The organism is Flavobacterium pectinovorum (genome assembly GCF_006438875.1).
Classification (GTDB): Bacteria; Bacteroidota; Bacteroidia; order Flavobacteriales; family Flavobacteriaceae; genus Flavobacterium; species Flavobacterium pectinovorum_A.
This window is the reverse complement of record NZ_RCZH01000008.1, coordinates 115,344-230,686: the sequence shown is the minus strand read 5'-3', so window position 1 is coordinate 230,686 and position 115,343 is coordinate 115,344. Positions and strand designations below refer to the sequence as shown.

The 115,343-nt window shown below is 33.9% G+C and carries 86 protein-coding genes and 2 riboswitches (2 of these 88 cut by a window edge); of the genes, 55 read left to right on the top strand and 31 right to left on the bottom strand.

Annotated features, from left to right (window positions below; translation table 11 throughout):
- The 9 genes from EAH81_RS13905 to EAH81_RS13865 form a co-directional block, all read left to right on the top strand.
- Positions 1-1,006: the 3' portion of an aspartate kinase gene (locus EAH81_RS13905; protein WP_140508042.1), read on the top strand. Its footprint begins 83 nt before the window's first position; only the last 1,006 of its 1,089 coding nucleotides appear in the window; its start codon lies off the left edge, out of view; the stop codon is at positions 1,004-1,006.
- A gap of 612 nt (positions 1,007-1,618) precedes the next feature.
- On the top strand, positions 1,619-1,822 hold the full coding sequence (locus EAH81_RS13900; RefSeq protein ID WP_140508040.1) for a hypothetical protein: 204 nt from the start codon (positions 1,619-1,621) through the stop codon (positions 1,820-1,822).
- A gap of 187 nt (positions 1,823-2,009) precedes the next feature.
- Positions 2,010-2,118: riboswitch (SAM riboswitch) on the top strand.
- Positions 2,119-2,195: 77 nt separating this feature from the next.
- Positions 2,196-3,179: an alpha/beta fold hydrolase gene (locus EAH81_RS13895; protein WP_241676563.1), complete on the top strand. Its 984-nt coding sequence runs from the start codon at positions 2,196-2,198 to the stop codon at positions 3,177-3,179.
- A 1-nt stretch (position 3,180) separates the two neighbouring features.
- Positions 3,181-5,595 carry a bifunctional aspartate kinase/homoserine dehydrogenase I gene (gene thrA, locus EAH81_RS13890; RefSeq protein ID WP_140508036.1) on the top strand — a complete coding sequence of 805 codons (2,415 nt, stop codon included), beginning with the start codon at positions 3,181-3,183 and terminating at the stop codon, positions 5,593-5,595.
- A gap of 200 nt (positions 5,596-5,795) precedes the next feature.
- Positions 5,796-6,221 carry an OsmC family protein gene (locus EAH81_RS13885; protein WP_140508034.1) on the top strand — a complete coding sequence of 142 codons (426 nt, stop codon included), beginning with the start codon at positions 5,796-5,798 and terminating at the stop codon, positions 6,219-6,221.
- Positions 6,222-6,357: 136 nt separating this feature from the next.
- Entirely contained in the window at positions 6,358-7,530 is a 1,173-nt protein-coding gene (locus EAH81_RS13880) for a trans-sulfuration enzyme family protein (RefSeq protein WP_140508032.1), read from the top strand.
- A gap of 71 nt (positions 7,531-7,601) precedes the next feature.
- Positions 7,602-8,138, top strand: a complete 537-nt coding sequence (locus EAH81_RS13875; protein WP_140508030.1) for an alpha/beta hydrolase — start codon at positions 7,602-7,604, stop codon at positions 8,136-8,138.
- A 125-nt stretch (positions 8,139-8,263) separates the two neighbouring features.
- On the top strand, positions 8,264-8,770 hold the full coding sequence (locus tag EAH81_RS13870) for an RDD family protein (RefSeq protein WP_140508028.1): 507 nt from the start codon (positions 8,264-8,266) through the stop codon (positions 8,768-8,770).
- 167 nt (positions 8,771-8,937) lie between these two features.
- The gene (locus EAH81_RS13865) at positions 8,938-9,348 is read left to right on the top strand and encodes an RrF2 family transcriptional regulator (RefSeq protein ID WP_140508026.1); all 411 of its coding nucleotides are present in this window, start codon (positions 8,938-8,940) and stop codon (positions 9,346-9,348) included.
- Between the two features lie 364 nt (positions 9,349-9,712).
- Here EAH81_RS13865 and EAH81_RS13860 read toward each other — a convergent pair whose 3' ends face one another.
- Positions 9,713-10,495, bottom strand: coding sequence for a sulfite exporter TauE/SafE family protein (locus EAH81_RS13860; protein WP_140508024.1), 783 nt, complete (start codon positions 10,493-10,495; stop codon positions 9,713-9,715).
- 312 nt (positions 10,496-10,807) lie between these two features.
- Here EAH81_RS13860 and EAH81_RS13855 point away from each other — a divergent pair, with 312 nt between their 5' ends.
- From EAH81_RS13855 to EAH81_RS13780, 16 genes are all read left to right on the top strand, one after another.
- On the top strand, positions 10,808-11,710 hold the full coding sequence (locus EAH81_RS13855) for a sulfite exporter TauE/SafE family protein (RefSeq protein ID WP_140508022.1): 903 nt from the start codon (positions 10,808-10,810) through the stop codon (positions 11,708-11,710).
- Between the two features lie 27 nt (positions 11,711-11,737).
- Positions 11,738-12,448: a phosphoadenylyl-sulfate reductase gene (locus tag EAH81_RS13850; protein ID WP_140508020.1), complete on the top strand. Its 711-nt coding sequence runs from the start codon at positions 11,738-11,740 to the stop codon at positions 12,446-12,448.
- Positions 12,449-12,817: 369 nt separating this feature from the next.
- Positions 12,818-13,717, top strand: a complete 900-nt coding sequence (gene cysD, locus EAH81_RS13845) for a sulfate adenylyltransferase subunit CysD (protein WP_140508018.1) — start codon at positions 12,818-12,820, stop codon at positions 13,715-13,717.
- A 142-nt stretch (positions 13,718-13,859) separates the two neighbouring features.
- Positions 13,860-15,104: a sulfate adenylyltransferase subunit 1 gene (locus tag EAH81_RS13840; RefSeq protein WP_140508016.1), complete on the top strand. Its 1,245-nt coding sequence runs from the start codon at positions 13,860-13,862 to the stop codon at positions 15,102-15,104.
- A gap of 93 nt (positions 15,105-15,197) precedes the next feature.
- Positions 15,198-17,288 (top strand): HEPN domain-containing protein, encoded by a 2,091-nt coding sequence (locus EAH81_RS13835; protein ID WP_140508014.1) that lies wholly within the window; start codon positions 15,198-15,200, stop codon positions 17,286-17,288.
- Positions 17,281-18,054, top strand: coding sequence for a uroporphyrinogen-III C-methyltransferase (cobA, locus tag EAH81_RS13830; RefSeq protein ID WP_140508012.1), 774 nt, complete (start codon positions 17,281-17,283; stop codon positions 18,052-18,054). The genes EAH81_RS13835 and cobA overlap by 8 nt, the downstream gene beginning before the upstream one ends.
- Positions 18,055-18,318: 264 nt before the next feature.
- Positions 18,319-18,900, top strand: a complete 582-nt coding sequence (locus tag EAH81_RS13825; protein ID WP_140508010.1) for a bifunctional precorrin-2 dehydrogenase/sirohydrochlorin ferrochelatase — start codon at positions 18,319-18,321, stop codon at positions 18,898-18,900.
- Positions 18,901-19,175: 275 nt separating this feature from the next.
- Positions 19,176-20,228, top strand: a complete 1,053-nt coding sequence (locus EAH81_RS13820; protein WP_140508008.1) for an NAD(P)/FAD-dependent oxidoreductase — start codon at positions 19,176-19,178, stop codon at positions 20,226-20,228.
- Between the two features lie 295 nt (positions 20,229-20,523).
- Positions 20,524-20,883: a TfoX/Sxy family protein gene (locus EAH81_RS13815; protein ID WP_140508006.1), complete on the top strand. Its 360-nt coding sequence runs from the start codon at positions 20,524-20,526 to the stop codon at positions 20,881-20,883.
- A gap of 340 nt (positions 20,884-21,223) precedes the next feature.
- A riboswitch (SAM riboswitch) is annotated at positions 21,224-21,338 on the top strand.
- 390 nt (positions 21,339-21,728) lie between these two features.
- Positions 21,729-22,733, top strand: a complete 1,005-nt coding sequence (locus tag EAH81_RS13810) for a homocysteine S-methyltransferase family protein (protein WP_140508004.1) — start codon at positions 21,729-21,731, stop codon at positions 22,731-22,733.
- Between the two features lie 36 nt (positions 22,734-22,769).
- Positions 22,770-23,216, top strand: coding sequence for a hypothetical protein (locus EAH81_RS13805; RefSeq protein WP_140508002.1), 447 nt, complete (start codon positions 22,770-22,772; stop codon positions 23,214-23,216).
- A 426-nt stretch (positions 23,217-23,642) separates the two neighbouring features.
- Positions 23,643-26,318, top strand: coding sequence for a methionine synthase (metH, locus tag EAH81_RS13800; protein WP_140508000.1), 2,676 nt, complete (start codon positions 23,643-23,645; stop codon positions 26,316-26,318).
- 151 nt (positions 26,319-26,469) lie between these two features.
- Positions 26,470-27,426 carry a methylenetetrahydrofolate reductase [NAD(P)H] gene (gene metF / locus EAH81_RS13795; protein ID WP_140507998.1) on the top strand — a complete coding sequence of 319 codons (957 nt, stop codon included), beginning with the start codon at positions 26,470-26,472 and terminating at the stop codon, positions 27,424-27,426.
- A 237-nt stretch (positions 27,427-27,663) separates the two neighbouring features.
- The gene (locus EAH81_RS13790) at positions 27,664-28,317 is read left to right on the top strand and encodes a class I SAM-dependent methyltransferase (RefSeq protein ID WP_140507996.1); all 654 of its coding nucleotides are present in this window, start codon (positions 27,664-27,666) and stop codon (positions 28,315-28,317) included.
- A 183-nt stretch (positions 28,318-28,500) separates the two neighbouring features.
- Positions 28,501-29,724 carry a dicarboxylate/amino acid:cation symporter gene (locus EAH81_RS13785; RefSeq protein WP_140507994.1) on the top strand — a complete coding sequence of 408 codons (1,224 nt, stop codon included), beginning with the start codon at positions 28,501-28,503 and terminating at the stop codon, positions 29,722-29,724.
- 125 nt (positions 29,725-29,849) lie between these two features.
- Positions 29,850-31,259 (top strand): pyridoxal phosphate-dependent decarboxylase family protein, encoded by a 1,410-nt coding sequence (locus tag EAH81_RS13780; RefSeq protein WP_140507993.1) that lies wholly within the window; start codon positions 29,850-29,852, stop codon positions 31,257-31,259.
- 566 nt (positions 31,260-31,825) lie between these two features.
- Here the strand turns inward: EAH81_RS13780 and gldA are convergent.
- On the bottom strand, positions 31,826-32,722 hold the full coding sequence (gldA, locus tag EAH81_RS13775) for a gliding motility-associated ABC transporter ATP-binding subunit GldA (protein WP_140507991.1): 897 nt from the start codon (positions 32,720-32,722) through the stop codon (positions 31,826-31,828).
- Between the two features lie 144 nt (positions 32,723-32,866).
- Between gldA and EAH81_RS13770 the strand changes: the two genes are divergently transcribed.
- Positions 32,867-33,448 carry an outer membrane beta-barrel protein gene (locus tag EAH81_RS13770; RefSeq protein WP_140507989.1) on the top strand — a complete coding sequence of 194 codons (582 nt, stop codon included), beginning with the start codon at positions 32,867-32,869 and terminating at the stop codon, positions 33,446-33,448.
- Between the two features lie 184 nt (positions 33,449-33,632).
- Entirely contained in the window at positions 33,633-34,223 is a 591-nt protein-coding gene (locus tag EAH81_RS13765; protein WP_140507987.1) for an outer membrane beta-barrel protein, read from the top strand.
- Between the two features lie 86 nt (positions 34,224-34,309).
- On the opposite strand, the gene EAH81_RS13760 is transcribed toward EAH81_RS13765, so the two are convergent.
- The 4 genes from EAH81_RS13760 to metE form a co-directional block, all read right to left on the bottom strand.
- Positions 34,310-34,609 (bottom strand): helix-turn-helix domain-containing protein, encoded by a 300-nt coding sequence (locus EAH81_RS13760; protein ID WP_140507985.1) that lies wholly within the window; start codon positions 34,607-34,609, stop codon positions 34,310-34,312.
- 7 nt (positions 34,610-34,616) lie between these two features.
- The gene (locus tag EAH81_RS13755; RefSeq protein WP_140507984.1) at positions 34,617-34,949 is read right to left on the bottom strand and encodes a type II toxin-antitoxin system RelE/ParE family toxin; all 333 of its coding nucleotides are present in this window, start codon (positions 34,947-34,949) and stop codon (positions 34,617-34,619) included.
- Positions 34,950-35,154: 205 nt separating this feature from the next.
- The gene (locus EAH81_RS13750) at positions 35,155-35,571 is read right to left on the bottom strand and encodes a helix-turn-helix domain-containing protein (RefSeq protein ID WP_140507982.1); all 417 of its coding nucleotides are present in this window, start codon (positions 35,569-35,571) and stop codon (positions 35,155-35,157) included.
- A 308-nt stretch (positions 35,572-35,879) separates the two neighbouring features.
- Positions 35,880-38,201, bottom strand: coding sequence for a 5-methyltetrahydropteroyltriglutamate--homocysteine S-methyltransferase (gene metE, locus EAH81_RS13745; protein WP_140507980.1), 2,322 nt, complete (start codon positions 38,199-38,201; stop codon positions 35,880-35,882).
- 157 nt (positions 38,202-38,358) lie between these two features.
- Between metE and EAH81_RS13740 the strand changes: the two genes are divergently transcribed.
- Positions 38,359-38,820, top strand: a complete 462-nt coding sequence (locus tag EAH81_RS13740; protein WP_089353020.1) for an Lrp/AsnC family transcriptional regulator — start codon at positions 38,359-38,361, stop codon at positions 38,818-38,820.
- Positions 38,821-39,097: 277 nt separating this feature from the next.
- Positions 39,098-40,444: a deoxyguanosinetriphosphate triphosphohydrolase gene (locus EAH81_RS13735; protein ID WP_140507978.1), complete on the top strand. Its 1,347-nt coding sequence runs from the start codon at positions 39,098-39,100 to the stop codon at positions 40,442-40,444.
- A gap of 181 nt (positions 40,445-40,625) precedes the next feature.
- Here EAH81_RS13735 and EAH81_RS13730 read toward each other — a convergent pair whose 3' ends face one another.
- From EAH81_RS13730 to EAH81_RS13705, 6 genes are all read right to left on the bottom strand, one after another.
- The gene (locus EAH81_RS13730; RefSeq protein WP_140507977.1) at positions 40,626-41,627 is read right to left on the bottom strand and encodes a DUF3078 domain-containing protein; all 1,002 of its coding nucleotides are present in this window, start codon (positions 41,625-41,627) and stop codon (positions 40,626-40,628) included.
- A gap of 39 nt (positions 41,628-41,666) precedes the next feature.
- Positions 41,667-43,454, bottom strand: coding sequence for a 1-deoxy-D-xylulose-5-phosphate synthase (locus EAH81_RS13725; RefSeq protein ID WP_140507975.1), 1,788 nt, complete (start codon positions 43,452-43,454; stop codon positions 41,667-41,669).
- A gap of 67 nt (positions 43,455-43,521) precedes the next feature.
- On the bottom strand, positions 43,522-44,403 hold the full coding sequence (locus tag EAH81_RS13720; protein ID WP_140507974.1) for a hypothetical protein: 882 nt from the start codon (positions 44,401-44,403) through the stop codon (positions 43,522-43,524).
- The gene (locus EAH81_RS13715) at positions 44,403-45,227 is read right to left on the bottom strand and encodes a hypothetical protein (RefSeq protein ID WP_140507972.1); all 825 of its coding nucleotides are present in this window, start codon (positions 45,225-45,227) and stop codon (positions 44,403-44,405) included. Before EAH81_RS13715 ends, EAH81_RS13720 begins: the two co-directional genes overlap by 1 nt.
- Before the next feature lie 2 nt (positions 45,228-45,229).
- Positions 45,230-46,105: an energy transducer TonB gene (locus tag EAH81_RS13710; RefSeq protein WP_140507970.1), complete on the bottom strand. Its 876-nt coding sequence runs from the start codon at positions 46,103-46,105 to the stop codon at positions 45,230-45,232.
- A 97-nt stretch (positions 46,106-46,202) separates the two neighbouring features.
- The gene (locus tag EAH81_RS13705; protein WP_140507968.1) at positions 46,203-47,207 is read right to left on the bottom strand and encodes a hypothetical protein; all 1,005 of its coding nucleotides are present in this window, start codon (positions 47,205-47,207) and stop codon (positions 46,203-46,205) included.
- 220 nt (positions 47,208-47,427) lie between these two features.
- On the opposite strand from EAH81_RS13705, the gene EAH81_RS13700 reads away from it, so the two are divergent.
- Positions 47,428-47,871, top strand: a complete 444-nt coding sequence (locus tag EAH81_RS13700) for a nucleoside deaminase (protein WP_140507966.1) — start codon at positions 47,428-47,430, stop codon at positions 47,869-47,871.
- A 2-nt stretch (positions 47,872-47,873) separates the two neighbouring features.
- Here EAH81_RS13700 and EAH81_RS13695 read toward each other — a convergent pair whose 3' ends face one another.
- The gene (locus EAH81_RS13695; protein WP_140507964.1) at positions 47,874-48,416 is read right to left on the bottom strand and encodes a hypothetical protein; all 543 of its coding nucleotides are present in this window, start codon (positions 48,414-48,416) and stop codon (positions 47,874-47,876) included.
- 233 nt (positions 48,417-48,649) lie between these two features.
- Here EAH81_RS13695 and EAH81_RS13690 point away from each other — a divergent pair, with 233 nt between their 5' ends.
- From EAH81_RS13690 to pbpC, 3 genes are all read left to right on the top strand, one after another.
- Entirely contained in the window at positions 48,650-54,319 is a 5,670-nt protein-coding gene (locus EAH81_RS13690) for an alpha-2-macroglobulin family protein (RefSeq protein ID WP_140507962.1), read from the top strand.
- A 163-nt stretch (positions 54,320-54,482) separates the two neighbouring features.
- Positions 54,483-55,073 (top strand): transposase, encoded by a 591-nt coding sequence (locus tag EAH81_RS13685; RefSeq protein WP_140507960.1) that lies wholly within the window; start codon positions 54,483-54,485, stop codon positions 55,071-55,073.
- Positions 55,074-55,203: 130 nt separating this feature from the next.
- Positions 55,204-57,600: a penicillin-binding protein 1C gene (gene pbpC / locus EAH81_RS13680; RefSeq protein WP_410501108.1), complete on the top strand. Its 2,397-nt coding sequence runs from the start codon at positions 55,204-55,206 to the stop codon at positions 57,598-57,600.
- Positions 57,601-58,211: 611 nt separating this feature from the next.
- Here the strand turns inward: pbpC and EAH81_RS13675 are convergent.
- Positions 58,212-59,756 (bottom strand): ribonuclease E/G, encoded by a 1,545-nt coding sequence (locus tag EAH81_RS13675; RefSeq protein ID WP_140507958.1) that lies wholly within the window; start codon positions 59,754-59,756, stop codon positions 58,212-58,214.
- A 385-nt stretch (positions 59,757-60,141) separates the two neighbouring features.
- A complete protein-coding gene (locus tag EAH81_RS13670) occupies positions 60,142-60,432 on the bottom strand; it encodes an HU family DNA-binding protein (RefSeq protein ID WP_007805026.1) in 291 nt (96 codons plus the stop codon).
- 140 nt (positions 60,433-60,572) lie between these two features.
- On the opposite strand from EAH81_RS13670, the gene mutY reads away from it, so the two are divergent.
- The 4 genes from mutY to gldD are packed head-to-tail and all read left to right on the top strand — an operon-like array spanning position 60,573 to position 63,993.
- Positions 60,573-61,619: an A/G-specific adenine glycosylase gene (gene mutY, locus EAH81_RS13665; protein ID WP_140507956.1), complete on the top strand. Its 1,047-nt coding sequence runs from the start codon at positions 60,573-60,575 to the stop codon at positions 61,617-61,619.
- 37 nt (positions 61,620-61,656) lie between these two features.
- Positions 61,657-62,112 carry a single-stranded DNA-binding protein gene (locus tag EAH81_RS13660; protein WP_140507954.1) on the top strand — a complete coding sequence of 152 codons (456 nt, stop codon included), beginning with the start codon at positions 61,657-61,659 and terminating at the stop codon, positions 62,110-62,112.
- A gap of 23 nt (positions 62,113-62,135) precedes the next feature.
- On the top strand, positions 62,136-63,431 hold the full coding sequence (locus EAH81_RS13655; RefSeq protein WP_140507952.1) for a gliding motility-associated protein GldE: 1,296 nt from the start codon (positions 62,136-62,138) through the stop codon (positions 63,429-63,431).
- Position 63,432: 1 nt separating this feature from the next.
- A complete protein-coding gene (gene gldD / locus EAH81_RS13650) occupies positions 63,433-63,993 on the top strand; it encodes a gliding motility lipoprotein GldD (RefSeq protein WP_140507950.1) in 561 nt (186 codons plus the stop codon).
- A 95-nt stretch (positions 63,994-64,088) separates the two neighbouring features.
- On the opposite strand, the gene EAH81_RS13645 is transcribed toward gldD, so the two are convergent.
- The gene (locus EAH81_RS13645) at positions 64,089-64,319 is read right to left on the bottom strand and encodes a hypothetical protein (protein ID WP_140507949.1); all 231 of its coding nucleotides are present in this window, start codon (positions 64,317-64,319) and stop codon (positions 64,089-64,091) included.
- Positions 64,320-64,405: 86 nt separating this feature from the next.
- Positions 64,406-64,783 (bottom strand): heavy-metal-associated domain-containing protein, encoded by a 378-nt coding sequence (locus EAH81_RS13640; protein ID WP_140507948.1) that lies wholly within the window; start codon positions 64,781-64,783, stop codon positions 64,406-64,408.
- Between the two features lie 100 nt (positions 64,784-64,883).
- On the opposite strand from EAH81_RS13640, the gene EAH81_RS13635 reads away from it, so the two are divergent.
- From EAH81_RS13635 to EAH81_RS13625, 3 genes are all read left to right on the top strand, one after another.
- Complete coding sequence (locus EAH81_RS13635; RefSeq protein ID WP_140507947.1) at positions 64,884-65,750, top strand: DMT family transporter; 867 nt, start codon at positions 64,884-64,886, stop codon at positions 65,748-65,750.
- Between the two features lie 593 nt (positions 65,751-66,343).
- Complete coding sequence (locus EAH81_RS13630; RefSeq protein WP_140507944.1) at positions 66,344-66,577, top strand: hypothetical protein; 234 nt, start codon at positions 66,344-66,346, stop codon at positions 66,575-66,577.
- Positions 66,578-66,705: 128 nt separating this feature from the next.
- Positions 66,706-66,906 (top strand): hypothetical protein, encoded by a 201-nt coding sequence (locus tag EAH81_RS13625; protein WP_140507942.1) that lies wholly within the window; start codon positions 66,706-66,708, stop codon positions 66,904-66,906.
- Between the two features lie 279 nt (positions 66,907-67,185).
- Here EAH81_RS13625 and EAH81_RS13620 read toward each other — a convergent pair whose 3' ends face one another.
- Both EAH81_RS13620 and EAH81_RS13615 read right to left on the bottom strand, forming a co-directional pair.
- Complete coding sequence (locus EAH81_RS13620; RefSeq protein WP_194150823.1) at positions 67,186-69,234, bottom strand: M16 family metallopeptidase; 2,049 nt, start codon at positions 69,232-69,234, stop codon at positions 67,186-67,188.
- Positions 69,235-69,246: 12 nt separating this feature from the next.
- Complete coding sequence (locus EAH81_RS13615) at positions 69,247-70,569, bottom strand: M16 family metallopeptidase (RefSeq protein ID WP_140507940.1); 1,323 nt, start codon at positions 70,567-70,569, stop codon at positions 69,247-69,249.
- 271 nt (positions 70,570-70,840) lie between these two features.
- On the opposite strand from EAH81_RS13615, the gene rplU reads away from it, so the two are divergent.
- The 3 genes from rplU to EAH81_RS13600 all read left to right on the top strand — a co-directional run bounded on the left by rplU (position 70,841) and on the right by EAH81_RS13600 (position 73,049).
- Complete coding sequence (rplU, locus tag EAH81_RS13610; protein WP_140507938.1) at positions 70,841-71,266, top strand: 50S ribosomal protein L21; 426 nt, start codon at positions 70,841-70,843, stop codon at positions 71,264-71,266.
- 24 nt (positions 71,267-71,290) lie between these two features.
- Positions 71,291-71,551 carry a 50S ribosomal protein L27 gene (rpmA, locus tag EAH81_RS13605; RefSeq protein WP_017497241.1) on the top strand — a complete coding sequence of 87 codons (261 nt, stop codon included), beginning with the start codon at positions 71,291-71,293 and terminating at the stop codon, positions 71,549-71,551.
- A 214-nt stretch (positions 71,552-71,765) separates the two neighbouring features.
- Positions 71,766-73,049 (top strand): hypothetical protein, encoded by a 1,284-nt coding sequence (locus tag EAH81_RS13600; protein WP_241676562.1) that lies wholly within the window; start codon positions 71,766-71,768, stop codon positions 73,047-73,049.
- A 407-nt stretch (positions 73,050-73,456) separates the two neighbouring features.
- Here EAH81_RS13600 and EAH81_RS13595 read toward each other — a convergent pair whose 3' ends face one another.
- Both EAH81_RS13595 and EAH81_RS13590 read right to left on the bottom strand, forming a co-directional pair.
- Positions 73,457-76,213 carry an AsmA-like C-terminal region-containing protein gene (locus EAH81_RS13595; protein WP_140507936.1) on the bottom strand — a complete coding sequence of 919 codons (2,757 nt, stop codon included), beginning with the start codon at positions 76,211-76,213 and terminating at the stop codon, positions 73,457-73,459.
- A 53-nt stretch (positions 76,214-76,266) separates the two neighbouring features.
- On the bottom strand, positions 76,267-76,848 hold the full coding sequence (locus EAH81_RS13590) for a tRNA-(ms[2]io[6]A)-hydroxylase (protein ID WP_035685975.1): 582 nt from the start codon (positions 76,846-76,848) through the stop codon (positions 76,267-76,269).
- A gap of 115 nt (positions 76,849-76,963) precedes the next feature.
- Here EAH81_RS13590 and EAH81_RS13585 point away from each other — a divergent pair, with 115 nt between their 5' ends.
- Positions 76,964-78,208, top strand: coding sequence for a glycosyltransferase (locus EAH81_RS13585; protein ID WP_140507934.1), 1,245 nt, complete (start codon positions 76,964-76,966; stop codon positions 78,206-78,208).
- Here EAH81_RS13585 and EAH81_RS13580 read toward each other — a convergent pair.
- The 8 genes from EAH81_RS13580 to porU form a co-directional block, all read right to left on the bottom strand.
- Positions 78,205-79,083 carry a helix-turn-helix domain-containing protein gene (locus EAH81_RS13580; protein ID WP_140507932.1) on the bottom strand — a complete coding sequence of 293 codons (879 nt, stop codon included), beginning with the start codon at positions 79,081-79,083 and terminating at the stop codon, positions 78,205-78,207. The two genes, EAH81_RS13585 and EAH81_RS13580, sit on opposite strands and share 4 nt — an antisense overlap.
- 77 nt (positions 79,084-79,160) lie before the next feature.
- Positions 79,161-79,712, bottom strand: coding sequence for a carboxymuconolactone decarboxylase family protein (locus tag EAH81_RS13575; RefSeq protein WP_140507930.1), 552 nt, complete (start codon positions 79,710-79,712; stop codon positions 79,161-79,163).
- Positions 79,713-80,496: 784 nt separating this feature from the next.
- Entirely contained in the window at positions 80,497-82,344 is a 1,848-nt protein-coding gene (locus EAH81_RS13570) for a hydrolase/aminopeptidase (protein WP_140507928.1), read from the bottom strand.
- A 123-nt stretch (positions 82,345-82,467) separates the two neighbouring features.
- Positions 82,468-84,123 carry a pyruvate dehydrogenase complex dihydrolipoamide acetyltransferase gene (locus tag EAH81_RS13565; protein ID WP_140507926.1) on the bottom strand — a complete coding sequence of 552 codons (1,656 nt, stop codon included), beginning with the start codon at positions 84,121-84,123 and terminating at the stop codon, positions 82,468-82,470.
- 6 nt (positions 84,124-84,129) lie between these two features.
- A complete protein-coding gene (pdhA, locus tag EAH81_RS13560; RefSeq protein WP_140507924.1) occupies positions 84,130-85,128 on the bottom strand; it encodes a pyruvate dehydrogenase (acetyl-transferring) E1 component subunit alpha in 999 nt (332 codons plus the stop codon).
- A gap of 158 nt (positions 85,129-85,286) precedes the next feature.
- A complete protein-coding gene (gene cdd / locus EAH81_RS13555; protein ID WP_140507923.1) occupies positions 85,287-85,769 on the bottom strand; it encodes a cytidine deaminase in 483 nt (160 codons plus the stop codon).
- A 78-nt stretch (positions 85,770-85,847) separates the two neighbouring features.
- The gene (porV, locus tag EAH81_RS13550) at positions 85,848-87,056 is read right to left on the bottom strand and encodes a type IX secretion system outer membrane channel protein PorV (protein ID WP_140507920.1); all 1,209 of its coding nucleotides are present in this window, start codon (positions 87,054-87,056) and stop codon (positions 85,848-85,850) included.
- Positions 87,057-87,094: 38 nt separating this feature from the next.
- Positions 87,095-90,931 (bottom strand): type IX secretion system sortase PorU, encoded by a 3,837-nt coding sequence (porU, locus tag EAH81_RS13545; protein ID WP_140507918.1) that lies wholly within the window; start codon positions 90,929-90,931, stop codon positions 87,095-87,097.
- Between the two features lie 213 nt (positions 90,932-91,144).
- Between porU and gldJ the strand changes: the two genes are divergently transcribed.
- Entirely contained in the window at positions 91,145-92,833 is a 1,689-nt protein-coding gene (gldJ, locus tag EAH81_RS13540) for a gliding motility lipoprotein GldJ (protein ID WP_140508226.1), read from the top strand.
- Positions 92,834-92,948: 115 nt separating this feature from the next.
- Positions 92,949-94,232: a UDP-N-acetylmuramoyl-tripeptide--D-alanyl-D-alanine ligase gene (locus tag EAH81_RS13535; protein ID WP_140507916.1), complete on the top strand. Its 1,284-nt coding sequence runs from the start codon at positions 92,949-92,951 to the stop codon at positions 94,230-94,232.
- A 45-nt stretch (positions 94,233-94,277) separates the two neighbouring features.
- Here the strand turns inward: EAH81_RS13535 and EAH81_RS13530 are convergent, their stop codons facing one another.
- Positions 94,278-97,148 carry a triple tyrosine motif-containing protein gene (locus tag EAH81_RS13530; protein ID WP_140507914.1) on the bottom strand — a complete coding sequence of 957 codons (2,871 nt, stop codon included), beginning with the start codon at positions 97,146-97,148 and terminating at the stop codon, positions 94,278-94,280.
- Positions 97,149-97,493: 345 nt separating this feature from the next.
- On the opposite strand from EAH81_RS13530, the gene EAH81_RS13525 reads away from it, so the two are divergent.
- The 9 genes from EAH81_RS13525 (at position 97,494) to EAH81_RS13485 (ending at position 113,409) form a co-directional block, all read left to right on the top strand.
- Positions 97,494-100,604, top strand: a complete 3,111-nt coding sequence (locus EAH81_RS13525; protein WP_140507912.1) for a SusC/RagA family TonB-linked outer membrane protein — start codon at positions 97,494-97,496, stop codon at positions 100,602-100,604.
- 13 nt (positions 100,605-100,617) lie between these two features.
- Positions 100,618-102,126 (top strand): RagB/SusD family nutrient uptake outer membrane protein, encoded by a 1,509-nt coding sequence (locus tag EAH81_RS13520; protein ID WP_140507910.1) that lies wholly within the window; start codon positions 100,618-100,620, stop codon positions 102,124-102,126.
- Positions 102,127-102,440: 314 nt separating this feature from the next.
- A complete protein-coding gene (locus EAH81_RS13515) occupies positions 102,441-103,895 on the top strand; it encodes a glycoside hydrolase family 30 protein (protein ID WP_140507908.1) in 1,455 nt (484 codons plus the stop codon).
- A gap of 85 nt (positions 103,896-103,980) precedes the next feature.
- Positions 103,981-105,438 (top strand): glycoside hydrolase family 30 protein, encoded by a 1,458-nt coding sequence (locus EAH81_RS13510; protein WP_140507906.1) that lies wholly within the window; start codon positions 103,981-103,983, stop codon positions 105,436-105,438.
- Positions 105,439-105,465: 27 nt separating this feature from the next.
- Positions 105,466-106,929, top strand: a complete 1,464-nt coding sequence (locus EAH81_RS13505) for a glycoside hydrolase family 30 protein (RefSeq protein ID WP_140507904.1) — start codon at positions 105,466-105,468, stop codon at positions 106,927-106,929.
- Positions 106,930-106,943: 14 nt separating this feature from the next.
- Positions 106,944-108,683, top strand: a complete 1,740-nt coding sequence (locus EAH81_RS13500) for a cellulase family glycosylhydrolase (RefSeq protein ID WP_140507902.1) — start codon at positions 106,944-106,946, stop codon at positions 108,681-108,683.
- Positions 108,684-108,803: 120 nt separating this feature from the next.
- Positions 108,804-109,643, top strand: coding sequence for an endonuclease/exonuclease/phosphatase family protein (locus tag EAH81_RS13495; protein ID WP_140507900.1), 840 nt, complete (start codon positions 108,804-108,806; stop codon positions 109,641-109,643).
- 3 nt (positions 109,644-109,646) lie between these two features.
- Complete coding sequence (locus tag EAH81_RS13490; protein ID WP_140507898.1) at positions 109,647-111,071, top strand: glycoside hydrolase family 30 protein; 1,425 nt, start codon at positions 109,647-109,649, stop codon at positions 111,069-111,071.
- Positions 111,072-111,183: 112 nt separating this feature from the next.
- On the top strand, positions 111,184-113,409 hold the full coding sequence (locus EAH81_RS13485) for a glycoside hydrolase family 3 N-terminal domain-containing protein (protein WP_140507896.1): 2,226 nt from the start codon (positions 111,184-111,186) through the stop codon (positions 113,407-113,409).
- A gap of 284 nt (positions 113,410-113,693) precedes the next feature.
- Here EAH81_RS13485 and EAH81_RS13480 read toward each other — a convergent pair whose 3' ends face one another.
- Positions 113,694-115,343, bottom strand: partial view of a DUF3857 domain-containing protein gene (locus EAH81_RS13480; RefSeq protein ID WP_140507894.1) — the 3' portion only. 372 nt of this gene lie beyond the right edge of the window; 1,650 of the gene's 2,022 nt are visible here — the last part of the coding sequence; its start codon lies off the right edge, out of view — the gene reads right to left on this strand; its stop codon occupies positions 113,694-113,696.

Here is a 115,343-nt window from a genome sequence, read left to right as displayed (position 1 = left end):
GGAGTTTTTTCTCGAAAGTAAAAATGTCGATTTTCATTTTCCGATTATTACAAATTCAACAGTAGCTTTTTTCGAGAAAGAAGGCGTAGGATATGCATGGGAAACCAATTTTCTGGAATTGGCAGTTCCTTTTAAAGTGCAGGATATTATTGAATTTGCCAAAGTAAATGAATTTGAAAATCTAATTGCGGTAGATGCTACAGCAAGTGACGAACTAATTCATCATTATAATACGTTGATCGAAAACGGATTTAATATTGTGGCGGTAAATAAAAAAGCCAATACATTACCAATTGACTTATATAAAGAGATTAGAGCAAATCTGAAAAAGTACGATAAAGAGTTTTTGTATGAAACATCGGTTGATACTGGTTTTCCTGTTTTGCAGACTTTAAGAGACTTGTATTATTCAGGCGAAAAAATTACAAAGATTCGGGGTGTCTTTTCAGATAATCTGAGTTATGTTTTTAATCGATTTGCAACAGAAGAAGCTACTTTTTCTTCACTTCTAAAAGATGCAAGTTTACTCGGATTAATGCGTTCGACTTTTAAAGAGGATTTATCCGGAAATGATACAGCCAGAAAGCTACTGATTTTGACGAGAGAAATTGGAAAAGATTTTGATTTGGCAGATATAAAAATCAATTCTCTTATTAATGAAGAACATTTAGAGCAAAATGGCATCCTTAATAAAGACGCCATCGACAAATCGTTCAAAATTGCAAAAATCACACAGGCAGATCATCATGTATTAAGATATGTGGGAGAATTTGATGTAGAGAAAAACACCTTAGAAGTCAAATTGGTTTCCGAACCCATTTCGTCAGCCATTGGCCAATTGAAAGGATCAGATACTATTTTCGAAATCTACACGCAATCTTATGCAGATGTTCCAATTGCGATTCAAAGTGCATCGGCATGCAAGCAAGCCATTTCAAGAGGAATAATTACTGACATTTTAAAAGTGGCTGAGAAAATTAAAAATAAAGAAGCAGTTTGGTTGTAAGTGGCTCTTAATAGTAGTTAGTTGTTCTTTGATATTTTGAAACAGGAAGTTTGTAACGTGTTTTTTTTGTAAGTTTTAACGCTCATTTTAATAAAAGTCAATTTTGTAAGATGTTTTTTAACGTTAAAATGATGTTTTTTAACGTTTTTTAAGATTAATTTGTTGATCCTCACTTGCATAATTGAAAAAATATTCGCACATTTGTAATACCTCAAAAATACCAAAAAGATAAATTTATTATTTAGTAATAGTTATGTCGATCGGATAAAACCGTTGATGAATTTTATATCTTATTGATTTTAAAAAGGAAAATAAGTAAAAAATAATTCAGCAGTTTCGAGAAGCTTATAAAAATAAACAAATGCAAGAATTTTTTAAAATAGCAAGTAAATCAAAGATGAATAAATCCCTACAGATGAACAAGATGTTTAACGTCGCACGTATTTGTGTATGCGTCTGTTGATACTAAAAGTATATATAAGTTGTAAAAAAACTTAAACCCTTTTGGTATTCCGATCCAAAAGGGTTTTTTTATTCCATTTGGTTACCATAACAAAGAATTAAAGAAATAATAAAGATTATAAAACGCAAACTAACATAAACTTAAATATCATGAGCAAATTAAACTACATAACAAAAACTTTTTCTACATTGAAAAATTTGAGAGCTGAAAGAAACAATCCGCCTCCGCCAAAAAATGAATTGATCCATCCAAGATTCGGGATGACCGAAACAGATATAAAAGAAGAGAAAAAAGAGCCAAACTCATTATTGTTTTTGATGTATTCAAAAGAAAATGAAACGCTTTTTATCTAAATCAAAAAGTATCATAAAATAAGGGAAACCTGCTTAATTTTACTGGGCTAATTGTTCGGTAATTTTTTGCGTATAATAGTTTTTGTTTGAATTATATTTAAGAAATTGCGGAATCAGTTTCGATAAAATTTGTTAGTTTAAGAAATAAGTAGTTAATTTGCACCTTTAAGTTCAAAAACGTATTGAAATGTTATAAAGAAAGGACGAGGGATTAGACCCGATGAATCCTTAGCAACCCTTCGTTAAAGCGAAGAAGGTGCTGCATTCTACCACGCCCAAACGTGGAAAGATAACAACAAGAATTTTCTAGTTTCACTCTAGTACTTTCTTTCTAATATTTCCACATACAAATCAATAATAAAAAGATTTGAAATTGGAAAATATACCAAGTCCCATTATAATTCAGGAATTCATCACAGAAAGTGGTGCATCATATCCATCATTACCGTTAAGTTTTACGCTTTCTGGTTTACCATTGCATAGCGCGCCTATTGTTTTGGTCAATCATGCTTTGACAGGAAACGCTGAGGTAACCGGAGAGAATGGTTGGTGGAATGATTTAATTGGCGACGAAAAAACAATCGATACCAATAAATATACTATTCTGGCATTTGACGTTCCCGGAAACGGAAACGATTCGTTTATAATCGAAAATTATCTGGATTTTACGACCAGAGATGTTGCCCGAATTTTTATAAAAGGTTTAGAAGCTTTAAATATCAGTCAGGTTTATACCATTATTGGAGGTTCTGTTGGTGGAGGAATCGCCTGGGAAATTCTTGCCTTGGAACCAAATATCACTCAAAACCTGATTCCTATTGCGACAGACTGGAAATCTACGGACTGGATGATTGCCAATTGCTATTTGCAAGAGCAAATCCTGAACAATTCTTCAAGACCAATTGAAGATGCCAGAATCCATGCAATGTTGTGTTACAGATCTCCTGAATCATTCAAAGAAAAATTTCAACGTACAGTCAATACCAATCTCTCTATTTTTAATATAGAAAGCTGGTTGGCGCATCACGGCGAAAAACTACAAAAAAGATACCAATTGGCATCCTACAAATTGATGAACCAATTGCTGAAAACCATAGATATTACCAGAAATAGTGAAGATTTTGAAACTTTAATGTCCAGAACAAATGCCGCGATTCATATTATCGGAATCAATTCGGATTTGTTTTTTACACCAAAAGAAAATCGCGAAACTTATAATGAATTAAAAAAGTTCAAAGACAATGTCTTCTATAGCGAAATAGATTCGGTTCACGGACATGACGCTTTTTTAATCGAGTACAAACAATTAGATCATTTACTTGCCGATATTTTTAAGGCAGAAACAATAGAAAAATAAAATGAAAATATTAAAATTTGGAGGTAAATCATTATCAAACGGAGAAGGACTTAACAAAGTAGTTTCAATCATTTTAGATAAAGTAAGTCAAGGCGAAAAAATTGCCGTGGTAGTTTCTGCCCGCGGAAATGCAACAGATGAATTAGAAGATATTTTAAGGATTGCTGCTAAAAACGGAAATTACAAACCGTTATTAGAGAGTTTTAAAGCCTATCAGATTTCAGATTTTCCTGAGGTTGACTTATCTGAAGAATTCAATATTTTAGATAAACTTTTTGAAGGAGTAAGCCTGATTGGAGATTACAGCAACAAAATCAAAGATCAGATTTTGTCTAAAGGCGAATTACTTTCGGCTAAATTGCTGACTTCGATTTTAATTGAAAAAGGTATTCCGGCTAATTTTGTTGATACAAGAGAATTGCTTAAAACCGATTCAAAATTTGGTGATGCACAGCCTTTAGAACAACTTTCGAAGAAAAACGTCATCAATTATTTCAAATTACATAACGGCGAAACCGTTAATATCGTTACAGGTTTCATCGGTTCAAATAACAATAACGACACTACGACATTAGGAAGAAACGGAAGTAATTATACAGCGTCTTTAATCGCTAATTATTTAGATGCAGAAGAACTTCAGAACTTTACACACGTTGACGGAATTTACACAGCAAATCCTGATTTGGTTGCAGATGCAAAGAAAATCGAATATTTGTCATTTAATGAAGCGAACGAATTGGCGAATTTTGGAGCAACTATTTTGCACGCAAAAACGATAATTCCGTTATTAGAAAAAAATATCCCGCTTCGTATTTTAAATACTTTCAATCATGAAAACCGTGGAACTTTAATTACTTCAGATTCTACTAAAGAAGGAATAAAAACGCTTTCTGTTTTAGAAAATGTTTCTTTGGTAAATCTTGAAGGTCGTGGATTGCTTGGAAAATCGGGAGTTGATGCCCGTATTTTTAAAGTTATGGGCGATCATAATATCAGTGTAAGTATTATTTCGCAAGGTTCTTCAGAAAGAGGAATTGGTCTTGTTGTGGCGACTGATAAAGCTACATTGGCAATGGTCGAATTAGAAAAAGAATTTGAAAATGACTTTTATTCTAAAGATGTAAACCAAATTACAGTAACTGATAATGTTTCGGTAATTTCGATCATTGGTCAGGATTTAAGTACTTTTCATAAACCATATACTGCGTTAATCAAAAACAAAATCGTTCCTATATTATTCAACAACACTGTTACCGGTAAAAACGTGAGTTTGGTTGTTAAAAAAGAAGAACTAAACAAAGCCTTAAATGTAATTCACGGAGAAATCTTTGGAGTTTCTAAAAAAATAAACATTGCTATTTTCGGTCACGGATTAGTTGGAGGAACTTTGATTAATCAAATTTTAGAATCGGCTGCAGCGATCGAAAAACGTAAAGATGTAAAACTGAATGTTTTTGCAATTGCGAATTCTAAAAAGTTGCTTTTAAACAGAAATGGCGTAACTTCAAACTGGAAAAATGATATTGCAAGTAAAGGCGAAGCTTATACGATTAAAGATATTATTGCTTATGCAAATGAATATCATTTAGAGAATTTAATCGCAATTGATAATACGGCAAGTGCGACTTTCGTCGAAAATTATATTCCGCTTATTGAAAGCAGTTTCGATTTAATTTCATCAAATAAAGTAGCGAATACATTAAGTTATGGTTTTTATAAAGAACTGAGAAAATCGCTGGCAGATAATCAGAAGAACTATTTGTATGAAACCAATGTTGGTGCCGGATTACCATTAATTGATACGATAAAATTATTGCATCTTTCAGGTGAAAATATCACCAAAATAAAAGGAGTTTTCTCAGGAACATTGAGTTATTTATTCAATAATTTCTCTGCAAAAGACGCTCCGTTTAGCGAAATTCTAAAAGAAGCAATTGATAACGGATATACAGAACCGGACCCGCGTGAGGATTTATGCGGAAATGATGTGGGAAGAAAATTATTGATTCTGGCAAGAGAATTAGATTTACAAAATGAGTTTGAAGAAATCTCTATTCAGAATTTAATTCCGGAGCATTTACGTGACGGAAACGTTTCTGATTTCTTGACAAAACTAAAAGAATTCGATCCAATTTACGACAAAATAAAAGCAGATCAAAAGCCAAATCACGTATTAAGATACATTGGTGAATTGTCTGGAGATTTGCAAAACGACAAAGGAATTCTGGAAGTAAAATTAGTTTCAGTTCCATCAGATACTGCTTTGGGCGGATTAAAAGGTTCAGATTCTTTCTTCGAAATTTATACAGAATCTTATGGAGATCGTCCAATTGTTATTCAAGGAGCCGGTGCAGGTTCTGCGGTTACGGCAAGAGGAGTATTTGGAGATATTTTGAGATTGTCAGATAAAGGGTAAGTCCCGAAGCTTCGGGATAGATTATAGAGTTCAGATTTTAGATTTTCTAAAATTGAGTCTAGTTTGTCATTTCGACGTAAGGAGAAATCACACACGAAACTCTACAAAGTAAAGTCTCAATCTTTGTCGACAATCGAGTGTGATTTCTCCTTACGTCGAAATGACAAGATTGTGAAAAAACAAAACAAAAAAACAAAAAAATGAAAGTAACCTTAAACAGAGTAAACGACGCGTTTCATTTTAAACTCAAAAATGAAAGAGGTCATGTAGTTGATGTTGATAGCAGAGCCGAATTTGGCGGAAGCGATTTAGGTGCAAGTCCAATGGAATTAGTATTGATGGGCGTTGCAGGATGCAGTGCGATTGATATGATTTCGATTTTGAAGAAACAACGTCAGGAAATAACTTCATTCAACGCTGAGGTTGAAGGAGAACGCGTAAAAGTTGGAGAAGCAACACCTTTTAAAGAAATTAATGTGGTTTTTTACTTAGAAGGCGATATTAATCCTGAAAAAGCCAAAAAAGCGGCGCAGCTTTCTTTCGAGAAATACTGCTCAGTTTCTAAAACAATTGAACCAACAGCTACAATAAAGTATAAAGTTGTATTGAACAACGAAGAATTATAGAATTAGATAATTTGTCAATTAGAAAATTAGATAATTTTATGTTGACTTAAAACTCACTATCGTTTCGATTTTAAGTTTTGGTTTTGCTTATCGCAAACCTGCAACTTGAAACTTGAAACTTGAAAAACAAAAAAAAATGAGCGAACAAGAATTAGGTTTTGAAACCTTAGCCATACGTACACATTTAGAAAAATCACAATTTCAGGAACATTCAACTCCTTTGTATTTATCATCAAGTTTTGTATTTGATGATGCAGAGGATATGAGAGCGTCTTTTACAGAAGAAAAAGTGCGCAATATTTACTCCCGTTTTAGCAACCCAAATACTACAGAGTTTGTAGATAAAGTTTGTGCTATGGAAGGTGCAGAATCAGGTTATGCTTTTGCAACTGGAATGGCTGCAATATATTCTACTTTTGCAGCATTGCTGGATTCTGGAGATCATATAGTTTCTGCTGGAAGTGTTTTTGGGTCAACTCATGCGTTGTTTATGACCTATTTTCCAAAATGGAATATTGAAACTTCTTATTTTGATATCAATCAACCGGAAACAATCGAAAGCTTTATTAAACCAAATACTAAAATTCTATATGCCGAAACACCTACAAATCCTGGTGTAGATGTAGTTGATTTAGAATTGTTGGGTCAAATTGCAAAAAAGCACAATCTGATTTTAATAATTGACAATTGTTTTGCTACGCCATACATTCAACAGCCTATTAAATACGGAGCGGATATCGTAATTCATTCTGCTACAAAATTAATTGACGGTCAAGGCCGTGTTTTAGGTGGAGTTGCAGTTGGAAATGCAGAATTAATTCGTAAAATATATTTGTTTTCAAGAAATACAGGTCCGGCAATGTCACCATTTAATGCATGGGTTTTGTCAAAAAGTTTAGAAACTTTGGCAGTTCGTGTTGATAAACATTGTGAAAATGCTTTAAAAGTGGCTGAGTTTTTAGAAAATCACCCAAATGTAAATAGTGTAAAGTATCCGTTTTTAAAATCGCATCCAAAATATGAAATCGCCAAAAAACAAATGCTTTTAGGTGGTAATATAATTGCAATTGAAATTAAAGGCGGAATTGAAGCAGGAAGAAAATTTTTGGACAAAATTAAATTATGTTCACTTTCAGCAAATATTGGTGACGTAAAAACTATTGTAACACATCCTGCGTCAACAACACATAGTAAATTATCTGTTGAAGAAAAACTAGCAGTTGGAATTACAGAAGGTTTAGTGCGTGTTTCTGTAGGTTTGGAAACCGTAAAAGATATTATCGCCGATTTAGATCAGGCACTTTCTTAAATAATTTTAGAGTTCGGATTTTAGATATTAGATTTCAGAATCTAATGTCTAAAATCTAATCTTGATATAGTATGGTCAAACCAAGACTGCTTATTTTATCGGATTTATATGGAGGAGAAAATCCGGAATGGATAAAAATCTATTCAGATCTATTAGAATCCAAATTTGAGATTCAATATTATGATGTTCTGGAATTGGCAAATATTAATTCTGATAATTTTATTGAAAATGATATTCACAATCAATTTCTAAACGGAGGAATTAATCAGGCTGTTGAAAATTTATTAAAACAGGAAACCGGAAAAGTAACTGTTTTAGGATTTAGCATTGGCGGAACAATTGCCTGGAAAAGCGCTCTGCAGGGATTGAATATTACTCATTTATTTGCTGTTTCGTCAACAAGACTACGATATGAAACAGAAGCTCCAAATTCCAATATAAACTTATATTTTGGAAAAAACGATCCAAATAAACCTAACCCAGAATGGTTTTTGGATCTAAACAGTACAAATACGTTACTTGAAAATCAAACACATCAATTATATATTGAGCTTAAGAGTGGTTTTTTGATATGTAATGATGTTTTGAAAACCTTGACAAAACCTTAAGTTTTACTGTAAATTTAATACTGTTAAAAACATTATTTTTATTTTATAGCTTTTTCAATAAAAAGTATATTTTTGTTGTTACCAAAATCAAAAACTATTAATAAACTAAAAAAATCAACCAAAACATGAACAATTCTACTTACATTCTTGATGACAAAATATTAGTTTCCGGCGGACAGCGGTTCTTTAATTATCTTTTAGACAACATTTTTATTTTAGCATTTTTATTTCTTTTAGGAGTCTTTTTGGCTCTGCTTGGCAGTCTTTTTGGGCTTAACGGATTAGTGATTTGGCTGGATGATATTGGTGATTTAGCAGGAAGAGTTCTTTTTGTCGCTGTTACTATCATTTATTATTGTATTACTGAAGGTTTGTTTGGAAGATCTTTGGCTAAATTTATTACAGGAACAATTGTAGTTGACGAAAATGGAGCTAAACCTTCTTTTGGAAGTATTTTTAAAAGAAGTTTATGTAGAATAATTCCTTTTGACGGACTTTCTTTTTTAGGAAGTTCAGGAAGAGGATGGCATGATTCAATGTCGGATACATACGTAGTTAATAAAAAAGCATTGGAAGAAGAAGTAAGGACTTTCCATGATCTTAAACTAATTGGAGTTCATGAAGTAGTTTAATGCATTTAAAATCTATTATTTTTAAACTATACTAATTTAGTAGAACTTAGTTTCCCATTCTGTTATTATTCTCGTTCAAAAAGCTTATTTTTGTTGCAGAAAAATATGAAGTTTGCAGATTTTAGATAGAAATTTAAAATCAGTATCCTACAATCTAAAATTAAAAAATGCTTTCAAAGAAAACAAAATACGGAATTAAAGCTTTAACCTATTTAGCCAGACGAGAAAATAACGAACCTGTACAAATTGCTGAAATTGCCAAAAGCGAGCACATTTCGATTAAATTTTTAGAAAGTATTTTGTTATTGCTTAGAAACTCCGGTTTTCTAGGCGCTAAAAAAGGAAAAGGCGGCGGTTATTATCTGATAAAAGATCCGAAAGATATTAGTATGGCTAAAGTATATCGTATTCTTGAAGGACCTATTGCATTGCTTCCGTGCGCAAGTCATAACTTTTATGAAAAATGCGATGACTGCGATGATGAAACAAGTTGTGCGGCAAGACGTTTAATGACTCAGGTTAGAGACAATACACTTAAGATACTAGAAAGTAACTCACTTGCAGATATTGCATTTTAAAGAAAATTTTAAACCATATAAGTTATGGATCAATGCCAAAACCTGTTGAGCTATAAATTAGGGATGAATTTTTACCGCAAAGCGCGCTAAGATTTAATTTTACTTTATGCATAGAAAACACAAAGTTCGCAAAGCTGGATCGACACAAAGCTTTGCGAACTTTGTGTTTTTTGCACCTACTATTAGATAAAATCTTAGCGTGCTTTGCGTTAAAATTATTTACAATACAAAATGTTTTGTGTTTCTCCACAGGTTTTTGTGTTGTCCCTAAGCGATGTAAGGCAATATAAGTATTGCTTTAAAATATAAGTAGTATTGTAAGTTTTTATTAAATGAACTTATATGACTTATATGGTTGAAGAAATTAAAAAATCAATTTGTATCCGGCTAGAAAAAGCATAACAGCAATCGCATTTCTAAGAAATAAATCTGGTACTTTTCCGCTTAACATACTTCCTATGAAAATTCCCGGTAACGATCCCAGTAATAATTGACCCAATAAAACCAAGTCTAAATTTCCCATAGAAGCGTGTCCTATTCCGGCGACCAACGTTAAAGGAACTGCATGGGCAATCTCTGTTCCTACTAAACGAGGCGTTGGCAAAAGCGGATATAGGAAAAATAAAGTTACTGTTCCTAAAGCTCCGGCGCCAATAGAAGTAAGTGTGACAGTTGCTCCCAATAAAACACCAATTCCTATTGTTAGCATATTTTGAGTATGACTTTCGCTGTGAAATTTATCTCCCGCATGTTTTTGAGAAAGTACCAATAGTTTCTTTTTGAATAAAATAGCAACTGAAGTAAAAAGCAAAGCCCAGCCCAAACTGTATTTTATTACGGCATTTATAGTCGAAATATCTGTTTTAATACTATTCAAAATCCATAATGTAATTAAAGCTGCGGGAACGCTGCCCAGAGTTAGCCAGCCTGTAATGGTCCAATTTATATTTCCTTTTTTATGATGTACAAATACACCTCCCATTTTGGTAAAAGCAGCATATAATAAATCGGTTCCAACTGCTGTTGTGGGCGGGATTCCAAAATATAATAAAATTGGAGTCATTAAAGAGCCACCTCCAACACCTGTTAATCCAACTATAAAACCTACTAATAAACCGGCAATTACAAGACCTATTTGAAAATCCATGAATTAAAATTTGCTGTAAAAATAAGAACAATTTTATAATTATCCGATGGATTTGGTAGACTTTAAAATGCTATATTTGTAAATGAATATTATTAATCATTTATTGTGTTGTAATACAGGTCTATACGGTTTTTAACTTAGGCGGATAATTTGTTATATTATTGTAAGTTGCGTCATTCTTAACCAAAAGAGAATTAGAGTTGTAAAAAAATTAAATAATGTTTTGATATTTAGAAATAAGTACTAATTTTGCATAGTAATCTATTAAGCCGATAGGGTAATAGGTTTAAAGCTCAAAACCAAACCAAGGGTATGGAAAAAGAATTAAAAATAAATAGTTATGATGTTAGGTCTGATGCATCAATAAAAGAAAAGTTATGGGTTGTAATTCCCGTGGTTTTGTTAGTAGGTTTGTTAGGTACCTTGGTGTACAACCATTATGCTGAATTTACATGGAATGGATTTGTTGGAGGTTTCAATCAGGAATTTTTGATTTTTTTCTTAATCGGGATTTTTGCACAATTGGTTGACGGGACATTAGGAATGGGTTATGGAGCAACATCAACCTCGTTTTTATTGGCTTACGGTGTTCCACCAGTTATGAGTAGTACGGCTGTTCATGTGTCTGAAATGTTTACAACAGGAGCATCGGCACTATCGCATCATCGATTTGGAAATATTAATAAAAAGTTGGTGAAACATTTATTAATTCCGGGAGTTTTAGGTTCAATAACAGGAGCTTATTTATTATCGGATGTTATTAATGGGGATATTATAAAGCCCTTTATTGCAGTTTATATGATTGTTTTGGCAGTTATAATTATTAGAAAAGCTTTAGCAAAAACAATCGTTAAAAAGAAAACTAAAAAACTAGGAGTACTTGCCACTTTTGGTGGTTTTATGGACGCTGTTGGCGGCGGAGGCTGGGGACCAATCGTAACATCAACATTGTTAGGAAGAGGAAGAAACCCAAGATATACAATAGGTTCTGTGAATGCTGCTGAATTTGCAATTTCATTTGCAAGCGGAATTACTTTCATGCTTTTTGGAGGAATTCACGGCTGGCAGGTTATTATAGGTTTAATTTTAGGAGGTGTAATTGCGGCGCCAATTGGAGCATATTTGGTAAATAAAATCAAAAGAAAGCCAATGATGGTAGCAGTTGGAATTTTAATTATACTATTGAGTTTGAAAACATTATCTAAATTATTGTAATATTTTTTAGAAGGAAAGAAAGAGAATATGAGTGCGACTATTATACAATCATTATTAGATAAAACAAAGGATTTTTCGCTTGACGAAACATTAGCTTTTTTAGCCATTGAATATCCGGGAAAAGTAATTTTTTCGACATCTTTTGGTCAGGAAGATCAGGTAATTACCGATTTTATTGCAAAGAGTAATCAGGACATTACCATCTTTACTTTAGACACAGGAAGATTGTTTCAGGAAACGTACGATGTTTTTCATAAGACATTAAAAAAGTACAAGAAGCCAATCGAAGTTTACTTTCCGGAAGCAACGGCGGTGGAAAGTTTACTGAAAGAAAAAGGGCCAAATAGTTTTTATGATTCGGTTGAGAATAGAAAAGAATGCTGTTTTATTCGTAAGGTAGTTCCGCTAAGGAAAGCTTTGGCAGGAAATTCTGTTTGGATTACAGGTTTAAGAGCCGAACAATCTGAAAACAGAAACGATTTGCAATTGTTTGAATACGACGGAGGTTTTGGAATCATAAAATTCAACCCATTATTAAAGTGGACTTTGGAAGAAGTTGAAACCTATTTATCAGAAAACAATGTTCCTCAGAATGCTTTACACAAACAAGGATTCGTAAGCATAGGATGTGCACCATGTACCAGAGCAATTTTCCCGGGCGAAGATATCAGAGCCGGAAGATGGTGGTGGGAATCGAGTCATAAAGAATGTGGTTTGCATGGGGCGAAGAAGGAGTAGAGAAGCAAGAGACAAGATAATAGAAGCAAGATAATAGAAGCAAGATAATAGAAGCAAGATAATAGAATATAGATTTTAAGTTCCGGAGGAACGATTTATATTGTAGCGTCGGGTTTCAACCCGATGGGAGGAGGAACGATTCATATTGTAGCGTCGTCCCGAGGCTTCGGGATCAAACCCGATGATCGCAACGCCGGGATTTAACCCGATGAAGCTGTTACAAAAACGAATTTTAACACGATGGAGAGGTTGTAAAAACGGATTTCAATCGGTTGAAAAAAAATAAAGAAAATAGAATAAATAGTTGAAAGTGTTAGAGTAACTCACATAACTTGAAACCTGAAACTAAAAATATCAAACAAAAAAACAATGAGTTCAGTATTAAAAACAAACGCTTTAGAGAGTGAAGCAATATACATTTTCAGAGAAGTAATTTCACAGTTTGACAAACCGGTTTTGCTTTTCTCTGGAGGAAAAGATTCTATAACATTAGTGCGTTTGGCACAAAAAGCCTTTTTCCCTGCAAAAATTCCGTTCCCTCTTTTGCATGTTGATACAGGACATAATTTTCCTGAGACGATTGCTTTTAGAGACAAATTGGTTGAGGAATTAGGATTAGAGCTTATCGTTCGTAATGTTCAGGACGCTATTGATGAAGGAAAAGTTGTTGAGGAAACTGGGAAATATTCTAGTAGAAACAGCTTGCAAACGATCACACTTTTAGACGCTATCGAAGAATTTAAATTTGATGCTTGTATTGGTGGAGCGCGTCGTGATGAAGAAAAAGCAAGAGCAAAAGAACGTATTTTTTCAGTTCGTGATGACTTCGGTCAATGGGATGAAAAAAATCAACGTCCTGAGTTGTTTGATATTTTGAATGGAAAAATAGAAAATGGTCAAAACGTACGTGTTTTTCCAATTTCAAACTGGACAGAATTAGACGTTTGGAGTTATATCGAAAAAGAACACATCGAGATTCCATCAATCTATTTTTCACATAAAAGAAAAGTTTTTTTGAGAGACGGTTTAATCTGGTCACATTCTCCTTTTGTGTATCAGGAAGAAGACGAACAAATCGAAGAAAGAATTGTTCGCTTCAGAACCGTTGGAGATATGACTTGTACTGCTGCAGTTGATTCTTATGCTGAAACCATTCAGGAAGTTGTGGGCGAAATCAGAACATCAACAATTTCTGAAAGAGGAGCCAGAATCGATGATAAACGCTCTGAAGCCGCAATGGAGAAAAGAAAACAACAAGGGTATTTTTAATTATTAATTGTGAATTATAAATTATAAATTAAAAGTTAGAATCAAAAAAACATACAGCTTTTAAAATTTAGTGAAAGCGTTTCAACAACTTGAAACATTAAACCTGAAACAAAAATTTTAAACCTGAAACAAAATATTAAGAATGGAAGTTTTAAAAATAGCAACAGCAGGAAGTGTAGATGACGGAAAAAGTACTTTGATCGGAAGATTATTGTACGATACAAAATCATTGACTACAGATAAAATCGAAGCGATCGAAAAAAGCAGTAAACAAAAAGGGTACGATTATCTTGATTTCTCATTGGCAACAGACGGATTAGTGGCTGAAAGAGAGCAAGGAATCACGATTGACGTAGCACATATTTACTTTTCGACTGCAAAGAAAAGTTACATTATTGCCGATACTCCGGGTCACGTAGAATATACCAGAAACATGGTTACGGGAGCTTCGACTTCACAGGTTTCGATTATTTTAATTGATGCGAGAAAAGGCGTAATTGAGCAAACGTACCGTCACTTTTTTATCAATAATTTATTGAGAGTAAAAGAGGTAATTGTAGCAATCAACAAAATGGATTTGGTTGATTATTCTGAAGAAGTTTACAACAAAATCAAAGCCGATTTCCAGGCATTAAATGCTAAAAGTACTTTCAAAGAACAAAACGTAAGTTATATTCCATTAAGTGCAATTAATGGTGGAAACGTAGTTGATAAATCAGAGAACATGACATGGTATGATGGTCAAACGGTTTTGGAACATTTAGAAGGATTACATTCTTCAGATGTTTTTGAAACAGGAAAAGCACGTTTCCCGGTTCAGACTGTTATTCGTCCAAAAACAGAAGAGTATCATGATTTTAGAGGATATGCGGGAAAATTATACGGAAACTCTATTAAAGTAGGAGATGCAGTAACGGTTTTACCTTCTTTAACAGAATCAAAAGTATCAAAAATTCACTTTTTCGATAAAACATTTGATGAAGCTGTTGCAGGTTCATCGATTACAATCGAATTAGAAAATGATATCAATGTAACAAGAGGAGATATGATCGTAAAATCATCAGAACTTCCAAAAATTGAAAAAGAAATAACAACAACAGTTTGCTGGATGGACAGTAAAAAACTGGTTGCAGGTACAAAATATATCGTACAACACAACACAAACTCAGTTTTGGCAAAAGTAGAAAGTATCAAAAATACAATCTCAACAGATTATTCAGGAACAAAAGAAGCTTCGCAATTAGCGATAAACGAAATTGGAGAAGTAACTATCAAATTAAGCAAGCCTTTATATTTTGATGCCTATAACGATAATAAATCAAACGGAGCTTTTATCCTAATTGATACAGCGACGAACACAACTGCAGGAGTAGGATTCATTCGATAAATGCATTAGGCTTTAAGCAATAAGCCTTAAGCAAAAAACACAAAGTTAAAAAAGCCTAGAGCGTATAGCTTAAAGCCTAAAGCGTAAATAAAAATGGAAAGTTTTAGAACAGAAATAGAAAATCCGATAGTTCAAAAAGAGATTATCGATTTGGAAAAAAAGATTCATTTATTCCGTGGAGGAAAAATTGATGATGAGCGTTTTCGTAGTCTTCGTTTAGCACGTGGAATCTACGGACAACGTCAGGAAGGCGTTCAAATGATTCGTATTAAATTGCCTTACGGTAAAGTAACCAGCGAGCAATTGGTACGTATTACTAAAGTTTCTGATGAATATTCTACAGGACGTTTGCACATTACAACACGTCAGGATATCCAGATTCACTACGTGAGTTTAGATAGAACTCCAGAACTTTGGGCAAACCTGGCAAAAGACGATGTTACCTTGCGTGAAGCTTGTGGTAACACCGTTAGAAATATTACAGGAAGCGAATTAGCAGGTGTAGATGTAAACGAACCATTTGATGTTTCGCCTTATGCACATGCCTTATTTCAATACTTACTAAGAAACCCAATCTGTCAGGAAATGGGACGTAAATTCAAAATTTCGTTCTCATCATCTGATGAAGATACCGCTTTGAGTTATTTGCATGATTTAGGATTTATTCCGAAGATTGTTGATGGTGTTCGTGGTTTCAAAATAATGTTAGGTGGAGGTTTGGGATCTCAACCGGCACATGCAGAATTGCTTACGGAATTCGTTCCTGCAAACCAAATCATTCCAACAGCAGAAGGTGTGATCCGTATTTTTGACAGATATGGAGAACGTGCCAAAAGAATGAAAGCACGTTTGAAATTTTTAATCAAAGAAATGGGAAGAGATGTTTTCATGGATTTGGTTGAAAAAGAGAAAAAAGCAATCGCTTTTGAAACTTATGAAATTGATACAACAGTTTTTGATGCGCCAATTCCAGAACCATTATTAGAAGTTCCATCTGTTACTATTGAAGATGCTGCAGCTTATGAAGCATGGAAAAAATCGAATGTAATTGCTCAAAAACAAGAAGGTTATTCTGCTATTGGGATCAAAGTTTTATTAGGAGATTTTTATACCGATAAAGCAAGATTATTAGCTGATTTAATAAAAAATTACGCTGCAAATGAATTGCGTTTTACATTGCGTCAAAACATTGTAATTCGTCACGTAAAAAATGAAAATTTACCATTCTTTTATCAGGAACTGGCTAAATTAGGATTTGTAGATTTAGGATATAATTCTACCGCAGATATTACGGCATGTCCCGGTACAGATACTTGTAATTTGGGGATTGCAAGTAGTACCGGAATTGCAGAAGAACTTGAAAAAGTTTTAAATGCAGAATACCCGCAATACTTAAATAACCGTGAAATTGAAATTAAAATCTCAGGTTGTATGAATGCTTGCGGACAACATAATATGTCTGCAATTGGTTTTCAGGGAATGTCAATCAATTCAGGAAAATTAGTAGCTCCGGCATTGCAGGTTTTATTAGGAGGAGGAAGATTAGGAAACGGATCAGGGCGTTTTGCTGATAAAGTAATCAAAATTCCAAGCCGTAGAGGACCAGATGCATTGCGTACGATCTTAAATGATTTTGACGCGAACGCAAACGGAGAAAAATTCCTTAATTATTACGATTTAAAAGGAGAGAAATATTTCTATGAAATTTTAAAACCTTTCGCAGACGTAACCAATTTAACCGAAGCTGATTTTGTAGATTGGGGTAACGCAGATAATTATGTAAAAGCAGTTGGAGTTGGAGAATGTGCCGGTGTTGTGATTGATTTAGTAGCTACTTTATTATTAGAAGCCAAAGATAAATTAACTTTCGCTCAGGAATCATTCGACGAAGGAAAATGGTCAGATGCGATTTATCACGCTTACGCAGGATTTGTAAATGGTGCAAAAGCATTATTACTATCTGAAAACGAAAAAACAAATAATCATGCAGGAATTGTAGATTTATTTGACACCGTTTTCATTGCAACAGGTAAAATCCAATTGGCAACAACATTCAAAGAATTAGTATATCAAATCAATCAAACAGAACCTTCAGAAGCGTTTGCAAAACAATACATTCAGGAAGGGATTACATTTTTTGATACGATTGAAAAATATAGAGCTCAAGAATTAGCAAATGCTTAATATTAAACCAAAAGTAACTTTAGTTGGTGCGGGTCCCGGCGATCCGGATTTGCTTACGCTGAAAGGTGTAAAAGCACTTGCTGAAGCAAATGTGGTTTTATACGATGCATTGGCGAATGACGAAATATTAGCACACGCTCCTAAAAATGCCATCAAAATTTTTGTTGGAAAAAAAATAGGAAATCACGCTTATACACAAGATCAAATCAATCAGTTGATTGTAGATAATGCTTTAACATACGGAAATGTAGTGCGCTTAAAAGGCGGAGATCCATTTATTTTTGGACGTGGAAGCGAAGAAATAGAATTTATCGAAAGCTTCGGAATCGAAACGATTGTAGTTCCAGGAATATCTTCGGTAGTTGCGGTGCCTGCAAGTCAGGGAATTTCGATTACAAAAAGAGGTGTTTCAGAAAGTTTTTGGGCAATTACAGGTACAACTTCAGATAGAAAATTATCGTCAGATGTAGCTTTAGCAGCACAATCATCAGCAACAGTTGTAATTTTGATGGGAATGCACAAATTGCCTCAAATTATCGATTTATTTCAAAAGGAAAACAAAGGCAATTTGCCCGTAGCGATCATTCAAAACGGAACAACAACTGATGAAAAAGTAGGCGTTGGAACAGTAGATTCGATTTTAGAAATTGTAAAAGAGAAGAAATTAAGTTCGCCAGCAATTATTGTTCTGGGAGAAGTTGTCCGCGAAAGCAATAAACTAAAAGGCTTTTACGAAGAATTTTTATCAAAAGAAGTTACAAGATAAAGTTCCGGAGGAACGTTCCATATTGTAGCGTCGTCCCGAGGCTTCGGGATTACCCGATGTTGACAAAGATGATTAGTTAGTTAATAAAGTTCCGAAGGAACGATTCATATTGTAGCGCCGGGTTTCAACCCGGGGAACGCGAGATTATGATTCCGGATTTCAATCTAATGATGCAAAGAATTAAATTTATTAGGTTAAAAACGACCGAATTTAATTCGATAAAATAAAAATCATCTAATTTTGATTAGATGAAAATAAAATAAAATGGAACAGAATGAATTATATCCAATATTCTTAAAACTTCACAACCTGAATGTTTTAATTGTTGGAGGAGGAAATGTTGGATTAGAAAAGCTCTCTTTTTTATTAAAGTCGAGTCCTAATGCAAATGTTGAGGTTGTAGCGCCAAATTTCCATTTAGAAATAAAGGTTTTAGCTGAGAATCATCCTTCGATTACATTGACAAAATCGAAGTTCAAAAAGAAGATGCTCAAAAAGCGCCATATGGTAATCGCTTGCACCGATGATTTAGAAGTCAATAAAAAAGTATATCATTTATCCCGAAAGCGTTATTTGATTTGCAACATTGCAGATACGCCGGATTTATGCGATTATTATTTAGGAGGAATCGTAACGAAAGGGAATGTGAAAATTGCCATTTCGACCAACGGAAAATCACCAACAACAGCCAAAAGGTTACGGGAATTTTTTGAAGAAGTAATTCCGGATGATATCAATAAAATGGTCGAAAACCTTAATGAATATCGAAAGACATTGAAAGGCAATTTTGAAGACAAGGTTAAGAAGATGAACGAGATCACCGATTCGTTAAAAAATAAAGAATAGTAAGAGTTCCGGAGGAACGGTTCATATTGTAGCGTCGGGTTTTAACCCGATGATTCCGGAGGATATTAATCAAATGGTCGAAAACCTCAATGAATACAGGAAAACATTGAAAGGTAATTTTGAAGACAAGGTTAAAAAGATGAACGAAATTACCGCTTCATTAAAAAATAAAGAGTAAAAAGTTTCTCAAAGAAATGAATGATATAAATCATTGAAATTAGAATAAATTATTCGTTTCTTTGTGTTATTAAGAATGATTATAAACAAATACCATAATGATTAAAACAGATATACTAATAATTGGAGCAGGACCAACAGGTTTATTTGCCGTTTTTGAAGCAGGATTATTAAAATTAAAATGTCATATTTTAGATGCTTTACCACAAGCAGGAGGACAACTTTCAGAATTGTATCCAAAAAAGCCTATTTATGATATTCCAGGATTCCCTGAAGTTTTGGCGGGAGATTTAGTTGATAATTTACAAGAACAAATTAAACAGTTTGAACCAGGTTATACATTAGGAGAACGTGCTGAAACAATCGAAAAACAAGAAGACGGAAGTTTTATCGTAACCTCAAACAAAGGAACTAAATTTCATGCGCCGGTTATTGCTATCGCAGGAGGATTAGGAAGTTTTGAACCACGTAAACCACTTATTGAAGATATCGAGTTTTATGAAGATAAAGGAGTAAAATACTTCATCAAGAATCCGGAGAAATTCAGAGACAAAAGAGTTGTAATTGCCGGAGGAGGAGATTCAGCATTAGACTGGAGTATTTTCCTTTCGAATATAGCTTCAGAAGTAACTTTAATTCACCGTAGAAACGAATTTAGAGGAGCTTTAGATTCTGTAGAAAAAGTACAGGAATTAAAAACATCCGGAAAAATTAAATTAATTACTCCCGCAGAAGTTATCGGAATCAATGGTGCTGAGCATGTTGAGTCGTTAGATATCGAAGAAAACGGAGCACACCGTAAAATCGAAACAGATTTCTTTATTCCACTTTTCGGATTAACACCAAAATTAGGCCCAATCGCAGACTGGGGATTAGATATCGAGAAAAATGCGATTAAAGTAAACAACGCATTAGATTACCAAACTAATATTCCCGGAATCTTCGCTATTGGAGACGTTAATACATACCCGGGAAAATTGAAATTAATCCTTTGCGGATTCCACGAAGCGACTTTAATGTGTCAGGCGGCATATCAAATTATCAATCCGGGTAAAAAATATGTACTTAAATACACAACAGTTTCTGGTGTAGACGGTTTCGACGGAACTCGTAAAGAAGCTCCAAAAGCGGTTGTTAAGGCGATTGTTTAGTCTAAGGTTCTGAGTTGCTATCCCGATAGCTATCGGGACTAAGATTTTTATATATAAAGCTCAAACTTTTAGTTTGGGCTTTTTTTATTTATAATGTATAATCCCAGCGGGATGTTATGTTTATAGAAATTAAAATATTAATGGGCAGAAACCCTAGCAGGGTGACATATTAATTACCAACTTTTATATGCCGCTCCGCTGGAGCTTTTGTTGAACGAATAAAATTGTTGGCTATAAACATTACGCTCCGCTGGAGCTTTTTTATTTTTATCTTTATTGCATAAACTAAAAAAAAATGGCTTTCGACGAAAATAACGCACAAAGAATAAGAACGTTTCTACAACATAAAGAAGCAGATTTTTTCGAAAAGAGAATGTTTGGAGGTCTTGTTTTCATGGTAGATAACAAAATGTGTTGCGGAATCCGTATGGACAAACAAACAGGAGAAAATCTTTTACTCTGCAGAATTGGTGATAAAGCTTACGAAGATGCTTTAGAAAGAGATGACATTATACCAATGCCAAATTCAGAAAGACCAATGAAAAACTACATTTTTGTTACCGAAAATGGCTGGCAAAGAAATCAGGATTTAGAGTTTTGGTTAGAGCTTTGTTTAGAATTTAATCCTCTTGCAAAAGCAAGCAAGAAGAAATAAGAACCAAATTATTTATAATGTAGATAAATCCCAGCGGGATGTAATATTTATAGAAATTCATAAAATCATTTTACATAACCCGCCGCGGCGGGTGACATATAAATATTAGGATTATAAGATATCGCTCCGCTGGAGCTTTAGCTGAATTGGCAATCATAAGCTATAAATATTACGCTCCTCTGGAACTTTTTAAATAAGAAAAACATTAAACTCAGCATGTTTTAAAAAAAACTTAGAACCTTAGTCCCGAGGCTTCGGGATAGAATCTCAGAAACTAAAAAAAAATACTTGCAAATCGCTAGACGATTTCATACCTTTGCACTGTTCTTAAATTTATTGAAAGTTATCACGAAAGGCGGAGGGAAAGACCCAATGAAACCTTAGCAACCCTTTATCATAAAGAAGGTGCTACATTCTACTTTTTACTAATTCATAGTATTAAAGATAGATAACACAAATACATAAAAGTATTTCTCAAAACTCTTCCTGACAACCATACAATATTATTTTACTGAATTCAGTATTATGAGCGAATCATTGACGCATTTTTGCTGTCAACAGTTCCCGCTTTCGCCTTTATCTCACCTCCCGATAGCCATCGGGATGCGAGGATATCGGCTCAAACGAAGTTCACTGAACTCCTATGAAAATAGAAATTAAGTGAAGTAATCGGGGCTAGATAGCCATCAATAGTGAATTCTTGGAATTAATGTGAATTAAAATAGCGTATCCTAACAGGTTTCAAAAAACCTGTTAGGTATTATATATTCAAGATAAAGATTATAATAAACAATAAACTTAGCAGCTTAGGGCCTTAGCTCCTTAGCCGCTAAAAGATAAAAGTCATGGCAATAACAATTCAGGAAGCAATTAAAAAAAATATCCTAATCCTTGACGGAGCAATGGGAACGATGTTGCAGCGCTATAATTTCTCCGAAGAAGATTTCCGCGGAGAGCGTTTCAAAGATTTTCCACATCCATTAAAAGGAAACAACGATTTACTATCCATAACACAACCACAAGCAATTCGCGATGTCCACGCCGCTTATTATGAAGCGGGTGCCGACATCGTAGAAACCAACACCTTTTCAGGAACGACAATCGGTATGGCCGATTATTTTCTGGAAGATTTGGTTTACGAATTAAACTACGAATCGGCTAAAATTGCCCGTGAAGTAGCTGATGAATTTACAGCCAAAAATCCGGACAAACCAAGATTCGTTGCCGGATCAATTGGACCAACAAACAGAACCGCAAGTATGTCACCAGATGTAAACGATCCGGGTTACAGAGCCGTAACGTTTGATGATTTGCGTATTGCATATAAACAACAAGTTGAGGCGTTAATGGATGGCGGATGTGATTTATTATTAGTAGAAACGATTTTCGATACTTTAAATGCAAAAGCAGCACTTTTCGCTATTGAAGAAGTAAAAGACGACCGAAATATCGAGATTCCAATCATGGTGTCAGGAACGATCACCGATGCATCAGGAAGAACACTTTCAGGGCAAACGGTTGAAGCTTTCCTGATTTCAGTTTCGCATATTCCTTTATTAAGTGTAGGATTCAATTGCGCCCTTGGAGCCGATTTGTTGAAGCCATACTTGAAAACATTAGCACAACATACTAGTTTTAATGTATCGGCACATCCAAATGCAGGATTGCCAAATGCATTCGGACAATACGATGAAACACCGGAACAAACCCAGGCTTTCATCAAAGAATATTTAGAAGATAATTTAATCAACATAATTGGAGGTTGTTGCGGAACAACTCCGGATCATATCAGATTAATCGCTGAGGTTGCGAAGGATTATAAGCCACGTGTGGCGCCGGTATTTGCTTAATTCGTTAGAGAATTTATCTTGTTCTGAAAATAAAAAATGATAAAAGAAGACGTAAGAGTAGAGAGAAAACCGAATTGGACTATGGTAATTTTCTTCTTTGTATTAGTTGGCTTATTGATGTATTCAATATATAATAACGACAAACAGGATAATTATTTAAAATCTTTTAAAGGAGAAGCAATAGGATTAATGACCCGAGTCAAAGATCATGATGAGTACGGTTATACATTACAATATTATTTTTATTTAGATAAAAAAATCAGATCAGTGATTACGGTTAAAGAATACGACAGTGATGTTTTGAATAAGTTCTATAAAGTTAAATACGATTTAAATAATCCTGAAGAACACTATATAGTTTTAGAAGAAGAATTAGAACCTGATTCAATCTCGTTAGTTAAAGCGGGTTTTACTAAAACTAAATATTACATCTATGATGATGGTGTGTCATGTAAGTATATTGAAAAATCAAAATGGAAATAGTCATTTCCTATGTGGTTTTCAAAACCTTGCAGGTTGAACTGATAATAAAAAGTTCCGTAGGAACGACAGATTGGTAGCAAAGCAGGAATGGCAGGTTGGTAGTAAAAGAAAATTTATTTCAAAAACGATAATTGAAATCGTGAAGAATAAAAAGCAATTTTGAAACCGAGTGCGCGTGAGGGATAGAAGAGGATAGCCCACAGCCTGACGAAGGAAGAGCGAGGACTAGAAACGAATAGCCCGACCCGGAGGGACACGCCCAAAACAATATTATAAAAGTACATCGCTTGAAGGTGATTTTGAAATATTAGGATGAGATTGCTTCGTTCCTCGCAAAGACAAGCATGACGTTGAAAATAAATGTTCCATAGGAACAATTGATTGGTAGCAACGGAATTTATTCCGTTGGAAAATGAAAAAAAGAAAATGGCAGAAAATAGAAGAGACCTTGTATTAGCAGGATTAGAACCGTTGATTATTACACCAACTAGTGTTTTTGTAAACATTGGAGAGCGTACGAATGTAACAGGATCAAGAAAATTCCTTCGCCTAATCAAGGAAGAGAAGTATGACGAGGCGCTTGATATTGCAAGACAACAAGTAGAAGGAGGAGCGCAGATCATCGATATTAATATGGATGAAGGAATGCTTGATGGTGTTTATGCAATGACAAAGTTTTTGAATTTAATTGCATCAGAACCGGATATTTCGAGAGTACCAATCATGATCGACAGCTCGAAATGGGAAATCATCGAAGCGGGTCTAAAAGTAGTACAAGGAAAAAGCGTTGTAAACTCGATTTCATTGAAAGAAGGAGAAGAAGCCTTTATTCACCACGCCAAATTAATCAAACGTTACGGAGCTGCGGCAATTATCATGGCATTTGATGAAGTAGGTCAGGCTGATAATTTTGAGCGTAGAGTTGAGATTTGTCAGCGTTCGTATGATATATTAGTTGATAAAGTTGGATTTCCGCCACAGGATATTATTTTCGATTTGAATATTTTCCCTGTTGCGACCGGAATGGAAGAACATCGCCTGAATGCTTTGGACTTTTTTAGAGGTACAAAATGGGTTCGTGATAACTTGCCACACGCACATATTAGTGGTGGAGTAAGTAATGTTTCTTTCTCTTTTAGAGGAAACGATCACGTTCGTGAAGCGATGCACTCGGTGTTTTTATACCACGCAATTCAGAACGGAATGACAATGGGAATCGTGAATCCGGAAATGCTTTCGATTTACGATGATATTCCTAAAGATTTATTAGAACACGTTGAAGATGTAATCTTAAACAGACGTGACGATGCAACAGAACGTTTATTAGATTTTGCTGAAAACGTAAAAGGCGAAGTAAAATCAGATGAAAAAGCGATTCAGGAATGGCGTTTAGGAACGGTTCAGGAAAGAATTACGCATTCATTGGTAAAAGGAGTTGACGCTTTTATTGAAGAAGATGTTGAAGAAGCACGTTTGGCTGCTGTAAAACCAATTGAAGTTATCGAAATCAATCTGATGACGGGAATGAATGTCGTTGGAGATTTATTCGGAAGCGGAAAAATGTTCTTGCCTCAGGTAGTAAAATCGGCACGTGTGATGAAAAAAGCTGTAGCTTATTTATTGCCTTATATCGAAGCAAGTAAACAAGCCGGTGATAAATCCGGAAACGGAAAAATATTGATGGCAACTGTAAAAGGTGACGTTCACGATATTGGTAAAAATATTGTTTCGGTGGTTTTGGCGTGTAACAACTATGAGATTGTAGATCTCGGTGTAATGGTGCCTCCGGAAAAAATTATTGCTGCGGCGATTGAACATAATGTAGACATTATTGGATTAAGCGGACTGATCACGCCTTCGCTTGACGAAATGGTGTATCTGGCCAAAGAATTAGACAAACAAGGAATTAAAATTCCGATTATGATTGGTGGGGCAACGACTTCGCGTGCGCATACAGCCGTGAAAATTGCACCTCAATATAGAGAAACTGTAATTCACGTAAACGATGCTTCGCGTGCCGTTACCGTTGCAGGAAATTTATTGGATCATAACCGCAAAATATATGCAAGCGATATTCGTGCTGATTATGATGCGTTTAGAGAAACGTTTTTGAATCGTTCCAGAGACAAAAACTTCCTGACGATTGAGCAAGCGCGTAAAAATAAATTACAATTGGATTGGGCTGAATATACGCCTACAAAACCAAAAGTAATTGGCAAACAAATCGTCGAAGTTGATCTTGATGTTTTGGTTCCGTATATCGACTGGACGCCGTTTTTTAGAACATGGGAATTGTTCGGTAAATATCCGGCAATCCTGACAGATGAGGTTGTGGGTGAAGAAGCAACTTCTGTTTTTGCAGATGCTCAGGAAATGTTGAAAGTTATTCTGGCAGAGAAAAAACTAACGGCAAAAGGTATCTACGGAATTTTCCCTGCAAACCAAATTGATGATGACGATATCGAATTGCGTGACGAAAACGGAAAAGTGTTGGAGAAATTCTTAACACTTCGTCAGCAATCTCAGAAAACTAAAGGTGCACCAAATATTGCTTTGTCTGATTTTATCTTACCAAAAGATTCAGGAATTACAGATTATATTGGAGCATTTTGTGTAACAACAGGTTTTGGTGTAGACGAATGGGCAGCCGAATTTGAAAAAGATTTGGATGATTATAATTCGATTATGGTTAAAGCATTAGCCGATCGTTTTGCTGAGGCTTTCGCCGAATATTTGCACGAAAAAGTACGTCAGGATTTCTGGGGTTATGATCCTCAAGAATCACTTTCGACAGAAGATTTGATCGAAGAAAATTATAAAGGAATTCGTCCCGCACCAGGATATCCTGCTTGTCCGGATCACTTAGAGAAACCAACGATCTGGAAACTCTTGAATGTTGACAAAGAAATTGGTGTAACCCTGACGGAAAGTATGGCGATGTGGCCGGCTTCATCAGTTTCCGGATATTATTTCGGAAATCCAAAGAGTAAATACTTTGGACTTGGAAAAATAAAAGAAGATCAGGTGGTAGATTACGCTAAACGACGTAATGTTTCAACAGATTACGCAATGAAATGGTTAAACCCTAATATAGCAGATTAAATTAATTTATGATTTTAGAGTTCAGATTTTAGATTTAGAACTCACTTCATAATTTTAATACAAGAAGATTATTTGATTACGTTTTTTGATTTCAGATTTTTTACACGAACTAAAACTCAAAACTCATAATTCATAACTCATAACTCTAATAATGAAAGTAACAGAACATATAGAAAACGCCAAAGGAAATACACTATTCTCATTTGAACTTATTCCGCCTCAAAAAGGAAAAAGCATTCAGGATTTATATGATAATATTGATCCTTTAATGGAGTTTAAACCACCATTTATTGACGTAACTACTTCTCGCGAGGAGTATATTTATATTGATAAAGGCAACGGGCTTTTGGACAAAAAATTGACTCGTATGCGCCCGGGGACACTTGGAATTTGCGCTTCTATAAAACATAAATACAATGTTGATACCGTGCCTCACTTGCTTTGCGGTGGATTTACACAGGAAGAAACAGAATACATGCTTGTAGATTGTCAGTATTTGGGAATCAACAATTTAATGGCACTTCGTGGCGATGCAATGAAAGACGAGCAATCTTTTGTTCCAAAAGCTGGAGGTAACAGATTTGCTATTGATTTGGTTCGACAAATCAACGATTTAAATTGCGGAAAATATCTGCATGAAGTTATGGATGTCGATAATAAGGCAGATTTTTGTATTGGCGTTGCCGGTTATCCGGAAAAACACTTAGAATCTCCATCTTTACAATCAGACTTAAAAAGACTGAAAGAAAAAGTAGATGCAGGAGCTGATTATGTAGTTACACAGATGTTTTTTGACAATGCTAAATATTTTAATTTTGTAGAAAAAGCAAGAGAAATAGGAATCACAATTCCGATTATTCCAGGGATTAAACCAATCGCAGTTCAAAGACATTTACAAATTTTGCCACAGATTTTCAGAATTGATTTACCGGAAGATTTAATCGATGCCGTGGATAAATGCAAGAATAATGTAGAAATCAAACAAGTTGGTATCGAATGGGCAATTCAGCAATCATTAGAATTAAAAGCTGCCGGAGTTCCTGTGTTGCATTATTATTCAATGGGAAAATCTGAGAATATTCGTCAGATCGCGAGTCAGGTTTTTTAAGATTTTTTACTCGTTTTAGTCTTTGCACACAGTATTGTCATTCCGAGGAACGAGGAATCTCCGCAAGTAACTCCGTACAAAAAAGCGGACAATCTTTGTCGAGCTTCTTGCGGAGATTCCTCGTTCCTCGGAATGACAAAAAAGATGTGAAATGTTAGTGTGATTTCTCCTCCGTCGAAATGACAAACTTGAGTTGGAATTTGGAATTTTTTAGTTTGGAATTTAATTTTAAAAGTTATGAAACAAGAAGAATTACAAGCGATCGCTGCTCAGCTAAAACATCCAACAGGAGAAAAAGGAATTGAAATGGCGAACATGATGCATGAAACCAATATCAACATGACACGCCATTCGATTCAAAATCTACATATAGAATCAGGAAATACAATTTTGGAATTAGGTCACGGAAATGCGGGGCATGTAGAATTTATATTTGAACAAGCGGAAAACCTGAAATACTACGGACTTGAAATGTCTGAATTAATGTATCAGGAAGCGCGCCGGATCAACAGAAATTATGTCTCTCAAAAACAAGCTTTCTTTTCACTTTATGATGGAAATGTAATTCCGTTTCAAGATAATTTTTTCGATAAAATATTTACGGTAAATACCCTTTATTTCTGGCAGGATCCTGAGAAACTACTTTCGGAAATATACAGGATTTTACAACCAAAAGGTGTTTTTTGCCTCACTTTTGCCGAAGAAAGTTTCATGAAGCAACTTCCTTTTACCCAATTTGAATTTGAACTTTACAGTACCGAAAAAGCCGAGAAACTAATAGAGAAAACGGCTTTCAAAATCATAAACAAAGAAACGTTGACAGAGAAAGTAAAAAGCAAAATGGGAGATTTGGTTGACAGAGTTTTTACTACTTTGGTTTTGGAAAAATAATACTTATTATTTTAAATATTTATGCCACAGATTAAAATGATTTTCACAGATTATAAAAATCATTTAAAATCCTTTCCATCTGTGGCATTAAAAAAAACCAAACCAATTTTAGTACTCTTTTTTTGAGTAATTTAATTGATTTTTATTTCACGTTTCTATTTCCAAATTGCAATACGATAAACTATGGAGGTTAAAAAAATCAATTTTCTAAAAAGTTACAGCAGTGTATTATTGCTTTTAGGTGGAATCGTACTCGGGAGTATTTTTGGATTAGTTTTTAAAGAAAAAGTTGCCATTGTAAAACCTGTTGGAGATATATTCTTAAACTTGCTTTTTACAGCAATTATTCCGCTTGTTTTCTTTACAATAACTTCCTCCATTGCCAATCTGGAGAAAACAGAAAAGCTAGGAAGATTATTTGTTGTAATGATTGCGGTTTTTTTAGGAACACTTCTTATTTCTGCTATCGTAATGATTATCGCTGTCTCTCTCTTTCCTATTCACGAGAACATTATAATTACTAAAATTCCGCTGGAGAATATACAATCCGGAAGTGTTGGCGATCAAATTGCACAATTACTGACGACTAATGATTTTTACGAATTACTGTCCCGAAAAAGTATGTTGGCGCTTATTATCTTTTCATTTTTAATAGGATTTGCAACTTTGCAATCGGGAGAAAAGGGGAATGCTTTCAAAAATTTTCTGGATTCTGGAAACGAAGTTATGAAGCAACTTTTGACTATGATTATGAAATTGGCTCCAATAGGCCTTGGAGCTTATTTTGCATATCAGGTTAGTTATTACGGTCCACAATTATTTGGAGTTTACACCAAACCATTGGGCGTTTATTATGTAGCCTGTATTTTTTATTTCTTTGTCTTTTTTAGTTTGTATGCTTTAGTGGCGGGAGGAAAAAGAGCTTTTATCGTTTTCTGGAGCAATAATATTACGCCGTCGTTAACCGCAATTGGAACTTGCAGTAGCATCGCAACAATTCCCGCAAATCTTGAAGCAGCCGAAAAAATGGGGATTCCAAAACATGTTCGGAATTTGGTAATTCCGCTAGGAGCACTTTTGCATAAAGACGGTTCGAGTATGTCTTCTATTCTAAAAATAACCTTTCTTTTTGCCATGTTTGGTAAAGATTTTACAGAACCTTCAACCATACTTTTAGCATTAGGAATTACCATAATAGTTTCGATTGTCGAAGGCGGAATTCCTAACGGAGGTTATATAGGAGAAGTTTTAGCCATCACCGTTTACGGATTGCCAATGGAACAAGCTTTGCCAGTCGCCATGATTCTGGGAACTCTTGTTGATCCGATCGCAACATTATTAAATGCCAACGGCGATGTGATTTCATCTATGATGGTCTCGCGATTTTCTGAAAAAACCAAGTGGTAATAATAAGTCTTCAGATTAAATCCAAATTATATTAAAATCAGCATAAATCCGCTGAATCTGTATAATCCGTGGGCTATTTTTAGCAACAAGGAAGTTATACAGCTCAGCATTAAAAATAATATATAATGAATTCAATACTTCAACACGACCTAAATGATCTCGAAAATATACTTAATCAAGCAAAACAACAGGGAATCGATTTCCTTAACAATTTGGAGAACATTCCAACTTCTAAAAAAGAATCGATCGACCCAACTCGTGAGTTAAACGAATTAGGTTTAGGATCAATCGTCGCTTTAGCCGAATTTAAAGAAAGATTAGCGCCTTTAATGGTTGCTTCTCCGGGACCAAGATATTTAGGTTTTGTAACCGGAGGATCAACACCTGCATCTATTGTGGGAGATTGGTTAGCTTCAGTTTACGATCAAAATACGCAGTCGATAAAAGGACAAGGCGGAAACTCGGCTTTAATAGAATTTGAAACTATCAATTTGTTGCTGCAATTATTAAACTTGCCAGATTCGTTTTTAGGCGGATTTGTAACTGGAGCAACAATGTCAAATTTTACTTGTTTAGGAGTGGCAAGACAATGGTTTGGAGCACAATCAGGAAAAGACTTTGCAAAGAACGGAATATCAGAAACGATTAATATATTATCTGCTACGCCGCATTCCTCTTCGATAAAAACATTATCAATGTTGGGAATTGGAAGTAATAATTACACAACAATTAAAACCATAGAAGGAAATCGTGAAGCAATTGATATAGCCGATTTAGAACAAAATATTCAAAATTTAAATGGAAAGCCCTTTATTTTGATTTCCAGTGCCGGAACCGTTAACACGGCAGATTTTGATGATTTTCAGGCGATTTCAAAACTAAGAGAAAAATATAATTTCTGGTGGCATATTGATGCTGCTTTTGGTGGTTTTGCTGCTGTTTCGGATAGATATAAGCATTTTGTAGAAGGTTGGGAAGGAGCAGACAGTATTACAATAGATTGCCATAAATGGTTAAATGTACCTTATGAAAGTGCTTTTTATTTGATTAAAAAAGAGCATACCAATTTGCAGATAGAAACATTCCAGAACTCGAATGCACCTTATTTAGGAAATCCGTTAGAGAATTTTAATTACTTAAATGTATTACCCGAGAATTCCCGTCGTTTAAGAGCGTTGCCGGTTTGGTTTTCATTATTGGCTTATGGTAAAGAAGGTTTTCAGGATGTTATAGAAAATAGTGCTTATCTCGCTATGCATTTTGGAAATGCTCTTATTGAAAATGGTAATTTTGAACTTCTGGCTCCAATTCGTCTGAATAATGTTTGTTTTACTTTAAAAGGAAATCACAATCAGGAAAAAGTAAGTGAGTTTTTGACAACTTTAAATGACAGAGGAAAAGTGTTTATGACACCAACAGTATATCAAAATCGTAAAGGAATAAGAGCGTCTTTTGTGAATTGGCGTACAACCGAAGATGATGTTAAGATTATAATAGAAGAACTAAAAGAAACGATTCTGGATTTGGAAATATAATATCAAAAATAGAAAGAGCCTGTTAACTACAAACAGGCTCTTTCATTCAAAAAAAAACAAAAACAAGATAGAAACTAAAGAATCAAAATCTTAAATACAGTACTTAAATGTATTGGATGGTAATATTGATTGATCTTTTAGCAATATTAAAAACACTATTTTTATTGTAAAACGATTTGTTCCAATTTATCGCAAAGTTTTTTGTGATAATGTAAAATGGGATTTAAAAAGAAGATTTTTGTAATGTTTAATATAGTGAGCATTATTTAGTGTTTTTTAGTTCCTGCTTGCAAATATAATATTATTTGTATTAAGTCTAAATAAAAATAATTGAATTTTATAACAAAAAACGGTAACAAATTGATAATTAGTCACTAGTGATTTAGTGAAAAAGCTGTAAATTTAAATAAAAGCTGGATTCTGATATAAAGTGTATGAAACAAGACTTATACTTTTGAAAAAGCAAAAAGAGAAGAAATGATATTTCATAAAAAAAGTCCATTTATTCCTGAATAGAATAAATGGACTTTTGTCTGTAAACTGCGACTGAAACTGAAACTGAAAACTTATTTAGTAATTTCTCTAAAAACGGCTTCCAGGTTTTTATTTTTCTGATTGAGTTGTAATGTTTTTAAACCATTTTCATTGGCGAAATCAAATATTGCCGGACGCATATCTTTGTCGGCAACAAAAGTCAATTCCCAAGTCATATCGTGGATATTTTTGTATGAAGTAATATTCTCCAGTTTGGACAAAAGCTGTTCCTGAATCTGATAATCAAATTCTACCTCGATAACTTGTTCTTTACCTTCAGAAACCAGATGATCTAATTTTTTATCGGCAACAATTACTCCTTTATCTATAATTATGACACGACTACAAATGGCTTCAACTTCCTGCATAATATGAGTTGATAAAAAAACCGTTTTATCTTTCCCTACATTTTTGATTACATTTCGAATTTCCATTAACTGATTCGGGTCCAGACCAGTAGTTGGTTCGTCGAGAATTAAAACATCAGGATTATGCAATAAAGCGTTGGCAAGTCCCACACGCTGGCGATATCCTTTAGACAATTGTCCTATTTTTTTATGGCTTTCCGATGTCAGTCCTGTCAGTTGAATCACCTCTTCGATTCTTGATTTTGAAACCTGATAAACATCGGCATTAAAAGCCAAATACTCACGAACATACAAATCCAAATACAACGGATTATGCTCCGGTAAATATCCAATCGAACGTTGAACTGCTTTTGCGTTTGTCATGACATCATGGCTATTTACAAGGGCTGAGCCACTATCTGCCAATAAATAGGTGGTCAAAATTTTCATCAATGTAGATTTTCCTGCTCCATTTGGACCAAGAAATCCAACAATTTCTCCCTTCTCAATAGAAAATGAAATTCCGTTTAAGGCTTTTTGAGATCCGTAACTTTTTGATATGTTGTTTACTTCTATCGACATGACTTTTTATTTGCTACAAAAGTAAACAGAAATAGTCTTGCTTTCTTAATTTTTGTCTTTTAAAGAAATCATAAAAAAAACTTAAAGGCCAGCGGTCACGGCATCGTTATTGTTAAAAGGAAAGTAAATTAAAAAATAAATACCATGAAAAAAATTCTAGTGATGGCTGCATTGGCTATCTGCAGTTTTGCAAATGCTCAAAAAGGAACAATCTTAGTAGGTGGAAACATCGGTTTCACTTCTGATAAAACTGAATATCAGTTTAGCGAAGAAAAAACAAATACTTTTAGCTTTTCTCCTAAAGTTGGTTACCAATTTAATGATAACTGGACTGTTGGAGGTGAATTTACAGTATCTTCATCTAAGGATGAGAATACAGTTAGAGAAGTAAAAGATAATGGTTTCAAAGTAGGGGCATTTGTTCGTTACTCAGTGCCATTGAGTCAAACTTTTTCTGTTTTTGCAGATATGGGTGCAGGTTTTCAAAATGCAAAAAGAAAAGTTTATGGTTCTGATAATAGTTACGCAAAATCTAAAGCAGATGGTATGTACGTAGGTATTACTCCGGCACTTTTCATTAACATGAAAAAAGGTTTTGGTTTAAACTTCAGCATTGGTGGTTTAGGATACGAAACAATGAACGTTGAGAATAATGGTGGAGATAATAGCAGTTTCTACTTTAATTTTGGTAAGACAGCAAGTATTGGAATTTCTAAAAACTTCTAATCTTAAGTTTATATTCAATTTCAGAAAAGCATTCGCCGCGGCGGATGCTTTTTTTTTGTTTTAAAGACTTGGTAGTTTTGTTAAATGCTTGCGTAATTGATTGATTATTTGCTGGTTGTTTAGCAATACAATAGAGGTGGCATTGTTGTTGTTAATAGATTACTAAAATTTAAATATCACATTTATGAAAAAAATTCTAGTTATCGCTGCACTGGCTATCTTTAGCTTTGCAAATGCCCAAAAAGGGTCCATCTTAGTTATGGGAAGTGTTAATTACAACTCTCAAAACAGTGGACACGACGTTTTAGAGAATACGTATCATTATTTTAGTTTTTCGCCCAAAGTGGGATATCAATTTCATGAAAACTGGACAGCAGGTCTTGAAGGTGCTGTTTCAACGGTAAAAGATGAGAATGGTACGGTCAATGAATCCAAAACAAATTCTTTTTCTTTAGGAGGCTTTTTACGTTATTCTAAAGCTTTAAATCAAACTTTTTCTGCTTACGCAGATTTAGGAGCGGGTTACCGAAACAGCAAAAACACAGCTAGAAACGGAGCATTTAATACGACTAACAAAGGAGATGGGTTTTATGTTGGGCTTACGCCAGCGATTTTTATCAACGTTCATAATGGTTTTGGTCTAAACTTTAATATTGGAGGTTTAAATTATGAAACTTTAACCTATGATGGAGATAATGGTAACGGAATTAAAAAAAGTAGTTTCAATTTTACATTTGGGCAAGCATTTTCTGTAGGGATCTCAAAGAATTTTTAATTTTAGAATATATTTCAATTTTGAAAAAGCATTCGCCGCGGTGGATGCTTTTTTGTTATTTGGAAATAAGATTTTGTTAAGAGACTTTATAAAAAGGTAAATCCAACCCTTCTGTTTAATCCGATTTCAAAAATTCGAATTAATGTTGAAAGTTGCACATTGCCTTTTCCATTTTCAAGTTTAGAAATATAGCTTTTTTTTGTTCCAGTTTTATCCGCTAATTGTTCTTGTGTTAAATTGGCATTTTTACGAGCTTCTTTTAACATTTCGCTAATGATGAACATTTGTGACTTTTCTTCATATTGATTTCTACTTTCCGTGCCGAGTTTTCCATGTTCAGTTTCAATAAGGTCATCAAATGATTTTACTGTTTTATAATTTTTCATAGTGGTATTATTTATGTTCAAAATATTGAGTCATTAATTTTAATGCCTTTTCTAATTCTGTCTTAGGCGTTTTTTGTGATTTTTTATGAAAACCATTGAAAAGGATTATTAGTTTTCCTTCATCAAAGCAACAGAATATCCTATAAATATTCGATTTTACTTCAACTCTAATCTCATACAAACCTTCCGTTCCTGATAAATGCTTTAAAAATTTTTCTGGAACGCGATCTACTTGTTTTATCAGTTCAAGAACGTATTGTATTTTTAGTTTTACTTTTTCATCTTGTTCTCGATAGAAGTCAATGAAATAATGTTCATAAAAAATAATTTTCCTCATCATATTGCAAAGTTATCTTAAAAGTGAACATTTTCCTAGTAAATTAAGTTTTTTCTTATTTTTTAGATAAAAGTGTAAAAATTAATTATTCAATGTTTATAACACATTGCTTTTAAATATTTGGTTGTTATATAGAAATACTTTCTAGAAAACAAAAAAGAGACTCGTGAAAGTCTCTCTTTTTTGAATTAATATCGTTTAGAAAAGCTTATTTCTTCTCTAATAATTTTTCTAAATATTCGTTTTTGTCTTTTTCAGCTTGCAGCAAACGTTCGTAAAGTTTTTTATTTTCTTCTACTGCTTCCATTAGCTTGTCTAAAGGATGAAAGTGACAAATATTGTGCGCACCAATTGGTCCTTGATTTATACTGTTATCACTAAAACTATTAAAATAATTAAATACAGCTTCTTCAGAGAAGTTTTTAATTGCTTCAACGCTTACACCAAGAGCTTTTGCAATTTCTACAAGTTTTTCTTCATCAATAGTTTCGCTATTTTCCATAGCAGAAATAGCCTGTTGGTTTGTTCCTAAAGCTTGTGCCAAGGCTTCTTGTTTCATGTCTTTTAGTTCACGAATACGACTAATTTTTCGGCCTATATGATTTGGTTTTGTTAATGTGCTCATAGCTCAAAGATAATAATTACCACTATAATATGACGTGAAATGTAAAAAACAGATCGAATACAGTAGGATACATATAAAATTATTTAATAAAATTCTCTTATTAAATAGTGCTTGTTGAACAAAAATACAATTTTTCGGACAAGTATAATCAAAAAGTCAAATTATAAAAAGCATTAATGATTAAGGACGAGAGTAATGAAATAAAAACAAAAATGCCAACAGTAGTGAAGTCGAAAGAAATCATAACTACAAGAATTTCGACTCCACTTGTTGACACTAAAAAACAAAATATAATCTAATTAAAAATGTTAATTTACAGGGCTTTCAACGGCTGCTCTCATTTCTTGAGCTGCTGCAACCATTTCGATTAAAGCCTTTTTGGTTTCATCCCAATGACGCGTTTTCAAACCACAATCCGGATTTACCCATAATTGATCTACCGGAATAACTGCCGAAGCTTTTTCTAACAAACGAACCATTTCGGCACTTGAAGGAACACGAGGCGAGTGAATGTCATAAACTCCAGGTCCAATCTCGTTTGGATATTTAAAGTTGGCAAAAGCATCCAAAAGCTCCATTTGCGAACGCGAACATTCAATCGTGATAACGTCAGCATCCATATCAGCAATATTCTGAATAATATCATTGAATTCGCTATAACACATATGCGTATGAATTTGTGTGTCATCATGAACGCCACTGGCCGAAATTCGGAACGCTTTTACAGCCCAATCCAAATAGTTTGCCCATTCTTCTTTTCTTAAAGGCAATCCTTCGCGAATAGCAGGTTCATCAATTTGAATGATTTTAATTCCTGCTTTTTCCAGATCCACAACTTCGTCACGAATCGCCAAAGCAATCTGTGTACAAGTCTCAGAACGCGGCTGATCGTTACGAACAAACGACCATTGCAAAATAGTAACTGGTCCGGTAAGCATTCCTTTTACCCATTTTGGAGTCAGAGATTGTGCATATTTTGACCATTTTACCGTCATAGGGTTTGGTCTTGAAACATCACCATAAATAACCGGAGGTTTTACGCAACGGCTACCATAACTTTGAACCCATCCATTTTTTGTAAACGTAAAACCAGACAATTGCTCTCCAAAATATTCGACCATATCATTACGTTCAAATTCTCCGTGAACCAAAACATCGATTCTGGTTTCTTCCTGAAAACGAATGGTAGCTTCCGTTTCTTTTTCGATTAAATCGTTGTATTGTTCCGTAGTTAATTCTCCTTTTTTGAATTTTGCTCTCCAGCTTCTCACTTCAGCCGTTTGAGGAAAAGATCCAATTGTAGTTGTTGGAAATAAAGGAAGATTTAGGGCTTCAATTTGACTTTTTCTTCGGATAGCAAAAGTACTTTTACGTTTATCATCAGCCGAAGTAATATTGGCAACTCTTGTTTTTACTTCATTATTATGAATCAATTTTGAAGTTTTACGATTATCATTTGCAATTACGTTTCTTTCATAATCAACAGAGTTTTTAACGTCAACTTCATTTGAAGCAAATTGTTTTAAAAGTACAATTTCGTTGATTTTTTGTTTTGCAAAAGCCAACCATTGTTTAATTTCCGGAGTTAGAGTATCGTCGTTTGTTTCTAAATCTAAATCACAAGGACTGTGAATTAAAGAACAAGACGGCGCAACCAAAATTCTGTTTTCTCCCAAAGCATCAGTTGCTTTTTTGATCAGATCCAAAGAATTTTTGAAATCATTTTTCCAGATATTTCTTCCGTCAACAACTCCCAAAGAAAGATTTACTGTTGCGTTTAATTTTCCAGATTCTAAAATGTCGTCCAATTGCAACGGACAACGCACTAAATCTAAATGGAAAGTATCAACCGGTAAAGCCAATGCTGTTGCTAAGTTTTCTCCAAAACAATCAAAATAATTAGCCAGAATGATTTTGATTTTCGGGAAACGAATGTTGATTTCGTTATACACTTCCGTGAAGGTGTTTCTTTCTTTATCTGTTAAATTTAAAGCTAAGAAAGGTTCGTCAAGCTGAATATATTCAACATTTTCGGCTTGTAATTTTTCGAAAATCTCCAAGTAAACCGGAAGTAATTTGTCAATAAGATCAATTCGGTGAAAACCTTCTTCTTTTTCTTTTCCTAAAAGTAAATAAGAAATTGGTCCAATTAAAACTGGTTTTGTAGCAATGTTTAAAGCGTTTGCTTCCTTGAACTCATCGATTATTTTTTCAGAAAACAATTCAAATTTTTGATTCTTTGTAAATTCAGGAACAATATAATGATAATTGGTATCAAACCATTTTGTCATTTCCATCGCCACAACATCCTGACCGTCTTTTTGCGCTCCTCTTGCCATTGCAAAGTACAAATCTATAGCCGAATTTGTTTTGGCAAGTTCATGGTATCTTTCTGGAATCGCGCCCAAAGTCAAAGTCAAATCAAGCACTTGATCATAAAAAGAAAAATCATTTGACGGAATCAAATCTACTCCGGCTTCTGATTGTAAATGCCAGTTTCTGCGACGGATATCTTTTCCGGTTTCGATAAGTTCATCAACAGAAATTTTTCCTGCCCAATACAATTCCGAAGCTTTTTTTAATTCTCTGTTGCTGCCAATTCTTGGGTAACCTAAATTATTTGTTTTCATTTTTGATTCAGTATTTTTTACTGAACAAATTTATTGTATTAGATTTTAAAACTTATATTTGGCTATTATTTAAGTAAATAGTCTTGTTTAATTTGTTTTATGAAGATTATATTACGGATAAAATCTTTTAAAAGGCATTTTTGCCGTAAAAAATACTATGGAAAATCTAGATAATACCGATTTACAGATCTTAAAACACCTTCAGGAAAACTCAAATATTAACACAAAAGATCTGGCAAGCAAATTATTCCTGACCGTTACACCCGTTTATGAACGTATAAAACGATTGGAGCGTGATGGATATATTACTAAATATGTTGCCTTATTAGACCGAAAAAAAATGAATCGCGGAATGACCGTTTTTTGTAATGTTCGCCTAAAAGAACATGCAAAAAACGTGGGAAGCAATTTTGTGAAAGATATTGTCGCGCTTCCTGAAATTATAGAATGTTATAATATCGCGGGAGATTATGATTTTATGCTAAAAATACTCGTTCAGGATATGTCCAGTTATCAGGATTTTGTAATGAATAAATTGTCGACTATCGAAAATATAGGAAATACGAACAGTATTTTTGTAATGGGAGAAATAAAACATAGTACGGCATTAGAATTTTAAAATGATATTTTGCCACTCCCGATAGCTATCGGGATGTACAGTTTATAATCATTTTTTATGAGTGATGGTTAATATTTGTTTGCCACGAATTTCACGAATTTTCACGAATTAATTTAAGCCCAATGATTTGTGTTAATTTGTGGAATTCGTGGCAAAAAAACTAATCTGTGGCATATTTTTATTCAATATTATCCTAAAATAAAATGTATTTTTGAAGTCTTAAATCATCAATTTAGATCATAAATCTAAAATCGTTAATCTACAATCTACAATTAAAATGAACTGGGAACAACTTTTATCACTTAAACGCCAAGGAGACACAAGCAAAAGATTACGTGTAGAACAAGATGATACCCGATTAGGATTTGAGGTTGATTATGATAGAATTATCTTTTCGGCAGCATTTAGATCTTTACAGGATAAAACACAGGTAATTCCGCTTTCAAAAACAGATTTCGTACACACAAGATTAACGCATAGTTTAGAAGTTTCGGTTGTGGGACGTTCTTTAGGGCGTTTGGTTGGAAAAAAGATTATCGAAAAATATCCGCATCTAAAAGAAGTTCACGGTTATCATCTGAATGATTTTGGTGCAATTGTAGCAGCAGCTTCGTTGGCGCATGATATAGGAAATCCTCCTTTTGGACATTCTGGCGAAAAAGCGATTGGAGAATACTTTTCGATAGGAAACGGATTAAAATATAAAGATCAATTAAAAGCTAAACAATGGCAGGATTTAATTGATTTTGAAGGAAATGCAAACGGATTTTCAGTGCTTTCAGCAAGTCGCCCCGGAATCGAAGGCGGACTTAGAATTTCATACGCAACTTTGGGAGCTTTCATGAAATACCCGAAAGAAAGTTTACCGAAAAAGCCAACAAATGATATTGCCGATAAAAAATACGGTTTCTTCCAGACTGATAAAACATTTTTTGAAGAAGTTGCCAAAGATATGGGAATGATTGCCAATAAATCAGGAGATGATATTGGTTTCGAAAGACATCCGTTAGCTTATTTAGTAGAAGCGGCAGATGATATTTGTTATACTATTATTGATTTTGAAGACGGAATAAATCTCGGTTTAGTTTCTGAGGATTATGCTCTAGAATATCTTATTAAACTTGTAAAAGATAATATTGGAGTTTCTAAATATAAACTTTTAGAAACCAAAGAAGACCGAATCAGCTATTTGCGTGCTTTGGCAATTGGCGCTTTAATTAATGATGCCGTTGATGTTTTTGTTGAAAATGAAGAAGCAATTCTTGCCGGAAAATTTCCTTTTGCCTTAACGGATAAAAGCAAATACAAAGCGCAAATGGATGATATTATCAAGTTAAGCGTTTCTAAAATTTATCAAAGCCGTGAAGTTGTAGAAAAAGAAATTGTAGGGTATCAAATCATTCAGACTTTGCTGGATAAATTTATAACTGCTTTTAATAATAAATACGAAGGAACAGCCTCAAACTATGACAAATTGATTCTGAAAATGCTTCCTGAAAAGCATCATTTAGACAAAACTAATTTGTACGAGAGATTGTTGCATATTTGTCATTTCGTTTCTCTTTTAACAGATGGAAACGCGCTGGAATTGTTCGAAACTATCAACGGTAGAAAAGGTAATTAAAAAAAATCTAACGCATAGAAACATAGTTTTTATGTGTTGGAAAGAATACAAAAAAGTAACAAGTTTCTTATCACATAGTCCCGAAGCATCGGGATGAATTTAAAAAAGTGAAACGCCTTTTTTTGAAGCTAAAAATTCTAATGTTTCTATGTGTTAAAATACTTACCCAACATAGATCTTTCTACTGAAAAGCATAAACCAAACCTACGCCCAAAACCTGTCGTAACTGCGTTCTTGGTCCGTCGTTTACTTGCGAAGTTGTTCCTGTAGTTGGATCTACAACATCTTTTTTGGTTTTGATATCATCATCATAAACTAAATGTACGCCAATGTTGGCTTTTACATAAGCATTAACAACAAGATCGAGACGAGTATCGTAATCGACATCGACATTCCCAAATTTATTGAGATAATCTGTGTATAAACTTAATCTGTTTTCGTAAAAGACGTTTTTATAAATCTCGCTTTTCATGTATCCTGTTAACAAAATACCAAACTCAGCTTTTATTTTTTGTCCTTCTTTAATTAAAATTTGAGAATTAGGATCCATAGGATCAGTTGCATAAACTGCTTTTCTAACACCAAAAGATCCTTGATTAGCCAAATCCTGATCTAAAACCAAGGTTGTTTTTAAAGTTATTGGTGAGAAGTAAAAAGTTCTGTTTTTCTTTTTGTTAGAATTCTCAGCTCCGGCTCCTAAAAAGATATAAGCCGGTGCAAACGGTTTGGAGATTGCAATATCTCTGTTTGGATAATTATATCCATTTGTAAACTGCGTATTGAAGTTATATTTAGCAGAATAATACCAATTTGAGATCGTATCTTTTCTAAAACCGTAAGTCGAGTTCAGCATTATCGCATCATCCGTTTTACGAAGTTCGATTCCGTCTTGCTTGTTTAAACCATATTTTACGATAAGTTCATTTACCCATTTATGATTTCCTTTTTGATAGGTTCGGTTAAATTCGCCTTTAAATAAACCCGAAACAGAACTTGTTCCCCCGGCGCTCCAATTTACAAAAGCAATTTCTGAAATGTCAAAACCTACTTGATTTTTTTTAGTCCAGTTTGAAGGAAGTTGTGGTAATTGATTAGGGTCTAAAGTCGTTTGTATAATTTGAGCAAAGTTATTTGAAGTACACAATAGCAATAGAAGCAAAAGGGTAGAACGCAATAATTTCATTAGGTTGATTTTAATTTTCTTTTTGGCAGTGCAAAATAATTATTTTGTGGCGTTTGAAAAAAGATTTACCAAACTTTTAACGTCAATTTTACACAATTGTTGTAATTGACTTACCGTTCCATGCTCAATAAACACGTCAGGAATACCCAAAATTTCAATATTATTTTTGTAATTATTTGCTGCCGAAAACTCCAAAATTGCAGTTCCAAAACCACCGCTTATGGCACCGTCTTCGATGGTAATTATTCGTTCAAAAGAAGAAAAAATATCATGTAACAATTTAATATCTAATGGTTTAATAAATGGAAAGTCATAATGTGCAATTGTTTCAGGATTACTCAATTCTTCAATAGCAAATATCACATTATTTCCGATAGTTCCGGTTGATAAAACTGCCGTTTTTGTTCCGGATTTTAATGTGCTAGCCTGTCCTATATTAATTTTTTCATATTGTCCGAAATTTTCTACTTCCCAGTTTGGTAAAACACCTCGACCACGCGGATATCGAATTGCGATGGGATGATTTAAGCCTAATTGTGCCGTAAATAAAATGTTTTGAAGCGCAATTTCGTCAATTGGCGCATAAATTATCAGGTTCGGAATCGTTCTTAAATAAGCAATATCAAAAATGCCGTGATGTGTTGCACCGTCTTCACCAACCAAACCGGCACGGTCTAAACAGAAAATAACCGGTAAGTTTTGCAACGCCACATCATGAATAACCTGATCGTAGGCGCGCTGTAAAAAAGTCGAATAAATATTGCAATACACAATCATTCCCTGAGTTGCCATTCCGGCAGCAAGCGTTACGGCATGTTGCTCTGCAATCCCTACATCAAAAGCACGTTCCGGAATTTCGTCCATCATAAACTTTAGAGAACTTCCGGATGGCATTGCAGGCGTAATACCAACAATTTTTTCGTTCTTTTTGGCTAAATCCAAAATGGTTAAACCAAAAACATCCTGAAATTTTGGAGGAAGATTTTCTTCAGATTTTAAAATAATTTCTCCCGTTGAAGCATCAAATTTTCCAGGTGCGTGATATTTTACCTGATTTTCTTCGGCTTGTTGCAGGCCTTTTCCTTTTGTAGTAACAATATGAAGGAATTTAGGACCTTTTATATTTTTTAATCGATTTAATTCTTTGATTAAAGTTGGAAGATCATGTCCGTCAATTGGTCCCGAATAATCGAAATTCAGAGACTTAATCATGTTATTCTTCTTCGGATTTTTTCCTTCTTTTACAGCAGTAAGATATTTTTTGAGTGCGCCAACGCTAGGATCAATCCCGATAGCATTGTCATTCAGAATAACCAGCAAATTCGCATCTGTAACTCCTGCATGATTCAAGCCTTCAAAAGCCATTCCGGATGCAATAGAAGCATCACCAATAACAGCAATATGTTGTTTGTTGAAGTCACCTTTTAAATTAGAAGCAATTGCCATTCCCAAAGCGGCCGAAATAGAAGTAGAGGAGTGACCAACACCAAAAGTATCGTAAATACTTTCGCTTCTTTTAGGAAAACCCGAAATACCTCCAATTTGTCTGTTGGTGTGAAAAATTTCTCTTCTTTCTGTCAGGATTTTATGTCCATAAGCTTGATGACCAACATCCCAAACCAATAAATCTTCGGGAGTATTGAAGACATAATGCAAAGCAATAGTCAATTCAATTACGCCTAAACTGGCACCCAAATGTCCTTCTTTTACAGAAACAACATCAATAATAAATTGACGTAATTCTTGTGCAATTTCAGGAAGTTGCGCTTCAGAAAGTGTGCGTAAATCAGCAGGATTGTATATGTTTGAAAGTAGATTGCTTTTCATTGTAAGGTAAAAAGCAAATTTACGGTTTTAAATTTAATTTTATTGTGATATTAGTTTAAGACAATCTTTATTGTAATACGATTGGTAAAGAATATAATCTTCTTACTTTTTTACCATTAGTTGCTCCGGATTGCCACTTTGGACATAAACTGAAAACCCTAATAATTTCTTTTTCAATAGGCTCATCGATTGCAGGTTCGGATTGAAGATAAGTTATAGATCCGTTTTTTTCTACTGCAAAAGAAAGCCTAATTTTAAAATTGGCTGTTTCTGAGTTTTCGGGCCTTTTATATTCTTTTCCAAAGAAAGTGTAGAAATTATCAATTCCACCTGGAAATTCTGCATTTGCTTCAATTGCAACACCTCCATTATAAACAACATCGTCATTAGTATTCTGCTTTGTTGTTTCGCCAGAATTATTTGTTTTAGATTTTAATTTTTTTGTTTTTTTTATTTCTACTTTTTCTTTTACAAATTTTACCTGATCAATTTTTGGCGGAGGCGGAGGCGGTAAAAGAGTATCATTTGAATTATTGTTTCTTAGGCTAACCTCTCCAACAGTTCTATGTTGTGTTGGAATTTTTTTAACAACTTCAACTTTATCAATTTTTTGCTTACTTCCGTTTTTGTCCTGACAACTAAACAAAGTTGTTCCCATAGCAATAAACAATGCCAATAAAAACATTTTATGATAATGTGTTTGCGAATATAAAATCTTACTTGGAATCTGAATTGTTATCGTGTCTAATTGAGATTTTTTGAACCTTCCGCAGATATTCTGGTTTTGATTTTGAGTGAAAAATTGTTGAATTTCATCTGGTAGCTTAGTTGTAAAATCTACAACAGTTTTAGAACAGCTCAGACAAAAACGTCCATTGTCTTTTAGAGTCATTTTATCCCAATTTTCATGACAAGGTTCAGGAATTGTTATTTTTTGTTTTATATTCATTATTTAATTGTAATAGGTAAAATATAAGAAGATCGAACAATACGATTTTTCAGTTTTCCGGGAATCCAATTTGGAGCTATTTTTAAAACTCTAATAGTTTCTTCTCCTATTGCTATTGGCGTATTTTTAGGTATGTTGAAATTACTTAAACTGCCATCTTCTTCCACTACAAATATGATATTTAGTTTTCCCTGAAACTTTTCTGTTTTGTTTGGAGCAACATAATTTTTATTAAAAAAAGCGTAGAATTTTTTCATTCCATTTTCTGGAACTGGTAAAACATCTAAATCATTTGAATTGTATATAATATTATACTCAAAATTTCCTTTTTCAAGAGAAGGAATTACCATCCCTAGTGTAACTCTTGCACTAACTTCTTTTTTCGTTTTTTCTTTTTTAGATTCGATCTCATGTCCATAACATACGGAAGTAACCTCATTTTGATCTTGCTCTGTATTATCAACAATTTCGATTTTATCAATTCTGTTTTTGTTCCCATCTTTATCCTGACAACTAAACAACGTTGTTCCCATAGCAATAAACAATGCCAATAAAAACATTTTGTGATAATTGATTTGAGTATATAAAACCTGACTCGGAATTTGAATTGTTACTATCTCTAATTGTTCATCTTTAAACCTTCCACAAATACTGTTATTTTTATTTTGAATAAAAAAATGTTGTACCTCTTCAGGCAGCAAAGTTGTGAAATCTATAAGTGTTTTAGAACAGCTCATACAAAAGCGACCATTATCTTTTGGAGTCATTTGATCCCAGCTTTCATGACATGGTTCAGGAATTGTTATTTTGAGTTTTCTTTCCATTTTTATTGTTTAAATGAAATTGGTAAGTTGCAAGAAGTTCTAACTAAGTGATTGTTTAATTTTCCAGGGTTCCATTTTGGAGACATTTTTAAAACCCTAATCGCTTCTTCTCCCGTTCCTGGTCCAGCATCTCTCCTTATCTTGAAAGTACTTAAACTTCCATCTTTTTCTATGATAAATGAAACGTATATTTTTGCGTTATAAATTTCTGTTTTATTCGGAATAACATAATTATTATTAACAAAAGAGTAAAACTGTTTCATTCCGCCTTTCGGATTTGGTGAAACGTCTAAAACTGCAGCGTTAAAAACTGTATCATAATCAATAGCGTTTTTACTTGAATTCTCATTTTGATCTATAGGGACTATTTCTCCAGTGATCATTGAATGATAAATTTCCGGGTCTTTTTGTGTGTTTGTTTTAAGTCCGGGAGGTGTTGGAGGACTTGGTATGGAATCATTTTCTTTTACTGCAATAGCTTTAACAGATATATTTTTCTCAGTCAAACTATCGGCAACAACTTCAATTTTATCTATTTTTTGCTTATTTCCATCTTTATTCTGGCAACTAAACAACGTTGTTCCCATAGCAATAAACAATGCCAATAAAAACATTTTGTGATAATTGATTTGAGTATATAAAACCTGACTCGGAATTTGAATTGTTACCGTCTCTAATTGTTCATTTTTAAATCTTCCGCAAATACTTTTATTTTGATTTTGGATAAAAAAATGTTGTACTTCATCCGGCAACATCAATGTAAAATCAATAACCGTTTTAGAACAGCTCATACAAAATCGACCATTTTTATTTGGAATCATTTTGTCCCAATTTTCTTGACAGGGTTCCGGAATCGTTATTTTGTATTTTTTATGCATTGTTTAAATTTCAATATTTAAATGTAATAAAAGCGAAAATATCTTAAAATTAGTTGCTTTTTATTATAAGAGAAAAAGCAAAATTGCTATTTTAAATTTATTTGTTTTTCGTTTCTGTCGAATCTTTTACAATTGATATTTCTTCATTCTGTATTGCAAATTTGTCAATCGTGTTTTCAGATGTTGTTTTGTATGGATTTTTTATATTTGAAACTGCAATACAAGTTATTTTTGAGAACTTCCGTTGTCTTCTTTCCAAATTAAGACTGTCTTTTTGTATACTTAATTGTATCTCGTAGTAACTCACAATTGACTTTCCGTTTTCTTGCGCAGGTAGCCATTTGGGAGAGGTGCATAAAACACGTGTAAGTTCGTCTCCTGTTTCATGTCCTATGTCATTTACGATTTTAATATCTTCTAATATTCCTTCTTTAGTTATTGAAAAATAAGCCTGAATTTCTCCTGTCGATTTTTTGGCTTTTCTGGGAAGTTCAAATTTGTTTTGGATAGTTTCATATAATTTATTTAGTCCACCGGGATAATCAGAACATATGTAAATAGACTCATATATACCAATTCCTCCTGCAATGTAACTTTCAGGGTTATAATTAATGCCTATAGCTTCACTGCTACCCTCAATTGGAGGTAGATTTACTGAAATTGTAGGCATACTTGGCGGAAGAGGTTTATCTTGTAAACTGTCTTTCGTTGCTAATGGGCTTAGTTTTACAGAATCTTCAACGATCTCTATTGTATTAATTTTATGTTTATTGCCGTTTTTATCTGTGCAGCTAAACAAAGTCGTTCCCATAGCAATGAATAATGCCAATAAAAACATTTTACGATACGGTATTTGTGTATACATAACACTTGATGGAATCTGAATGGTTAAAAGCTCTAATTGTGATTTTTTGAATCTGCCACAAATATCTTTATGATGATTTTTAATAAAATAAAGCTGAATTTCTTCAACTGACATTACAGAAAAATCAGTGACAGTCTTAGAACAGCTCATACAAAAGCGACCATTATCTTTTGGCGTCATTTGATCCCAGCTTTCATGGCATGGTTCAGAAATTGTTATTTTGAGTTTTCTTTCCATTTTTGAATTTCAATATTTAAATGTAATAAAAAATAAATACGAAAGTCCTTGGCAAAATGATTTTGTTTGAAACATGAGGCGATTAAATTTGCTAATTGCCTCAAAAAATCAATTTATTTGAGGCGATTAAATTTATTGAATTATCTCAAAGATCAAATATGAAGATTTATTGTTACTTTAATTTCAGTAAAAAATATTTCAAAACCTTATTTTTGCAATTATGATAAATCCCTTCACCGACGAATACTTTATGAAAAAAGCTTTACAGGAAGCTGAAATGGCTTTTGATAAAGGCGAAATCCCTGTTGGAGCCATTATTGTTGTTGCTGACAGAGTAATTGCAAGCAGTCATAATTTAACCGAATTACTGAATGATGTTACGGCTCATGCCGAAATGCAATCCATAACAGCCGCAGCAAACTTTCTGGGTGGTAAATATCTTAAAGATTGTACACTTTACGTTACACTCGAACCTTGCCAAATGTGCGCAGGAGCCTTGTATTGGAGTCAGATTTCTAAAATTGTTTTTGGAGCTCGTGATGAACAACGTGGTTTTATGACAATGGGAACAAAATTACATCCTAAAACGACCGTAGTTTCTGGAATTATGGCAAATGAAGCTGCCGATTTAATGAAACGCTTTTTTGTTGAAAGACGTAAATAATTTTAATAGAGATAAGTCATATATAAGCATATAAACACCATAAAGAAATTAAAGCATATTATGTTATAAAATGCATTTTCAGTGAAAGCTTTTTTTGAGAGAAGTATTTTTAAACTTATAGCTATTGAAAGAAGTAAAACACAGCAAAAATAAAATTGAATTCCGTTAATGCTCAAACTACTAGAAAGATTGTTTGTATAATCATTATTCGTTGATTTGACTTTTGTTACCGACTTAAATAATAAAGAATACTCAAGTTGTATATCATTTTCTTCGATGTACTTCTTTACAGTCGAAAAAGTAAATCCTTTTTTTGTATAATAATGGTAAGATACTTTTTGTGGTTCCGTGCCATTTTTTCCTCCCACGGTTCTTACTGCGTAATGAGTTATTACATCTGTTGTTTTTGAATTTGGCAAGATATAAAAATCTAAAAAGCCTACTAAGATAAAAAATGTTATTGCCTTTAAAGCGTATATGACTGTTGTTTTGTTCTTGATAATAAAATCATTTTCACTGGAATCTTTATGAAGGCTATTTGGCATTTTTAGGACTATTGAAACGAGCGAAATATACTATATTAATTAATTGATTTTTCGAAAAATTCAACAAAAGTTAAATAATCATTACTGACGAATTTTCCTCTTAAAACATTTCAGAAAATACTTTACATTTACTACAATATAATTGGCATTTCGCTAGTTATGGTTTTAACAGTGAAATGTTAAAACGTTCTATTATTTCCAAAAAAAATGTAACCCATTAACTCTAAATAAAAGTGAAAGCAAAAGGATTAGTTCTCGTGTTTTGTGTGTTTTTTATTTTTCAATCTTGCGGTAGAAAATCAGCTGCCGATTTCAATTCAGATTTTTCATTATTTAAAGAGTATATAGTCAGTTTCACGGGAGGAATAGTCTCGTCGGAATCGGATATTCGGGTAGTTTTAAATTTTAATAAAAAAGACTGGAAAGCCAATCAGGTTTTAGACGGCGATTTGTTTGACATTTCACCAAGTGTCGATGGAAAAGTCGTGGCACTTTCGACCAACACAATTGCTTTTATACCCGAGAAAAAGCTAAAACCCGGAACAGAATATCAAGTAACCCTGAAGTTGGATAAACTGATTACAATTCCGAAAGAAAAAGAAAAGGAACTTTCGAAATTCAACTTTACAGTTAAAACAATCAAGCAAGATTTTACAATTAATACGGCGGATATTCAATCTTACAGTAAAGAATATCAGTATTTGAACTGCGTCTTAAAAACAGCAGATAATATTGATATTGAAACTGCTAAAAAATTAGTTTCTGCACAGCAAAAAGGAAAAGATCTTAAAATTAAGTTTGAAAAAAAATCGGGTTCCGGAAAAGAATTCAATTTTATAATTGATAGCATTCAGCGTTATGACGAGGTATCAAATCTTGAAATTTTATATGATGGAAGTGATTTTGATATTGACCAAAAAGGACAATTAGACGTTCCGATTACGAATATAAACGAATTTAAAATCGTAAAAGTTGAAGTTCCTTACGGAAGTAATCAATCGGTTTTAATTAATTTTTCAGAACCTTTAGAAAAAGGACAGGATTTTAAAGGCTTGGTTTCGATTCAGAATGCCAATAATTTAAAATTTTCGACTCAGGGAAATTTACTGAAAGTTTATTTTAGTAATGAAGCGCCAGCTAAAAAACAAGAACCAGTTCCTGTTGCAATCGAAGAATCGACAGTTTCGCTTGTCGATTCATCTACAATTGTTGTTGATAGTGCAGCAGCGGTAGTTGATGATGCTGTAGAAGTTGTTCAGAATGAAGAAGCTGAACCGCAACAAATTCTGGCAGGAGATTTATTGGTGGAAGTTTTTCAGGGAATTGAAAGTCAGTACGGAAAAAAAATGGACTCAAATTACAATGAGAAAATCACTTTTGATCAAATAAAACCTGCTGTTCGTTTCATTAAAAACGGAACAATCTTACCAAGTTCAAATAATCTAAAACTGAATTTTGAAGCCGTAAATTTAAGTGCTGTTGATGTAAAAGTATATAAAATCTACAAAAATAATATTCTACAGTTTCTACAGTATAATGAATTAAACGGTAGTCAGAACCTCAAAAAGGTCGCGCAGCCAGTTGCCAAAACGACACTCAAATTGAATGAAAGCGCATTGGTAAATCCAAGCAAGTGGAACACATTTGCATTAGATTTATCTAAAATAATTACACCCGAACCAGGCGCAATCTATAGAGTAGAATTTGTTTACAAAAAGAAATATTCGTTGTATAAATGTGAATCTTCAGAAGAAAATGAGAATGAAGGTGACGAAGAAGAGGTTGATGAAAATGACGTAAACTACAACGGAAACTCCTATGATGATTACTATTATGACGATTACGAATGGAGAGAAAGTCAGGATCCGTGTACCAATTCGTATTATTATAATGCCAGAATAGCAACTAATATTTTAGCTACTGATTTAGGTGTAATTGCCAAAAGAGGAGAGAATAAATCGTATGTATTTGCGGTAAATAATATTGTAACAACAGAACCTGTTTCAAACGCAAGGGTTGATTTGTACACTTATCAGCAACAAAAAATAACTACGGGAGCGACAAGCAGCGAAGGAATTGCTTCTTTTCAACTGGATAAATTCGCTTATTTTGCGATTGTTACTTTAGGAGATCAATCGACTTATGTAAAACTCGATGATGGACTTTCATTATCAGTAAGTAATTTTGATGTTGCAGGTGAAACTTTACAAAAAGGTCTAAAAGGATTTATTTATGGAGAACGTGGTGTTTGGCGTCCGGGAGATAATTTGTATTTGTCTTTTATCTTAAATGATGTTTCAAATAAATTGCCAAAATCACATCCAATTAAATTTAGATTGAATGATCCAAACGGAAAAACGACATATCAAACCATTCAAAAAACGAATGAGTTAAATCATTATTCTTTTGTAGTTCCCACAAGTGCAGATGCGCCAACAGGAAATTGGGAAGCCATGATAAGTGTTGGCGGAGCTAAATTTTACAAAAGCATTAAAATTGAAACGATCAAACCGAATCGTTTAAAAATAAAGAATAATTTTTCCAGAAAAACACTTTCATCTTCTTACCCAAATACAAGTAACTTGGAAGTGACGTGGCTTCATGGCGCAATTGCAAAAAATCTGAATGTAGAAATGCAGGCTAAGTTTTCGCAGCAAACAACCACTTTCAAAGGATATGAGAAATTTACTTTTGATGATTTAGTACGTCAATTTAGTACAGAAGAAATTAATGTTTTCTCTGGAAAATTAAATGAAAACGGAAAAGCATCGGTAAACATTGAGCCAAAATTGCAAGGACAAGCTCCGGGAATGCTTCGTGCTTCATTCATCACAAAAGTGTATGAAGAAGGCGGAGATTTTAGTACCGATGTGATTTCGACTACCTATTCGCCATACAAAACTTATGTAGGTATAAAATCACCGGAACCTAATAAATACGGAATGCTGGAAACCAGAACCAATAACCGTTTTGAGATTGTGACACTTGATGAAAACGGAAGACCAAAATCCGTAAGGAATCTGGAAGTAAAAGTATTTAAAGTAGAATGGCGTTGGTGGTGGGATGCTTCAACCGATAATTTGTCTAATTATAATTCATCGAATGCCACAACAGCATATAAAACCTATATTGTCAATACAGATGCAAACGGAAAAGGATATATTCAGTTTTCGTTAACCGACGAAGAATGGGGGCGTTATTTAATTCGCGTTTCAGATAATCCAGATGGTCATGCAACTGCCTTAACCGTAAATATAGATTGGCCAATATGGTCTGGAAAAACGCGCAACAGAGATGCTTCTACAGCAAATATGTTGGTTTTTTCTACAGATAAGAAAAATTATGCCGTGGGCGAAAAAGCGCAAATATCATTTCCGTCAAGCGAAGGTGGACGTGCTTTGATTTCTATCGAAAACGGATCAAAAGTAGTACAGACTATTTGGGCAAAAACACAAAAAGGAGAAACTAAAGTAGAGATTCCAATTACGGCAGCTATGGCTCCAAACGTGTATTTTAATATTACACTTTTGCAACCACACGCTTCGACCAAGAACGATTCACCAATTCGTATGTATGGTATTGTTCCGATTGAAGTTGTCGACAAAAATACGATTCTTGCACCAACGCTTTCAATGCCGGATGTCTTAAAACCTGAGCAAACATTTACAGTAAAAGTAGGGGAGAAAACAGGTAAAGAAATGACGTATACAATTGCGGTTGTTGATGAGGGATTATTGGATTTAACCCGTTTTAAAACACCAAATGCGTGGGATAGTTTCTATGTTCGTGAAGCTTTAGGCGTAAAAACCTGGGATGTTTATGATGATGTAATTGGGGCGTATGGCGGAAAAATAAATCAGATTTTCAGTATTGGTGGGGATCAGGATTTAGGTGGCGGAAAAGCCAAAAAAGCCAACCGTTTTAAACCGGTTGTATTGTATTATGGTCCGTTTAAATTAGAAAAAGGACAAACCAAATCACATCAGTTAAAATTACCTAAATACATAGGTTCAGTTCGAACTATGGTTGTTGCCGGTGATGCGAATACAAGTGCTTACGGAAGTGTCGAAAAAGCAACTCCGGTAAAAAGTCCGTTGATGGTTTTGGCTTCGTTGCCAAGAAAAATTTCGCCTTCGGAAAAAGTAACGATTCCGGTTACGATTTTTGCAACCGAAAATAACATCAAAAATGTTACAATTCAGCTAAAAACGAGCAATGGATTAAAAGTAATGGGAAGCGCAACACAATCGTTGACTTTTGCACAACCTGACGAAAAAATGGCTTATTTTAATCTTGTGGTTGGTTCTGCAACAGGAATTGCCAAAGTACAAGTTATCGCAACTTCCGGAAAAGAGAAATCGGTTTATGATGTCGAAATTGATATGACAAACCCGAATCCGGTTACGAATACTTTTACCGATATTATTTTGCCTCCTAATAGTACCAAAACAATTTCATGGAAAACCTTTGGAGTTTCAGGAAGCAATAAAGCGAGATTAGAAGTTTCGTCAATGCCGACCATGAATCTGAACGGAAGATTGCAATTCTTAATTCAGTATCCGCATGGATGTGTAGAGCAAACAACTTCGTCTGTTTTTCCACAATTGTTTTTGAATGATGTTGTTGATTTGGATGTTACAAGAAAAGGAATTATTCAAAAGAATATCACAGCCGGAATTACCAGATTAGGAAGTTTTCAATTATCAAATGGAGGATTGTCGTATTGGCAAGGAAATACAATTGCGGATGACTGGGGAAGTTCATACGCTGGACATTTCCTGATTGAAGCGGAGAAAAAAGGATATGTATTACCAATAAATTTCAAATCAAAATGGGTTTCGTATCAACAAAAAGAAGCGAAACAATGGCGTTTTGAACCTAAATATGGTAATGATTTAGCGCAAGCATATAGATTATATACTTTGGCTTTAGCTGGAAATGCTGATTTATCTTCGATGAACAGATTACGTGAAACGAAAGGAATTTCGAACGAAAGCAAGCTTCGCTTGGCGGCAGCTTATGTTTTGGCAGGGCAAAAATCAGCAGGGCAAAATCTTTTATTAAGTACCAGTATTGATAATGAATCCAGTAATTATAATTATTACTATTACGGTTCAAGCGAAAGAAACAGAGCAATGGCTTTGGAAACTATGTTGTTGCTGGGACAAAAACAAAAAGCATTTGCAATGGCTACAAAATTGGCAAAAGAAATGTCAAACAATCAATGGATGAGCACGCAAACAACTGCATATTGTTTGTATTCAATGTCGAAATTTGCGATTAGCAATGGCCCTAAAGGAATTAATCTTCAGTTTAGTAAAAATGGAAAGGGGGAAACGATAAGTACACAAAAAACAATTGCAGACAGAAGTTTGGTTGTTCAATCGGGGGCTAATAGCGTTGTGCTGAAAAACATTAAAAACAACACGGTTTATGTGCGTGTTTTAAACACGGGAATATTGCCAATCGGACAGGAAAATGCTATTCAAAGTGATGTTTCGGCAGCTATTGTTTTCAAAAACAGAAAAGGCGGCGTTATTAATGTTTTCAAAATTAGTCAGGGAACTGAGTTTATCGCTGAAGTTACAATCAGAAATCAAAGAAACGAAAGCGTTCAAAATGTAGCATTATCGCAAATTTTGCCTTCCGGATTTGAGATTGTAAATACTCGTTTTACGGATTATGGGGACGCCACAAACAATATTGCCGATTATATTGATATCCGCGACGATCGAACTAATTTCTATTTTGGTATGAAAGCCGGAGAAACAAAAGTCTTCAGGATTTTGCTTAATGCATCTTATTTAGGTAATTATTACTTGCCGGGATTACAATGCGAAGCCATGTATGATAATACATTTTTGGCGAGAACAAAAGGATTCTGGGTTGAAGTAGTAAAATAAATTTGCGTATCCTAACAGGTTTCCAAAACCTGTTAGGTATTTATATGAAAGGTTTAGAATAAAAAATAAAATTAAATAGAGGTTAAAAACATACCTAACAGGTTTTTAAAACCTGTTAGGATAATAAAAAATTAAAAGTAATAATTTAAAAAGTTCATTGAAGGTGAAGAAGGATATTTTAGAAGCGGGACAATATTATCATATTTATAACAGAGGAAATAACAAAGAGAATATTTTTATTGAAGAAAAGAATTATAATTATTTTCTGGAAAAGGTAAAGAAATACATTTTGCCAATTGCAGATGTTTATGCTTATTGTTTACTCAGAAATCATTTTCATATTGTACTAAGGATTAAAGAAAAAGAGGACCTGCCTGAAAAAGTAAGAGAGAAAATTCATTTACCATTTTCAAATTTATTTAATGCTTATTCTAAAAGTATTAATAAAGCCTATAATAGAACCGGAAGTTTGTTTCAGGAACATTTACAAAGAAACAGAATAGAAAATGAAAATTATTTAAGACAGTTAATTGTATATGTTCATTTAAATCCTGTAAAACATAAGTTTACAGACAGATTTGAAACTTATTTACACTCATCCTATCGATCTTATTTGTCTGAAAAAATAACAAGTATTGATAGAAATTTTATTTTGAATCTATTTGGAGGATTAGAGAATTTTAAATTCTGTCATGATGAAAGGAGAATAGTTTATCAAGGAGTCGTTAATGATATTTATTTAATGGATGAATAGAATAATCTTACGGTTATTTATTTATCCTAACAGGTTTCCAAAACCTGTTAGGTATGACATAGAAGAAGACGTTTTATTAAGATTGGGATTTAAAATAGATACCTAACAGGTTTTGGAAACCTGTTAGGATATGAAAAACGATACGATTACTTTGAAAAATAAATTAATAGCGTTCTCACAACGCATTATAAATTGGATAAAAAAGAATAAAATAAAATCAGCAATTGCATTTCTGCTCTTGCTGATTTATTATTTTTCTATACCTCGAACTTTATTTCAGGAACCGTATTCTACCGTTATTGAGAGTAAAGAAGGAGAGTTATTAGGGGCTAAAATTGCAAAAGACGGACAATGGCGTTTTCCTGCGCAAGACAGTGTGCCCGATAAATTCAAGAAATGTATTGTTTATTTTGAGGATGAATATTTCTACAAACATCCGGGTTTTAATCCGGTTGCGATGGTAAATGCTATTAAACAAAACAGGAAAGCAGGAAAAGTAGTCAGAGGAGGAAGTACATTGACACAACAAGTTATCCGATTATCCCGAAAAGGAAAGGGAAGAACTTATTTTGAAAAATTTATCGAAATTATTCTGGCAACCCGACTAGAGTTAGGGTATTCTAAAAATGAAATTCTGGAATTGTATGCTGCTCATGCTCCGTTTGGCGGAAATGTGGTTGGGTTAGAAATGGCTGCGTGGCGTTATTTTGGCGTGCAATCGAATCAATTGTCGTGGGCGGAAAATGCTACTTTGGCGGTTTTGCCGAATGCGCCGAGTTTGATTTATCCGGGTAAAAATCAGATTAAGTTGTTGAATAAACGAAACAGACTTTTGCTGAAGCTCCATCAGGAAGGAATAATTGATCAGCAAACGTATGAACTTTCGGTTCAGGAACCATTGCCGCAAAAACCGTATGATTTGCCTCAAATCGCACCACATTTACTACAACGAGTAGCAAAAAGTGAAGAGGGAACTCGTGTAAAAACGACTATTGATTATGCTTTGCAAAATAGAGTCAATCAAATTGCGAGATATTATTACAATCAGTACAAGCAGAATGAAGTGAATAATCTGGCGATTTTGGTAATAGATGTTTCGAATAGAAATGTAATGAGTTATGTAGGCAATGCACCAACAGATAAAGACCATCAAAAAGATGTAGATATCATAGATGCTCCAAGAAGTACCGGAAGTATTTTGAAACCTCTTTTATATGCCGGAATGCTTGATGATGGCGAGATATTGCCGAATACTTTAGTGGCTGATATTCCAACACAGATTGCGGGTTATACACCGCAGAATTTTAATCTTACGTTTGATGGGGCTGTTCCTGCTCATCGGGCTTTGTCACGTTCGCTAAATATTCCAGCCGTTTTGATGTTGCAGGATTTTGGTGTGAATAAATTCTACGAAGAATTGCAAAAATTCAAATTGAGGGATATTAATAAAACGCCGGATCATTATGGTCTGTCTCTTATTTTGGGCGGTGCCGAAAGTAATTTATGGGATTTATGTCGAACATATGCAAACTTGTCTTCGACTCTTAATTATTATACTAAAAATCAATCAAAATATAGAACGAAAGAATTTACGGAACTAAATTACAAGAACGATTTTGAGCCTGATTTTGGCTCAGAAAGTGATCAGAAGAATATAATTGGTGCGGGATCAATTTGGTTAACATATAATGCAATGGAAGAAGTTAACAGGCCAGAAGGAGACGAAGCCTGGAAGTTTTATGACAGCTCATTGAAAATTGCATGGAAAACCGGAACGAGTTTTGGAAATAGAGATGCCTGGGCGATTGGCACAAATTCCAAATATGTAGTTGGAATTTGGGTTGGAAATGCGACAGGTGAGGGAAGACCGACTTTAACTGGAGTGACAAGTGCAGCGCCCATTTTATTTGATGTTTTTAATTTATTGCCGAGACAAAAATGGTTTCAGACACCTTATAAAGATTTGGAAGAAGTTGAGGTTTGTCGTTTAAGCGGTTATTTGGCAAAAGACGGTTGCCCGAAAATCAAACAATGGGTTCCTAAAAAAGGAAAATCTACGGTAGTTTGTCCGTATCATAAAACGGTTCATTTAGATAGAACAGAAAAATTTCAGGTTAATAGCAGTTGTGAAAATATTGATAATATAGTAACTAAAAACTGGTTTGTCTTGCCTCCGGTTATGGCGTGGTATTATAAAAGTCAGCATATTGAGTATTTGCCTTTGCCTCCTTTTAAAGAAGATTGTCAGGGAACGCAATCAGTAAATATGGATTTTATTTATCCAAAAACGAATAGCAAAATCTATTTAACTAAGAATTTTAATAGCGAAGTTCAGCCTGTAATTCTTAAAGTTGCCTACTCAGAACGTGATCGCGAATTGTTTTGGTATGTTGATAATGTTTACAAAGCAACGACAAAAACGTTTCACGAATTGCCAATTACGCCAACTGCCGGAACACACTATATTACGGTTGTAGATGCTTTTGGGAATGAAATTAGAAGAAAAATAGAGATTGTGAGGGAATGAAAAAAAGAAATTCAAATTCTTTAAAATTGCTTCGCCTGTTCGCTATCGCTCGGGTCCAAATTCCAATGTTAGATGAACGATTTCTGTGTCGTTTTAATTTCTATGATGAAGCCAAATCTTTTTTTTTCAACGGATTAATCCCGAAGGTTCTGGATGTTGCTATAAAATAATTCATTCCTCCAGAATTTTAGAAAGAGTTCCAGAGGAACAAAATATATTGTAGGGATGGATTTTAATCCATTCTTCGCAAAGTTTAAACACAATATTGTCAATTTCGACGAAGGAAAAATCTCTGCAAGTAACTCCGTAAAGAGAATCTAATCTTTGTCGAAATGATAAAAATAATCTTCTTATGGAAATGAGTGCCTAGCCCAGATAGAAGCGGTATCCTTTTTTTGGCTTTTTAGCCAGAAAAAGATACAAGTGGATAGCTGGAAATAGCTTCTAATAAAAAATATTTAACCACAAATTACACAAATTTCCACAAATTAATTCGTGTTCATTCGTGTTCATTCGTGAATTCGTGGCGAAAAAAACAGAAGTGAGATTGCTTCGTTCCTCGCAATAACGCATAAAAAAACCGCCAATCTTTCGAGAGGCGGTTTTAATTTTTATTCTGAAATAACATTTCCTTTTTTATCATAGAAATGGTATTCTAAGTACGTGTAAGCGTCACGAGGTATGATTTTCACCCATTTCTTATGTTCAAAAAACCATTTTGAACGTAATGATGGAAAACCTTTACTGAGGTATGCAGCCACAAACGGATGTGTGTTTAGTACAACTTTATTGTGGGTTTTTAAAATTCTTTCTAAATCAGAAGTGATTTTATCAATGATTAAAATTGGCGCTTCAATTTCGCCATGTTCATTGTTTGGATCTTCTTCTCTAGTTTTGATATTAACTTCGGGTCTCACGCGTTGTCTTGTAATTTGGACTAAACCAAATTTACTAGGCGGTAAGATTTTATGCTTTGCTTTATCGTCGCTCATTTCTTCTCGCAAGAAGTCGAACAGGACCTTCCTGTTTTCAGGATTAGACATATCGATAAAATCTACTACGATTATTCCGCCCATATCACGCAAACGAAGTTGTCTGGCAATTTCAGCGGCAGCAATCATATTCACTTCCATGGCTGTGTCTTCCTGATTAGTGGCCTTATTAGAACGGTTTCCGCTATTTACGTCTATAACGTGAAGAGCTTCAGTGTGTTCGATAATAAGATACGCGCCTTTACTCATGGAAACGGTTCGTCCAAATGAAGTTTTGATTTGTCTCTCTATATTGTATTTCTCGAAAATTGGAGTGTCATTTGATTGATAAAACTTAACAATCGATTGTTTTGAAGGCGCAATTTCTTGCAGATATTCCTTCGTTTGGTGGAACAACTCTTCGTCATCTATTTGAATACCACTAAAGGTATCATTGAATACATCTCTTAATATCGAAGAAGCTCTGTTGAGTTCTCCCAATACTTTTGAAGGATGATGAGCAGTTGGTAATTTTTTACACATTGCAGTCCATCTGCTAAGCAGGTTCTGCAAATCTTTTTCTAATTCGGCTACGTTTTTGCCTTCGGCTACTGTGCGAACAATAACACCAAATCCTTTAGGTTTGATCGATAGAACAAGTTTTTTTAAACGATCCTTTTCCTTCTTGTCTTCTATTTTTTGAGAAATAGAAACACGGTCAGAAAACGGAACGAGAACAATAAATCTTCCTGCCAATGAAAGCTCAGCGCTTATTCTTGGACCTTTGGTCGATATAGGTTCTTTTACAACTTGGACTAAAACAGATTGATTGGCACTTAAAATATCAGTAATGATGCCATCTTTGTCAATCTCTTTTTCAAACTGAAAGGTTTTTAGGGAGAAATCTTTTAATTTACCTGCGCTTACAAGTTTTATGAATTTCAGTTGGGAAGCTAAGTTAGGTCCTAAATCGTGATAATGTAAAAAGGCATCTTTTTCGAAGCCTACATTTACAAAAGCAGCATTAAGTCCAGCAACGGGTTTTCTTATTTTGGCAATAAAAATATCACCAACCTGAAAGTTGCTTTTCTCTTCTTCCTTGTGTAATTCAATTAGTTTTCCATCTTTTAATAAGGCAAAATCTACGGCTTCAGAACTAGATCTAATGATTAATTCTTTATTCACACTGTAAATTTTTATCTGTTTTTTCAGAAAATAGAAGATAGAGAGAAGAGTATAGATTATGAAAAATCTAAAATCTAAATCTAAGATCTAAAATCTTATTTACAGATGGATTAAACAATATTTTTAACAGGTATTGAACCCGGGGGAATTTTTGTTTGCAGTTCAGTATCAGTTGGCAGTTTTAAGCTGCATACTGTGACTTCGTACTGAGACTAAATTCCAATTTCAATGAACGTTTAAAAAGAAAAAAGTAGTTTAAAACTACTTTTTCTTTTTGTGACGGTTAGCTCTCGCTCTTTTTTTACGTTTGTGAGTAGCTACCTTATGTCTCTTTCTTTTTTTACCACTTGGCATATCGTGTCGATTTTATGATTAATTAATAGTATTATTTCGCTTCGTTATTCGTTTTTACTCCTTCTACAAAAACTTTTGCAGGTTTAAATGCAGGAATGTTGTGTGCTGGAATTTTGATAGTGGTGTTTTTAGAAATGTTTCTACCTGTTTTTTCAGCTCTTGTTTTTACAATAAAGCTACCAAAACCTCTTAGGTAAACATTGTCTCCAGTCTCTAGTGAAGTTTTAACTTCTTCCATAAAAGTTTCTACTGTTGCTTGAACATCTCCTTTTTCAAGACCTAGTTTCTCTGAAATTTTCGCTACGATATCTGCTTTCGTCATTTTCTTTCCTATTTTATTTTATAAATGGTGTACTATTTTTTTGAGTTTGCAAATATAGGAATTAAAAAAATAATTAATCAAGCTAATTCGTTAAATTTTAATTACATAAACATTTACTTTTGTATTCTAAGTATTTTGCAATGAATTTTTCTAACATATTGATAAAATGGTATTTACAAAACAAACGTGATTTACCATGGCGAAAAACGACCAATCCATACCATATTTGGCTCTCAGAAATTATGTTGCAACAGACTCGGGTTGCGCAAGGAATGCCATATTTTTTTGCTTTTACGGAGGAATTTCCTACTGTTTTTGATTTGGCAAATGCCTCAGAAGAGCAGGTTTTGAAACTTTGGCAGGGATTAGGGTACTATTCTCGAGCCAGAAATCTGCATAAAACGTCTCAATATGTCGCAAATGAGCTTAATGGAGTTTTTCCTGACACTTATAAAGAGTTGCTAAAATTAAAAGGTGTGGGTGAATATACCGCAGCTGCAATTGCTTCTTTCTCTTATAATGAAGCGGTTCCTGTTGTTGATGGAAATGTATTTAGAGTTCTTTCTCGTTATTTTGATATCGAATCTGATATTGCATCGCCGGCAACCAAAAAAGAATTTACCGAGCTGGCGCATGAATTGTTGCCAAAAGAGAATCCTGCAATTTTTAATCAGGCGATAATGGAATTTGGCGCTTTGCAATGTGTGCCTAAAAGTCCTGATTGTCCAGTTTGTGTTTTTAATGATAGCTGTCTTGCCTTGCAAAAGAAAAAAGTTTCGGTTTTGCCAGTGAAATCAAAAAAGATAAAGGTGACAAATCGTTTTTTTAATTATTTGATTTTGGAAGATGTTTTAGGAAACACTTTAATTCAAAAAAGAACAGCAAAAGGAATCTGGCATAATTTATATGAGTTTCCGCTTTTAGAGACGACTGATATTGTTGGTTTTGATTTTGTTTCAAATGCTGTTCAAAACGATATTTTTTCGACCTATACTATACTAAGTATAGAAGAGTGTAGCGAAACGACTGTAATTCACAAACTTTCGCATCAGCATCTGCATATTCAGTTCTGGAAAGTAAAAATTAACGAAATAATTGTTAATGGATTGAATACCACTGATTTGAAAAATTTACCTTTTCCTATTGTGATTTATAATTTTATCGAAAAGCAGGAAATAAATTGCTGAAAAAATGTATCTTTGAGGGAAATACTACTACAAAACTATGAACGGAACATTAAATAAAGTGATGCTAATTGGCCATTTGGGAGATGATGTGAAAATGCATTATTTCGATGGAGGAAATTGCATTGGGCGTTTTCAGTTGGCTACAAACGAAGTTTATATTAATAAAACGACTGCCGAAAAAATAACTTCAACAGAATGGCATAACTTAGTTGTGCGCAATAAAGCTGCTGAAATTTGTGAAAAATATTTATCCAAAGGTGATAAAATATATATCGAAGGACGTATAAAATCGCGTCAATGGCAGGCTGAAGATGGTACAACAAAATACACTACAGAAATTCAGGTTACCGAGTTTACTTTCTTGACTACCAAAAAAGAAACTGGAAATCATAAGCCAAATCACGATTCAGAATCCGCAAAAAGTACTAACTTTGACGCGACTAACGAAGGCATGCCTGTTACTGATTTACCAATCAATGACTTGCCTTTTTGATTGTTTAACTAATATTTTTTAATTTGGACCCAGAGCCCAGTTTACTCTTATCTGCAAATCTAGACATCAATTTAATAATTGGTTTTGTCGGAATATTTATTTTGCTGTTTTTTTCGGCAATCGTTTCAGGTGCCGAAGTAGCACTTTTTTCACTATCTCAAAAAGACATCGATGATGCTTTAAATGAGAATTTCCCAAAAGGAAAAATTATTTCAAATCTTTTAGATAAACCCAAAAAATTGCTTGCAACATTATTGGTTGCCAACAATTTCCTGAATATTGGAGTTGTTATTTTATTCTCTTTTATTGGACAAAATATCTTTGATCAAATATCTTCACCAGTTTTAAAATTTATTTTAGAAGTAATTTTAGTTACTTTTCTGATTTTATTATTCGGAGAAGTTCTGCCTAAAGTTTATGCCAGTCGTAACAATATAAAATTCGCAAAACGCGTTGCTTATCCAATCGCTGTTTTAGACAAATTACTGTCGCCAATAAGTTTGCCAATGCGAAGTGTTACACTTTATTTGCAGAATAAATTGGGGAAACAAAAGAATAGTTTTTCGATAAATCAGCTTTCGCAAGCGCTGGAATTGACAGATTCTGAAGGAACATCAAGTGAAGAACAAAAAATTCTGGAGGGAATTGTTTCTTTTGGAAATACAGATACTAAGCAGGTTATGAGTCCGAGAATTGATATTTTTGCATTAGAAATATCAGAATCATTTGCTTCTATTTATCCCAAAATAATCGAAAAAGGGTTTTCAAGAATTCCTGTTTATAGTGATAATATTGATCAGATAGAAGGCGTTTTATTCGTAAAAGATTTATTGCCTCATATTGATAAAGAAGAATTTGATTGGACAACTTTAATGCGTGAAGCGTTTTTTGTCCCTGAGAATAAAAAATTAGACAATTTGTTAAAGGATTTTCAGAGCCTTAAAAGTCACTTGGCAATCGTTGTTGATGAATATGGAGGAACATCAGGTTTGGTTTCTTTAGAAGATGTAATCGAGGAAATTGTTGGAGATATAAGTGATGAGTTTGACGATGAGAATTTGAATTTTTCTCAGATCGATGAAAGAAATTTTCTTTTTGAAGGAAAGATTAACATGAAAGATTTCTATAGAATTATAGATGTCAATGAAGATGTTTTTGAATCACACAAAGGCGAAGCAGAAACACTTGCAGGTTTTATTCTGGAAATTCTGGGTAATTTCCCCAAAAAAGATCAAAAAGTAGCTTTTGAAAACTGCATATTTACAATAGAAACAGTAGACAAAAAGCGTATAAAACAAATAAAAGTAACAATAGATTAAAATGCTCAAAAGAATACTTTCGATAGCGACGATTTTACTAACATTAACGGTTTTGAGTTGTAAAGATGACGTAGTGCCAAAACCAGCAAGTTTCCTACGTTTAGATTATCCAGAAGCAAGATATGTTAGTTTTGAGAACAATTGCCCGTTTACTTTTGAAATGAACGAAGCAGCGATTATCAAAGGTGAAAAAGATTGCGGATTTGCGATTACATATCCTAAAATGAAAGCCACAATTTACCTGACATACAAACCTGTAAATGGTAATATTGAAAAATTACTTAAAGACGCTCAGAAGCTAACTTATGAGCACGTTATCAAAGCTGACGATATATTAGAACAGCCGTTTTTAAACCCGCAAAAAAAGGTTTACGGAATGTTTTATCAAGTTGATGGAAATGCGGCTACAAACTCACAATTTTACGTAACAGACAGTACAAAACATTTTATAACAGGGTCAGTATATTTTTATGCTAAACCTAATTTTGATTCTGTTATGCCAGCGGCGAGTTATATCAAGAATGATATGCAAAGACTTATGGAAACTTTGAAGTGGAAATAGAAAAATCAAGACATAAAAAAGGGCGTTCAAATTTTGAGCGCCTTTTTTATGTTTTAATAAAGGATTAAATCCTCTAGTTTTTAACTATTGGAAAGCTATTTATTAGCTTCTTCCCAATTTATAAATCCAGAAGTCCATTCATAATGATTTAATTTGCATTCGTTTATTACCAAGCACTTCTCGTCAAATTTATTAAAGCCGGGTAAGTCTTTTAATTTTTGTACTACGGATTTTGCTTCTTCATATCTGCTAAATACACCAATAAATTTTACTTCTTCTACTTCTTTTATTTCGTAAATATGTTCTAAAATATATACATTTTCCATAATTTTAATTAAGTTGTTATTTTAAACAACAATGTTTTTTATGGTTGTTTTTTCAGAGACTTATAAATCCTAATATATTGATTTAATTACGATTTAATATTCAAAACTTTATAAGTTTTTCCGTCTCCCGTTGCCTGAACAACTTTTGTGAAATTATCTTGGTTTTGAACTGTTTTATCAAATACAACAGTCGCCGTTTTTTTATCAAAATCAACAGTTGCTTTTTCTACGCCGTCTAAATCAGCTAATTCTTTTTCGATTGTTTTTGCACATCCCATTGCGCAAGTCATTCCTTCGATTTCAAAACTTGCCGTTTGTACATTTTCGGCTGCGATTGCTTTGTGTTCTTTTGAAACGTCTGCTACGGGTTTTATATTCGCTAAATTTTTATCTTCTTCTTTTTTGCAGCTTACCAATACTAAACCTGCAATTGCTAATGATGCTACGATTTTTGTGAATTTCATTATATATGATTTTAGTTATCAAAAATGTTTGTTGCAAAATTAGCAAAAATCAAGAGGTTAGTTCGTGAAAATAGTACAAATTTGCATCAAAATAGTATTTATGGATGCAAAACAATTAAAGTGGGCTTATTTATTGGTTCTTTCACTAATTTGGGGAAGTTCTTTCATTTTAATCAAAAGAGGATTAGTCGGATTAACCGCTGTTCAAGTTGGCTCATTCCGAATTATTTTTGCAGCTGTGTTTTTGTTGATTGTAGGTTTTAAAAGTTTAAAGAAAATTTCGCGTCGTCAATGGAAATTTGTTGCTTTAACTTCAGTTTTTGGGACCTTTACGCCAGCTTATCTTTTTGCAATTGCCGAAACCGAAGTTGATAGCTCGATAGTCGCTATTTTGAATTCACTCACGCCTTTGAATACACTTGTTTTAGGGATTCTTGTTTTCGGAATCCAATTTCAAAAAAGACAAGTTCTCGGAGTTTTTGTGGGTCTGGTTGGGTGTTTATTACTGGTTTTAAGCGGAGCTTCATCACATCCCGGACAAAACTATTATTATGTAATTCTGGTAGTAATTGCTACACTTTGTTACGCAATAAACGTCAATTTAATCAAGAAATATTTGTCAGATTTAAATTCTGTAAGCATAACAACAGGAAACTTTGCAGTTTTACTTCTTCCGGCATTAATCATTTTAAGTACTACAGATATTCCTCAAAGAATAAATTTTGATGTCACACAACATTCTATCTTATTTGTAATGATTTTAGGAGTTCTGGGAACAGGAATTGCGAATGTTTTGTTCTTTAAACTAATACAAATGTCATCACCTGTATTTGCAACATCGGTGACCTATTTAATTCCGATAGTAGCATTTTTCTGGGGATTATTGGATAACGAAATGCTAACGCCAATTCAGTTTTTTGGTGCATTTATTATTTTAATTGGAGTTTATTTATCGGCTAAAAAGTAGTTTTGGTAGTCAAATGTGAAATGGTTTTTGTTAAATATCTTTCGGATTCTAATATTTTTTAGGAGCTAATCCCGCTATACGTTTCAATCTTTTGTGGCGAACCCCGCCACAAAAGGATTTCCACTTCTATCGGGGCTAGGACTCATTGTCCTGTAAAAATTTTCGTTAAGTTTGTTGTTTCGACGAATAAGTATGTCATTTCGACGAAGGAGAAATCACATCAGGTATTCGACAAAGATTGGCGATTTTGGGCGCGGAGTTTCTCGTGTGATTTCTTCTTCGTCGAAATGAGATACTTTTTACAAAGAAAACACCTGTATTGTAGTTTGCAGTATTGGAAACAACGGCAACGCCTTGAACACCGTGGGATAGCTTAGGGATGCGGTTTTTATAATTTTTTAATTAATGATTGAAAATTCTTACTTATAAGAAAGTTTTAAGGTATCTTCGCAGTCCTAAAAGTAAAGTTTATGAATGCGAAAAAATTCTTGCCCGTGTGGTATGGTGGCGGTATTGGAAACAACCGTAACGCTTTCTTTACAGCGTAGGACACCTTAGCTATACGGGTTTTATATTTCCTAAAAGTATTGATTATGAGTACAAACACCCTTTCAAAAGAAACAGAATTGAGATTAGCAGATTTTTTCAACAATTCTATCGACGTTAAATTTATGGCAAAGACAATTCGACAAATGAATTACATGGTTGCTTTAAGTTTAATGCACGAATGTGAAACCTTGGAGATTGATAAAAAAAATCTTGAAAACGGTTTTTTTTGGCTGAATGAATTAGCCGAAATTCTAAATCCTTATTTGGATGTTGAATGATGAAAAAAGAAAGGCTGCCGTAATTGACAGCCTTTCTTTTTTTCATAGAGATTGCACAATCTTGTCAAAAATAAGAAAACGAATCACGGATTTTTAGCAGTTCCGCAGGAACAAAATATATTGTAGAGATGGATTTTAATCCATCATTCGCAATCAAAACCCAATCTTATCATTTCGACGGAGGAGAAATCGCACTATCCCGAAGCTTCGGGACGCATGCAAAATCGCCAATCTTTGTCGAGTTACGCATGCGATTTCTCTTTTCGATCGAAATGACAAAAACAAACCATGGATTTTTAGCAGTTCCGCAGGAACAAAATATATTGTAGAGATGGATTTTAATCCATCATTCGCAATAAAAACCCAATCTTGTCATTTCGACGGAGGAGAAATCGCACTTGAAATTCCACATGCAAAATCGCCAATCTTTGTCGAGTTACGTGTGTGATTTCTCCTTGCGTCGAAATGACAAAAAACTGTATAAATAAAAAAAAGGCTTTGTCAAAGTTTAAACTTTGACAAAGCTTTTAGAAATCTTAAAAACTCAGCGATTCAAAAACCTTTGAACCTCTGAGCCTTTGAAACTTTGAACCTTTCTACAAACCTTTCTACAAAAAATCTGCGTCAGAAACTCCTTCGTTAATCTTGATGTCAGACATTTTAATATCCAATTCAAAACCTACATTCTGAATCAGATTAAAAGGAACTTTTATTCCTTTTACTTCTTTATAATCATTGAAGTTTGTGATTTGTGTAGACGATTTTCCGGCTTGTTCGCGAACTTTAGATTCTGCTACTTTCAATCCTGATTTAACATCGTAGAAATAAGTAGTTTTGCCATCTTTTATTGCATAAGCATCGCTTCCATTTATAGGTTCGATTCTGTCTACTTTTAAATCTGTTCTTTTTACTAGTTGTAATTCTTCAAAAGGAGCAGCGTTTGCTTTCATTTCTTTAAGATCATCGCCTTCAAGATTTTTGCGTTGTCCTTGTTGCTCTATATAAGCACCTTTATCGTTAACAACTTGTTTCATTAAATTCATTGTTCCCATTGCCAGAGAAACCATCATTTTTCCTTTTGAATCTAATTTAGAAGTAAAAGTCAAAGGAGTAGGAGCTTGCGGAATCGTTGTTGTTCCGTTCATTGCCAATGTTTTTACAGTAGAAACTGCTTTTTCTCCACCAATTGCTTTAAGATAATTCTCAAAAACAGTTTTTGCTGTAATTCCCGCAGGAACTTCTTTTGAAGTGGCAGGTTTTTCAACTGGATTTCCGTATCTGTCAAAATAGTAAATAGGAATTTGTGTTTTTTCTAAACCGGGAATAACATCTGTACCTTTTCCAACAATTACAATTCTCATATTGTCTAATAAGAAATATTTGTTGGCAACACGATTAATATCATCGGCACTTACATTATTGATGGTTTGAATGTATTTTTCGTAGAAATCAGCAGGAAGTTTTTCTGTCTCAATGTTCAAGGCGTATCTGGCAACAGTTTGCGGTTTTTCAACCTGCATTACAAATCGGCCAATATATCCGGCTTTTACATTTTTTAGAACATCTTCAGAAACTTTTTCAGTTCTGATTCTTTTGATTTCTTTTATAAATTGAACTACAGCGCTATCTGTAACGGTGTTTCTAACTGCTGATGAAGCTTTGAATTTAGTAGTGTATTTTCCAGTTCCAATGTTTGAACTTGCACCGTATGTCCAGGCGTGTTGCTCACGTAAATTCATGTTTAGGTAACTATTGAAATCTCCTCCAAGAATCTGATTTGCGATTACAGCAGGGAAAAAATCAGGATCGCTCATTTTTAAATTTACCGTATTTACTAATGAAATTTCAGATTGAACCGCATTTGGAACATCTACAAAATCAATTTGAAGTTTAGATACATTCTCCGGATTTGGATATGTATTTTTTGGAGCAGCTTGTTTTTTCCATCCGCTAAAAAGTTTTTCTACTGCTGCTTTTGTTTCTTTAAATTTAATATCTCCAATGATTACTAAATAAGCGTTTTCAGGAACAAAATATGTTGCATAATTTGCCTGAACATCTGCAAGAGTAACGTTTTTTACCGTTTCTTCAGAAAGATATTCTCCAGATGGATTATTTTTTCCAAAAGCTAAAACATCAACTACGCGATTTGCAATTGCAGGAACGCTTTTTTCATCGGCTTTAAGCCCTTCAATTAATTTTGCTTTTTCTTTATCAAACTCCGTTTGTGTAAAATTAGGCTGTAAAGCACCTTCGGCTAAAAGCTCTAAAACACGTCCTGAATATTTAGAAAGTGAACTTGCATAAGCGCCAGAAGAGGTGAAATTGATGTTTGCACCATAAAAATCAATCTCTTCGTTAAAAGCTTCTTTAGCCGTTTTTTTAGTTCCGTTACCAATTAAACTGCTGGTTAATTCGTCAACACCTTTTTTATTTCCTTCTGTAAAAGGAGCATTGTCTAAGGTAAGATTGAAACTAACTCTTGGTAATTTATGATTTTCAACTACCAAAACCTTCATTCCGTTTGCCAAAACAAAAGTTTGTGGTTTTTTGATATTGACTACTGGCGAAGCGCCTGGTTTTGGTTGTGGACGATCTTGTGCTTGCATAATTCCAGTCAGGAATAAAAGGATTAAAAAAGTATGTATTTTTTTCATGATTCGATAGGCTTAGTTTTGAGCTTTGGTTGAAGGGATGTAATCTAGAATTAAACGTTGGTTCGGGTTTAAATACTTTTTAGCAACTTCTCTGATTTCTTCTCTTGTAATAGAGTGGTAAAGATCAATTTCAGTATTAATCAAATTTACATCTCCATAAAGCAAGTAATAAGACGCCAGATTTTCTGCAATTCCTTCTACGCTTGCATTAGCATTCACAAAATTATTATCGAATTTATTTTGTAACTTTTGGTAATCTTTCTCCGAAATTAAATCGGTTTGGATTTTCACGATTTCTTCATCCATTTCTTTCAGAATATCGGCTGTAGTATTTGGCGCCATTGGCAAACCATACAAAATGTACATTCCGTAATCTTCCTGACTAAAACCAACGGCTCCAATTTGAAGTGCCATTTTTTTGTCATCAACTATTTTTTTGTACAATTTTGAACTTTTTCCATCACTTAAATAAGAAGAAATTAAATCCAAAACTCTTGCATCTCTAGTTTTCATTGAAGGTGTTCTATAAGAAGCAACAATCATCGGAATCTGAATATTCGGATCTTCGTAAGTTGCCTTTATAGTTTGGTTTATTGGTTCTTCTACAAAAGTTTGTTTTTTTACCTCTTCACCTCTTGGGATTGTAGCAAAATATTTCTGAATCCATTCTTTTGTTTTGGTCTTGTCAAAATCTCCGGCAACAACTAAAACAGCATTATTTGGCGTATAGAATTTTTTATTAAAAGCTTGAAATTCTTCCAGAGTTGCAGCATCCAAATCTTTCATGGAACCAATAGTTGTCCAGCGATATGGATGGTTTTTGAACATGTTTTTCTTAACCTCAGGAAGGATATTTCCGTAAGGCTGATTGTCGTAACGCATTCTTTTTTCTTCTTTGACAACCTCATTTTGTGTGTCAACTCCGATTTTATTAATTACAGGATGCATTAATCTTTCAGATTCCATCCATAAACCAAGTTCTAAACTGTTTGATGGAAAAACTTCATAATAATAAGTTCTGTCATCAGTTGTGTTGGCATTATTTACACCTCCATTTGCGGTGACGATTTTCATCCATTCACCACGTTTTATGTTTTGAGTTCCTTCAAATAATAAATGTTCAAAGAAATGCGCAAAACCCGTACGATCAGGACGCTCATCTTTTGAACCTACGTGATACATTACTGAGGTTATTACAACCGGAGCCGATGGATCATTATGCAAAATAACATGCATACCGTTGTCTAAATTGTATTCTTCAAAAGCTACCTTTTGAGCATGAGCTACTCCGCCCAGCATAAGCGCTGCACTTAACATCATTATTGAATTTTTCATAAAGATTAATAATTTATATTACCTAATAAATAGGTAGCAAAGAGTTGGTTATCGTTACATCAAAAATACCTTTTTTTAATTATCATTTAGGGATTAGGCGCTATTTTGATGATACTTTAACAGTATATTACAGCTGATTGACTTTTTTTAAGGAAAGAAATGCCTTGAAAAACAGACTTTAATGCTAAATAAATATTTTTGGAATAAGAGATTGCACAGTAAATTATTAATTGTATATTTGCAACCTTAAAAATCAATAAATCAATTTGGTATGTATGCAATCGTAGAGATAGCAGGGCAACAATTCAAAGTAAGCAAAGACTTAAAGGTTTATGTTAACCGTTTGACTAATGAAGAAGGTTCAAAAGTTTCTTTTGACAAAGTTCTTTTATTAGACGATAATGGAAACGTAACTTTAGGCGCCCCAGCTATAGAAGGTGCTTCAGTAGAAGCTAAAGTGTTACAACACTTAAAAGGAGATAAAGTTATCGTTTTCAAAAAGAAAAGAAGAAAAGGATACAAAAAGAGAAATGGTCACAGACAATATCTTACTCAAATTGTAATTGAAGGTATTACTGCAGCAGGAGGAACTAAAAAAGCAGCAGCTAAAAAAGCAGTTGTGGCAGAAGAAGTAGAAGCTCCTAAAGTTAAAAAAGCAGCAGCTCCAAAAGCAAAAAAAGAAGCTACTAAAGAATAATAACAATATTTAAACTCATACGTCATGGCTCACAAGAAAGGTGTCGGTAGTTCGAAGAATGGTAGAGAATCAGAATCAAAACGTCTAGGCGTTAAGATTTTTGGAGGTCAAGCTGCTATTGCTGGGAACATCATCGTTAGACAAAGAGGTTCAAAACATAATCCAGGTGAGAACGTTTACATCAGTAAAGATCACACACTACACGCAAGAGTAGCTGGAGTTGTTAAGTTCCAAAAGAAAAAAGATAACAAATCTTATGTATCTATCCTTCCATTCGAAGCATAATCATTAGATTACTTATTATTAAAAAACCCGTTCTGAAAAGAGCGGGTTTTTTGTTTTCTGTAAATTGAAAATTAATTATCGGCGTATATATTTAAATAAACGTTCGATTTTCTTATTTTAGTATAGAAGAAAGTATTTTCTCTTTATTCATTTTTTTGTGTCATAGTTGTGGATTTATTATTTGTATTTTTGAATGGATTAATCTATCTCAATTTTGAAAAAAATAGTTTTCCTTTTATTTCTTTTTTGCACAAGTCTATTTGCGAAAGAAATTCATCCTACTGAACAAGTCGTATCATTAAACGATTCTCAAAAAAAGATTTTATATGAATTTGCTGTTTTACGAAATAACGGTTCTGATGCTAACACTTATTGGCAAAAACACAAGAATCAATTTTCTGTAATAAATGACACGCTAAGAGATCAATTAGCAACTGAAATTTATGCCAATTCTCATATTATTTATAGTCCTGTAAAAGATTCTGCGGTTCAATTATGGATGCAGACGCAATCGCTTACCAATTGGATGTTGTACCTCGCCGCATTTATTGCAATATGTGCCATAATAGGTTTATTGCGCAATTACTGGAGTTTGCTTATTGATATTCTAATCAAGCAATTTGCACCAATATTCAGACTTTTATTCTCTGCAATTTTATTAACGTACGAATTATTCTTTCTCGGAATTGTTTTTATTATTTGCGGATGTTATATAGAAGAAATAACATTACGCACTATAGTAATTCATGTTGGTTTGTTTTTATTATGGAGTCAGTCAACGGCTATTTTTACTCAGAAATATTTAGTTAAGAAGTATATTTTTGAAATAAGAAATACTTTTTGGGGAAGCAATAAATGGGAAGTGGTCAAAACAATCTGCCTTCCTGCAATTATAGTTACGATGGCCCTTTTGTATGTATTGTATAAAATTCCGGGTGATGCATTGTATAATTATGAGATTGTTGTTTCTGCTATGGCGGTTATTTGCGCTTTGCCTGTTTGGCGTAGTTTAGAGCGTTATATTTCTCCAATTTTAATTCCCTATAAAGATACTTTTATCGAAAGAAGTGTATATTCGCTTGCGGCTTGTGTTGTTTTGGGCTTAATTATTAATGGCTTATTTATAGGAATAAATGATTCACTTTTTTCGTATGTAATAATTGCTTTGACAAGTTTGCTTATTATTTCGTTCTTGCTATTATCGCTTAAAGAAAATTTCAAACACAACTATAAGAATTACTATTATTTGCAATTTATTACGGTTCTCTTTTTTATTGCAGTATTGTTTTATAGTTTTTATATTCATTCTGGCGAGATGATTTGGGCATCTTTATTGGGAACAAGCATCTATATTATTATCAAATATTGGGAGATTCCAACCTTTTTTATTAGTTGGAAAAGAAGTAAAACATCTACTTGGGGATTTTTGGGAATGGCGGTTTTATTGTGGTTATTGGCAAAAGGTATTTTGTATGTTTCGGGGATGATGTATGTTTAATATAGATTTTTTTTGTTCATTTCGGTCGAAATGATAAGAATGTTATCGGAGTTTCAAATAAAGAAAAAAACCTTTGTAAAAGTTTAAAACCAAGAATGTAAGGAACTTTAATTTGACAAAGATTTCAAAAAAATCACACAAACAGCCGTAATCTTGTCATTTCGACGGAGGAGAAATCACACGCGGGGAGAACGCACTGTTGTCGAGCTACTTTATGTGATTTCTCCCTTCGGTCGAAATGACAAAAAATACGCAGAACTGCTTTGAACATAAGCTTTTCCAAAGTTCCTTACATTCTTGGTTTAAAACTTTGACAAAGGTCTGTATATGTTTCGTTATAAAAATTAAGATCCAGAATTGGAATTTGGTCCCGAAACTTCGGGATTAAAATTCGGAATTTAAACTCTTTATTCCTCAGTATCTTTTGTTTCTTCCAGATCATTAGATTTTCTTCCCACTTTTATTTTTGGATTGTCTTGCGTTCCTGTGACTGTTAATGGGATTCCGAAGATTCCAAGAGGAGGAAGGCCAAGACGCATTTTTAAGTTCAGTTTTCCGTCTAAGCTTGTTGTGCCTTCGATTCTGGGTCTGAAACCCGCAAACTTAAATTTAAAGCGTTCTACAGTCATGATGTTGTTCTTGATTGTCGTTTTAATATCAACTTTCGAAAGATCCGGATTTTGCATTGATTCAGAATTTGTTGCTTTGCTTACGGCATTAAACATTTTTAGACCTCTTACTTTTACATCTTTTATAGAAAGTGTTCCGCCGCCAACAAGTGATGGATAAACTGGATCCATATTAGCGTTTAAGCGACCTTTTAATTGATAATCTACAGAAACGATTCCTTGTGCTTTTTCGGCAGCACTTGCCATTTTTCTAAATACATCAATCTCGTTATAAGCTCTTTTAATATCAAAATCAGAAGCTTTGATAGCGTAATCGAAGTTTGCTTTTTTAGGTGTTACCGCCTGGTAATTTGCATTCATAGAAACAGCACAGCCAATTAAGTTGAATCCCGTGTTTTGCATGCTCAGTTTGCCTTTGTTCATGCTTAGGTTTCCAACTGCATTTAGAAGGTTTAGTTTGTCAAAATATACTTTTTGAGCATTTGCTGTAAATTGCAAATTCAGATTGGTTGGAATAATAATGACTCCTTTTTGTGCAGGTTGAGTTTGTGGTTGCGTCTCTGTTTTATTTTCTGTAACAGATGTATTTGCTGGAGTACTCGACATAAACTCATCAACATTAATATATCGTGACGTAACTTTAAAAGAGCCTTTTAAAACGCCCGTATTTGTGGTTACATAATTAAAGACATTTTGAAGATAACCATTCATTCTAAAATCTGATTGACCATATGCAGCCAAAAAGTTATTGAAAGACATTTTATCCTGATTGATTTTGAATATACCTTCTTTAATGATGAATTTCTTAGGAAGATATTCTGATGATATGCCAATGTTTCTAAGTTCAAGTGTTCCTTTGTTGTAAAGTTTACGGTAATTTCCTTTTTCGGCATCACTTTGTTTGCCTTTTAGAACCACATCTGCTTTTACGAAACCATCGAGATCAAGTCCTTTTTGAGAGAAAACTTTATAGATTTTATTGACATCTAATTCTCCTTTTGCTTTGATATCATAACTTAAATCATTAAAATTACTCAAATCTGCTTCTACAAAAACAGGTTTGCCTTCAAAAGTGAATTGAGCTGGTTTTAGGGTCACTTTTAAATCATCAAAAGTTCCTTTTTGGTTCTCAATCTTAGATTTTATTGTAATATTTGTGATTGGGTTTGGGTAATATGGAGTTTTTAAATATCCGTTTTCCAAGTCAATAACACCATTTGTCACAGGAAGGAGTTTCTTTTTTGGGTCGAATATTCCGTTTGCTTTTACATCTCCTTTTAGGTTACCTTTTAGAACTACATTAGGGATTCCAAGTGCCTGCATTAATTTCCCAAGATCAATATTAGCTTTAAGATCGGCATTAATATCAGGAGTGTTTACACCTTTTACATAGAACTTTGATTTTAAATAATCCTTGTTGATGTTTAAAGACAGATTTTTAGCATCAACAATTAAAAGGTCCGGATTTAAAGACGGAACTTTTGTTTTAACGTCTAAATTCAAGTTCGAAACGGGAAAAGCACTTTTGTTATAATTGACAAATCCGCTGTCTATTTTCGCATCCAGATTAAGATCCGGAGCTATCTTTTGTGAGGTAATATAATCTCCTTTTAAAGTAAAAAGCAAATTGGTATTTCCTTTTATTTCCGTTTTCGAAAGCCAGGTAATATATTTTGGCGGTAATGCGGTAAAGACATCATGCAAATTACTATTGTCTGATTTTATGACAAAATCCATATTATAGCCGTCTTTCAAAAAGTTGAATTTTCCTTTAAAGTCAACTAGAAGTTGATTGATTTTTAAGTTGTTTTGCTGAAAAAAGAAAGATAATGAGTTTACGTTTACTTTGGTAATTAAATCGGCATCGACTTTTTTATTCATTAAATAAGGTTCCCCTTCGTAAACAATATTTAATTTCTCGATTTTAGCTTTTGAATACAAGTCAAAAACAGCTTTGTTTAGATCTCCTTTTCCTAAATAATCAAATCCAAAAGCGTCAAAATGGACTTTAGTCGATTTGTCATCGTAAATTATTTTACTGTTCAAAATCTCAATTTTTTCCAGTTTTAAGGCAGTTTCGGTGGTGTCTTTAGAATTTTTTGCTTGAGAAGATGATTTATAAATATTATAATTTGCTTCTCCTTTTTCATTTACTTTTACATTGATAAATGAATTGGATAAATAGATCTGATCAATTTTTACGGCTTTACTAAAGACTAAACTTGCTACATTTATTCCAAAAGAAATTTCTTTTGCGGTGATAAATTTTTCGTTTTTATACGGTGCAGATCCGTTAAGGTTTAAGTCGGTTAAAGTTAAAGTTAACGAAGGAAAATGCTGAAAAAATGAAACCGACATATCAGAATAATTCAATTCTGCACTTAGTTTCTCGTTGGCTGTTTTTTTAATTTGCTCCTTTATTTTATCTGCAAAAATGATAGGAGTCAGGAATAATAATCCTATAATAACAACAAAAGTAATTCCTAGATATTTAGCCGTTTTTAGTAAAATGGACTTTATTTTATTTGTAGACATAACAAGTTGTGGGTATTTATAGGTAAAATGAAAATTGAATTTAAAAAAGGTTATTATCCGTGTACGGTTTCACTTTTTCCGTAATTGGTAATAATTGACCCTTCATATTCAATCCATTCTTTCCAGCGTTTATCGATATCTATATTGTCAGTATATTTTCTTGCAAATCCTAAAAAAGTAGTATAATGCCCTGCTTCAGAAATCATTAAATCGCGATAGAATTTAGCCAATTCTTCGTCTTTTATATTTTCCGAAAGTACTTTAAAACGCTCACAACTTCTGGCTTCAATCATGGCCGAAAACAATAAACGATCACAAAGTGCATCTTTACGGCTTCCGTCTTTTTTCATGAATTTAAAAAGCTCATTTACGTAATGATCCTTTCTTTCGCGCCCCAATGTCAAACCTCTTTTTTTGATAATGTCATGTACCATTTGCAAATGTTCTAACTCTTCTCTCGCAATAACAAGCATTTCAGTTACCAATTCTTCCAATTCAGAATTGTAAGTAACTAAGCTAATGGCGTTTGAAGCTGCTTTTTGCTCACACCAGGCGTGATCTGTCAGAATTTCTTCGATATTTGACTCTACTATATTTACCCAGCGAGGGTCTGTAGCTAATTTTAATCCTAACATAATTTTATCAGAAATTTGTATCCTGCAAAATTAGTCATTTTTCTGACCAAAAATCAGGAAATATCGTGCAAATGAGCGTAAAAAAGCATTATTTTGTATATTGAAAACAACGAAAATGAATCAAACGAAAAAACTGTTAATTATTGGCTTTGTCTGGCCTGAACCAAATTCGTCTGCGGCTGGTGGAAGAATGATGCAATTAATTTCCATTTTTAAGCAAAACGGATTTGATATTACATTTGCAAGTCCGGCGATGGATAGTGATTTTATGGTTGACTTGTCTGAATTTGGAATAGAAAAAAAATCAATTGAATTGAATAATGCCAGTTTTGATGATTTTATAGTGGCTTTAAATCCAGATGTTGTTTTATTTGATCGTTTCATGATCGAAGAGCAGTTTGGCTGGCGTGTTGCTGAAAATTGTCCAAAAGCAATTCGATTATTAGACACGGAGGATTTACATTGTTTAAGAACGGCGAGACAAAAAGCTTTTAAGGAAAATAGAACTTTCGAGTTTATTGATTTGTTATCTGAAGAAGTTGCAAAACGAGAAATTGCCAGTATTTTAAGATGTGATTTGTCTTTTATTATTTCTGAATTTGAAATGAAAATCTTAAAAGAGGTCTTTAAAATCGATTCGGATTTGTTGTATTATCTGCCGTTTTTGGTTTATGAAATGTCTGAATTAGATCTTCTGAAATTGCCTTTGTTTGAAGAACGTAAAAATTTTGTTTTCATCGGAAATTTTCTTCATGAACCTAATTGGAACACGGTTCAATATTTGAAAGAAACAATTTGGCCTATAATCAAAAAGCAATTTCCCGAAGCAGTTTTGGAAGTTTATGGCGCTTATCCTTCGCTTAAAGTATTGCAATTGCATCAGATTAAAAACGATTTCTTAATTAAGGGAAGAGCCACAGATGCAAATGAAGTTGTGAAAAAAGCCAGAGTTGTTTTGGCGCCAATTCGTTTTGGAGCAGGTTTAAAAGGAAAATTATTAGAAGCCATGCAATGCGGAACTCCGAGTATGACATCAACAATTGGTTCAGAAGCAATGCACGCAGATTTACCCTGGAATGGTTTTATTACAGATGATGTGGAGACGTTTGCCAAAAAAGCAGTTGACCTGTATCATGATGAAAATTTGTGGAAACGATCACAAAAAAATGGAGTTGCAATCGTCAATGAATGTTATCAATTAAGCAAATATTCTACGGCATTAATTGCAAAGATTAATTTGCTATTGAATGATTCTGAAAGTCATCGTTTACAAAATTTTATGGGAAGTTTACTTCAGCATCATACTTTAAAAAGTACTAAATACATGGCAAAATGGATCGAAGCTAAAAATAAAAATTAAGCTTCCATTTTTCCAAAACCTACTGTTTCTCGATACAATTGTGGAGAAACATCGGCATTTGTTTTGAAAAATCTGCTAAAGTAATGTTCGTCATCGTAACCCAGTTCGTACGCGATTTCTTTTACTGTTTTGTTGGTCATGTATAATTCTCTTTTGGCTTCAATAATGATTCTTTCGGCGATTAAATCTGTTAAGGTTTTGTTGAAATAATTTTTAGATATTTTTGCTAAGGCTTTCGCCGAAATATTCAGCATTTCAGCATAATTTCCGGCAGAATGTTTAGTTTTGAAATTGTCTTCTATAGCATCTTTTAAATTTTGAAGAATAAAAGGTTCTTTAGCATTTGGAATTGATTTCATTTCTTCTAATTGCTGATTTTTTAATCGCGAAGCTGTAATCAAAAATATCTTTAAATAAGAAACCAGCGATTCATATTGCGCCAGATCAGTATTTTGAATTTCATTTTTCATCTGGTCCAAAACCATCTTAAAAGTAGCAGAAGCTTCATCGGTAATTTTAACAAAAGGCGGCTGATATACATTATTGAATAAAACGCCGCTGCAGGAAACCTCTTTTTGATGCATGTGTATGCAATAAAAATCGGGGTGAAAGTGAATCGCAATTCCTTCAATTGGCTCATTTACACAAAGCATAAATGGTTGATAAGGTGAAAAGGCGAGGAGTGAATTTTCTTCAAAATGATGTTCGGCAAAATCAGCTTTTACTTTTCCTCTTCCTTTTGTAACCCAAATTAAAGAGAAAAAATTATTTCGCTGCAAATGATCAAAGTGGCTGTTGTCACCAAAAGGGAGTAGTTTGAAAGCGAGATTTCCAGTCTGAGGATTTATTAGCGTAAAAACATTCTGGTTGCTCATAATAACTGTTTTTTTGAAAATATAAAGATAGTCATGAATGAATTCACAACTATCTTTACACTTGTTTTTTGTTTGAATTACTTTTGAAGTTCTAAACTTGGAACTGCAGGAAAATCAATTTCTGTATTAGCAGTATTATTGAAATAGTTAGTTAAAACATTCAAAGCTACATGCGCTACAGTTTCGGCAATTTCAGCTTCTGAAACTCCTGCGTTTTTAACCGCATTCACATCTTCATTGCTAACTAATCCATTTTTGCTTACTAATGTTTTAGCAAATTGAAGAATAGCTTCTGTTTTTGCATCTGCAGAGTTTCCTGTTCTTGCATCTTGTAAAACTTGTGGATCAGTTTTTAATAATTTTTCTCCAATAAAAGTGTGAGCGGCTACGCAATAATCACATGAATTGCTTTCTGAAATTGCTAAAGCTAAAAGTTCACCTGTTTTTGCGCTTAATTTTCCGTGGCTCAAAGCGCCGCTTAAATTCAAATATCCTTCTAATACCGCAGGAGAATTCCCCATTGTTCTCATCATATTAGGTACAACTCCCAATTTAGCTTGTACTGCATTGAATAAATCTTTTGTTTTTCCTGTTACTTCTTCCGGGTTTAATGCTGTTAATCGTGTCATCTTATTTAATTTTTTAAAGTTGTTTTTATTTGTTGTCTTTTGACATTACAAAGGTGCGACGATGACAGATTTTAGAACATGGAGAATTTACGCTATGTAATGGACAATTTTCCCTGAGCGTTTTTTTTAAGTGAAAAACAATTGTTTTGATTTATATGATGAGAGTAATTTTTAGGAGCTAATCCCGCTATCCGTTACAATCTTTTGTGGCGAACCCCGCCACAAAAGGATTTCCACTCCTATCGGGGCTATGGCAATCATTTTCATGAGAATATCTTCGTTTGTTATGTTACAGAAGTGACAAGATTGTGTTTATCGTTGCGAAGAATGGATTAAAATCCATCCCTACAATATATTTTGTTCCTCCGGAACTTTTTCTAAAATTCCGAAGGAATGGGTTATTTTGTAGCAACGTCCCGAAGCTCAATGTCATTAAGTTAAGCTTTTTTGACTAGCCTCCAGCTTGAGCTGGAGGTGACTAATACGCACAATAAAATGGCTTTAGCCAAATCACACATTTTTGGCTAAAGCCTCTTAGATTGATTTTATATAAACTCCAGCTAAAGCTGGAGGCAATTCAAAACTACACTTTGCGAGAAAATTATAATTTGAAAAAACTTAACTTAATGACATTGCCAGAAGTTTCGGGATTAATCCATAGAAAAGGACAAAAAGATTTGTTTTATCAAAATAAAAAATCCCCGATTATGCTAAATAATCGAGGATTTGTATATAAAGTGAAAACTGCTCACTGAAAACTGAAACTGCAGACTGAGACTTTAAACTACTTCAATAAATCTCCAACAGCTTGAACTGTCGTTGCGTGATAACCTGATTTAGCTTTGTCAAAAATTTGTTTTGCCCAAACTTTTCCTTCTGGAGTTTTGACAAGTTCTTTGTATAGAGTCATTAGAGATCCGGTTCTGCTGGTTGCGATCATGAATTGTTCGATTGCAGGATAAGCCGTTTTGTAGTCATGACGAATTGCCTGAACAAACCACTGACGCTTGATTACGAAGTTTCCGTTTTTGGTAAAACTGAATTCTCCATCAATTGCGGCCATTTCTTCAACAGTTATATCAGCAGGTAAATAATCTATAAAATGCTGTTTTTCTGTAGTCGATTTTATTTTTTGACTTAATCCTTTAACACCAGTTTTTCTCCAGTTTTTTTGAATACTGTCAATCGCAGTAAAATCATCAGAATGTACTGAAATAATATTTGATGGAATTCCCGGTTTGTAAATCCAATCATCTAGTTTTAGTTTATCGGCAAGAGCTTTATCTCCTTTAATAAGATTATCGTTGATATATTTTACAAAATCTTCTGTTGTAATAGATTGAAAAGCGTGTGCGTCAAAATAATTTTTAATAAACGGATCAAATTTTTCGCGTCCGACTGCTTGTTCAATTACTTTTAGAAAGTTATATCCTTTTACGTATGGAATTTGGCTAATTCCATCATCAGGATTTCTTCCCGTAAGGCTCACTTTTAATCTTGTATCCGGATTTGTTGCGCCAAATTCTGCAATGTTATCGTCTAAATCTTTACGAGTTAAAACATCTTGCATTTCAGCTTCTTCTTTCCCGAAAATTTCTTCGCCAATTCTGTGTTCTACATAAGTTGTAAATCCTTCGTTTAACCAAATATCATCCCAGGTTGCATTTGTAACTAAGTTTCCGCTCCAGCTATGACCTAATTCATGTGCTAATAAACTCGTTAAAGAACGATCTCCCGCAATTACACCAGGAGTAAGAAAAGTTAAATTTGGATTCTCCATTCCGCCATAAGGGAAACTTGGAGGTAAAACCAATACATCATAGCGTCCCCAACGATAAGGTCCGTAAAGTTTTTCGGCAGCAATAACCATTTTTCCTAATTCGGCAAATTCCCAAGCTGCTTTTTTGATTAGAGATGGTTCTGCATAAACTCCGGTTCTGTTGTCGATTGCTTTAAATTCGATATCTCCAACAGCAATTGCCATTAAATAAGACGGAATTGCTTTGTCTTGTTTGAAAGTATAAACTCCGGTATCATTTTTTTGCTGTGGATTTACGGCGCTCATTACAGCCATTAAATCTTTAGGAACAGTAACTTTTGCATTATAAGTAAAACGAACTCCCGGTGAATCCTGACAAGGAATCCAGGTACGTGACCAAATGCTTTCGCCTTGAGAGAAAAGGAATGGTTTCTTTTTGTCTGCAGTTTGTTCCGGTGTTAACCATTGTAGTGCAATAGCATCTTTGTTTGTACTGTAGTAGATGTTTACTTTAGTAGTATTTGGTTCAATCGTGATGTGAAGTGGTTTTCCGTGAAATTCAACGGCTGCACCAAGTTCAAATTTCGTTTCTTTTTCTTCGTCACCTAAAGTTACTTTGGTAATGTTTAGCGTGTTTTCGTCGAAGATAATCTCGTTTCCTTTGCTGATATTGTCAATTAACCAGGAAGCTTTTCCTGAAATGGTCTGGGTGTCAAAATCGACTTTAATGTCAAGATCTAAATGTTTAACAACGGCTAATTCCGGTTTGGAATAAGAGTGTTCGTCTGTGACAACAGCAGTTTTTTCTGTCTGGTCTTTTTTCTGACACGCCAGAGCCGTCAGGAATAAAGTTGCAAGGATTATTTTTTTCATTTTAAGAGATGTTGAATTTAAGGATGAAAATTAAACAAAAAATCCCGTTTTGAATAAACAAAACGGGATTTTATTATGAATTACCTTCTCCCGAAGCTTCGGGATGCTCAGGCCGACAAAATATTATGCCAACATTGTAACCGGGCTTTCGATGTATTGTTTCAATGTTTGTAAGAATTGAGCGCCAGTTGCACCGTCAATTGTTCTGTGGTCACACGCTAATGATAACATCATTGTGTTTCCAACTACAATCTGACCGTTTTTAACTACTGGTTTCTCAACAATTGCACCTACAGAAAGGATTGCAGAGTTTGGTTGGTTGATAATTGAATTGAATTCAGTGATACCAAACATTCCAAGGTTAGATACTGTAAAAGTACTTCCTTCCATTTCTTGCGGTCCAAGTTTTTTGTTTTTAGCTCTTCCTGCAAGATCTCTTACTGAAGCTCCAATTTGAGATAAACTCATAGCGTCTGTAAATTTCAATACAGGAACTACTAATCCGTCTTCAACCGCTACAGCAACACCAATATTAACATGGTGGTTGATGATGATAGCATCTTCTTTCCACTGAGAGTTAATTTTTGGGTGTTTTTTCAAGGCCAAAGCACAAGCTTTAATTACCATATCGTTAAAAGATACTTTTGTATCAGGAACAGTATTGATTGTTGCTCTCGCAGCCATTGCGTCATCCATGCTTACTTCAATCACTAAGTTATAGTGAGGTGCAGTAAATAAAGATTCTGCCAAACGTTTTGCGATAATTTTACGCATTTGAGAATTTTTGATCTCTTCTGTGAAAACTTCTCCGGCAGGAACAAATACTTTTGGTGCAGCAGGAGCAGCAGTTTCAGCTTTTGGTGCGGCAGAAGTTGCAGTTGCAGCAGGTGCTTGTGCAGATGGAGTAAAGTTCTCGATATCGCTTTTTACGATACGTCCGTTTTCTCCTGAACCTTTAACCTGAGTTAATTGGATTCCTTTGTCAGAAGCAATTTTCTTAGCTAATGGTGAAGCTAAAATTCTTCCTCCGTTTGAAGTTTCAGCTACAGTTTCTGTTGCTTTCTCAGCAGCAGGAGCGGCTTTTGCTTCTTCAGCAGCAGGAGCACTTGTAGTACCTCCGGCAGTATAATTTGCAGGAATTCCTGAAACGTCAGTTCCAGCTGGTCCAATGATTGCTAATAAACTATCAACAGGAGCTGTATTTCCTTCTTGAATTCCAATGTATAATAATGTTCCTTCATTGAAAGACTCAAACTCCATAGTAGCTTTGTCAGTTTCAATTTCGGCTAGAATATCTCCTTCAGCAACTGCATCACCTACTTTTTTCAACCAGGTTGCTACAGTTCCTTCAGTCATTGTGTCGCTCAAACGTGGCATAGTTACAACTATAACACCTTTTGGCAATTCAGTTGCAGCTTTTGCTGCAGGAGCAGCAGTTTCTGTTTTTGCTTCAGCAGCAGGAGCAGCTTCTGCTTTTGGTTCCGAAGCTTCGGAACTAGCAGGGGCAGTACCACTGGCTAAAAGAGCAGAAATATCTTCTCCTTCGTTACCAATGATTGCTAATAATGAATCAACAGGAGCAGTTTCTCCAGCTTGAATTCCGATATATAAAAGAGTTCCTTCATTGAAAGACTCAAATTCCATTGTTGCTTTATCTGTTTCAATTTCAGCTAAGATATCTCCTTCGCTAATTTTGTCGCCTACTTTTTTTAACCAAGTCGCTACCGTTCCTTCCGTCATAGTATCGCTCAAGCGAGGCATTGTTACTTTTATCGCCATGATATATTATAGTTTATGAGGTGTGAATGGATAGTCTTCTTGTGCGTATACGACATCGTATAATTGTTGTAATTCAGGATATGGAGATTCTTCAGCGAATTTCACACATTCTTCAACCAAATCTTTAACTCTTTGGTCAATTGCTTCAATTTCTTCTTCTGTAGCATACTTTTGATCCATAATTACATCTAAAACCTGAGTAATAGGGTCAATTTTTTTGTACTCTTCAACCTCTTCTTTAGAACGGTATAATTGTGCATCAGACATTGAGTGTCCTCTGTAACGGTATGTCTTCATTTCAAGGAAAGTTGGTCCGTCACCACGACGAGCTCTATCGATAGCTTCTGTCATTGCTTCAGCAACTTTTACAGGATTCATTCCGTCAACTGGTCCGCAAGGCATTTCGTATCCTAAACCAAGTTTCCAGATATCAGTATGGTTTGCAGTTCTTTCTACAGAAGTTCCCATTGCATAACCGTTGTTTTCAACGATAAATACTACTGGCAATTTCCATAACATAGCCATGTTGAAAGCCTCGTGTAATGAACCTTGTCTTGCAGCTCCATCACCAAAATAAGTCATGGTAACTCCGCCGGTTTCAAAATATTTATCAGCAAAAGCTAAACCAGCTCCTACCGGAATTTGTCCACCTACGATTCCGTGACCTCCGTAAAAACGGTGTTCTTTAGAGAAAATGTGCATAGAACCTCCCATACCTTTAGAAGTTCCAGTAACTTTTCCTAAAAGTTCAGCCATTACACGTCTTGGATCAACTCCCATACCAATTGGTTGTACGTGGTTTCTGTAAGCAGTAATCATTTTGTCTTTAGTCAGGTCCATAGCGTGCAAAGCGCCCGCCAGTACAGCTTCCTGACCATTATATAAGTGTAGAAAACCTCTAACTTTTTGTTGAATGTATAATGCTGCAAGTTTGTCTTCAAACTTTCTCCAAAGTAGCATGTCTTCGTACCACTTTAAATATACTTCTTTTGTAACTTCTTTCATCTGAATTCTTTCTTTTGCTAAAGTTTGTTTGTGTTATCAATTGTTGCCTATAACGCAAAATAGTTTCCTCCCACAAATTTGCGCCCGAAAGGTCGGGATGCAAAAATAAGACATTCCTATTAAGAAGTAAAATTTAAACGCCACTTTTTGGCTTTTTTTTACAAGAACTTTTTATCAAACATAAAAGGAAGCAGATTTTTTAGGGATGTTGATTTGTAAACTTCACCAATTTCGCCCATAAAATAAATTTCTATAGGGGTGTCTTGCTTGATTTCATATTCTGCAATTGACTGACGACAAGAACCGCACGGAGGAATTGGTGCTTTGGTTTGGTTCGTGTCTGAGGCTGCTGTAATGGCTATTTTTAAAATTTTAGCTTCCGGGTACATACTTCCTGCATAAAAAATGGCAGTTCTTTCTGCGCATAATCCTGATGGATAAGCGGCATTTTCCTGATTTGAACCTAAAACTATTTTTCCGTTATCCAATAGTAAAGCTGCGCCAACTCTAAATTGAGAATAGGGAGCGTAAGCCTTTTTGCGGATCTCAATGGCTTGATTCATTAAGTCCTGAACGTCTTTTGATAATTCGTTTAAGCTGTCGAAAACTATAAATGAGGATGTAATGCTTATTTCTTTCATTTCTTTTTATGGGAAAAAAAATCCAAATTCCTAAATAAATAGAAATTTGGATTGTTATTATTTTATTGTTTTTTGGGTCTAGTAAACTTCGTATTTGTCACCAAAGTTAAACGTTAAAGAAAAACGAAGTGTGTTTTCTAACGGATTTTTAATTTTTGATGCTGAAAATAAGTATGAAACGTCAACTTTTACTACATTGTATTTGAAACCTGCTCCTAGAGAAAAGAATCTTTTTGCTCCTTTTTCAGGACTTTCATGATAATATCCTAAACGCATTGCAAAAGCATCCTGATACATATATTCTCCTGCAACACTATAAGTGATTTCTTTTAATTCTTCGCTAAAACCACCCGGAGCATCTCCAAATGATTTAAAAATTCCTGAAACCCAACCAATGTCATTGTAGTTTTTGTAGTTTATTGAATTAGCTTCTTGCTGAGAAATGTCTCCCGGATCTGTAAAATCTCCATCTCCATTTAAATCTACAGCAGTTCCAGGTCCCGGAGGAGTTGGTACAAGAAGTTTGGTAAATTCGACACTAACAGCAAATTTATTGTAATCATCAAATATAAAATCAAAACCACCACCAACTCTTAAATTAGCAGGTATAAAGTTTGTGCTTATATTATCGTGATCGTAGCTTATTTTTTGACCTAAATTTTGCATGTTGAAACCTGCTCTCCATCTTCCGTTGAAGTCAGAGTAGGCAATTTCTTCAGATTGATAGAATCCGGCAACATCCACAGCAAAAGTACTTGCTGATGATGCATCAACTTCTTCAGATGCAATTTTTAGATTTGAATTAATAAAACGTGCTGCAACCGCCATCGAGAATGTTTCGCTCAGTTTTAGCGAGTAAGATCCGTCCAGGGCAAACTCGTTTGGCGATACAGTTCTTGTTGGTTCGCTTGGGTCTCCGGTTGTTCTTAGTTCAATATCTCCAAAACCAAAATAACGGAAACTTCCTGCAAAGGCACTTCTCTCATCGATTTTGTTGTAATAAGTTACCTGACCAAGAGAAATATCGTTGGCAAGATCTGTTAAATAAGGAGTGTAGCTGATAGAAAATCCTTGTTTATCTACTGCAAAAGCATACTTCGCGGGATTCCATTGTTGTGAGAAAACGTCAGATGAAGTAGCTACTCCCTGATCTGCTAAGCCGGCTGCTCTGGCATCTGCTGCAACTAATAAAAACGGAACTCCTGTTGTGATAGGTCGAACAAGTTCCTGGGCTTTTGCGTATGAAATAATTAAAAAACAAGTTAATAAAAGTGATATTTTTTTCATTTGGGATTAATGTAGTTTTATTGCAAATATATATATTATTATAGAATGACAAGCTTTTCGTATTTTTCTGCTTTTTTATTTGTTAAATTAGATTTAACTGTAAGTTTATAAATATAAACTCCTTTTCCTATTCGATCTCCAAAATCATCTCTTCCGTCCCACGTTATTTCTCTTGATAAGAAGCCTTCTGTATTGATGATTTGATTTTTTGTCCACACTACTTTTCCTGTGATAGTCATGACTTGAACCTGTGCTTCCAATGGTTCGTAAGGTCTGTTGTGCGTGAACCAGAATTGAGTGTAAGTCGAAAATGGATTTGGATAATTAAGAACGTGTGTTAATGTTAGTGAATCATCTCCAACTACTGTAAATTGTATTTCGCTCGTTACCGGATTATTATAAACATCCCATGCGGTAAAGCTTATCGTGTGTAATCCGGGAGCTATATTTCTTAACGGAAAGCGTAAATTTCCATTGGTGTAATCGTCTAATTTTGTCTGATAATAATCGTTCAAAATGTACGGATTACTTACGTCTCCATCTAAAATTGCTATAATATCATGACCAATTCCGCTTGCTGTATTTATTCCGTTTTCATCTTCAAGAAACGCTAATAAAAAAGGTGATTGGTTTGTGATTCCACCTGATACAAAAGTTTCATCGTTCATATATAACTTAACTTTTGGACTAATATTGTCCTGAGGTGCATTTTCATTTATTCCTCCTATTTTAATACTAGTATTATAGCCCGATTGGTTTTCTAATGCTCCGTTTTTCTTCGAATAAAAACTAATTCTTCCATTATCTACCGGAATTCGAATGTCTCTTGGCACAACAAAACTAAATTCAAATTGACCATTTGTTACTGAAGCATTTCCTCTAAAGATAGTTTCTCCGAGAGTTTTGAATGACATTGCAGGGCTATATCCATCATTATTTAAGGTAGAAGTTGTGATTGATTTATCGAAAATTGCAGTTGCTAATTCTCCGTTATAATTGCTTAGAAGTACATTGTTTTCATCTGTAATTTCTCCTGTGATTTTAATTTTCGCCAAAGATTTAAAGTCTGGAATCGTTTGAGAAATCACAACATCATTTACTTTTGTTAAATTTATTTTCGGTTTTGCGATTGCTAACATTAAAGCCGGATCTCCAATATAAAAAATAACATTGCTTGCAGAGCTTGGACTTTCGTTTTTGGAATTTCTAAGTACTTCTGAAATGGCAGCGTATTGATTTGAACCAAATGAAAATAAATTTTTATTCAGGATATCATTAAAGTTTTCGGCAGTAGGTTGTCCGATTTCGCGAATCGTTGTCAGCAAAGAAATCGCTCCGCCTTTTGGATTCCAATAGACGTATTCTCCTGCCGTTGGTCTTGTTGGATCGTCAAATCTTGAAAATTCACATGTAATGGTGATAAACAGCGGGTATTTATATTGATTGTTTAAATTTTCACCATCTGATTTTTCCCAAATTCTTTCGCTTGCTAAACCATCCTCTCCACCATGTCCCAGATAATTAAAAACTAACGCACCTTTTTCAAAAGCATTAAAAAAATCTGATCTTGCTTTCGGATATCTCGATCCTCCTGCAGACGCTTCTTGTGTATAAGAGTCTAAAAGAATTTTGCCAACATTAAAAAACGGCTTTTCAGTTGCAATACGATCTGCTAATGCGTTTTGACGGGCTTGTAAAGACGAATCTGAATTCTGGTCAGAATCATCACTTAATAATACGAGATTGTTTCTCCAGTTTCCATAGGATTTTGCATCATGATATTCCACAACTTTATTAACCATTTCTGATGCCTGAGCATTATCAGAAACTAACATTCTTCCAACTGCAATGTCAATTCCACCAAAAAAAGAATTATCATTTCCTTCGTCAGGATCCATACGCGCATAAAAATCATCTGACGCATATGATTCTTCTCCAACAGTATTGCTGCATAAAGCATGATATATAGGTACAATATTATTGTTGTTTGGAATTCTGTCTTTATAATCAAATGAAGCATCCCCGAATAAATTTAAAAATTTTATCTTTTTTTCGGCTGAAGTGGCATTTTCATAGATATATCTGATGCAATTTCGAATGGCTGCGATATCCTGTTTTCCGGATGAGAATTCCTGATAAATATTTTCTAGTGCAATTACTTTTACATTTAAATTGGAATAAGTCCGATGAAAACTAGCTAGTTTTTCTGCTTGAGAAACTAAAAACTTTGGAGCAATAATTACATAATCGATATCCTGAAAATTATTCGGGATATTTTTAAATAAGGTTCCTTTTAAGTTTTGATTGGCGATTTTAGACTGGCTTTCTTTTAAAGGTGTAAAATAATCGGCAGCATCAATGGCGATGTATTTTCTAATTTCACCCAAATTTGCTTTAAAGCTAAAAGTGGTCTGATTTGGATTTTCAATTTTTGATACATTATATAGGTCTGTAATGTCCCAAATTTGAGAAATTCCCTGAGCGCCTCCAATAGTGTAATTTACAACTCCCGGAGTCGAGCCGGCCAAATCGTATTGGAATTTAAATTGTTTTCCAGTACCTATTAGTTTTCTTTTGGCAATTAAATTGATGTAATCCAGATATCCTTTAGATCCGGGAACACCATTATTGTTATAAGCAAGTTTGATTTTTATGTTATCAGTTCCAGTAAAAGTGCTTTTAAAAGGAGAAACCAAAGTATCATATTTTGTAGCAGAACTAGCAGTTAAGGCTTTAAAGTTTAAAGTGCCAATATTTTGTCCGTTAGCAGAAACCGCAAACGAAGTAGGAGTGTAGGCTGCTGCTGCTGCATTAAGCTGTATTTTTACAGGAACAGAAGTTTCGAGATTTTGAAAGTTAAATTCAAATTCCTGTTCCTGATTGATATCGAATGATTCTCCCAGCCATCTGCGCCCTAAATGGACAATGTTTGTTTGATCGATTTCGTGGTATTGATAGTCATCAAACGTGTTTAGTTCAAGAGTGCTGCCTGTTGTAGGCTGATTTAGTGACGAAATTCGTTTTCCGTCACCTCCGTTAGCTGTTATATAATAGTAAGATTTTGTAGCGTATAGATTAAGGTTAGTTTGGCTTTCAGAACTCCAATTGTTGACTCCTTCGGCATAAAATAGAATATAATCTTCATTGTTGAATGTTCCGTCACCTTCTCCGGATATCTGAATCGCATTTTCAATTAAGTCTTCCGGATAATAAGCGCTATTGGCCAAAGGAAGCATTCTTCCTCCGTTTCCGTAAATTTTGATTCTTCTTGGATCTACTTTGCCTGGGTCAAATCCTAAACTTTGCAAAAAAGACTTTGAGATTTTGTAAACGCCTGATTTTTCAACATAGAAACGATACCAATCTCCGCTTGCTAAAACGGAATTGTAGATTGAAGCAGCTTTTTGAAAAGAAGATGTATTGGCTCTCTTTGATGTTGTATTGCTTGAAGAATAAGAGAATGATTTGATTCGTTTGTAAGTGTTTCCGTCCCTTATAATAGGATAAAGAAATAGAAAAGATTGTTTTTGATCTCTTGAAGTAGTTGTTTTTAATGTTTCATTTGGTTTTGCAGGTATGTTTTCCTTTGTTAAATCTCCCAGGTCTGCAATTGACATTGATTCGTAAATAATATTTGTTATTTGCACAGAATTAGCTGCTGAAGCTCCTGTTTGGTTCAGGTTAAGTAATAATGTTATGGTTTTTTTTGTAGTGTCATAGCGAAAACTACTTCCTGAAAAGGAAGGAATAGTTGCTTTTGAATCTCCAAAACTCATCTCTTTTTTGTTTTGCCAATCTAATGTGAAGCTGCCATTTATCTGGGAAAATGAGATAAGTGGAATTAAAAAGAAGTATAAGATTAAGGCTTGTTTCATCAGCTGGAAAATCGGGATTAATTTAAAATTATTTTAGTAAGTAAAAATATAGTATTTCATGTTATAGTAAATAATAAAAAGTATATTTTTGCGTTCGTAACTATAGGTTATTTTCTGGTAAAAAACAGCTAAATAAAATTATTAGAACGGATGTTGCTAATTAAATGTTAATTATTATATTGCAGCACCTAAATTTATCACCTAAGAATGAGTATGAAAGTAAACAAAATTGTAGCCCTGCAATTAATGATGTCAATGGTATTGATGTTAGGCACGGCTAGTTGTAGCAAAAAATCGAGTTCCAACAGTCACGCTTCAAGAGCAACAGGTTGGGATGTAGATAGTCAGAATGGAACGGCTGCTAGAAATGCAGGAAAAAAACAACAGGCTGGTCCTGGTTTAGTTTTTGTTGAAGGAGGTACGTTTACTATGGGTAAAGTACAGGATGATGTTATGCATGATTGGAATAACACACCGACTCAACAACACGTTCAATCATTTTATATGGATGAAACTGAAGTTACGAATGGTATGTACTTAGAATACCTGGAGTGGTTAAAGAAAGTTTTCCCTCCAACAGAAGAAAATTACAAAAACATTTACGAAGGAGCATCGCCAGATACATTGGTGTGGAGAAATCGTTTAGGATATAACGAAACGATGACTAATAATTACCTAAGACATCCTTCTTATGCTAATTATCCTGTAGTAGGTGTAAACTGGATTCAAGCGGTTGAATTTGCTAAATGGAGAACAGACCGTGTGAACGAAGCTGTTTTGGAAAAAAACGGATACCTTCAAAAAGGTGCTAAAACAAATGATGTTACCGGAGATAATGCATTTAATACTGAGGCTTATTTAATGTCTCCTAGCACTGCACGTGGCGGTAGCGAAGAAATCGTATTGAAGAAAAATCCAGGTGGCAGAAAACCAAAAGCTGGAAAAGATGGTGTAGTTCCTGAAGAGAAAAATGTGTATGCACAACGTTCTTCCGGAGTTATCTTGCCAGAATACAGACTTCCTACTGAAGCAGAATGGGAGTACGCAGCTGCTGCAGATGTTGGACAAAGAGAATACAATATATATAAAGGACAAAAGAAATATCCTTGGTCCGGAGATTATACACGTTCATCTAAACGTAAAAATAAAGGAGATCAATTGGCTAACTTTAAACAAGGAAACGGTGATTACGGTGGAATTGCCGGTTGGTCAGATGATGGTGCAGATATTACAAATGCTGTAAAAAGCTATGCTGCCAACGATTTTGGATTATACGATATGGCTGGAAACGTAGCCGAATGGGTTGCCGATGTTTACAGACCTATTATCGATAATGAAGCGAATGATTTTAACTACTTTAGAGGAAATCAATATGCTAAAAACAAAATTGGTAAAGATGGTAAAATTGAAATTATCACTAAAGATAATATTCAATACAAAACATTAAGTAACGGTAAAAAAGTTGCAACAAACTTACCGGGAGAAATTGCTCAGGTTCCAGTTGATGAAAATGAAACTTACTTAAGAACGAACTTCAGTACAAGTGACAACATCAATTACAGAGATGGTGACAAACAATCTTCAAGATATTTTGACTTTGGAGATTCTGAGTCAGGACCAAAAGCGGATCAGGCAATGTACAATTCTCCTAAGCATAATATCACTACTGATAGTTTAGGTCAAATGACTAGAAAATACGATAGCTCAAGTAAACGTACAACGTTAATCGATGATAACGTAAGAGTTTACAAAGGTGGTTCTTGGAGAGATAGAGCTTATTGGTTAGATCCGGCTCAAAGAAGATATTTCCCTCAGGATATGGCAACTGATTACATCGGATTTAGATGTGCAATGTCTAGAGTAGGTGCAAAATCTGAAAAAAGAAAATCACCTAGAAACTAGGTTTTAGAAATTTTAATAAAAAATTCCAAATTCCAAAAGCTGATTATTTCAGTCTGGGATTTGGAATTTTTTTATTGTTTTTTTTCTACTTTTACGATCAATAAAATAAATATAAATGAATATTCAGGACATTCATAACTTGTTTTTACAAAGTAGTTCCGTTTCAATTGATACAAGAAAAATTGAAAAAGGTTCTATGTTTTTTGCTATTAAAGGCGAGAACTTTGATGCTAATACTTTTGCAGCAAAAGCACTCGAATTGGGAGCTTTGTATGTTATTATTGACAATGCAGCTTATGCTATAGACGAGAGAACGATTTTGGTGGAGAACAGTTTGGAAACATTGCAGGAATTGGCAAAATTTCATCGCTCTTATTTGAAATTGCCTATTGTTGCACTCACCGGAAGTAACGGAAAAACGACTACAAAAGAACTTATCAATGTAGTTCTTTCTAAGAAATTCAAGACTAAAGCTACTGTTGGGAATTTAAATAACCATATTGGAGTTCCGTTGACTTTATTGTCTTTTTCGAAAGAAACTGAAATTGGAATTGTTGAGATGGGTGCAAATCACAAAAAAGAAATCGAATTTTTATGTGAAATTGCTCAACCGGATTATGGTTATATAACCAATTTTGGAAAAGCACATTTAGAAGGTTTTGGCGGCGTTGAAGGAGTTATTGAAGGCAAGAGTGAAATGTATCACTATCTCTTAAAAAATAACAAATTAGCTTTTGTTAATCTTGAAGATCCAATTCAGGTTGAGAAATCTAAAGGGATAGAGACGTTTACTTTTGGACTAAATCAAGATCAGTCAAATCTTAATATCAAAAGTATTCAGGCAAATCCATTTGTTGTTGTCGATTATTACAGTTTTATCGTAGAATCACATTTAATTGGACTTTACAATGCTAATAATATCAATGCTGCTGTTGCGATAGGAAAGTATTTTAAAGTTGATGAGAGTGACGTAAAACAAGCTATCAAAAACTATATTCCTGAAAATAACAGGTCGCAACTATTAAAAAAGGAATCAAATCAAATTATTCTGGATGCTTATAATGCTAATCCAAGTAGTATGGCTGTGGCAATTACTAATTTTCTACAATTAGAAAATCAGAACAAAGTAATGATCTTAGGAGATATGTTTGAGCTTGGAAACGAAAGTCATGAAGAGCATAAAATTATAGTTGATTCCTTGGCAAACCAGAACAATTCTGTTTGTTATTTGATTGGAAAATATTTTTACGAAAATAGAATTTCGAATAGTAATATTTACTTTTTTGAATCTTTTGATGCTTTTGCAGAATATCTCAAAACGATTCATTTTAAAGAGAACACAATTTTAATAAAAGGTTCGCGTGGCATGGCGCTGGAACGAACATTAGAATATATTTAAAAGTAAAAAGCCTTCCGATTCATTTATCGGAAGGCTTTTTCTTTATTAGATGCTCATTAAAAATCCAATAAGGTTTTCTTTTTTATTTAAACCAAGTTTTTTTCTTAATCTGTATCGTGCTAACTCAACTCCTCCAGTTGAAATATTCATGATTTCGGCTATTTCTTTCGTTGACATATTCATTAACAAATAGGTAGATAAATCGAGTTCTCGAGGTGAAATGGTAGGATATTTTTCTTTTAGTCGCTTTAAGAATTCAAAATGAACGTTTTTAATGTGTTTTTCGAGGTCTTTCCAGCTTTTGTCTGTGTTAACTTCTTTGACAATGCTTTTATTTAGTTTGCTAACTTGAAATTTTGTTGAATCATCAAGTGCTTCGACGTCAATTTCTTTTAGTTTGTGTATAATTCCATTTAAGATTTTATTTTTCTTCACAACTTGCAAAGAATTGTTTACTAGTTCCTTATCCTTTGCCAGGATTTTTATCTGAAGCTTGTCATTTTTTAATTTTTCAATTTCTTTTTCAAGATCATATTGCTCCTGTCTGATTTTTGATTCTTTCTCCAGATAAAGTCTTCGTTGTTCTATAGTTTCATAATATTTATTCTTTCTGATCTTCATTTTTATACGTGTAGATATCAAATAGATTCCCACAAGTATTAGTATAAAATAAAACATGAAAGCTAAGAAATGTCTGTACCAAGGCGGAGAAATGGTGAAAGAAAGTTTTGCAGGTAAAGATTGCACTCCATAACTGTTTCTAACCTTTACATTCATTGTATACTCGCCTTCGCGAAGATTCGTGTATTCTTTAAGAGATATAGTAGACCAATTGCTCCATTTGTCATCAAAAGGCTCTAATTGATAGGAGAACTCAACATTTTCAAGATTCTCATATGTTGGAGACGAAAATGTAAATCGAACATGATTTGAAGAATATGGAATACGAATGTTCTCCGTTTTATTCTGATTATTTCCTAGAATAATAGTATCGCCGGGAAATGAAAAACTACGAATAAAGGCTTTTGGTTTCTTAACGAAGTTATTCAGAAATTGCGAGTCATAATGCGCCAGTCCATCTGTTAATCCAATAAATATGTTTTTTGAATCAATTGTATTTACAGATAAATAATTACTTACCAAATTACCTGTCAGATTTGAAAATGGCGCAACAATATTTTTATACTTATTGTTTTGTTTCATTAAAACCCCCAAAGATTCATTAAATGCATACCATAAATTAGATTGTGAATCTTCGCTTAGTGCATTGATTACAGGTATGTTTCGGAATAACTTAGTTAGATTTTTATCTTCGAAGAATATATCCTGCTCTTTTGAATATTTATAAAAATGATTGTTGGTTTGAAAGTAGATTCGATCATCTATTTTTTGTAGGCTTCCAATATTTTTAAACTTAGGCGTTAATTGATTGATTTTTTTGATAGAAGAAAACCTTGTTAAATCATTACTAAGTGACATTCTGTAGATAGACTCATCTTTTTTAAGCCATAAATACGATTCATCAAGTTCGAAACTATTAGATGATTTGTCGAATCCTAAAATTTGGTTTTTATAAACTAATCCATTTGGTGTTTTTTGAAATATAGCAAATCCATCATAATTTGATCCAATATAAAAGCCGGGATGATTTGGTATTTTCTTAAAACCAAAGTAACCTTTAGGATCTATTATATGTGTTACTTTTCCGCCCTCTATAACCAGAGCACCTCTGTTGTTTGAGCAAATAAGCTCGTTTTCTACAACCTGAACATTCCATGATTGTGCGGTAGTTCCTTCGACAAGTTTGAAAACATCTTCTTTAAAACTATTGTTCCAGGCGTGATAAAAAACACCTTGATTTGTGGCAACATACAAATTTCCATCATGAATTACTGATGCATATACGGTACTAATATCATAACTAAATCCAAAATAAGTAAACGGCGAACTCTCGTTGACAAAAGCAATACCATTATCGAGGCCTAGCCAAAGATTGTTTTTATTGTCTATAAAAGAGGTTAAAACAGTATTGTTCTGTAATCCTTTTTTTCTGTTGATGTGCTGGATTATCTTCCCATTATAATCACATATTATTATACCATCTAAAACCGAGTTCAATACAATAGAGCTGTTGTTTATTGTTACGCCTCCTAAGGAGTTATTTTTCTTAACAAAATTGTTAGCTTCGGTATCCCAAGGTATTACTTTGTTGTTTTCATAAACAAATAAACCTTTTTCTAATGTTATAATTAAGATTTTGTTTTTTGCTAACGAATACATTCCCCATATCTCTGTATTGTTTAAACTTGTTGTATTGGCTAATGCATATAGCTTTCCGTCTTTGTATTCTAGTATTCCTTTCTCAACATCTTGTAAATAAAGTTTGTTATCGACTACAAATGAAAACTGAAAACGTTTGGGAGCTTGTAGTATGGATAATTTTCCATTTTTGAATATATATATCCTGGCAAAAGACTGAAAAATGGTCTGATTATTAAAAGAATGTATTTTCCAGATAAAGTCTATTATTTTGATTTTACTCTTATCTACCTGTTTTGCTAATGAGGTGTATTTAAGTCTGCCTTTAGTATCAGGCTGGAAATATCCAAACTCATTGTATCCTCCAACGAAGATTTTACCTGAATCATCAATCTTTAAACATCTCACAGAAGTTAGATTCGGCAATGGATATTTTCGCCAGGATGATCCGTCAAATTGTAAAAGACCATTATTGTTGGCAAAATATAGATTTCCGTTTTTATCCTGCCCAATATTCCAGTTTTGAGTACCGCCTTTGTATTCGTTTCGCTTGTAATTTCTTACATCAGGGAGTCCAATGTTTTTTACTTGCCCAAAAATGGAGATTGTGAATAATGTAAAAAAAGTAATATAAAAATATGATTTTATCAATTTCATAAATTTTTCTATTTATTTAGAATTTTGAATACTAAGTAGTTGTTTTTTAGCGAATTAGCTTGTTTTCGTCAGTACTATTTCGTTGTAGAGAGCTAATTATTTAATAAAAATAAGCATTCTTATACTAGTGTAGTGTTTATTTTTGCAATTAACATTTTGATAACATTTAATATTTATTTTTTATTATATTGTTATTCAGTTATTTATAAAAAAAATGATGTGTTTTTGTAATGTAATAAAATTTACTTTGATGTGTTTTTGTAATGAATTTTAATTGTTGATAGTAAAAAAATAACATTATTATTGCATCAAATTACTAATTAATTAACCAAAATTTTTAGAAAAATGAAATTAACAAAATTACTTATTTTTTGTATTTCGTCTTTGTTATTCTCGGTTATCGCTGTGGCTCAGGATGCCACAGTAAATGGGGTTATAACAGATGAAAGTGGAATGCCAGTTCCGGGTGCTACTATTGTATTAAAAGGAACAACTAAGTCAACGGCATCAGATTTTGATGGAAAATTCCAAATTCAGTCACCTTCTACAGGTGTTTTAACAGTTACTTTTATTGGATATGCACCAGTTAGTGAAGCTGTAAATGGGAGAACAAAAATTTCAATTCAATTAAAACCGGAATCGCAATCCTTAAATGAGGTTGTGGTTGTAGGATATGGTACTCAAAAGAAATCAGTAGTTACCGGAGCAATCTCCAGTGTAAAAGCTGCCGATCTTGAGAAAGTTCCTAATGGTAGAGTTGAGCAAGCATTACAAGGTAGAGTAGCAGGTGTATCTGTAGCGGCTACTTCTGGACAACCAGGTGCGGCTTCTAAGGTACGTATTAGAGGTATAACTACTTTTAGAGAAGGTGGTAATGATCCTTTATGGGTTGTTGATGGTATTGCTATAGATGCAAACGCAATTGGTTTTATCAACCAAAGTGATATCGAATCTATCGAGGTTCTTAAAGATGCTGCTTCTGCTGCAATCTATGGTACTCGTGCTGCAACCGGAGTTATCTTGGTTACAACTAAAAAAGGGAAATCAGGAAAAATCTCTGTAAACTATACTGGTTTTGCAGGTGTTTCTGGTCCGGCTAAAAAATTAGATTTATTGAATGCTTCACAATATGGTTCAATAATGAATGACAAGTCTCTTGCAGATGGTGGAGGTATTAAATATGCTAATCCATCTTCATTAGGTAAAGGTACAGATTGGCAAGATGCAATCTTCAATAACTCTGCTTTTAGATATACACACGAATTAAGTATTAGTGGTGGTGGTGAAAAATCTACTTTTTATGCTTCTTTCGGGATACAAGATCAGGAAGGTATTGTTGCAACAGAAATTTCAAACTATACAAAGAAAAATTTCCGTTTAAACTCAACTCATAAAATTTCTGACTACTTTACTTTTGGACAAACTTTTGGATACACACACCAGGTAACTAAAGGTATTGGAAACACAAACAGTGAGTTTGGAGGACCTTTAAGTTCTGCAATTAACTTAGATCCTCTTACTCCATTGGTTGTAACAGATCCTGCAGTAGCTAGTACTGGTTTCTATACAAACCCAAATGCTGTTAGAGATGGTAACGGAAATCTTTACGGAATTTCTTCTTTAGTACAACAAGAGATGACAAATCCTTTAGCTTATACACAAACAAGATTAGGTGGATATAGCTGGTCAGACGATTTTGTTGGTAATGCATACTTAGAGGCTAATATTACTAGTCATTTAAAATTCAGAACTACACTTGGAGGTAAATTAGCTTATTGGGGAGACCAAGGCTTTACTCCAGTTTTCTTCCTTAATCCAAACATGAAAGAGGATAGAAACAATTACAGTCAAAATAATAATAAAGCATTTGCTTGGACTCTTGAGAATATCTTAACGTATTCTAATAAATTTGGTGATCATAGTATCAATGTTTTGGCAGGACAAGGAGCTTATGTTGAAAACATTGGTGGTTCTATTGGAGTTACTATGTACGGTTTGCCGATTACTAGCTATAAAGATGCTTCTTTCAATTTTGAAATTCCTCAAACTGACAGAGTAAACAGAGCAAGTGATTTTACAGAACATAAATTAGCTTCGTTATTTTTACGTACAAATTATGATTATTTAGAGAAATACCTTTTCACAGGAATCATTCGTCGTGATGGATCAACTCGCTTTGGTGAAAACAAAAAATTTGGAGTTTTCCCTTCATTCTCTTTAGGATGGGTTCTTTCGAAAGAAGGATTCTGGAAAGAAAACAATGTAGTTAACACTTTAAAACTACGTGGAGGTTATGGAGTTGTTGGTAACGATAATATCGATGATTTCAAATATAGAGGTTTAGTTGTTGGGGGATACAATTACTCTGTTGGAAACACAGGTGCAATTACAACTGGTTACGGAAACTCTACTTTGCCTAATAAAGATTTAGGATGGGAAGAAACTTCTCAAACTACTGTAGGTCTTGATGCAAAACTTTTTAATGATTTTACTCTTGCTTTAGACTACTACAAAAAGAGAACAAAAGGAATCTTAAGAGACGTTGTTATTCCTGGATATGTTGGAGTTGTTGACAAGCCATCTGCGAATATTGCAGACATGAACAATAGTGGTTTTGAGGTTGAATTAGGATACAAGAAAAGATTAGGAGACTTTAATTTAGGAGTTAATGCAAATGTTGCTTACCTTAAAAATGAAATCACTTATGTAGGATCATCTACAAACTACATTGTTGGAGATGCTACTTTCCAATCTATGGGACCAGTAACAAGAACACAAGTTGGTCATTCATTCAACGAATTTTATGGTTTCAAAACTGCAGGTATTTTTCAAAATGCTGCTGAAGTTGCTGCATACAAAAATGCTGCCGGAGGTTTAGTTCAACCAAATGCCAGACCAGGAGATTTCCGTTGGACAGATACAAATGGTGATGGTACTATTACTGATGATGATAAACAATTCTTAGGAACAAACATCCCTAAATATACTTTTGGTCTTACGGTTAACTTAGACTATAAAAACTTTGATTTTATGGCATTTACTCAAGGATCAGCGGGAAGTAAAATTTTCCAAGGTCTGAGAAGACTTGATATCTTAAATGCAAACTACCAAACAAGTGCTTTAGGTCACTGGTCTGGAGAAGGAAGTACAAACGATTATCCTAGATTGACTAACAATGATCCAAATAAAAATTTCACTAACATGTCTGATTTTTATCTTGAAAACGGAAACTATTTACGTTTGAAAATTGTTCAGGTTGGATACACACTTCCAACTGGTTTATCATCTAAAATTGGTTCAGATAAAATTCGTTTTTACTTAACGGGAGAAAATTTATTTACTATTACAAAATACACTGGATATGATCCTGAAATTGGAGGTCAAGTTTATGGTGTAGATAAAGGAGTTTATCCACAAGCCAGATCTATTCTGTTAGGAGCTAACGTTCAATTTTAAAAATTAAAGAATTATGAAAACTATAAAATATAAATATATATACATTGCTGTAGCATTGGCTATTCTGGGATCTTGCTCTGAAGATTTTGTAACCATTGACCCAAAAGGAAAATTTGATCAAAGTACTTACTTTTCTACAGAACAAGAATGTTACTCCGCTTTAATTGGAGTTTACGATCCGTTGAGAAAAAACACCGGAGGTTTCGAAAACATGGTTGCGATGTTAAATGCAGGATCTGATGATTTTTATGCTGGTGGTGGAAGTTCTACTGATGGAACTGGAATTCAAAATTTCTCTACTCACTCTCTTACTTCAATTAGTATTCCTGGTAGTTTCTGGAGTGATCATTTCCAAGGTATCGCAAGAGCAAATATGTTGTTGGAAAAACTTCCTGCATCTCCTACGAGTGCGCCTTCAAAAGTTAGATTTACTGGCGAAGCTAAAGCATTACGTGCACTTTACTATTTTAACTTAGTGAGAATGTTTAAAAACCTTCCATTGGTTTTAGTGCCTTTAACAACTCAGACTATTTATGATCCAGAACAAGTTACACCAGATGTAATTTATGCACAAATAGAAAAAGATTTATTAGAAGCGATTCCAGCTTTGCCAGATAAAGTTGATGCAAAAACAGAATCAGGAAGGCTTAATAAAGGAGCTGCACAAGCGATATTAGGAAAAGTATATTTATTTGAAGGAAAAAATCCTCAGGCAGCTGCTGTTCTTGCTCAAGTAAATGGTACACCTGGACAACCTAATCAATACGGAAATAAATTACTGCCTGAATTTAGTGATTTATGGGTGACTTCAAATAAATTTAATGCAGAGTCAATATTAGAAGTATCTCATAGTAGTGCAGGTAACACTGACTGGACATTCTGGGGACAAGGTAAAGATGAAGGAAACTCTTTAAACCAAATGATAGGACCAAGAGGGTATTCAAGACCAACAGGTTCTGATGCACCGGATCTTCCTTCAGGATGGGCTTTTAACGTTGCTACTCAAAAATTATATGATGCAATTAAACCTGATCCAAGATTTGCAGCTACTATTCTTGACATAAAAGCTTTAAAAGCAGCTGGTAAAGCAAACTATATTCCAGCTTATCAGGATACAGGTTATTTCTTGAACAAATATCTTCCAAGAGCAACAGATGTTCGTACTGGTGGAGGTAATCAAGAGTTGAACTACAAACAAAATTCTTATGTTATCAGACTTGCTGATACTTATTTGATGGAAGCAGAAGCTTTAGGTTCAGGACCAAGAGCACAAGCTTTACTTGACGCAGTTAGAGATAGAGTTGGCTTGACACCAGTACCGGTTACATTAGCAGCTATTAAACATGAAAGAAGAATGGAGTTAGCTGGTGAAGGTCATAGATTTTTTGATTTAGTAAGATGGGGAGATGCTGCAGCAGCATTATCTGATAGAGGTTTTGATGCAGGAACGGATGAGATTTTCCCAATTCCTTACACAGAACTTAATGGAACTAAATTGAAACAAAATCCTAATTACCAATAAGAACTTACTGGTAAAAAACACAAATAGAAATCTAAATATGAAGTGTAAACCTAATGCTGTTTTTTAGCATTAGGAACACTACATAGTTATGATGAAAATATTTAGCAATGTCTTAATTGCTTTTTGATATTAGTATTAAAGCGTTGAATTACGCCGGAAATAAAGATAAAGTTAAGTTTAAGTTTGGTTGTAAATAGCCCATAATCACTATGAGTATGGGCTATTTTTAAATCCTTAAACCACTAGAATGTGTTTTTATAGATAAAGAGTTTCTTTAAAAAAACTTCAAATAGAATTTAAATAATTACGGAAGAATGAGAAAAAATAGTTATAAAATTCTATGTTTTCTGTTTTCGCTTGGAGCCTTTGCGCAACAAACAAAAACAAAAAAAGAATTTACAACCAATGGGAAAAAGATAACAGTTTATACAACTGCTGAAAATTCAAATTTAAGATTAACAGCTACAGATAATTTAACTTTCTCGGCATCAAAACAACCTCTTGAAACAGAATCATCTGTTTTTGTAGAGCCATCAAAAAAGTTTCAAACCTTCATGGGAATTGGAGGCGCTATTACTGATGCAAGTGCTGAAATTTTTGCTAAACTTTCAAAAGAAAAACAAACAGAATTTCTAAATGCCTACTATGATAAACAAAAAGGTATAGGCTATTCATTGCTAAGAACCACGATACAAAGTTCTGATTTTAGCAGTGAAAGCTATTCTTATATCAAAGAAGGAGATAAAGATTTAAAGACGTTTTCTATTGATCATGATAGACAATATCGCATTCCGTTAATAAAGCAAGCCATAAAAACTGCCGGAGGAAAATTAACCACTTATGTTGCTCCGTGGTCGCCAAATGCTTTTATGAAAAGTAATCAAAACGTCCTGAAAGGCGGAACATTATTACCGGAATATTATCAAACCTGGGCAAATTTTTATGCCAAGTTTATAAAAGCATATGAGAAAGAAGGAATTCCAATTTGGGGAACTTCAACTCAAAACGAGCCAATGGCAATTCAAACCTGGGAATCTTGTGTTTATACTGCTGAGGCAGAAAGAGATTTTATTAAAAATTTCCTTGGGCCAACTTTGAAAAAAGAAAAACTGGGAGATGTAAAAATCATTGTTTGGGATCATAACCGTGATTTAATGAACTACAGAGCAAACGTAATTTATTCAGATCCTGAAGCTTCAAAGTATGTTTGGGGAATGGGTTTTCACTGGTATGAAACCTGGTCTGGCGGCGCATCAATGTTTGATAATGTTGGCAAAGTACATGAAGCATATCCTGACAAAGGGTTAATGTTTACAGAAGGATGTATCGAAAAATTTGATGCAACCAAGTATCAATTTTGGGGTAACGGAGAAAGATATGGTATTTCTATGATTAATGATTTTAATAATGGAACTGCTGCATGGACAGATTGGAATATCCTTTTAGATCAAAATGGAGGACCAAATCATGTTGGAAACTTCTGTTTTTCGCCAATTCATGCTGATACAACCACAGGTGAGTTAATTTACACACCATCTTATTATTATATCGGACATTTTTCAAAATTCATTCACTTAAATGCAGTTCGAGTAAGTACTGCAGTGAGCAGAAGCGCTTTGTTAAGTACTTCATTTTTGAATACTGACGGAACAATAGCAACAATTGTCATGAACCAATCTGATAAAGAGATTACCTACAATTTAATTATAGCTGCAGAAAAAACAGTAGTTAAAATTCCTGCGCATGCAATACAAACATTAGTATATTAATATTTTGCAATTAGACGAGGGTTGAATTGAATCATCCAATTTGACCCTCAATTTAATGTTAATCTTAAAGTTTTTTGAAAGTACAATGAAAATCACCAATAGAATTTTATTAGCACCAATACTAGTTCTGCAATTAAGTTGTTCTTCATCAAAAGTTGTGGATGGTTCAGCGGTTTCCGGATCTAAATCAAACACAAAAGTAGCAGTTTATACCACCGCCGAAAATACAAATTTAAGATTATCACTATCGAATAATTTAATTTCGAAAGCTACAAATTCAACAGTTTCTATTATTTTAGATCCTGATAAAACAGATCAGACTTTCTTAGGAATTGGTGGTGCCATAACAGATGCAAGTGCAGAAGTTTTTGCCAAATTATCTCCTAAAAAACAACAAGAATTTCTGACTGCCTATTACGACAAAAACAAAGGAATTGGTTATACATTAGCCAGAACCAATATACATAGCTGCGATTTTAGCAGTGACAGTTACACTTATGTTACAGAAGGAGACAAAGACTTAAAGACCTTCAATATTGATCACGATAGAAAATATCGAATTCCACTTATAAAAAAAGCAATTGAAACAGCCGGGGGGAAACTAACTTTATTTGCCAGTCCTTGGAGTCCCCCAGCTTTCATGAAAGACAATAATGATATTTTGCGCGGCGGCGTTTTATTGCCGGAATTTGCACAATCATGGGCAAATTACTATGTTAAATTTATTCAGGCCTACGAAAAAGAAGGAATTCCGGTTTGGGGATTAACCATTCAAAATGAGCCAATGGCAAAGCAAAGATGGGAATCTTGCATTTATACGCCTGAAGCCGAAAGAGATTTTCTAAAAAACTTTCTTGGACCAACTTTAGAAAAAGAAGGATTAGCTTCTAAAAACGTTATTATTTGGGATCACAATCGCGGAGACCAATTAGAGAAAAGAGCCAATCTTGTTTTCTCAGACCCCGAAGTTTCAAAATACGCTTGGGGAATTGGATTCCACTGGTATGAAACCTGGAATGGCGGAACTCCTAAATTTGAATCTGTAGGCGAAGTTCACAAAGTTTTTCCAAATAAAAATTTACTTTTTACAGAAGGCTGTATCGAAAAATTTGATGCCACAAAATTTCAGTTTTGGGGAAATGCAGAGCGATACGGAATCAATATGATCAACGATTTCAATAACGGAACTGTTGGCTGGACAGATTGGAATATTCTTTTAGACCAAAACGGAGGACCAAACCATGTAGGCAATTTTTGCTTTGCGCCAATTCACGCAGATATCACAAAAGATGAATTAATCTACACACCAATGTATTATTATATTGGTCATTTCTCAAAATTTATCCGACCTAACGCCAAAAGGATAATCGAAACCATTAGCGATAAAATATTACTAAGCACTTCATTTAAAAATTCTGATAACAAAATAGTTACCATTGTTATGAACCAATCAGACAAAGAAGTTGTTTATACCCTCATAAACCAAGATACAAAAACCACAATTACTATTCCGGCGCATGCTTTGCAAACTATTATAAACTAACCGGAGGCTAACTAAAAAACTATAAAAATGAAACCAAATCTTAAAAACGCTATAAAAGCATTATTTTTTGCGACAGCCATATTTGCTCAGGTAAAATGTTCTTCCTCAAATGATGCTGTCGAAAATCCTCCGCCGGTAGTGCCTCCGGTTGTAGTAAAAAATGATGTTGATTTTTGGTTGACAAAAGGAGATCAAACGGCATTATTAACAAAACAAACAGGCGCTTTAGGTTTTGGAACTACAGTAAATAATTATCCAAATATTGAAGTAAACGCCAGCCAAAAATACCAGACCGTAGATGGTTTTGGATACACTTTAACAGGTGGAAGTGCAGATGTAATCAATCAATTGAATGCAACTAAAAAAGCAGCTCTTTTACAGGAATTATTTGGTTCATCAGAAACTTCAATTGGAATAAGCTATATCAGAATCAGTATTGGAGCATCAGATTTGCATTCAACCACTTTTACCTACGATGATGTTTCAACTGGAAATACAGATATGGATTTGGCTAAATTTAATTTAGATGGAGATAAAAATGGAGTAATTGCCCTTTTGAAACAAATTTTGGCAATCAACCCGAAGATTTTAATTGTAGCAACACCTTGGACAGCGCCACTTTGGATGAAAACTGAAAACAGTTTCAAAGGAGGAAGATTAGATACGAAGTATTATGATGTTTATGCAAAATATTTCGTAAAATACATTCAGCAAATGAAAGCCGAAGGAATTACGATTGATGCCGTAACGCCTCAAAACGAACCTTTAAATCCATATAATACTCCAAGTCTGGAAATGTCAGCTTTAGAGCAGGCCAATTTCATCAAGAATAATTTAGGTCCAGCATTTAAGACAGCAAACCTTGCAACAAAAATCATTGCTTACGATCATAATTGTGATATGCCGGATTATCCCAAAACAATCCTGGCAGATGCAGTGGCAAATCCTTTTGTAGACGGTTCAGCATTTCACTTATATGCAGGAGATATTAGTGCTCTTTCAGATGTTTACAATGCTTACCCTACCAAAAACATCTATTTTACTGAACAATGGACAGCTTCTACAGGTAGTTTTGACGGAGATTTAAAATGGCATCTTAAAAATGTCGTTATTGGTTCGATGCGTAATTGGAGTAGAAATGCTTTGGAATGGAATCTAGCTAATAATGCGAATTTTGGACCTCATACAAATGGAGGATGTTCAGAATGTAAAGGAGCTTTGACCGTGACTTCAACGGACAATTTTCAGCGTAATGTAGCCTATTATATTATAGCCCATGCTTCAAAATTTGTTCCCGCTGGATCTATAAGAATTGATAGTAATATCAACGGTAGTTTACAGAATGTTGCCTTCATCACCCCATCAGGTTCAAAAGTTTTGATTGTCGAAAATGATGGATCGTCCAATGTGGCTTTCAATATTAAATTTGATGGTAAATGGGTAACAACTTCTTTAGACGAAGGAGCTGTAGGAACTTATACGTGGAAATAATTAAAGCATTTACAATGAAAAAAATAATTATTGCATTACAATTACTAGTTTCGATTACAACTTTTGGACAAGGTTTTGTACACAGAGACGGACAAAAGATTGTGGATGGAAACGGAAAAAATATACTATTAAGAGGTTTAGGATTAGGAGGATGGATGGTTCAGGAAGGTTATATGATGCAAACTCAGCCTTTTGCAAGTCCGCAATATGTAATCAAACAAAAAATTGAGGACGTTGTTGGAGAACAAGGAACAAAAGAGTTTTATGCCGCTTACAAAGCAAACGGAATTACAAAACGTGATATTGATTCCTTGGCAAAATGGGGATTCAATTCCATTCGTCTGCCAATGCATTACAACCTATACACACCACCAATTGAACAAGAGAAAAATGGTGAAATCACATGGATAGAAGAAGGTTTTACCATGACGGATAACTTGCTGAAATGGTGTGCCGAAAATAAAATCTATTTGATTCTTGATTTGCACGCAACTCCCGGAGGACAAGGAAATGACGCTGCAATTTCTGACTACGATACTACAAAACCATCTTTATGGCAAAGTGAAGCCAATCAGAAAAAAATGATTGCTTTATGGAAAAAACTAGCTTCTCGTTACAGAGATAATCAATGGATGGGAGCTTACGATATTATCAACGAACCAAACTGGAATTTTACAGGAACCAATAAAAATGGTTGCGACGAAAATTCGAACGGTCCTTTGAGAGATTTAATGGTTCAGGTAACAAAAGCTATTCGTGAGGTCGATACAAACCATTTGATCTTTATTGAAGGAAACTGTTGGGGGAATAATTACAACGGAATATTTCCTTTATGGGATGAAAATATGGCGTTGAGTTTTCATAAATACTGGAACTACAACACTACAGCTTCGATCCAGAAAATGCTGGATTACAGAACGCAATATAATGTTCCGATTTGGTTAGGAGAAAGTGGCGAAAACTCTAATGTTTGGTTTAAAGATGCACTGAACTTAGTCGAAAGCAATAATATTGGATGGGCTTTCTGGCCAATGAAAAAAATCGAAAATATTGCCGGAGTAACTTCAGTAACTAAAATTCCGGAATATGATGTTTTATTGAAATACTGGAAAGATGGCGGTCAAAAACCAAGTTCAGATTTTGCCAAAAAAATATTGATGAAAATGGCAGATAATTACAAAATGGAAAACCTGACAGTTAAGCCGGATGTAATCGATGCAATGTTTAGGCAAGTACAGACCAACGATACAAAACCGTATAAAAAACATGTAATTCCAGGGAAAATTGCTGCAACTCAATATGATTTGGGAACAAATGGATATGCATATTCAGATAAAGATTTTATCAACTACAGATCAGAAACAGGAAATTTTGACGAGTGGAACAAAGGAAATACCATGAGAAATGATGGTGTCGATATTTTACCATGCAAAGATGCAGGATCAAACGGTTATCAGGTTTCATTTATAGAAGATGGAGAATGGCTTCAATTTACAACTCAGGTTGCAAAACAGAAATCATACAAAGTTGCGATTCGTTATTCAAGTGAAAAATTAGAAGGAAAACTTCATTTAGAAACAGAAAACGGTAAAAAATCAGAAACAATCATACTTCCTGCAACTGGAGGAAATGAAAAATTCAAAACAGTTATTTTATCAGGAATAGAATTAAATGCAGGAACAAATAAAATCAAATTTGTTTTCGAAAAAGGAAGTTTTAATTTGAATTATTTAGATTTTTCAGAAGCTAAATAATAAAAGATATTCCGTTAGGGAATTAAATGTTGACCGTAACATAATTAACATAAGTTTTAAATTGATTGTTTTCAGTAAAGCCTTTGAAACAGTAGCTTTACCAGAATAAAAAATTTTAACATGAAAAAGATAAATACAATTGTTTTAGTAGTAATGGTGCTTTTGGTAAGCGGTTCATTTTATGGTCAGAATTTAAAAATTATGACCTACAATATTCGTTTGGATGTAGCGTCTGACGGAGAAAATGCATGGCCAAACCGAAAAGATTATTTTACTTCTCAAATACAATTTTATAGTCCGGATATTTTTGGAGTTCAGGAAGCAACTCCCAATCAGGTTATTGACATAGCTTCGGCTTTGCCAAAATACAACAAGTTTGGAATTGGCAGAGAAGAGAAAGGAACTGGAGAAGCTTGTACGATTTATTATAAAAAAGATCGTTTTCAGGTACAGGAATCAAATACATTTTGGTTGTCAGAAACACCCGATATGGTTTCAAGAGGTTGGGATGCAGCTTGTAACAGAGTTTGTACGTATGCTCTTTTTAAAGATTTAAAAACAAAAAAAACGTTTTGGGTTTTTAATCTGCATCTCGATCACATGGGTGAAGTCGCAAGAGTAAAAGGAGTAGAATTGGTTCTTTCGAAAATAGCAGCAGTAAATACTAAAAAGTATCCAGTTTTTTTAATGGGAGATTTCAATTCAGAACCGGATACAAAACAAATTATAGAAATTAAAAAAGTAATGGATGATACCAAAGATGTGTCAATAGAAAAACCTTTTGGACCATCCGGAACATTCAATGATTTTGAGCATAATAAGCCAGTAACGTTATTAATAGATTATATTTTTATGTCTAAAAATAGCGGACTAAAAATTCAAAAACACGCAGTACTAAGTGATTCTAAAGATTTAAGATATCCGTCAGATCATTTACCTGTCTTAATAGAAATAGATTAAAAAATGAAAAACATCAACAAAAAACTTCAAATTTTACTTTTACTGCCTTTGATTGCAGTTCAAATAAAATGCGGAACTTCAAAAAATTCAGTTACCACTTCTGGTAAAGCCGAAGCTTGGATTACAACAACCGATGAAACATTAAAATTGCAAAAGCAAAATGATTTGGTTTTTAATTCAGAAACGAATTCAAATCAAACGATTCTAGTTGACGCTTCTCAAAAATTTCAAACCATCGAAGGTTTTGGATTTTCCTTAACAGGAGGAAGTGCTCAGGCAATTATGAAACTGGACAAAGCAAAGAAAGAAGCATTGCTTCAGGAATTGTTTACAAGAAATAATGATGCAATTGGCTTGAGTTATTTACGAATTAGTATTGGAGCTTCTGATTTGAATGAAAAAGTTTTTTCGTATGATGATATGCCGGAAGGTCAAACAGATTTAAAACTGGAACACTTTAATCTTGGTTCGGATTTAAATGATGTTGTGCCGCTTTTAAAAGAAATTTTGGCAATAAACCCAAAGATAAAAATCATGGGTTCTCCTTGGTCACCGCCAGTTTGGATGAAAGATAACGGAAACTCAAAAGGCGGAAGTTTACAGCCAAAATATTATCAGGTTTATGCCGAGTATTTTGTAAAATATATTCAGGCAATGAAAGCACAGGGAATTGTAATTGATGCGATAACACCGCAAAACGAACCTTTGCATCCCGGAAATAATCCAAGTTTATTAATGCTTGCAGAACAACAGGCAGATTTTATCGGAAATAATTTAGGTCCCGCTTTCGCGAAAGCAAAAATCAAAACCAAAATTGTAGTTTACGATCACAATTGTAATAAACCCGAATATCCTTTAACGATTTTGAAAGATGCAAAAGCGAATCCTTTTGTAGCTGGTTCAGCATTCCATTTATATGAAGGAGATATCAGCGCTTTGTCTACAGTTCATAATGCATATCCAAAGAAAGACTTATATTTTACAGAGCAATACACAGGATCAAAAAGCAGTTTCGAATCTGATTTGAAATGGAGCGTAAAAAACGTTGTAATTGGTTCTATGCGTAACTGGAGTGTAAATGCATTATCTTGGGGATTGGCAAATGATGAATACTACAAACCATTTACACCAGGCGGATGTTCTACTTGTAAAGGGGCATTAATGATCGATCAGGCTCAGAATATCAAAAGAGAAGTAGGGTATTATATCATTGGTCATGCTTCAAAATTCGTTCCGGAAGGATCTGTTAGAATTGGCAGTAATATTAGTAATAACTTGTACAATGTTGCGTTTAAAACTCCTTCGGGACAAATTGTTCTGATCGTAGAAAATGATGGAACTTCGACAGAATCATTCAATATCAAATACAATCAAAAACAAATTTCAACTACTTTAAACGCTGGTGCAGTTGCAACTTACGTTTGGTAATCAAAATTAATCACTTGAAATCGCTATGATTCCAAATATTAAACTGGAATAAAGAGTGGAGATTCCTCCCGATAGCTATCGGGATCCATTAAATAGCATATATTAAATACGTATGAAAAAAATAACCACATTTACCTTGTTGATGGTATCGTTTTTTGCGGTCGCACAACAAGAAACAATCGATCAGAAAGTAAATGCTTTATTGAAAAAAATGACTATTGAAGAAAAAATAGGTCAGCTTAATCAATATACAGGCGATAATTCTGCAACAGGACCAATTACGATAAATCCAAACAAACAAGCCGAAATCAAAGCAGGTTTAGTAGGTTCGATGCTAAATATTATCGGAACAAAATATACCCGACAATATCAGGAATTAGCGATGCAATCGCGTTTAAAAATTCCGTTGTTATTTGGTCAGGACGTAATTCACGGATACAAAACAACGTTTCCAATTCCGTTAGCTGAGGCTGCAAGTTGGGATTTAGCAGCAATTGAATTAGCGGCAAGAGTTGCGGCTACAGAAGCATCTGCAAGCGGAATTCACTGGACATTTGCGCCAATGGTTGATATTGGACGTGATCCTCGTTGGGGACGTGTAATGGAAGGAGCCGGAGAAGATACTTACTTAGGCTCTAAAATTGCTTATGCAAGAGTAAAAGGATTTCAAGGAAATAAATTAGGAGATTTAAACTCCGTTATGGCGTGCGTAAAACACTTTGCAGCTTATGGTGCAGGAGTTGGCGGTAGAGATTACAACTCAGTAGATATGAGCGAGCGTATGTTACTTGAAACCTATTTGCCTCCGTTTAAAGCGGCCCTGGATGCTGGTGCAGCAACTTTCATGAATTCATTTAATGATTTAAACGGAATTCCTGCTTCAGGAAATGCACATTTACAACGCGATATTTTAAAAGGAAAATGGAACTTTCAGGGATTCGTAGTTTCGGATTGGGGCTCTATTGGGGAAATGGTAGCGCACGGATATTCAAAAGACCTTAAAGCCGCCGCACTTTCTGCGATTACAGCCGGAAGTGATATGGATATGGAAAGTAATGCATACCGTTACAATCTTGCCGAATTGGTAAAAGAAGGTAAAGTTTCTATTGATTTAATCGATGACGCGGTAAAACGTATTCTTCGCAAGAAATTTGAATTAGGATTATTTGATGATCCATACAGATATTCAGACGAAAAAAGAGCTGAAAAAGCCTTAAGTAATCCTGAAAACAGAAAAGCAGCACTTGAAGTAGCGCAAAAAAGTATCGTTTTATTAAAGAATGACAATCAAACATTGCCAATTTCTAAAAGTGTAAAAACAATTGCATTTATTGGACCAATGGTAAAAGAATACAAAGCCAATATGGGATTTTGGGCCGTAGAATTGCCGGATGTTGCTTATGATAAATGGGTAGTTTCGCAATGGGATGGTTTACAAAACAAAGTGGGTAAAAATACTAAATTGCTCTACGCAAAAGGCTGTGAAGTAACCGGAGATAATAAAGATGGTTTTGCGGAAGCTGTTGCAACTGCCAAACAAGCAGATGTTGTAATTTTAAGTATTGGCGAAAGACATGACATGAGCGGTGAAGCAAAAAGCCGCAGCAATTTGGGCTTACCGGGCGTTCAGGAAGATTTAGTAAAAGCAATCCAGGCAACAGGAAAACCAGTTGTGGTTTTGGTAAACGCGGGAAGACCTCTTATTTTTAACTGGACAGCAGACAATGTTCCGGCAATTGTTTATACGTGGTGGTTAGGAACTGAAGCAGGAAATGCAATCGCTAATGTTTTATTTGGAGATTATAATCCGTCAGGAAAATTGCCAATGACATTCCCGAGAGAAGTAGGGCAAGTGCCTATTTATTACAATCATTTCAGCACAGGAAGACCAGCAAAAGATGAAGATTCAAAAAATTATGTTTCAGCTTATATAGATTTAAAAAACTCACCTAAATTTCCTTTCGGATACGGATTGAGTTATACACAATTTGGTTATACAGATTTGAAATTATCTTCGACTAAAATAAAAAGCAACGAAACAATAAAAGTTTCCTTTCAATTATCAAATATTGGAAAAGTAGCTGGAGAAGAAGTAGTACAATTGTATTTAAAAGACAAATTCGGTTCAGTAGTAAGACCGGTTTTGGAATTAAGAGATTTCCAAAAAGTAAAATTAAATGCTGGAGAATCTAAAACTATCGAATTTACAATTGACAAAGAGAAACTATCTTTCTACAATGATAAATTAGAATGGACAGCTGAACCAGGCGATTTCGAACTAATGATCGGAACTTCGTCAGCAGATATTAAATTAAGATCAAACTTTGAATTACAATAAAATTACAATCTCCAAAAACTGTAATTAACCAAAAAAGCGGAATCGTAAGACTCCGCTTTTTTATGTTAAAACAAATATGATTTTAACTCATTGGGTGTGATCGCTAAAATTTCATTTAACACATAGAAACATAGGTTTTTTTATCTTGAAAAGGAGTGTAAAAAGAAACATGTTTCTTACACATAGCTAGACTCTGTGTCTTTTAAAGAAGTGAAACATCTTTTTTGAGCGTATAGAATCTATGTTTCTATGTGTTAAAACTAATTTCCTTTACGGATTGATTTTTAATTAAAATGTTTTTTGAAATTGAATTTTAATTTATTCAAAATACCCTCTTCAATAATATCAACTCCAATTCCAAAATTACTATCCGCAACTTCGTGGTGTGCTGCTCTGAAATCTTCAAAATCCTTCTCCGGAATTTCTAAGTTTATTAATGGTTTAAAATCAATTATGATAGTTCCACCATTTTTAGTGATTTTTTTGCGGCTCGTATAATCAAAATACGGATTATTAATAGTGCTTTCCTGTATCGTAAATTTCTCCGTAACATCTATTTTTTGATCCGTCAGAAGTTGGATTTCAAAACGTTCGTTGTCAAAATTATGCCAGAAAGTAATGTCTTTGTGCATAAAATCCCTTGCACTGTTTTTGACAATATTTCCATCAAAATACATTAAAAAACGATTGTTTTTGCCATCAGTATAATACGGATTTTCAATTGTTGTTTTGTATTCAATTTTAAATTCATTTAGTTTTTTGTCATCACTTACAATTTCAATTACAGCATCTTTAAATATATTTCTAAGATCAGTTCCGTTTCTGTCGTTATTGTAATTTAGAGTATGAAAGAAGAAATTATTCCAACTGTCAATGATTTCTCTTTTGTTCGTTTTTTTGAAATATTTACGCATATTATTGGCGCGATTTCCTTTGTATATAGTTGTTAAGTTAAGCTTGCCAATATTGTTTGCTACAATAAGTTCAGATTTTTCATCAACAGCATAATAAGAAAAACGATGTGGCGGTTTAATTTGTAATTCCAGATTTGGTTTAACCTCCAAATAATGCATAAAGAAGATAAAACCACGATTTTCAATTAATCCAAATTCATCACGAAGCGTTGCATCCACAAAGTAACTTTCGCCCTTGTAATTTATTTTTACAATTACGTGATTAAAAGTCAGCAACGACGGTAAATAATATTTCATGTAGAAGTCCGTATTGAAATTGACTAAAACAATTGAAGAGTCGATACCAATAGAATCTAAAATCACCTTCAATAAAACCGATTTTGCTTTACAATCACCCTGCTTATTTTCATAAGTAACTGACGGTTCCTGAGGTTTGTAACCATTCATCTCATCAGCATTGTAAATATAATTAATATGATTTTGCACATATTCTATAGCAAATTGCAGCTGTTCATCCTTGTCATTTATACCATCAATTTTTTCAATTAAATCCGGCGCAAATTCCTTTAGCGAAGATTTTTCAAAAATAGCATCATAAATTGGAGCGATATAATTTGATAATTCTTTCCAATTAGCATCCGTTGCAAAATCTATAAATGGAGAAACTTCTCGATTTGAATCCACAAAATTGATGTAGTTCTCTTCGTTAATTACATATTCTTCCCCTTTTTTCAAGTGGTTAACTTCAGGTTCCAAAACATTTCCGTTTTCATCCCTGAAAAAAGTCTTTTTATAGGCAATTGTTCTTTCGCGATCATTTTTAAAAGTGAACTTATATTTTCCATAAGCCCAATAACTGTCGGGACCTATCCAAATATATTTAGAGAACCCTTTTCGTAAAAAGTCGCGATCAGTAAAAACTTTAATTCTGGAATCCTCCATAATCAAAATGTCATAAAGTCGAAGATCTTTTATCGTGATATTGACTTTTTTATTACTGCTTAAAACGCCGCCGCCACT

Bases quoted from the DNA above. Each gene is read 5' to 3' on its own strand.
- EAH81_RS13900 (WP_140508040.1), top strand. From the start codon at position 1,619: ATGAGCAAATTAAACTACATAACAAAAACTTTTTCTACATTGAAAAAT.
- thrA (WP_140508036.1), top strand. From the start codon at position 3,181: ATGAAAATATTAAAATTTGGAGGTAAATCATTATCAAACGGAGAAGGA.
- EAH81_RS13885 (WP_140508034.1), top strand. From the start codon at position 5,796: ATGAAAGTAACCTTAAACAGAGTAAACGACGCGTTTCATTTTAAACTC.
- EAH81_RS13880 (WP_140508032.1), top strand. From the start codon at position 6,358: ATGAGCGAACAAGAATTAGGTTTTGAAACCTTAGCCATACGTACACAT.
- EAH81_RS13875 (WP_140508030.1), top strand. From the start codon at position 7,602: ATGGTCAAACCAAGACTGCTTATTTTATCGGATTTATATGGAGGAGAA.
- EAH81_RS13870 (WP_140508028.1), top strand. From the start codon at position 8,264: ATGAACAATTCTACTTACATTCTTGATGACAAAATATTAGTTTCCGGC.
- EAH81_RS13865 (WP_140508026.1), top strand. From the start codon at position 8,938: ATGCTTTCAAAGAAAACAAAATACGGAATTAAAGCTTTAACCTATTTA.
- EAH81_RS13860 (WP_140508024.1), bottom strand. From the start codon at position 10,495: ATGGATTTTCAAATAGGTCTTGTAATTGCCGGTTTATTAGTAGGTTTT.
- EAH81_RS13855 (WP_140508022.1), top strand. From the start codon at position 10,808: ATGGAAAAAGAATTAAAAATAAATAGTTATGATGTTAGGTCTGATGCA.
- EAH81_RS13850 (WP_140508020.1), top strand. From the start codon at position 11,738: ATGAGTGCGACTATTATACAATCATTATTAGATAAAACAAAGGATTTT.
- cysD (WP_140508018.1), top strand. From the start codon at position 12,818: ATGAGTTCAGTATTAAAAACAAACGCTTTAGAGAGTGAAGCAATATAC.
- EAH81_RS13840 (WP_140508016.1), top strand. From the start codon at position 13,860: ATGGAAGTTTTAAAAATAGCAACAGCAGGAAGTGTAGATGACGGAAAA.
- EAH81_RS13835 (WP_140508014.1), top strand. From the start codon at position 15,198: ATGGAAAGTTTTAGAACAGAAATAGAAAATCCGATAGTTCAAAAAGAG.
- cobA (WP_140508012.1), top strand. From the start codon at position 17,281: ATGCTTAATATTAAACCAAAAGTAACTTTAGTTGGTGCGGGTCCCGGC.
- EAH81_RS13825 (WP_140508010.1), top strand. From the start codon at position 18,319: ATGGAACAGAATGAATTATATCCAATATTCTTAAAACTTCACAACCTG.
- EAH81_RS13820 (WP_140508008.1), top strand. From the start codon at position 19,176: ATGATTAAAACAGATATACTAATAATTGGAGCAGGACCAACAGGTTTA.
- EAH81_RS13815 (WP_140508006.1), top strand. From the start codon at position 20,524: ATGGCTTTCGACGAAAATAACGCACAAAGAATAAGAACGTTTCTACAA.
- EAH81_RS13810 (WP_140508004.1), top strand. From the start codon at position 21,729: ATGGCAATAACAATTCAGGAAGCAATTAAAAAAAATATCCTAATCCTT.
- EAH81_RS13805 (WP_140508002.1), top strand. From the start codon at position 22,770: ATGATAAAAGAAGACGTAAGAGTAGAGAGAAAACCGAATTGGACTATG.
- metH (WP_140508000.1), top strand. From the start codon at position 23,643: ATGGCAGAAAATAGAAGAGACCTTGTATTAGCAGGATTAGAACCGTTG.
- metF (WP_140507998.1), top strand. From the start codon at position 26,470: ATGAAAGTAACAGAACATATAGAAAACGCCAAAGGAAATACACTATTC.
- EAH81_RS13790 (WP_140507996.1), top strand. From the start codon at position 27,664: ATGAAACAAGAAGAATTACAAGCGATCGCTGCTCAGCTAAAACATCCA.
- EAH81_RS13785 (WP_140507994.1), top strand. From the start codon at position 28,501: ATGGAGGTTAAAAAAATCAATTTTCTAAAAAGTTACAGCAGTGTATTA.
- EAH81_RS13780 (WP_140507993.1), top strand. From the start codon at position 29,850: ATGAATTCAATACTTCAACACGACCTAAATGATCTCGAAAATATACTT.
- gldA (WP_140507991.1), bottom strand. From the start codon at position 32,722: ATGTCGATAGAAGTAAACAACATATCAAAAAGTTACGGATCTCAAAAA.
- EAH81_RS13770 (WP_140507989.1), top strand. From the start codon at position 32,867: ATGAAAAAAATTCTAGTGATGGCTGCATTGGCTATCTGCAGTTTTGCA.
- EAH81_RS13765 (WP_140507987.1), top strand. From the start codon at position 33,633: ATGAAAAAAATTCTAGTTATCGCTGCACTGGCTATCTTTAGCTTTGCA.
- EAH81_RS13760 (WP_140507985.1), bottom strand. From the start codon at position 34,609: ATGAAAAATTATAAAACAGTAAAATCATTTGATGACCTTATTGAAACT.
- EAH81_RS13755 (WP_140507984.1), bottom strand. From the start codon at position 34,949: ATGATGAGGAAAATTATTTTTTATGAACATTATTTCATTGACTTCTAT.
- EAH81_RS13750 (WP_140507982.1), bottom strand. From the start codon at position 35,571: ATGAGCACATTAACAAAACCAAATCATATAGGCCGAAAAATTAGTCGT.
- metE (WP_140507980.1), bottom strand. From the start codon at position 38,201: ATGAAAACAAATAATTTAGGTTACCCAAGAATTGGCAGCAACAGAGAA.
- EAH81_RS13740 (WP_089353020.1), top strand. From the start codon at position 38,359: ATGGAAAATCTAGATAATACCGATTTACAGATCTTAAAACACCTTCAG.
- EAH81_RS13735 (WP_140507978.1), top strand. From the start codon at position 39,098: ATGAACTGGGAACAACTTTTATCACTTAAACGCCAAGGAGACACAAGC.
- EAH81_RS13730 (WP_140507977.1), bottom strand. From the start codon at position 41,627: ATGAAATTATTGCGTTCTACCCTTTTGCTTCTATTGCTATTGTGTACT.
- EAH81_RS13725 (WP_140507975.1), bottom strand. From the start codon at position 43,454: ATGAAAAGCAATCTACTTTCAAACATATACAATCCTGCTGATTTACGC.
- EAH81_RS13720 (WP_140507974.1), bottom strand. From the start codon at position 44,403: ATGAATATAAAACAAAAAATAACAATTCCTGAACCTTGTCATGAAAAT.
- EAH81_RS13715 (WP_140507972.1), bottom strand. From the start codon at position 45,227: ATGGAAAGAAAACTCAAAATAACAATTCCTGAACCATGTCATGAAAGC.
- EAH81_RS13710 (WP_140507970.1), bottom strand. From the start codon at position 46,105: ATGCATAAAAAATACAAAATAACGATTCCGGAACCCTGTCAAGAAAAT.
- EAH81_RS13705 (WP_140507968.1), bottom strand. From the start codon at position 47,207: ATGGAAAGAAAACTCAAAATAACAATTTCTGAACCATGCCATGAAAGC.
- EAH81_RS13700 (WP_140507966.1), top strand. From the start codon at position 47,428: ATGATAAATCCCTTCACCGACGAATACTTTATGAAAAAAGCTTTACAG.
- EAH81_RS13695 (WP_140507964.1), bottom strand. From the start codon at position 48,416: ATGCCAAATAGCCTTCATAAAGATTCCAGTGAAAATGATTTTATTATC.
- pbpC (WP_410501108.1), top strand. From the start codon at position 55,204: ATGAAAAACGATACGATTACTTTGAAAAATAAATTAATAGCGTTCTCA.
- EAH81_RS13670 (WP_007805026.1), bottom strand. From the start codon at position 60,432: ATGACGAAAGCAGATATCGTAGCGAAAATTTCAGAGAAACTAGGTCTT.
- mutY (WP_140507956.1), top strand. From the start codon at position 60,573: ATGAATTTTTCTAACATATTGATAAAATGGTATTTACAAAACAAACGT.
- EAH81_RS13660 (WP_140507954.1), top strand. From the start codon at position 61,657: ATGAACGGAACATTAAATAAAGTGATGCTAATTGGCCATTTGGGAGAT.
- gldD (WP_140507950.1), top strand. From the start codon at position 63,433: ATGCTCAAAAGAATACTTTCGATAGCGACGATTTTACTAACATTAACG.
- EAH81_RS13645 (WP_140507949.1), bottom strand. From the start codon at position 64,319: ATGGAAAATGTATATATTTTAGAACATATTTACGAAATAAAAGAAGTA.
- EAH81_RS13640 (WP_140507948.1), bottom strand. From the start codon at position 64,783: ATGAAATTCACAAAAATCGTAGCATCATTAGCAATTGCAGGTTTAGTA.
- EAH81_RS13635 (WP_140507947.1), top strand. From the start codon at position 64,884: ATGGATGCAAAACAATTAAAGTGGGCTTATTTATTGGTTCTTTCACTA.
- EAH81_RS13630 (WP_140507944.1), top strand. From the start codon at position 66,344: ATGAGTACAAACACCCTTTCAAAAGAAACAGAATTGAGATTAGCAGAT.
- EAH81_RS13625 (WP_140507942.1), top strand. From the start codon at position 66,706: ATGGATTTTAATCCATCATTCGCAATCAAAACCCAATCTTATCATTTC.
- EAH81_RS13620 (WP_194150823.1), bottom strand. From the start codon at position 69,234: ATGAAAAAAATACATACTTTTTTAATCCTTTTATTCCTGACTGGAATT.
- EAH81_RS13615 (WP_140507940.1), bottom strand. From the start codon at position 70,569: ATGAAAAATTCAATAATGATGTTAAGTGCAGCGCTTATGCTGGGCGGA.
- rplU (WP_140507938.1), top strand. From the start codon at position 70,841: ATGTATGCAATCGTAGAGATAGCAGGGCAACAATTCAAAGTAAGCAAA.
- rpmA (WP_017497241.1), top strand. From the start codon at position 71,291: ATGGCTCACAAGAAAGGTGTCGGTAGTTCGAAGAATGGTAGAGAATCA.
- EAH81_RS13595 (WP_140507936.1), bottom strand. From the start codon at position 76,213: ATGTCTACAAATAAAATAAAGTCCATTTTACTAAAAACGGCTAAATAT.
- EAH81_RS13590 (WP_035685975.1), bottom strand. From the start codon at position 76,848: ATGTTAGGATTAAAATTAGCTACAGACCCTCGCTGGGTAAATATAGTA.
- EAH81_RS13585 (WP_140507934.1), top strand. From the start codon at position 76,964: ATGAATCAAACGAAAAAACTGTTAATTATTGGCTTTGTCTGGCCTGAA.
- EAH81_RS13580 (WP_140507932.1), bottom strand. From the start codon at position 79,083: ATGAGCAACCAGAATGTTTTTACGCTAATAAATCCTCAGACTGGAAAT.
- EAH81_RS13575 (WP_140507930.1), bottom strand. From the start codon at position 79,712: ATGACACGATTAACAGCATTAAACCCGGAAGAAGTAACAGGAAAAACA.
- EAH81_RS13570 (WP_140507928.1), bottom strand. From the start codon at position 82,344: ATGAAAAAAATAATCCTTGCAACTTTATTCCTGACGGCTCTGGCGTGT.
- EAH81_RS13565 (WP_140507926.1), bottom strand. From the start codon at position 84,123: ATGGCGATAAAAGTAACAATGCCTCGCTTGAGCGATACTATGACGGAA.
- pdhA (WP_140507924.1), bottom strand. From the start codon at position 85,128: ATGAAAGAAGTTACAAAAGAAGTATATTTAAAGTGGTACGAAGACATG.
- cdd (WP_140507923.1), bottom strand. From the start codon at position 85,769: ATGAAAGAAATAAGCATTACATCCTCATTTATAGTTTTCGACAGCTTA.
- porV (WP_140507920.1), bottom strand. From the start codon at position 87,056: ATGAAAAAAATATCACTTTTATTAACTTGTTTTTTAATTATTTCATAC.
- porU (WP_140507918.1), bottom strand. From the start codon at position 90,931: ATGAAACAAGCCTTAATCTTATACTTCTTTTTAATTCCACTTATCTCA.
- gldJ (WP_140508226.1), top strand. From the start codon at position 91,145: ATGAAAGTAAACAAAATTGTAGCCCTGCAATTAATGATGTCAATGGTA.
- EAH81_RS13535 (WP_140507916.1), top strand. From the start codon at position 92,949: ATGAATATTCAGGACATTCATAACTTGTTTTTACAAAGTAGTTCCGTT.
- EAH81_RS13530 (WP_140507914.1), bottom strand. From the start codon at position 97,148: ATGAAATTGATAAAATCATATTTTTATATTACTTTTTTTACATTATTC.
- EAH81_RS13525 (WP_140507912.1), top strand. From the start codon at position 97,494: ATGAAATTAACAAAATTACTTATTTTTTGTATTTCGTCTTTGTTATTC.
- EAH81_RS13520 (WP_140507910.1), top strand. From the start codon at position 100,618: ATGAAAACTATAAAATATAAATATATATACATTGCTGTAGCATTGGCT.
- EAH81_RS13515 (WP_140507908.1), top strand. From the start codon at position 102,441: ATGAGAAAAAATAGTTATAAAATTCTATGTTTTCTGTTTTCGCTTGGA.
- EAH81_RS13510 (WP_140507906.1), top strand. From the start codon at position 103,981: ATGAAAATCACCAATAGAATTTTATTAGCACCAATACTAGTTCTGCAA.
- EAH81_RS13505 (WP_140507904.1), top strand. From the start codon at position 105,466: ATGAAACCAAATCTTAAAAACGCTATAAAAGCATTATTTTTTGCGACA.
- EAH81_RS13500 (WP_140507902.1), top strand. From the start codon at position 106,944: ATGAAAAAAATAATTATTGCATTACAATTACTAGTTTCGATTACAACT.
- EAH81_RS13495 (WP_140507900.1), top strand. From the start codon at position 108,804: ATGAAAAAGATAAATACAATTGTTTTAGTAGTAATGGTGCTTTTGGTA.
- EAH81_RS13490 (WP_140507898.1), top strand. From the start codon at position 109,647: ATGAAAAACATCAACAAAAAACTTCAAATTTTACTTTTACTGCCTTTG.
- EAH81_RS13485 (WP_140507896.1), top strand. From the start codon at position 111,184: ATGAAAAAAATAACCACATTTACCTTGTTGATGGTATCGTTTTTTGCG.